This is a genomic window from Massilia polaris, assembly GCF_012927275.1.
In the GTDB taxonomy this organism is placed as follows: domain Bacteria; phylum Pseudomonadota; class Gammaproteobacteria; order Burkholderiales; family Burkholderiaceae_D; genus Telluria_A; species Telluria_A polaris.
On sequence record NZ_JABBGG010000001.1, the window covers coordinates 456,253 to 570,520 of the forward strand.

Consider the following 114,268-nt stretch of genomic DNA (forward strand, 5'->3'; position numbering starts at 1 on the left):
GCCGGTGCAGGTGGGGGTGGTCAACGGCCGCATCTTCCTGGTCAACGCCAGCATCGGCCTGTATCCGCGCATGCTCGAAGAACGCGAAATCGACAAGAAGCATTTTGGCCGCAGCCGTTTCGTGGCCTTCCTGTCCGGGCTGAAAACCTTCATCAGTCCGCACCGCCGCCTGCGCATCACGCTCGAACTCGACGGCAAGGAACGGGCGCTGCGCACCTCGACCCTGTTTGTCGGGAATAACCGCCTGCAGATGGAGCAGGTGGGGATCGCGCCCTTGTCCGATGCGCTCGAGGACGGCAAGCTGGCGGCGATCGCCCCCAAGTCGGTCGGCAAGCTGGGCATGCTGGTCCTGATGCTGCGCGCGATGCTGGGCCGGCTCGGCGAAGCCGAGAACCTGGTCACCTTCAGCTTCCGGCGCATGACGGTCCGGCCGCGCAAGTTCTACGGCAAGCGGCGGGTCAAGGTCGCCACCGACGGCGAGGTCACGCAAATGGACACGCCGCTGGAGTTCAGGGTGCTGGAAGGGCAGCTTTTGTTGCTCAAGCCCGCTGCGGCAATGGAGGAACAGGCGGAATCCGCACGCGGCGCGCGCGATACCGCCTGGGAGCAGGCCTAGAGCGGCGGCTGCATGCTGGCCCGGCCCGTCGTACACCACTGCGATTCGCAGGGGATGCCGTCGCGGTCGCCATCCATTTCCGTGCCAGCGCAATGAACGAGAAAGAACTTCGCTTCGGCGCATGAATTCATCTGGGGGCAGCGCGTGCGCCCGTCGCACACGGCCGATGCGGGCCGCACAAAGCGGGCCGCGGCGACCTGGTCGACGTGGCGCGCGCGGCGAATGTCTCCGCTGGATTCGGCGGCATTCCCCGGCGGGCCGGTGTCGTAGCGTACCGGGTTGTTGACGGACCGGCGCGAGCCCGCGTAAGCGACGGCCGCGACCGCCGCAATGGCCAGCAGCGCGACGGTCACCAGCGAAGAGGTCGATTTAGCCTGCGCGTGCCGGACCGCGATCCGTGATGGCGGCCGTTCCGGCAGCGGCCGGGTGAGGCTGTGGGCGCGCTTCTCGCCGTCCGCCCCCGTTTCCACTTCGAAGGAAAGGGCCTCGCCCACGGTCGGTACGGCGCCGTTCCGTGGAAACGCCAAGGCGTGCACAACGATGTCGTTTCCGCCCTTGCCGGGGGTAATGACGCCGCTGGCCATTGCTTCATCCCATGATGTCAGTATTCCGTCGAAGCGCATAAGGTTCCAATGCTAATTTTTGCCACGTGGCAAGATATTAGCAGTTGCGGATACACCAAAAATGCGCGCTTTGTCACCGAGTTATTCGCGATGGGCCTGAAGCGCTGCTTCCAGCAGTGGATCGCGCTGGTACACGTCGCGCGAGAACAACACCCGGCCTTCGCGGTCCACCATGGCGGTGGCATAGAACAGCACCACGGGAACCGGGGCGGCCAGGCTGACCTTGCGCATCGGGCCGGGTTCCATCGCCATTTCGATGCTGTCGAAGGTCCACCCGGGCTGGCCGCCGAGGACGAAGTGGGCCAGGTCCAGCGGTTTCTCGACCCGGATGCAGCCGTGGCTGAGATCGCGCCGGCTGCGCGCGAACAGTTCGCGCTGGGAGGTCGAGTGCAGGTAGATGTTCATCGGGTTCGGCATCGCGAACTTGACGGCGCCGAGCGCGTTCTGCGGCCCCGGACGCTGGCGGATGCGCACCTTGCCGGCGCGCAGGTCGGCCAGCGCGTCGTCGCCGGCGTTGCTGCCTTGCTGGCCGCCCTCGGCCGCCACCAGTTCCATGTCGTTCTCCGCCAGCCAGGCGCGGTTGCGCATCAGCTTCGGCAGGATTTCGCCCAGCGCTATGCTGCGCGGCACGTTCCAGTACGGATTGAATTCGAGGTAGCGCATCTGGCCGATGAACAGCGGCGTCTCGGTCTTGACCGCCGTCCCGACGATCACGCGCATTTCCAGCGGCGCTTCCTGCCCGGGGCCGCCCAGCTGCAAGGCCCACAGCCGGTAGGCCGGCAGGTTGACGGCAATCAGGCGGCCGGGCCCGAACAAGGGCAGCCAGCGCAGGCGTTCCAGCGTCAGTTCGAGCTGGCGCACGCGGCGGGGCAGCGGAACGCTGAGCGCGGCCATCGTTTCCTTGCCCAGTACCCCGTCCTCCTCCAGTCCGTGACGCAACTGGAACTGGCGGACGCCTTCGGCCAGCTCGGGCGTGTAGAGCTTGTCCGGGACCGGCGCGGCGTCGGTGGGCAAGTCGCCGAGAAGCATCAGGCGCACGCGCAGTTGCGCAGCGCCGCGGTAAGGCTCGCCGGCCTTGATTTTTTTCGCGGACGGCAGGATGTCCTGCTGCGGCTCGTCGGCCAGTTGGCGGTAGTGCGCCAGCGCATCCTTGACCCGTGCGTAGAACGGGAACGCCGGTTCGGACGCCTGGATCGCCGCGGCCAGCCCGCCACCGTCAAGCGCGGCGCGCAGCTGTTCGACCGGGTCGAATTGCTTCAGGCGCGGGTCGGGCAGGGCGGTATGGTATTCGGACCTGACCCGGCCGACGCGCAAGTCGGCAAGGTAATGCAGCATCGCACGGGTCATTGTGGTATCGAAGCGCGGGTCGCCGCTGTCGAGCCGGGTGCGCAGCGCGTCGGCCCCGTACTCCTCCGGCGACAGGCCGTGGACCGCGGCGCCTTGCAACAGGGCGAGCGCCAGGTTGGCCTGGTGTTCGCTCCACGCCGGGGCATAGGCGCGCGGCGCGTAGAAACGTTGCAGCCAGTCACGCTCATCATACGGGCGTGCAGTGGGTGTGGCAGCCAACGACTCCGCGGCGATGGAACGGATGCCGGCGGCAGCGCCAGGCTGCGCAGCGGCGCCCGGCGTGGCCAGGCAGAACGCCATGGCCGCGGCAAACGCCAGCAGCTTCAGGAAACGCGTGTTCATTGCGGACACGATATCGCATTCGGCGATTTCGTGCGCGGTTTGCCAAAACTGTTAAGAAATCGAAATTTTCGATTGGAATGTTAAGAATTGACAATTCTTCATCACAGGAAAAACTTGTACCTATACTTTTCACGCCCTTGACCGCGACGCGGCCGGCAGTTTGGGCAACCGTTCATTCTTACCAGGAGGCTGTCAAATGAAATTGAAATCCACGGCCGGGCTGCTTGTGGCCCTGTTTGCAGCAGGGATGGCTGGCGCGCCATCGGCGATTGCCGACGGCAAGGCACGCGAACTCAACGTGCACGCCAAAAAATACCAGCAGTATTTCGCGGCGGCGTCGGCCGAGTTCAGCGTGCCGGCCGAATTGCTCGAATCGATCGCGTACGCCGAGACGCGCTGGCGCCACCACATGCCGAAAGGCCAGGCGCGCAAGAACGGCGAGCCGGACGTCGAGGTCGATCCGCACGGCGGCATGCCGCCCAACTACGGGATCATGGGCCTGCGCAACGACGCCCACTTCGGCAGTTCGCCGGCGCAGGCGGCCGGCCTGATCCGCGAACAGCCAGCCGCCTTGCTCAGCAGCACGCGCGCCAACATCCGCGGCGCGGCGGCCCTGCTTGCCCATTACGGCGCGCGCAAGACCCGCGCGTTCGCGCTGGAAGACTGGACGCAGGCAGTCGCGCTCTACAGCGGCATTCCGCAACCCGAGATCGCCCAGCTGTACACGTATGAAGTGTTTGCCGCGATCCGCCAGGGCCGCGAGGGCGGCGAGTACAAGATCCGCCAGCGCCACGTCGACATGGAAAAGATCTACGGCCGCGACAAGCTGAAAAAGCTGGCCGCGCCGCGCATCACCGTGGAAACCGGTGTGCCGGACCCGACGATCTCGGCGCCCGGCTTCCAGTCGAAATAACGCCCGCCTACCTGGAGAATGACGACTATGAAGACAACTCTTGAAAGCCTGCTGGCAGGCCTGGTGATCGCAAGCGCGGCGACGGCCTCGCCGGCGGCCGCATCGACCGACGAGGCGGCGGCGCGCTCCCGACCCTGACCTGGCCGGTGGTCCAGTACGGCAACACGGGTGCGCGCGTGGGCGACCCGGGCGCCAAGGTGAGCGCGGTGCAGAGCCAGCTGGTCGAGAGCGGGTACGCGGTCACGGTGGACGGCGTCTATGGCCCGGGCACCGACAGCGCGGTGCGCAGTTTCCAGGGTGCGCAAGGGCTGGGCGCGGACGGCGTCGTCGGCGAAAACACCTGGAACAAGTTCGCCTGGTAAGCCGGCTTGCGGTGCGTGCCGCCGCGCGCGCTTGTGCATACATCTGGCCATGGGGCGCGCCTTTGCGGGTGCGCCTGTCCACCTCCGGAGGAACCATGGCGACACAGATGATCCGCATTTTCGACCGGTATGCCGACGCCGAAGCGGCGCGCGACGCGCTGCTGGCGGCCGGCTATTCACGCGACTCGGTCAGGGTCAGCGTGCGCGACGACGAGGCCGGCCCGGTCCAGGGTAATTTCACCGTCGGCAATGCGACCGAAGCGCCGGGCGGCATGGGCGAGGGCCACCATGCCTATGCGCGCAACTATGAAAACGTCGCCCAGCGCGGCCTGTGCATGGTGGTGCTGGATGCGGTCGACGGCCCCGAGGCCGCCGCCGCGGCCGAGCTGATGAACCGTTTCGGCGGGCGCGCTATCGACAAACTGGCGCCGCCGTCCACCCACTAGGCGCGCTTTATCGCTGACAATACCCGTACCGCTAATATGTGCCTGCGTCGGCTATACTCGTCCATTCGCAATAAATGAACATTCAGCAAGGCATACATGGTGGACGATAACGACAAACTGGCGGGTCGCCTGCGCCAGCACGCCCGCCGCGCGGGCAGCGCGGCAACGACCGGCGCGCAAGCCGGATACGCGCGATTCAGGGAGCACCTGCTGCGCTATCCGCCGGCGCAGCGCGCGGCGCTGATCATGTTGTGGGGCATCGCGGCGCTGCTCGGGCTGTTGCTGCTGTACGTGCTGATCCTGATTCCGCTGACCCCGGGCATCAGCGACCTGCGCCAGGCGCGCTCGGCCAAGGCCAGCACCTTGGTCACGGCCGACGGCAAGCAGCTGGCGACGTTCGAATCCGGGCTGCAGGAGCGGGTCAGGCTCGACAAGATCTCGCCGCACGTGGTGAAGGCCCTGGTCGCGACCGAAGACCACCGCTTCTACGACCACAACGGCATCGATTTCCGCCGCACCATCGGCGCGGTCATCTACACGATCAAGGGCGATTCGCAGGGCGGCTCGACCATTACCCAGCAGCTGGCGCGCAATATGTTCCCGGAAGAGATCGGACGCTCGCGCAACCTGAACCGCAAGCTGAAGGAAATGATCACCGCGCTCAAGATCGAGGCGACCTACAGCAAGACCGAGATCCTGGAAGCCTACCTGAACACGGTGCCTTTCCTGTACAACACCTTCGGCATCGAGATGGCGGCGCGCACCTATTTCGGCAAGCCGGCCGCCCGGCTCGACATCCTTGAAAGCGCCACCCTGGTCGGCATGCTCAAGGGTACCAAGTACTACAACCCGGTCACCAATCCGGAACGCTCGGTCGAACGCCGCAACGTGGTGCTGGGCCAGATGCTCAAGCACGGCGTGATCGACCAGGCGCGCTTCAACGCGCTCAAGAAACGTCCCTTGCGCCTGCACTTCGAGCGCCAGCCCGAGCGCGGCGGCACCGACAGCCATTTCTCGGCGCACGTGCGCAAGTGGATGATCCAGTGGGCCGACGAGAACGACTACAACCTCCAGCTCGACGGGCTGGTGGTGCATACCACGCTCGATTCGGCGCTGCAGCAGGCCGCCGTGGCCGCGGTCGAGCGCCAGGGCAAGGCCCTGCAGATCATCGCCGACATCGAATGGAGCCAGCCGGGGCTGTCGTACACTTCGTCGACCGGCGCCTATGCCGGCATGCACCACGCGATCAATCCTTTCGACTACTTCTGGAAATCCAAGCGCGGCCTGCTCGACGCCTTCGTGCGCGACACCGGCGAATACCGCAACGCGGTCGAGGCCGGCGAGGAGGGCAAGGACGTGCTCAAGCGCCTGAAGTCGGACCGCAAGTTCATGGCCGCGCTGCGCAGCGCCAAGACGCGCCTGGAAACGGGCTTCGTGGCGATGGACCCGAACACCGGCGAGGTCAAGGCCTGGGTCGGCAGCCGCGATTTCGAGCGCGACCAGTTCGACCACGTGGCTCAGGCCCTGCGCCAGCCGGGCTCGACTTTCAAGCCGATCGTCTACGGCGCGGCGCTGGAAAAGGGCATGGCGCCGGAGCAGCCGTATGTCGACTCGGTGGTGGGCATCAAGGCCGGCGACGGCAAGATCTGGCGCCCGACCGACATGACCGGCGCGAGCGGCAACCAGATGACCCTGCGCGACGGCCTGGTGTATTCCAAGAACACGATTACCGCGCAGGTCTCGCAGGACGTGGGCCTGGCGGGCATCATCCAGCTGGCGCGCGACCTCGGCATCAAGGATAGCCCGCTGTCGCCGGTGCCGTCGCTGGCGCTGGGCACCAGCCCGGTCACCCTGCTGGAAATGGTCAACGCGTATTCGACCATCGCGGCCCAGGGCGAATACCGGCCGCCGGTATTCGTCAAGCGCATCACCGACCGCGACGGCAATGTGATTGCCGAGTTCGGCGGCGAGTCGCCGCGGCGCGCGATGTCGGCTGAATCGGCGGTCACGCTGATCGACATGATGCGCGGCGTGATCAACCGCGGCACCGGCACCGGTGTGCGCTACCGCTTCGGCATCACCGCCGACGTGGCCGGCAAGACCGGCACCACCCAGAAGAACGCCGACGGCTGGTTCATCCTGATGCACCCGAACCTGGTGGCCGGCGCGTGGGTCGGCTTCAACGACAACCGCGTGGCGATGCGCAGCAATTACTGGGGACAGGGCGGCCACAACGCGATCCTGCTGGTGGGCGATTTCTTCAAGGCCGCGCTCGACACGGGCAAGCTCGACGCGCGCGCCACCTTCCCGGGCGCGCCGCGCCCGGCGCCGGTGCGCGAGGAAGAGGCGGTCGAGGTCATGGAAGAGCCCGGCGATTTGTACGAGGACGGCGTGGCGCCGGCCGAGCCGGTGCTCGACGAACCGGTCGAGGTCGAGGGCGAGGAGCCGATCATCGAGGTCGTGCCGGAACAGCCGCCGGAACCGCTGCGCCAGCCTGAAGTGGGCCGCCGGGCCGAGCCTGGCCGGGCCGAACCTGGCCGGGCCGAACCGGTGGAGTTGCCCGAACCGGTGCTGGACGAGGCCGACGAGGATCTTCCGTAACGGGTGGAAAAAACAAAGTCGCGCTTGACGTCTTCACATCAAATCAAGCGCGGGTTGGAAGCGAGGTCGGCCTGATGGTTGACCGTGGACAAACGCAGGAATGAGCTCTTTGACCAGAATTGGCCGAGCGCGGATCACGGTCCGGACATTCTTGCGGAGTTCTAATGAGACAGCTCTACGAGTACCACCCTGTCGTTGGTTACCGTTTCATCCCCAACCTGAAAGCCCGCATCCAGCATGAGGGCGGCGGCTACCTGGTGCACGCCAACGACGACGGATTTCGCTCCAACCGTCCCTTCGCCAGGGCGCTGGCGCCCGGTGCGCGGCGGATTTTGTTCTTCGGCGATTCCTTCACTGCCGGCGACGCCGTCAGCAACCACCACCGCTATACCGACGTGCTCGAGGCGCGCCTGTGCGAGGCCACCAGGGGGCGGGTAGAAGCGTTCAACTTCGGCTTGTCGTCGACCGGCACCGACCAGCAATACCTGGCCTGGCGCGAGTTTGCGCAGGACATCGAACACGATGTGCTGGTCATCGCCGTGTTCGTCGAAAACATCCGCCGCGTGATGGCCCATTATCGCCCGCACCGCGACGCCGACGGCCGCGAGCGCATCTACGCCAAGCCGTATTTCTCGCTCGATGGCGACCAGCTGCTGCTGCACAATGTACCGCCGCGGCCGGCGCCGTTCGACATGGACGAGCTGCCGCCGGCCGAACAGGGCGCGGTCGACATGGGCGGCCGCTTTGCGCTGCTGCGCAAGATCGTCAACGCGGTCGGCGCGAAAGACGCGGTCCAGCGCCTGACGCATTACCAGCCGCTGCCCGCCTACGACGCCCCCGCCAGCCCGGGCTGGCGCCTGATGCGCGCCATCCTGTCCGAATGGATCGGCGCATCAAAGCGCCCGGTGGTGCTGATGCCGCTGCCCTTGCCGCAGCACCTGGACCAGGCCTGCGACGCCAGCGCCTACCAGGCCCGCTTCGCCGAACTCGCATCCGAACTCGGATGCACGCTGCACGACCCGCTGCCGGCCTTCATGGGCTATCCGGCCGCCGAACGGCGCCGCTTCCGCTGGGAGACCGATATCCACTTCACGCCGGAAGGGCACCGGGTGCTGGCCGAGTCGCTGGCCCCCGTGCTGTACCGCATGCTGGCGCAGTCAGCGCAAAGAAAGGACCTGGTATGTCCAGGCTGATACTTGGCATTTCCGCGTTTTACCATGACTCGGCGGCCGCGCTGGTGCGCGACGGCCAGATCGTCGCCGCGGCGCAGGAGGAACGCTTCTCGCGCAAGAAGCACGACCCGGGCTTTCCCGTGAACGCGATTAACTACTGCCTCGAAGAAGGCTTCGTCGACGCCAGCGAGCTCGACGCGGTGATCTTCTACGACAACCCGGTCGCGACCTTCGACCGGGTGGTCGAAAACGCGCTGGCGGCCGCTAGCCGCGGGCGCGAGCAGTTCGTGCAGGCAGCGGGCCAGATCCTCGGCGACAAGCTGTGGCTGGACGAACATGTGCGCGGCGCCATCGGCTCGCTGGGGCGCGCAGGGCGGGTGCTGTTTTCCGAGCACCACATGGCGCACGCGGCCAGCGCCTTCTATCCGTCGCCATTCGAACGCGCCGCCATCCTGACCATCGACGGCGTCGGCGAATGGGCGACCACCAGCCTGGGCAGCGGCGACGGCAGCACGGTGCGGCTGTTCTCCGAAATCAATTACCCGCATTCGCTGGGCCTGCTGTACAGCGCCTTTACCTACTTCTGCGGCTTCAAGGTCAATTCCGGCGAGTACAAGCTGATGGGGCTGGCGCCTTACGGCGAGCCGCGCTACTACGATACGATACGGCGCGCGCTGATCGACGTGCGCGACGACGGTTCCTACCGGCTCGACACGTCCTTCTTCGGCTACCTCGATTCGATGCAGATGACCGGCGACAAGTTCGCCGCGCTGTTCGACGGCCCGGCGCGCAAGCCCGAAACGCCGATCGCGCGGCGCGAGATGGACCTGGCCGCCAGCGTCCAGAAGCTGACCGAGGAAATCATGCTGAAGACCGCGCGCCACTTGCGCGAGATCACCGGCGAGAGCAAGCTGGTGATGGCGGGCGGGGTGGCGCTGAACTGCGTCGCCAACGGCAAGCTGGTGGCCGAAGGCATCTTCGACGCAGTGTGGATACAGCCGGCCGCGGGTGACGCCGGCGGCGCGCTGGGCGCCGCGCTGCTTGCCAACCACATGTATTTCGACCAGCCGCGCATCGCGCCCTCGCGCGGACGCGATTCGCAGCAGGGCAGCCTGCTGGGGCCGCGTTATTCCAGCGCCGAGGTGCTGGCCTTTGTCGAGCGCAACGCGCTGCCCTACGAGCAGGTGCGGGACCGCGACACGCGCCTGTCCAAGGTGGCCACGGCGCTGGCCGAAGGCAAGATCGTCGGCTGGTGCACCGGGCGCATGGAGTTCGGACCGCGCTCGCTGGGCGCGCGCTCGATTCTGGGCGACCCGCGCAATCCGGCCACCCAGGCCCTGATGAACCTGAAGATCAAGTTCCGCGAATCGTTCCGGCCGTTCGCGCCGAGCGTGCTGCGCGAGCGCTGCGCCGACTATTTCGAGCTCGACGGCGCCAGCCCCTACATGCTGCTGGTCGCGCCGGTGCGCACCAAGCGCCGGCTGCCGATGGACATGGCGCGCTTTCATGGCGGCGATGACGACATGATGAGCGTGATTAACCAGCCGCGCAGCGATGTGCCGGCCATCACCCACGTCGACTATTCGGCGCGGGTGCAGACGGTCGACGCGCTGACCAGCCCGGAGTTCCACGCGCTGATCCGCGAATTCGAACGCCAGACCGGCTGCCCGATGCTGGTCAACACCTCGTTCAACGTGCGCGGCGAGCCGATCGTGTGCAGCCCGCAGGATGCGTACCGCTGCTTCATGCGCACCGCAATGGATTTGCTGGTGATCGAAGACGTGCTTCTGTGGCGCAAGGACCAGCCCGAACCACACGATAATGAAGACTGGAGGACGACCTATGAGCTCGACTAAGGAAGAACAGCTGGCCCGGCTGATGGGAGCATTGTTCGACGAGGTGCTGCTGCCGATCGCCGATCGCATGCGGGCAAGGGGTGTCAACGCGTTTCCGCTGGCCCCGGATGTCTCGTGGCTCAGCTACTACGTCCGGCGCCGCCGCAGCGCGATGACGCACGACGACTTCACCAGCGCCGCGTGCGCCGACACTGCCGAACTGGAGCGCCGCCTCGGCGCGCACTGGCATGCGCTGGGCCGCCATGAACTGGCCGGCCATGCCGCCCGCTTCGCCGCGGCCGCGCAGCAGGCGCGGCCCCTGCTTGCGGCGGGCGCAGCGGCGGATGAACCTTCCCCCTACGTCTACGCGATGTTCTGAGGCTGCACCCGCGGCAGCATCCACGCCTTCAGGCGCCGCCGCACGCGGTAGGTCTGCGCCTCGAAGGGGAGGTGGAACAGCCATGCCAGCAGCACGATGAGCATCACCATCGACACATACAGTCCGAAGTCGGACAGCCCACCCGGGTCGAGTTCATCGATCCCAAGCTGGCGCTCGTTCAGGTGGCGCAGCAGGAAGATCAGCGGCACGTGGATCACATACAGGCTGAATGAAAATTCGGCGAAGAACCTGCCGATGCGGCCCAGGCGCCTGGTCAGCGTGGCGGTGGGCGGCACCTTCGCCTGCAGGCTGCACAGCAGCACCAGGAACAGCAGGCTGTACAGCAGATCCTGGACATACGATTCCTCCACCAGTATGTTGTTGCTTCCCTTGACCCGGAACCAGGCTGCGACCAGCGCGAACAGCGCGGCAAAGCCCCACTTCAGCTTGCGGCCGGCGCGGATGTGGATGCGCGAGAAGCCGGCGCCCATCAGCCACAAGGTAAAGTAGAGCAGGATCGCGGCGTTGAGGTGCCAGGCGATGAACGCCACCGCGACGGCGGATGCCGCTTTCGGGAGCGCGCCGGGGCGGGCGAACATCAGCACGGCAAGGGGAAACAGGATGTAGTACCAGGTTTCGTAGGTCAGGCTCCACAGCGCGAAGTTGCCGCCGTAGCGCGGGACGGCGAGGTCCTGCAGTCCGAACATGTTTCCGGCGAAGGTCACCAGTGAAAATTCCGCGGGGATGGCATTGGCGGCGCGCCAGGGGGCCAGTTCGCCGGTGACGACGCCGATCAGCAGCGATGCGGCGAAGGCAGGCGCCAGCACGATCCACAGCCGGCTGATGCGGTCGATGGCGTAGGACAGCATCGCATGCGGTTGGTCCAGCTTGTTCATCAGGCTGCCGCCGACCAGCCATCCGGACAGCAGGAAAAAAATCACCACGGCCTGGTGCGCGAAACCGGTGAAGAAGGCCAGCACCTGGTAGCCGGCCGACGGGTCCGGGATGGTCGACAAGCCGGGATAGAACTGGGCGCGCACATGGGCGGCGGCCACTTGTAACGCGGCCAGCCCGCGCAGCAGCGAGATCGCGATCGAATGCTGGTAGTCCGTGCGCAGGTTGGTCTGGCGCATGAAACGGACCCTCGCGATTTTGTTGGGCAACATGCCGCCTCCTGGAGAAAAGCACCCGCGCGTGATCGGGATGTTCATTCTAGGGTGGCGCCCCTGGTCCGGGATTGAGAGCGCACAACGGCGCGCCTGCGCTGACGGCTTATCGATCAATGCCCAGCAGGTCGGAGCGCGGATAGCCCCACGCCGGCACGCCGGCCGGGCACGGCTTGCCGGCAAAACTGGCGTAGCGGATCGTCGCGAAATTTCCGTCGGGATTGTCGCCGAAGCGCACGTCGGTCGCGTTTTCCGCATTGAGCGCAGGGGTGCGCGCGAATCGCAGCCACGCATCGAAGTAGCAGTCCTGCTGCTGCCTGTTGCGCAGTTCGGCAAGCGTGCCTTGCTGCTGCCACACGATTGCCACTGCCGGCGACAGCGCCCGCTGCGCCCCTGGTTGCGCTAACGCCGCCGGGCAGGAAGCCGCAGGCATCAGGCCGGGCGCGATGCTGGCGACGCCGCGCGACACGCGGAACCCGGCGCCCTTGTGTTCGACGGCCACAAAGGCCCAGCACAAGGGATTGGACGGGAATGCGGACATCGCCACGTCGGCGACCCGCGTGCCCGGATCGCGCAGCCGCAGCTGGCCGGCGATTTCGCTCTTGCCAGCGTCCGACGACACCGATTGCAGCATGATAAAGGCGGCGGCGGCGCCGAATGCGGCCAACAGTCCCTGCCTTCCGCCGCTTCCCGCGCGCCGCTCGATGACGCCCAGCGCGATTGCCAGCAGCGCCAGCGCGATGGTGGAGGCCGGATGCAAATGGCCGCTGACGGTAAATGCCAGCGGCACGCCGATCAGCATGCACAGCAATACCCGCCTGGAGATCCTGCGCATGGCCGTCATCGCCAGCGGCACGCCGAACGCGATCCAGAACAGCGGTTCGATGATGAACACCATGTCCCCATAGAACCAGCGCGGGTCGAACGGATAGAAGGGGTGCACGCCGTAGGAGTTCAGGTAATCCATCGACATGTGCAGCAGGAAACCGGCACCGATCGACAGCAGCAGGCCGCGCCGCGCCTGCGTGCTGGTCGCCAGCAGTTTGCGCGCAGCCGGCCACAGCAGCCACAGCATCGCGGCCAGCAGCAAGGCCTGCGGCAATGCATACAGCAAGGTGTGCGTGTGGCCGCGGTGATGCAGCAGGTAGCCGAGCGGCGCCGGCAGCAGCGGCGTCAATACCAGGTCGAGGTCGGGGAAATTGCTGGCCGCCCAGCACGAGACCAGCAGCAAGCGGCGGCGCGTGCGCTGGTTGGCTTCATCGGCTTCCGGGGGCAGGCTGCGGGAAATAAATTCGCCAACCGCAAGGCCGGTGAGGGAGTGCGTCAGGTTATCCATTCGTTAATGTTAGCGCATAAAGTTGTTACAAAGTATGTAAGCGCATTGCCGGAGTGGCAAGCAGCCTCTATGATACGGCCTCCTCAAAAACACCGAATTCAAGAATCATGAAAAAGACTCTCACCGCCATCGCCATCATTGGCGCATTTTCGAGCCTCGCGCAGGCGCAGTCGTCGGTGACGGTTTACGGCATCGTCGACGCAGGCATCGTGCGCGAGCAGGGCGGCGTCAACGGTTCGAGCACCAACATCAGCAGCGGCGTCGGTTCGGCGTCGCGCCTCGGCTTCCGCGGCACTGAAGACCTGGGCAACGGCGTATCGGCACTGTTCGTGCTGGAAGGCGGCTACCGCCTCGACACCGGCGCCAGCGACGTGTCGGGCGCGATCTTCAACCGCCAGGCCTACGTCGGCCTGAAGGGCGGCGCGGGCACCCTGACCCTGGGCCGCCAGTACACGCCTTACTACAACGCACTGAGCCAGGTTGCCGATCCATTCGGCGCCGGCTACGCAGGCAGCGCCAAGAACCTGATGCCGGCCGCCGGCGTCAATACCCGCGCCAGCAACGCGATCGTCTACGTATCGCCAGCGGTCAACGGTTTCTCGGGCGAGCTGTCGTACAGCCTGGCTGAGCAGGGCGGCAACAGCGTCGCCGGCCGCCAGGTCGGCGCCGCGCTGTCCTTCGGCGCAGGCAAGCTGAACGCGCGCCTGGCGCACAACCACCGCAACAACGATGTGGCTGGCGTGGCCGGCGTGCAGGATCGCGATATCGGCCGCAACACCTTGCTGGCAGCGAACTACGACTTCGGCGTTGCCAAGGCCTACGCTGCCTACGGCATCAACGAAGGCCTGAACAGCTCGCCACTGGCCAACACCAGCAACCCGTTCGGCAGCGCCGTAGCGCCGCGCGCTTCGCTTGATAGCCGCGACATGCTGATCGGCGTGCAGGTACCGTTCGGCGCCAACGCGCTGATGGCGTCGTTCATCCGCAAGGACGACCGCAGCGCCTTCAACCAGGACGCCGACCAGTGGGCAATCGGACTGACCCGTTCGCTGTCGAAGCGCACCAGCCTGTACACCTCGTACGGCAAGATCAAGAACAAGAACGGCGCAGGCTACACCGTCGGCAACAACAGCGATGTTGGTTCCGGCGATACCGCGTACAACGCCGGCGTCCGCCACGCGTTCTGATCTTCCCCCAGGCAGGGTGCGCGCGTAAGCTAGCGCCTCGCAACCCCGGCTGGCCGTAACGCGGCCGGGCGTTGCGCCGGCGCGCTTTAGCTCGTCATTCCCGGCCTGCAGCTTCCTTCCCCGCATCGCGCCAGTCAGCAGCACCATCCCACACTTCGCCAGCCGCGCGCGCTGGATCGCCGTCAAACCTGTGGCAAGATGCCAGCATATCCTGAGTTGTTTGGCGAGGACCGCATGCACACCCTGATCGAAGACAGGCTTTGCCTGTTTGCACTGCACAGCAGCCGCGCTTTCGGCGAGCGGGTGGCGCAGCACCTCGGCGTCACCCTCGGCGCGCACGAGGAACGCAATTTCGAGGATGGCGAGCATAAGTCGCGCCCTTTGGATCCGGTGCGCGGCAAGGACGTGTTCGTGATCCACTCGCTGTACGGCGACCCGAACGAAAGCGCCAACGACAAGCTGTGCCGGCTGCTGTTCTTCATCGGTGCGCTCAAGGATGCCGGCGCCGCGCGCGTGACTGCCGTGGTGCCGTATCTCGCGTATGCGCGCAAGGACCGCCAGACCAAGGAGCGCGACCCGGTCACCACGCGCTATGTGGCCTGCCTGTTCGAGGCGGTCGGCACCGATGCGGTCGTGACGCTCGACGTGCACAACCTGGCGGCCTACCAGAATGCCTTCCGCTGCCGCACTGTGCACCTCGAAGCCGCCAGCCTGTTCGCCAGGTTCCTGGCGCCGCAGCTGGCCGGCGTCGAGGCGAGCGTGGTCTCGCCCGATGCCGGCGGCATCAAGCGTGCCGAAGCGTTCCGCCAGGCAATGTCCGATGCCCTTGGCCGCCCGGTCGGCATGGCGTGCGTTGAGAAATACCGCAGCGCGGGCATTGTCAGCGGAAACATGTTGATCGGCGATGTACGCGGCCGCACGGCCATTCTCATCGACGACCTGATCAGTACGGGCACCACGCTGGCGCGCGCGGCGGCCGCTTGCCGCGACGGCGGCGCGGCCGCCGTGATGGCGCTGGCCACCCACGGGCTGTTCAGCGAAAATGCCGGCACGGTGCTGGGCGCCCCGGTTGTGGGCGACCCGGATCTGGGCGACCCGGTATTGCAGCAACTGGTCGTCAGCGACAGCGTCGAGCCCGGCCGGGCCGGCGCCGACGCACTGAAACCCAGGCTCGCCGTCGTCAGCAGCGCCGCCTTGTTCGGCGACGCGATTTTGCAGCTGCATGACGGGATCTGAAAGGACGCACCATGTTTGACCGGGTACGCAAGCAAGTGGTCGACATCGCGATCGACGGCGAATTCGTCGAGGGGATGCTGGCGGTGCCGGAAGGCGCGCGCGCCGTGGTGCTGTTCGCCCACGGCAGCGGCAGCGGCCGCCTCAGTCCGCGCAACAACTACGTGGCCGGCGCGTTGCGCAAGGCCGGCCTGGCCACCTTGCTGATGGACCTTTTGACGCCGGCCGAAGAGCCAAGCACGCGGTCGCGCTTCGACATCGGCTTGCTGGCGCGGCGGCTCGAGCTGGCGGCAAACTGGCTGGACATGGACCGCGATACGCGCGGCCTGCCGCTGGGCCTGTTCGGCGCCAGTACGGGCGCCGCCGCGGCGCTGCAGCTTGCCGCAAGCGGCGGGCACAGGGTGTATTCGGTGGTGTCGCGCGGCGGGCGCCCCGATCTCGCGGGCCCTGCCCTCGAACGGGTACAGGCGCCGACCTTGCTGATCGTCGGCGGGCTCGACAACCAGGTGATCGAGCTGAACGAAGCGGCCTATGCGATGCTGAACTGCCGCAAGGAGCTCAAGGTCGTGGAGGGTGCGACGCACCTGTTTGAGGAGCCGGGCGCGCTGGAGCAGGTGGCGCGGCTCGCCACCGACTGGTTCGTCGGCTGCCTGCCCTAGCCGGTAGCCGGGTTCAGGAAGCGGCCTGGCCCCGGCCCAGGTGCACCACGTAATGCACCGGCTGCTCGGCATCGATCTCGAACCGGGTTTGCGCCGCGACGTGAAAACGGTATCCGGCGTGGCAGGCATTCCACGCGCCATCGTGGCCAACCCGGACGCGCCCAAGTCCTTCGACGATTTCAACCGTCTCGTCGGTGTCGGCGGCAAACGTGACGCCGCCGGGCATCACCACGCCGACGGTCTTGATGGTGTGGTCGGGGAAGGTGAGCGTGTACGAAATACATTTTCCCTCCGCGTAGACATTCGCTTTTTTACTGATTGCAACGTGCTCGACCTGCGTACCCATGGCGGTTCTCCCGAATGTTGCTTGCATGCGGCCTTGCTATGTCAGACTCGCGCGCGCCGGTTTTGTTCTGCGTCGTGGCTGCCCCTCCAGCGCCGGCGGTCATGAGCGCACCCGCCAGTTCTGGTGGCGTTCCGCTAGTTGCAGATAGTTCATGGCACTGGCCGCCCATTTGGGCGAATAGCGGAACCGGGCTTCCTTCAGGTGCGCGACCGCCAGCGTGGCGCGCACGAGCGCGCGGTAGCCCTGGTAAAAGTGCAGCAGGCCGGGCGTCGGCCGGTCGTGCGACAGGGCCCGGTACTGCTGGACCAGCGTAGCCGCCAGCGCGGGCGCGCCCAGCCGTTCGGTTTCGAGCGCGAGGAAGGCGATCTCGTCGGCCCGGTCGACGATGCGCAGGGTGCGCGAAAATTCCAGGCAGTCGATGATGGCCGGCGCCGGGTACAGGCAGATGTGTTCGGGACGCAGGTCGCCGTGGCCTTCGATTACGAGGCCATCGGCCACGCGCCAGTCGATGCGCGCCGCCATCCGGTCGAGCGCGCTGTGCTGGCGGTGGCAGACCAGCCGGACCTGGGCGGCCGGCAGCCGGTAGGCGGGCTGCAGCAGTTCATGGGCGCAGGCGGCGATCTGGCGCGCGTAGCGGTCGCGGTAGGCCGAGCCGTCGATGTCGACCGGCGGCAGCGACTGGAAAAACGCCACCAGGCGCGACGCGATGCACTGCATGTCGCGCGCGCTGGCATGGCCGTGGCGCAGCACGTAATCGAGCATGAACTCGCCGGGCAGGCGGTGCATCCGCACCAGCCAGTCGACCACCTCGCCATTACCGCCCACTTCGAGATGATGATCGGTATTCAGGGTCAGCGGCACCACGCCAAGGTAGACGTCGGGCGCGAGGCGGCGGTTCAGGCGGACTTCTTCCTCGCAAAAATGACGACGCGCGGCGATCGTGCGGAAATCGATGGCGTCGTAGCACACAGGCTTTTTCAGCTTGTAGGCGTGGCGGGTGGTCAGGAATACCCAGGCCATGTGGGTCTCCAACGCCTCGACCCGGTAGGGCGCTTCCGGGTAGCTCGAGGGCTGGCGCAGGAAGGTCAGCTTGGCTTCCAGCGGCACCGGTTCGGCAGGCTGGTCACGGATGTTCGACATGGCGCGGCTCCTGGCAAGCCGTCCGGCGAGCGCTGCGCTACTTGACGCACCGCAGACGGCAGGTCGATTGTACGCTATGATCGGCACAGGAAAACGGAGGGCGCCATGTGGTACAAGACCGTGCTTGTTCACGTCGACCAGGGCCGCGATGCCAGTTCGCGCATCGCTATCGCCGCGCAGATTGCGCTGGACAACCAGGCGCACCTGGTTGGCGCGGCGATGACCGGCATGTCGCCTTCCGTGTTCGCCGCGGCCGGGCTGAATCCGGCGGTTCCGCCCTTGCTGCTGTCGTTCGATGCTTTGCGGGAAGAGAGCACGCAGGCGCTGGATGCGTTCGAGCAGCAGGTGGTGGCGTTCGGCGTGGCGTCGTACGAACGGCGCCAGTTGGAGGACCAGGCCGGTCCGGGCATGAGCATGCAAGCGCGCTATGCCGACCTGCTGGTGATCAGCCAGGCGGACCGGGCGTCGCCGGCGCCGCGGCTGCGCGCCGACTTTCCCGAATACGTGCTGCTGAACTGCGCGCGCCCGGTGCTGGTGGTGCCCGCCGGAACGCCGCCGGCGCCGCTCGGCAAGCGCGTGATGATCGGCTGGAACGGCAGCCGCGAGGCCACGCGCGCCATTACCAGCGCGATTCCCTTGCTGAAGGACGCGCAGCAGGTCGATATCGTTGTACTCAATCCCGCATCCGAAGGCGATATGCATGGCCCGCTTGCCGGGGCCGACATTGCCCTGTTCCTCGCGCGCCACGGCGTCAAGGTCGATGTGCGCAGCCGGTCCGGCGTGGCCGATGTCGGCGCTGTCCTGCTGGCGCTGGCCGCCGATGCGGGCGCCGACCTGCTGGTCATGGGTGCTTACGGTCATTCGCGCATTGGCGAAATCTTGCTGGGCGGGGTGACGCGCACGCTGCTCGCGTCGGCCCGCCTGCCATTATGGATGGCGCGCTAGGATCACTTCCCCGGCGGCGAGCTGAGCAAGATGGTCGTGACGCTGCCGTCGCGCCCGACGACCAGCTGGTACAGGCGGTCGTATTCGTCGTCGCCGACTGCCGTTCCCGGATCGCCGCCCAGCAGGGTGACCAGTTTGCCGATGGTGTTCGAGTGGCCCACTACCAGGGTGTTGCCGCCGCTTGCCTTCAGCTCCGCCACCATTTTCTCCGGCTGGCGCGCATCGTATTCCTTCACGGGCACACCGGACAGGGCGGCGGTCGGGGCCGCGGTCTGGCGGGTACGCGCGGTCTTGCTGGTGAAGACCTGGCGGATGGCGGTGTGCTTCAGGATCGTGGCGATGTTGCCGGCGCGCAGGCGTCCTTGCGCGGTCAGGTCCGGGTCGCCGTCGTTCCCGGTCTTCTCGCCGTGGCGCACGACGTAGATCACCGCAGGTTCGGCGGCCTGGGCGAGGGGAGCGAGCATGGCCAGCGTGAGCGCGAGACCGGCGGCGAAACGGGTGGTGAAAGTCATTGTTTTTTCCTGGATGGGTCAAGCCGCATGTATAGCAACAGAATTGTGAAGATGCAAGGGGAAGATGGCGCGCATCTTGCTAGATAGTTTGGATCGACCATCAAGCATCCTGCTTCCATGACTTCCGCCATTCCTTCGTTACGCACCCTCATCGTGTCGGCAGCGGGCAGCGCCAGCGACGCACTGCGTGCCTGCCTGGCCGACGCCGGCTGCACCATCCTGGCCGAGGTGGCGCCCGGTCCGGCACTCGCCGCGCACATCGCGCAGCACCGGCCCGATCTCATCGTGCTCGGCGCCTCATCCGGCGCCGGCCAGCTCGCATCCGCAGTTGCGCTTGCCTGCGGCACGGAGCGCCGGCCGCTGGCGGTCTTCACCAGCGACGACTCGGAATCCAGCATCGACGCGGCAATCACCTCCGGCGTGGCGGCCTATGTCATCGATGGCCTCGAACCCGGCCGGGTCAAAGCGGTGCTCGGCGTGGCGCTGGCGCGCTTTCGCCAGCAAGGAAAGTTGCTCGATGAACTTTCTGGTGCACGCACCAAACTGGCCGAGCGCAAGGTCATCGACCGCGCCAAGGGAATCCTGATGGCGCGCCATAAGTTCGGCGAGGACGAGGCCTATCAAAAGATGCGTAGCATGGCGATGAACAAGAAGCTCAAACTGGCCGACCTTGCCCAGCGCTTGCTGGATGTCGAGGAGTTATTGGACAGGTAGCGTCTTCTGGTGCATTGCATCATTTCCGGGCGCGAAATGCACTGCGATGTGGCGCTGACGCTCTCAACACCGAATCCCTTCCCCCTGTCTGTACGTGGCACGGCGCTTGCTAAAGATTAGGTGTCGGGTCAATGGCGATCCCTGAATAAAAGCACTGGCCCAACGACGGGCCGGCAGGACAACGGCGTCCGCACTGCCTGGTAGCTACCGGGCGGAAGCGGGCGCGTTTTTGTTTTATACGGGATAAACCATGGCATCGAAAGCAAACAGGATCGACCTCTTCACCATCCGCACTCCGCAGATGCGTGCCTTCCACCTGACCTGGATGGCGTTTTTCACCTGCTTCTTCGCCTGGTTCGCCTGCGCGCCGCTGATGCCAGTCATCAAAGGCGAGTTCGGCCTGACGATCGGGCAGATCGCCAACATCAACATCGCCGCCGTCGCCATCACCATCCTGGTGCGGCTGGTGGTCGGCCCGATGTGCGACCGCTTCGGCCCGCGCAAGACCTACACCTGGCTGCTCGCGCTGGGCGCCATCCCGGTGCTGGGCGTGGCCGCGTCGCAGAGCTACGAGAGCTTCCTGTTCTTCCGCCTGCTGATCGGCGCGGTCGGCGCCAGTTTCGTCATCACCCAGTACCACACCTCGGTCATGTTCGGACCGAACGTGGTCGGCACCGCCAACGCGGCGGCGGCCGGCTGGGGCAACGCCGGCGGCGGCGCGGCGCAGGCGCTGATGCCGCTGCTGCTGGGCGCATTGGTGATGCTGGGGGTGTCGGAAGGCATGGGCTGGCGCGCGGCGCTGGTGGTGCCGGGCGTGCTGATGCTGGTGATGGCGGTGCTGTACTGGCGCTATACCCAGGACTGCCCGGAAGGCAACTACGACGACATGCGCGCCGCCGGGATGTCGGCGGCCGGCGCCCCGGTCGAAGCGGGCAAGAAGGGCGGCTGGGCGAGCTTCCGCGCGGCGGCGTCGAACTACCGCGTGTGGCTGCTGTTCGTCACCTACGGCGCCTGCTTCGGCATCGAGATCTTCATCCACAACATCGCGGCGGTCTACTACGTCGACCACTTCGACCTGACCATCGGCCAGGCCGGCATGGCGGCGGGCAGCTTCGGCCTGCTGGCGCTGTTTGCACGGGCGCTGGGCGGCTGGATCTCCGACAAGATGGCCCTGCGCGGCACGCTCAACAGCCGCGTCACCCTGCTGTTCATCCTGATGATCGGCGAGGGCCTCGGCCTGCTGTGGTTCGCGCGCGCCGACACCATCGTCTTCGCCGTCATCGCGATGCTGGTCTTCGGCCTGTTCACCCACATGGCCTGCGGCGCGACTTATGCGCTGGTGCCGTTCATCGACCGCAAGGCGCTGGGCGGCGTGGCCGGCATCATCGGCGCGGGCGGCAATGTCGGCGCGGTGATGGCCGGCTTCCTGATGAAGGGAACGGGCGACATCCGCCACACGCTCGCCATCCTCAGCGGCCTGGTGATCTTCTCCGCGCTGTGCGCGATCGCCGTGCGCTTTACCGCCGGCGCGGACGAGCCTTCGCTCGCTTCCGGCGCGGTTGCATCATAAGGAAGGACAGGATATGAACATCATCGTCATCGGTCACGGCATGGTAGGCCACAAATTCCTCGAAAGCCTGCTGGACAGCGGCGCGCCCGCACTGCACGTCACCGTGCTGTGCGAAGAGCCGCGCCCGGCCTACGACCGCGTGCACCTGTCCGAATTCTTTGCCGGTAAGACGGCGGACGACCTGTCGCTGGTCAAGCCAGGCTTCTTCGATCGCAGCGACGTCACGCTCAGGCTGAATGCCCGCGCGGTGAGCATCGACCGCGACGCGCGCACCGTCACCCTGGCCGATGGCGAGGTGCTCGGCTACGACAAGCTGGTGTTCGCCACCGGCTCCTACCCGTTCGTGCCGCCGCTGCCGGGCAAGGACCGCAAGGACTGTTTCGTCTACCGCACCATCGAAGACCTCGAAGCGATGCGCGAATGCGGCGCCCGCTCGAAAACCGGTGTGGTGATCGGCGGCGGCCTGCTCGGCCTCGAATGCGCCAAGGCGCTGCGCGACCTTGGCCTCGCCACCCACGTGGTCGAATTCGCGCCGCGCCTGATGGCGGTGCAGGTCGACGACGGCGGCGCGCGCATCCTGCGCACGCGCATCGAAGGACTGGGCGTCACGGTGCACACGCAGAAGAACACCCTTGAGATCATCGACGGCGAGAACGGCACGCACCGCATGCAGTTCGCCGACGGCAGCGTGCTGGATGCCGACATGATCGTATTCTCGGCCGGCATCCGCCCGCGCGACCAACTGGCACGCGGCTGCGGGCTGGCCATCGGAGCGCGCGGCGGCATCGCCATCGACAACAGCTGCCTGGCCTCCGACCCGGACATCTACGCCATCGGCGAGTGCGCCGCATGGAACGGCACCGCCTTCGGCCTGGTCGCGCCGGGCTATGACATGGCGCGCGTCGCCGCCCGCCACCTGACTGGCGGTGCAGGCGAATTCACCGGCGCCGACATGAGCACCAAGCTAAAGCTGATGGGCGTCGACGTGGCCAGCATCGGCGACGCGCACGGCATCGCCGCCGGCAGCCGCTCCTACCAGTTCACCGACGAGCGCAAGCAGGTCTACAAGAAAATCGTCGTGTCCGAATGCGGAAAATACCTGCTCGGCGCCGTGATGGTCGGCGACGCGTCCGAGTACGGCACGCTGCTGCAAATGATGCTCAACAAGATCACGCTGCCGGAAGCGCCCGAGTTCCTGATCCTGCCGCAGGCCGATGGCAAGGCGCGGCCGATGCTGGGCGTCGACGCGCTGCCGGCAGCCGCCCAGATCTGTTCGTGCAACGACGTGTCGAAAGGCGCGCTGTGCGAGGCGGTCTGCTCCGGCGCCACCACCATCGGCGCGCTGAAAAGCTGCACCGGCGCGGGCACCGCGTGCGGCGGCTGCGTGCCGCTGGTGACGCAGGTGATGAAGGCGGAGATGAAAAAGCAGGGCCTGGCCGTCAACAACCATGTGTGCGAACACTTCCCCCACACGCGCCAGGAGCTGTACCACATCGTCAAGGCCGGCAAGATCAGGACCTTCGCGGCATTGCTGGAGCAGCACGGCAGCGGCCTCGGATGCGACATCTGCAAACCGGTGGCGGCGAATATCCTGGCCTCGACCTGGAATGACTTCGTTCTGACGCCGGTCCACGCGAGCCTGCAGGATTCGAACGACTACTTCCTCGGGAATATCCAGAAGGACGGCACCTACTCGGTGGTGCCGCGCATGCCGGGCGGCGAAGTCACCGCCGACGGGCTGATCGCGGTCGGGCAGGTGGCCAAGAAGTACGGCCTGTACACCAAGATCACGGGCGGCCAGCGGGTCGACCTGTTCGGCGCGCGGGTCGACCAGCTTCCGCTGATCTGGGAGGAACTGATCGCCGCCGGTTTCGAATCCGGCCACGCCTACGGCAAGTCGCTGCGCACCGTGAAATCGTGCGTGGGCTCGACCTGGTGCCGCTACGGTGTCGACGACAGCCTTGGCTTCGCGATCCGGCTGGAGAACCGCTACAAGGGCCTGCGCACGCCGCACAAGATCAAGTTCGGCGTGTCGGGCTGCACCCGCGAGTGCGCAGAAGCGCAGGGCAAGGACGTCGGCCTGATCGCGACCGAAGCCGGGTGGAACCTTTACGTGTGCGGCAACGGCGGCATGAAGCCGCGCCACGCCGAACTGATCGCCACCGGACTGGATGAAGAAACCGTGGTGCGCTACGTCGACCGCTTCCTGATGTTCTACGTGCGTACCGCCGACCGCCTGCAACGCACCAGCGTCTGGCGCGACAACCTCGAAGGCGGGCTCGAATACCTGCAGGACGTCGTCGTCAAGGACAAGCTGAATATCGCCGCCGAACTGGAAGCGGACATGCAGCACGTTGTCGATACCTATGCCTGCGAATGGAAGAGCGCCGTCAACGACCCGGAAACGCGCAAGCGCTTCCGTCACTTCGTCAACAGCGACCAGCCCGACCAGAACGTCGTGTTCATGCCTGAACGCGGCCAGATTCGTCCGGCCACAGTGGAAGAGCGCAAGCGCGTCATTCCAATCGCCGTCAAACAATCCGCCTGACCAGGAGAGTGCCATGCACCGTGATATCCAACGACAGAACTGGACCGCGATCTGCCAGATCGACGACATCGTGCCGGACACCGGCGTGTGCGCGCTGGTCAACGGCGAGCAAGTGGCCGTGTTCCGCGTCGTATCCGGCGAACAGCGGGTTTTTGCGATCGGCAACTTCGACCCGAACAGCGGCGCCGCCGTGCTGGCGCGCGGCCTGGTCGGCAGCGTCGGCGAGCGCATCGTGGTCGCGTCGCCCATCTACAAGCATCACTTCGATCTTGCCACCGGCGAGTGCCTCGAAGCGCCCGAGCATTCGGTGCCGCGCTACCAGGCGCGCATCGAGTCCGGAACGGTGTGGGTAGGAGCATGAACACGGGCGCGGCAAAGCCATCGCTGGTCGTCATCGGCAATGGCATGGCCGGCATGCGGACCGTCGAAGAGCTGCAAAAGCTGGCGCCGGACCGGTACGGCATCACCGTGTTCGGCGCCGAACCGCATGTGAATTACAACCGGATCCTGCTGTCGCCTGTGCTGGCCGGCGAAAAAATGGCAGAGGATATCGTGCTGCACCCGCGCGAGTGGTACGACGAACACGGAATTACGCTGCATTCGGGCGACCCGGTCGTGCGCATCGACCGCATCCGCCGCACCGTGCATTCGCAGTCGGGCCGCGAAGTGCGCTACGACCGCCTGCTGCTGGCGACCGGTTCGCGTCCGTTCATCGTGCCGGTGCCGGGCCACGAGCTGCCTGGCGTGGTCGGTTTCCGCGACCTCGATGACGTCGACACGATGCTGAAGGCAGCCACCATCGGCCGCCATGCGGTGGTCATCGGCGGCGGCGTGCTGGGACTGGAAGCGGCCAACGGGCTGAAACGGCGCGGCATGGACGTGACGGTGGTGCACGCTACCTGCAGCCTGATGAACCAGCAGCTCGACAAGCACGCTTCGCTGCTGCTCAAGGGCGCGCTGGAAGACAAGGGCCTGCGCTTCATGCTCGACGCGCATACCACCGAAATCACCGGCGCGGGCCGGGTGGCAGGCGTGCGTTTCCGGGACGGCAGCGAGATCCCGGCCGACCTGGTCGTGATGGCGGCCGGCGTGCGCCCGAACATCGCGCTGGCGCGCGACAGCGGCCTGCATTGCGACCGCGCCATCGTCGTGGACGACACCTTGCAGACCTACGATCCGCGCGTGTACGCGGTGGGCGAGTGCGTCCAGCACCGCAGCGCCACCTTCGGGCTGGTCGCGCCGATCTGGGAACAGGCCAAGGTCTGCGCCGCCCACCTGGCGGGCGCGGGCCACCGCCGCTACGTGCAGGAAGCCACCGCGACGCGCCTGAAAGTGACCGGCGTCGAGCTGTACTCGGCGGGCGATTTTGCCGGCGGGGACGGCAGCGAAGACCTGGTGCTGCGCGATCCGCGCCGCGGCGTCTACAAGCGGCTGGTCTTGTCCGGCAACCGCCTGAGCGGCGCGGTGCTGTACGGCGACGTGCAGGACGGGCCGTGGTACTTCGACCTGATCCGCGGGGGCGCCGACATCGGCCCGATCCGCAGCCGCCTGCTGTTCGGCGAAGCGCTGTGCGCGCAGGCCGCCTGACCAGGATATGCGATGAAGATCTCTCCCATTCCCCTCGCCGTGCGCACCACCTGCGCATACTGCGGCGTCGGCTGCGGCGTGCAGGCGACACCGCAGGCCGACGGCAGTATCGGCGTCAAAGGCGACCCCGCGCACCCCGCCAACAACGGCAAGCTGTGCGTCAAGGGATCGGCGCTCGGTGAAACCCTTGGACTCGAAGGCCGGCTGCTGCACCCGCAGGTGCGCGAGGACGGCGCGATGCGCCGGGCGTCGTGGGACGAGGCGCTCGAACGTGTCGCCAGGGGCTTCAGCGACATCATCGCCGAGCATGGCCCTGGTTCGGTGGCGCTGTACGTATCGGGCCAGCTGCTGACCGAAGACTATTATGTCGCCAACAAGCTGATGAAGGGGTACATCGGCACAGCCAACATCGACACCAACTCGCGCCTGTGCATGTCGTCCTCGGTGGCGGGGCACAAGCGCGCATTCGGCGCCGACATCGTGCCGGGCTGCTACGAAGACTTCGACCTGGCCGACATGGTGGTGCTGACGGGTTCGAACGCGGCCTGGTGCCATCCAGTGCTGTTCCAGCGCATCGCCAGGCTGAAGGAGCGCCGCCCGGAGGTGATGGTGGTGGTGATCGACCCGCGCCGCACCGCTACCTGCGAACTGGCAGACCTGCATTTGCCGGTCAAGCCGGGCACCGACGTGTGGCTGTTCAACGGTCTGCTCAGCTTCCTCGCGCGCGAAGGGGCGATGGACGCGCCCTACATTGATGGCCGCACCACGGGGCTGGCGGAGGCGCTGGCCGTGGCAAACGCCGATTGCGCCGACCCGATGGAAGTGGTGCGCATCTGCCGCGTCGAGCCGGCCAAGCTGTTGGCGTTCTACCGCGCGTTCGCGGCGACCGCCAAGGTCGTCACGGCCTATTCGCAGGGCGTCAACCAGTCCTCGGCCGGTACCGACAAGGTCAACAGCATCATCAACTGCCACCTTGCCACGGGCCGCATCGGCAGGCCGGGCATGGGACCGTTTTCGCTGACCGGCCAGCCGAATGCGATGGGCGGTCGCGAAGTCGGCGGGATGGCCAACATGCTGGCCGCGCACATGGACCTCGACAAACCGGAACACCGCGATCTCGTGCAAGGCTTCTGGAACTCGCCGCGCATCGCCGACAAGCCGGGCCTGAAAGCGGTCGACCTGTTCCACGCGATCGAAGCGGGCAAGGTCAAGGCGGTGTGGATCATCGGGACCAACCCGATGGTCAGCCTGCCGGACGCCAACCAGGTCCAGCGCGCACTGGAAAAGTGCGAGCTGGTGGTGGCGTCCGAGATCATGGCCAGTACCGATACGACCGCGTTTGCCGATGTCCTGCTGCCGGCCCTTGGCTGGGGCGAAAAGGACGGCACCGTGACCAACTCCGAACGCTGCATCTCGCGCCAGCGCGCCTTCCTGCCAGCGCCAGGCGAGGCGCGGGCGGACTGGAAGATCCTGTGCCAGGTTGCGCAGCGCATGGGCTTCGATGGCTTCGAGTTCGGCGCGCCGCACGAGATCTTCGATGAGCATGCGCGCCTGAGCAGCTGGCGCAACGGCGCGGACGAGGGCGGCGTCAAGCGCGCGTTCAAGCTCGAAGGCCTCGCCGGCCTGGGCGCGCACGATTACGATACGCTCGACCCGGTGCAGTGGCCGGTGCTGCGTGGCCCCGGCGGCGCGGCTGTCGGCACCGCCCGCATCGACTGCGGCGGCAAGTTCGTGGCGACGGCGCCGCGCGGCCCGGTGCATGCGGCCAGCGCGGAATATCCGCTGGCGCTCAACACCGGCCGGGTGCGCGACCAGTGGCACACGATGACGCGCACCGGCAAGGCGCCGCGCCTGGCAGGGCACGTACCCGAGTCGTTCGTCGACCTGCATCCGCATGACGCGCTGCTGTATGGCGTGCGCGAGGGCGAATTGGCGCGGGTGTCGAGCGCCTGGGGCTCGATGGTGGCGCGGGTCCAGCTTGGCGGCGGAATAACACGCGGGTCGGTGTTCGTGCCGATCCACTGGAACGGGCAGACGGCGTCCGACGCCCGTGTCGGCGCGCTGGTCAGCCCGGCGGTCGATCCGGTGTCGGGCGAGCCTGAATTCAAGCACACGCCGGTCATGGTCGAACATTTCGGCGTGTCGTGGCACGGCTTCCTGCTTACGCGCCGCGAGCTTGCGCTGGACGGCGTCGCCCACTGGACGCGGATCCAGGGCAGCGGCTTCGCCCGCTACGAACTGGCCGGCCGCACCACCATCGCCGCGCGCGGCGCGTGGGCGCGCTCGCTGCTTGGCGTGGGCGAAGGCGAGGACTGGCTTGAATACGAGGACCGCGCGGACGGTGTCTACCGCGCCGTCCACCTGGTCGACGACCGCATCGAACAATGCGTGTTCGTCTCGGCGCGGCCCGACCTGCCGTCGCGCGCCTGGCTGGCCGGGCTGTTCGACCTCGAGACGATCGGACGCGAGGAACGCGCCGGCCTGCTGGCCGGCCGCTCGCTGGGCAAGACGGTCGATGCCGGACCGACGGTATGTGCCTGCTTCGGCGTCGGCCGCAATACCTTGTACGAGACGATCCGCTTTCGCAAACTGACAGAAGTGAGCGAGGTGACCGCATGCCTGAAAGCGGGCGGCAACTGCGGCTCCTGCGTTCCCGAGATCAAGTCACTGCTGGTCGAGGCAAGGATGGCCGAGGATATGCTGGAGGAGTAAGGTCGAAAGCCGTATAGCCGGCATGGTGAAAATGCTACTATCTCAGCCATAAAAAAACAGGCATGAGCCTTTTCACCAGGGACCAGAATGAATGCAGACATCGAAACGGCCGGCGCGTTGGTAACGGCCGGCCTTGCGGCACACGAGATCGATACCGGCGGCGCGGCGCCGGGAGCGCATGGCGCCGCATGCGCCAACTGCGCGACAGCGCTGGCGGGAAGCTTCTGCCACGCGTGCGGCCAGCGCAGCCACCTGCACCGGTCGCTGGCCCACTTGGGCGAGGAAGTCTTGCATGGCATCCTCCATTTCGACGCCAAGGCATGGCGCACCTTGCCGCTGCTGATCGCAAGGCCAGGCCAACTGACGCGGCGTTACATCGACGGCCAGCGCACGCGCTTTGTGTCACCGCTCGCGCTGTTCCTCTTCATGATTTTCTTCCTGTTCTTTATCGGCACTTACTTCAGCAAGGGCAATGTCAATATCGGCAAGCCGGAAAGCGCCGAGCAAGCGCGCGCGGAAAGCGAGGCGGAGACGGAGAGGGCGCGGTCCGGGTTGGCGAGGGCGGAGGCGGCGCTGGCTGCAGCGCGCCGTGCCGGCGCCGATACCAGCGGCGCGGCCGACGATGTCGTGCAGGCGCGTTCCGATCTCGCGGACTCTGCGCGGGCAGCGACGGTCATGGCACTGGCCGGGGAGACGCAAAAGTTCGGCGAGCGCATCGAGGATGGCGGACCCGGCGAGTCGATAAATTTCAAAACCGGGATCGCGTTTATCGATAGCGTGATCGCGCACGCCACCAGAAACCCGGCACTGGCCATTTACAAGCTGAAGAACACCGCATACAAGTTTTCATTCCTGTTGGTGCCGATCTCGCTGCCGTTCCTGTGGCTGATGTTTTTCTGGCGGCGGGGCGTGACGATGTACGACCACGCCGTGTTCTCGCTCTATTCGCTGTCGTTCATGTCGCTGCTGTTCGCCGTGCTGTTCGTCCTCAAGTTCGCGGGATTGTCTGGGGTAGTGCAGTTCATGCTGGTTACCGTGCCGCCGCTTCACATGTTCCTGCAACTGCGGGGCGCGTATGGACTGACCAAGCGCCAGGCATTGTGGCGTACCGTCGTGTTGCAGAGCGTCGCCGCGACAGTCTTCCTGTTGTACCTGGCGCTGATCCTGTTCCTTAGCATGTAGGCAAGGCCTCGGGAATTTTCGGCAAATGTTTAGTGATTCCTTAATGCAACATTGTAAAATGTGTAGACTTTCAATAAACAGAAGGGGAAAAGTCCATCTCCTTGTTGTTTAGAAATCATCGCGAAGTTTGATAATTCATAAACGCACTTCCCATTTATGAATTAAAGGAGCCTCGCCATGGAGCAGTCCCAAACCCTTATTTCCCGCCCACTGGGCTTCGCTCCTGACGCTCCGGTCGCGATGAAAAGCGAACGCCTGCCGTTCACGATCAAGCGCGTGCGTACCGAAGAGGACCTGATGAAGGCGGTCAAGATCCGCCACGCGGCGTACGCCCGCCACCTGCCGGAGTTTGCCCGCAGCCTGGTCGAGCCGGAAGAGTGCGACTTCGACACCGACTCGGTAGTGCTGCTGGCTGAATCCAAGCTGGACGGCTCGCCGATCGGCAGTGCGCGCATCCAGACCAACTTCCACCAGCCGCTGCATGTGGAAGAGTCGGTCGAGCTCCCTATGTGGCTGCTGACGCGCCGGCTGGCGGAAGTGACCCGCCTGGGCATCGACGAAGGCCGTATCGGCCGTTTAGTCAAAGTGGCGCTGATCAAGGCGTGCTTCGAGTATTGCGAGCAGAACAAGGTTGAATGGGCAGTCGTTACCGGCCGCACGCCGATCGACCGCCAGTACGAACAACTGTTGTTTTCCGATGTATTTCCAAACCGCGAACTGATTCCGCTGCGTCACGTCGGGAATATGCCGCACCGCGTCATGGCGTTTGAGATCGAAACCGGCGAAGAGCGCTGGACGGCCGCCAAACATCCGTTGCTCGGCTTTTTCCGCCATACCCACCACGCCGACATCGACATCGGCGCACCCGCGACGCCGCAGTTCGCACGCGCTGCGGCACCTTTAGTCACCAATCCGTCCGCAGAAGTGGTGACCGACGGTATTTTTGCGTAAAGATTTCATGACGGTCTATGAATGAACATGTATCCTTGTAGGAATATTACCCCCCGCCCGTTTAGAATGGCGGCGGTTAACCTGCAGTTGGAACTAGTTCATGTCAAAGCCGTCCTTCACTTTACGCACCATCATCCCGAGGCGCGCCCAGCGAGCCCTCGAGACGGTGTTGCGCGCCTTGTCCCTGTACATGGTGCCGCTGGGGATTGTGGTGCTGTCGCTGGTGGCCTTGTTCTCATGGGACAGCCACTACACGGTTCACGACGACAAGATCCTCCAGCTGCGCGTGCTGCCCGAAACCGGCGCGCCGCTGACGCCGGCCCAGGCCCTGGCTGCCCTCAGGGAAAAGCCGGCGCTTTCCTTCAGCGACACCAAGCTGTCCGAAGCGCCGCGCTGGTTCAGTTTTAATACCCTCGCGGCGGATGGCGATGTGCCGGTTGTGGAGTTTCCTTCGCGTCACTCGATCAAGCTGGCATGCTGGGACGCGGTCTCGCTCAGCCCGCTCGGCAAATCCACCCGCAGCCAGTCCGAAGGCGCGATGTCGCCGGTGAAGTCCGGATTCGCGCTCGCGCTCGACAATACTCCATCGCAGATCCTGTGCCGCGGCACCTTCGTCGGACCGGCACGCATGACCGTGCTGCAATGGCCTGCCGACCAGCTGAGCCGTTCGGTGGAACAGTACCATCGCAAATCGGGCCTGCTCGACGGCGGCATGATCGTGCTGACCCTGTTCGTGCTGACGACCGCGCTGATCAACCGCCAGGGCCTGTATGTGTTGTTTGCCGGCTGGCTGATCATGAACCTGCGCGTCGGCGCGCTGTCCGCCGGCTGGGATACGCAATGGCTGGGGCAGGTCGTCCCGGCCGAGTGGCTCCTGCTGAGCCGGTCGGTATCGATTGCGCTGTACGCGATTGCCACCCTGACCTTGTACCAGACCCTGTTCCGCAAAGACCTGGCACGCTCACGCTTTGTCGCGCCGCTGCAGGTCATGGAGTGGCTGTGCCTGCCGCTGCTCATCGCGGCGTTCATCATGCCGTACAGTATGTTCCTGCCGTTAATGTGGGGCGTGACCGGGTTCGGTTTGCTGTGGATGACGATGGGCCTGGTCAGCATTATTTTGCAGTCGCACACCCGGGTCGCGTTCTGGTTCGCGGCGTCGTTTGCGGTGACCTTCGTGTCCGGATTCGCGGAACTGATTTCCGCCGCGCTGGGCATGCGCGAAGTGCTGGGCATCGTCAACAGCGTGACCGCCGCGCTGGCGTCGAGCCTGCTGGCCGCGCTGGCCGTGGCCGAGCAGATGCGGCTGGAAACGGAAAAGCGCATCGCGGCGCAGGCCGAACTGCAGCACGCCTACGAGGCGATGCCGGTCGGCCTGTTCACGCTCGACGTCTACGGGCAGTTCCTCAGTGCCAATCCGGCGGTCAACAAGATGCTGGGCATGGATGTGGTGCCGGGCCGCACCCGCTGGAAGCAGTTCTTTGCCGACGAAGTCTGGCGCCAGCTGCACGACCAGGTCCATAGCGCCGCCGATGCCGAACTGGAAATCCAGAACCGCGAAGCCAGCCGCCGCTTCCTGGTGCGCGCCACCCTGGCACGCAACCGCATCGAGGGCGTGCTGCAGGATATTACCGAACAGGCCAAGGCGACCGAGCAGTTGCTGTTCATGGCGAACAACGATCCGCTGACCAAGATCTTCAACCGGCGCGGCATCGAGCGCATGTTCGATACCGCCGCCGTGCAGCTGGCCGGCGGCAAGCCGCTGGCGCTGGCCTACCTCGACCTCGACCGCTTCAAGCTGATCAACGACCTGTTCGGCCACAACGCCGGCGATGAAGTGCTCAAGCAAGTGTGCGAACGCATCTCGATGATGCTGGCCGGCGGCCAGCAAGTGGGCCGGGTCGGCGGCGACGAGTTCGTGATCGTCATGCCGGACACGACCATCCCGCTGGCCTCGCTGATCTGCCGCGGCATCGTCGACCGCATCAGCGCCACGCCTTACCGCGTCGGCGACAAGGCTTTCCACGTGCGCGGTTCGATCGGACTGATCGAAGTGAGCCGCGGCATGCCGATGAAAGATGCGATCTCAACAGCCGACCGCGCCTGCCGCGAAGCCAAGGGCGGCCATTCGGAAGGCCTGGTCGTGTACGAGCGCAACGCGTCGGCATTCTTCGAACGCGAGGCCGAGCTGAACCTGGTGGCGCGCCTGGCCGCGCCGAATGCGACCGACGGCATGTTCCTCGAAATGCAGCCGATCATGTCGCTCAAGGCACCGGCGGAATCGCTGAACTTCGAGGTGCTGCTGCGCATGCGCGATCCGAACGGCAAGATCATGCCGGCCGGTCCGATCATTTCCGCGGCCGAGAAGAGCGGACGCGCGGGCGTGATCGACCGTTGGGTATTGGCGTCGACGCTGGCGTGGATTGCCCAGAACATCGAGTCGCTCTCGAATACCCAGTTCGTCTGCATGAACCTGAGCGGCGCGTCGCTGAATGACGAAAGCTTCGTGCAGGATACGTTCGACGTGCTGGCGCGCTATGTCCATGTGGCCAACAAGCTGTGCATGGAGATCACCGAAAGCGTGGCGCTGCACGATCTCGACAACACGCGCCGCTTCATCGACCAGGTCCGCAACTTCGGCGTCAAGGTCGCGCTGGACGATTTCGGCGCTGGCTACACCTCATTCTCGTACCTCAAGGAACTGCCGGCCGACGTGCTGAAAATCGATGGCAACTTCATCGTCAACATCAACGCGCACCCGGCCAACGTCGCGATTGTCGAAGCGATCGTCAACCTTGCGGCCAACCTCGGCATGAAGACGATCGCCGAATGGGCCGAAGACTGTGCGACGGTGGAGACGCTGGCGGACATCGGCGTCGATTACGTGCAGGGCTACGCCATCGCGCGCTCGATGGCGCCTGAGCGGTTGCTGTCGGGCCAGTCGTCGGCCGCCTTCATCGCCGATGACGACGTCGCGAAACTGGTCGCCTCGCTAAGTAGCCAGCGCTCGCTGGCGGCGTAAGCACGTAAGCGGCCGTTACACGCCCTCCGGGTACGTCTCCGGCGCCTCGCCTCCGGTCGGCTTGCTGACCGTCTCGAGCGGCACCACCGCCGTGGTCCGGTCGAAGTGGAGCATCGCATCGAACTGGCGCGGCAACTGGGCATGGAAATAATGGCTCTGCCGCTCGGTTTTGGGCACGTATAGCACGCCGATCGCGCGCTGCAGCCTGTGCTCCATCAGCGCCGCGCGCACCAGGCCATCGATGCGCAGGTCGAGCATGAAGCGCTCGATCCCAACGTCGTGGAACAATGCTTCATAACTGTCGGGCAGCGCCGCCCGCACCTGCTTGCGTTCCGCGCGGCCGCCCCATTCGGACGCCGCGGTGACGGTGCCGTCGTAGGTGGAGAAACCGATCAGCCGCGTCTGGTCGCCATGCCGCTCGCGCGCCAGCTGGCCCACGTTCCACTCCCCGAGCTTGCCGGCTTCGGTCGCGCGGGCGTCGCCGATATGCGAATTATGTTCCCACACCACCACCTTGGCCTGGGTGCCGGTTTGCGCGCCCACATGGCCGATCAGCGCGTCGAGGGTGTCGGCCATGTGCTGGTCGCGCAGGTTCCATGACGACACGCGGCCGCGGAACATCGTGCGGTAGTAGGCCTCGGCATTGATCACCAGCCGGGCGTTCTGCTGCGCGTAGAAGTAGGCATCGTGCGCGTTGGCCGTGTCGCGCTGCATGTACTCGAGCGCGCGCTGCTGCAGCGCCTGCAGCTGGGCGATCACCGCGCCTTCGCAGGATTCGGAGACGCCGACGCCGGCCGCGTAGGCGTAGCGTTCGCTGTCATCCTGGTAGTGGTCGAAGCAGGCGTAGCGCGCCTTGGCCGCGGCTGCGCCGGCCGGGTCGACCTGCTCGAGGTAGCGCAGCACCTCATCCATCGACGTGAACAGGCTGTACAGGTCGAGGCCGTAGAACCCGACCTTGTCGTCCGCCTCGAACCCGTCGTTATACGAGCGCAGCCAGGTCACGAAATCGACCACGGCGGTGTTGCGCCACATCCAGCTGGGGAAGCGCTGGAAGCCTTGCAAGGACTGCACAGCGTCGCTGTCGTCGCCCTGGTCGCGCACGAAGCGGTTGACGCGGTAGGCGTCCGGCCAGTCGGCCTCGACGGCGACTGCGTTGAAGCCTTTTTCCACGATCAGGCGCTGGGTGATGCGCGCCCGTTCCTCGTAAAACTCGTGGGTGCCGTGGGTCGCTTCGCCGAGCAGGACGTAGTTCGCTTCGCCGACCATGTCGAGCAGCGGCGTGTAGTCGTCCGCCCCGCCGGTGAGCGGGACGGCGGCTTTCGCTATTGCTGCAGCCAGGGGGGATGCCCGGTGCAACATGGCCGATCCTAGTGCAGGAAGCGGCCGTGCCAGCTGCCTTCGCGCGCCGCATCGGACGGAATGGCGCCGCGCTCGTCCACCGTCTTCATGCGCGCGGCATCCACCACGCGGTGACGGCCGACCAGCTCCCTGATCGGGCGGTTGCTGGCGCCGCGGGTCAGCAGGGTAAGCCCGGCCAGGCCGGCCAGGATCGCGATCGGCGAGCGCGAGGCCAGCGCGTACAGCCCAAGCGCGCCGCCGCCGAGGACCGCGGCGCTGCGGGTACTGGCCGGCCACGGGCCGCGCGAGGCTTCCAGCAAGGGTTCGATGGCGTCGCCGGCCCGGTGCAGCGAGTCGCGCAGCGTGGTTTCGGCCGAGTGCAATGCATCGGATGCGCGCCCGGACATTTGCTGGCCGGCTTCCGACGCGCGCTGCGCCAGGCCGGAGGCGTAGCCGCGGGTGCTGTCATAGCTCGGGCCTTCGCCGATGCTGCGCACGACCCGTTCGAACACATCGCCGGTATCCTTGCCCAGATCGCGCAGCTTTTCGCCCGACTGCGCACGCCGCGGCGCGCCGCGTTCCGGATCCCGCATGTACATCACCAATGCGCCAACGGCGGCGAAGCCCAGCCACTTGCCCCACTCGATGTTCTGGTCAGTCAGTTGCCTCATGCTGTACTCCTGTTATGGGTTATTCATGGGCGCAGGCGTACCGGGACGCTCGCGCCAGGCGAGAGCCAGCAGGTCCTGGACCTCGGCGTCGCTGGTCTGGCCGAACTCGCGGTACCACTGGCTGACGGCCGAGAAGAACGGCGGCCTGCTCAGGCAGACCAGTTCGTCCACTGCGCGCTCCAGCGCATTGCAAGTGTCCCGCGCACCGACGGGCACGGCGACGACGACCCGTGCCGCACCAAGTTTATGCGCGATCCGGATCGCGGCGCGCATGGTTGAACCGGTAGCGAGGCCGTCGTCGACCAGCAGCGCGATGCGGCCGCTGAGTTGCAACGGTGCATGCGCACCCCGGTACTGGCGCTCGCGCCGGTCGATTTCCTTGAGCTCGCGGCTGCTGATGGCCTCGATTGCCAGCGGCGCCACGCCGTACTCGTCGATGACATCCTGCTGCAGCACGCGCACGCCGCCGGCGCCAATGGCGCCGATCGCGAATTCCTCATGTCCGGGCATGCCGAGCTTGCGGACGATCAGGATGTCGAGCTCAAGGCCGAGGTGGCGGGCGACTTGGTAGCCGACCGGCACCCCGCCGCGCGGCAGGGCCAGCACGATTGCGCGCGGGTCATGCGCATACGCCGGCAGCTCCTTCGCCAGCAGCTTGCCCGCGTGCGCGCGGTCCTTGAAGTCACTGGTGCTGGACATGGATATTCCTCCCCGTGCGGCACGCCCGCTGTGTGCAAAATTGCGGCACTGCGCGAGCAGGAGCGTCCTGCCTGCGCATGCGCCGGTGTTCTACTGGACCGTCAGCCTGGTGGCGGCGCCGGCCTGCTTCTTCGGCAGCGACAGGGTCAGCATGCCGTTTTCAAGATGGGCCTGGGCAGCTGCCTCGTCGACCTCGGTCGGCAGGGAGAACGAACGCATGTACTTGCGGGCGCTGTGTTCGGAGTACACCACGTTCTCGCCTTCGCGCTCCTCGGTATCGCGCTTGCTTTCCGCTTCGATGGTGACGCGCTGGTTTTCAACCGACACCTTGACGTCCTCTTTCTTCACGCCTGGCATTTCGGCTTCGATCTCAAACGACTTTTCGGTTTCGCGCACATTGATGCGCGGGGTGGCGACGCCTTCGCCGGCCCACTGGGACATTTGCTGGCCCGTCGTGAATGGGGCGAACATGTCTTCGACCATGCTCTCGACCATGCGGCCGAAGGGGTCGTCAAGGGTGCGCGGGCGATACGCTGCCAGCGGTGACGGACGACGGATGAGGTTCATTGTCGACTCCCTGAATGAATGATTGCTTGATGGATAAAAAAGGGCGCGAACGGCCCGCGCTCCTTCTCAATTTATAGGGCGGTGGAGGGCAAATTACAAGCAAGCCGGTGCGGCTCGACAGGACGCTGCTCAGGCGCCCAGGCTGGCGCTGTGGAAGTTGAGGTGGTCTTCGATGAAGGTCGAGATGAAGTAGTAGCCGTGGTCGTAGCCGGCATGGCGCCTGAGCTCGAGCGGCTGGCCGGCGTGGCGGCATGCGGCCTCGAAGGCTTCAGGATAGAGCTGGTCGCCGAGGAACTTGTCGGCCAGTCCCTGGTCGATCAGGATCCCGTTGGGGAAGGGCGCATTGGCCTGCGACATCAGCGCGCTGGCGTCGTAGGCGCGCCAGCTTGACTCATCCGCGCCAAGGTAGCCGCTGAAGGCTTTCTCGCCCCATGGGCAGCGCGACGGCGCGGCGATCGGCGCGAATGCCGATACCGAGCGGAACAAGCCAGGATTGCGCAGGGCCAGCACCAGCGCGCCGTGGCCGCCCATCGAGTGGCCGAAAATGCCGATGCGCGCTGCGTCGAGCGGCAATTCGGCCACCAGCAGGTCGCGCAGTTCCAGGATGTAGCTGTACATGCGGTAATTCTTGCTCCACGGCTCTTCGGTGGCGTCGACATAGAAGCCCGCACCCACGCCGAAGTCCCACGCATCCGCTTCCCCGGCAACACCGGCGTCGCGCGGACTGGTGTCGGGCGCGACCAGGACCATGCCTTCGCGCGCGGCGACGCGCTGGGCGCCGCCTTTCATCATGAAGGTTTCTTCATTGCAGGTCAGGCCGGCGAGATAAAACAAGGCCGGCAGCTTGCCCGGCGCTGCCTCCGCGGGAAGGAACACCGAGAAGCGCATCGGCAGGCCGGTCGCGGCCGACTGATGGCGGTAAAAGCGTTGCGAGCCGCCGAAGCATGCGTGTTCGCTGATGAGTTCGAGCATGGATGTACCTGGTTGTGAAGTCGCGCCAGTATGCCTGTATGCGCGGAAAGTTGCCAACGCACTAAGGATGGGTGGCGCCGAGGCGCTTGTCGTCCGGTGCGCCGAATGCCGGAAAACGGGCCTGTGCCCATGATCGCCTCCCAGAAGTGGTGATGCCAGATGCTAGCCGCTTTGCGCGCCCGCCATGCCGAAGCAGGTCAATCAGACGAGTTGTAGCCAGCCGAGCGCCGCGCCGGCGGCGAGGAACCACAGCAGGTGCAGCCGGGTGCGCCAGATCAGCAGGCCGCTGGCGATCGCGAGCAGCCACAGCGGCCAGTTGGCGCGCGCGGCCTGGGGCGCGCTGCCGAGGATCCAGCTGGTCGACAGCAGCAGGGCGACCACCACCGGCGCCATGCCCATCTTGAAGGCACGCACCGCGCGCAGCTCACGGTTCTGGTGGCCCCAGCGGGCCGCGACATAGGTCAGCACGGTCGACGGCAGCAGGATGCCGAGCATGGTCACCGCGACGCCGAGCAGCGCGGCGGTGGTGCTTCCCGCGTTCATGCCGACGTTCCAGCCCATCAGGGCGACGAACAGCACGTTCGGCCCGGGCGCGGCCTGGGCGATGGCGATCGAGTGGTTGAACTGTTGCTGGGTCAGCCAATGGTTCTGTTCGACCAGGTAGCGGTGCATTTCCGGTGTGGTCGAGATCGCGCCGCCGAACGACATCAGCGACAGCATCAGGTAATGCCCGAACAGGCTGGCCCAGTCGCTCCAGCCGAGCACGATGGCGTGGGCGGTCATCGTTTCAGCCTGCGATAGGTGAGGACGCAGCCGAGCCCGCCGACGCCGAACAGCACGTACAGCAGCGGAACCTGGACCAATGCGACCAGCACGAACGCCAGTGCCGCCAGCGCCACGCCCCACGCCAGCGGCATCGGATGGCGCGCCAGTGCGCTCGACAGCCTCAACCCGGCCGCGCCGATCATTCCCGCGGACACGGCCGCCATGCCGCGCAAGGCGCCGTCAACCCCCGGATGGCCGGCGAAATGGCTGTGCAACATCGCCAGCAGGATGACGATGACCAGTGGAATGGCCAGCATGCCGCCCAGCGCCGACAACGCGCCCGGCAAGCCGAAGTAGCGCCCGCCGATCATCAGCGCCAGGTTGACCACGTTCGGCCCGGGCATCACCTGCGCGACCGCCCAGTCCTCGATGAACTCGTCCTGGGTCAGCCATCGCTTGCGGTCAACCAGTTCGCGCTGGACGACCGCGACCACCCCGCCAAAGCCTTGCAAGGCCAGCAGGGTGAATGAAAAAAACAGGTCGGTCAGGGATTGCGGACGAGGGCGCTCGGCATCTTGCGAAACAGTCATTTCCCATTATCGCGCCTGGCCTGCTGCTTGTCCACGCGCGCCTGGCCGACGGATGCAAGAAATGCCCTTCAAAGGTGCACTGATTCTAGTCCTGCACCGGCATCGGGCAGGTCCGTTTCCGCGTGGCTGCAACCCCCCTTCATTGATTACCGCATAACGTAATATTTACCCGTTTTGATGGGAAGCTGACATTGACTTTGAGGTTTATTAGGGGATACTCCGATAGCAGAGAAATCGATCCGGATCAGAAAACGTGAGGAGTTGCGATGAATCAATACCAATACGCCGGTGCAAACCTGGCGGTTATCGAACCATCCTACGAACGCACTGATGGCCGGCGGCGCGATATTGTGAACAATGCGATTTCCGTGCAAGAAGCCAGCAACACGGTCGCCGCGCTCGAATACCTCAAATCCCACAGCATCGCTCCGCAAGTGATCGAGCGTGTCCTCCTCGAACCGGCAAAGCGCCGTTACCACACAGCGCAGTAAACCGCACGGCAGCGGTAGTCTGGTGCACTTCATATCAAAAAATTATCGAATTGGCGGATTTTCAAGTATTCCGGAGGCCCGGGTTATGCACAAAAAATTCTCAAAAGTATTTTTCAAGTTCTTTTTGCGCTTAGGCCCGTTGACTTTTCAAGTCATTGATTTTTAAGGGTAAATACTTCTGCCTGTGGAATGGGCATTTTGTTGAAACCCGCATCAGTATTGGGTTCCGGGGTGTCAAGGGGGTGTTTTCCACAAAGTTATGCACAGCGAATGTGGATATCTGAAAAAGTGCTTTAGTTACGGCTACTTAGCGCAGAAAACCAATTCAATGATGAGATTTCGCAAAGTATCGTGACGCCGCCGCACAAATTTCCGTGCGAATTGTCGGAATTTTTCTTGCGCTGGATAACTGGATAAATGTACAGTTGTACGGTTCCCCCCGTTAAATGCCCAGATGCAAGCCGTCGCCGATAAAACCGTCCCCGAAGATCCCTATGCCAGCCTGAACCCGGAGCAACGCGCCGCGGTCGAGCACGATATCGGGATCGACAACCCGCGCCCGCTGCTGGTGATCGCCGGCGCCGGTTCGGGCAAGACCAGCACGCTGGCGCACCGGGTGGCGCGGCTGATCCAGGACGGCGCCGACCCGCAGCGCATCCTGCTGCTGACGTTCTCGCGCCGCGCGGCGGTCGAGATGACCAACCGCGCCGGCAACGTGCTGCAGCGGGTGATGGGGTTGCGCAGCGCGCAGGCGCCGAACACGCTGCCGTGGGCCGGCACCTTCCACAGCATCGGCGCGCGCCTGCTGCGCGAATACGCCGGCCGGATCGGGCTGGACGACTCGTTCACCATCCACGACCGCGGCGATTCGGAAGACCTGATCGGCCTCGTGCGCCACGAGATCGGCCTGACCCAGACCCAGAAACGCTTTCCGCTGAAGGGCACCTGCCTGTCGATCTACTCGCGCGTGGTCAACAGCTGCGAGCCGCTGGCCGACGTCCTGCAAAGCACCTTCCCATGGTGCAGCGAGTGGGAGCAGGAACTCAAGACGCTGTTCGGCGCCTACGTCGACGCCAAGCAGGAGCAGAACGTGCTCGATTACGACGACCTGCTGCTGTTCTGGTCGGAGATGGCCGCCGACCCGGAACTGGGCCCGGAGATCGGCGCGCTGTTCGACTACGTGCTGGTCGACGAATACCAGGACACCAACCGCCTGCAGGCGGCGATCATCACCGGCATGAAGCCGGACGGGAAGGGCGTGATGGTGGTCGGCGACGATGCCCAGTCGATCTACTCGTTCCGCGGCGCCACCGTGCGCAACATCCTCGACTTCCCTCAGCAGTTCAGCCAACCGGCCTGCATGATCACGCTCGAGCGCAATTACCGCTCGACCCAGCCGATCCTGGACGCGTCCAATGCGGTGATCGCCGCGGCGCTGGAACGCCACGCCAAGACGCTGTGGACCGACAAGGTATCGACCGCGCAGCCGCAGCTGGTGCTGATCCCGGACGAAGCAGAACAGGCGCGCTGGGTGTGCAACCGCATCCTCGAACACCGCGAAGCCGGCATCGCGCTGACGTCGCAGGCGGTGCTGTTCCGCGCCGCCAGCCACAGCGCCGCGCTGGAACTGGAACTCATGCGCCGCAACGTCCCCTTCGTCAAATTCGGCGGCCTGAAGTTCCTGGAGGCCTCGCATATCAAGGACGTGCTGGCGGTGCTGCGCTTTGCCCAGAACCCGAGCGGGCGCATGGCCGGTTTCCGCGTGGCCCAGCTGATCCCCGGGATCGGGCCGGCCACCGCCACCCGCCTGCTCGATGCGCTCGGCGAAGCGGCCGAACCGGTGCTGGCGCTGGAGGCGTTTGCGGCGCCGGCGAAGGCCGGAGGCGAATGGCAGGCCTTCGTGGCCCTGTACCGCGCGCTGCGTACGCCGGGCCTGCGCTGGCCGGCCGATATCGGCCTGGTCAGGAACTGGTACCTGCCGCAGCTCGAACGCATGCACGACGACGCGCAGGTGCGCGCTGCCGACGTCGAGCAGCTGGCGCAGCTGGCCGGCGGCTACGACTCGCGCGAGACTTTCCTGGCCGAGATCACGCTCGATCCGCCCGACGCGACCAGCGACCGCGCCGGGCCGCCCAACCTCGATGAGGATTATGTGATCCTGTCGACCATCCACTCGTCCAAGGGACAGGAATGGAAGTCGGTGCATGTGCTGAATGTGGTGGACGGCTGCATCCCGTCGGATATGAGCACCGGCAGCGCGCAGGAAATCGAGGAAGAGCGGCGGCTGTTATATGTTGCGATGACGCGCGCCAAAGAGCACCTGCACCTGGTGGTGCCGAACCGCTTCTTCATCAAGCAGCAGGCGCAGATGGGCGACCGGCACGTGTACGCGGCGCGCACCCGCTTTATCAGCCCGGCGATGCTCAAGCACTTCGAGCAATGCGTGTGGCTGACGGCGGACCAGGCGCATAGCAGGAAGCCGATGCCGGACAGCGTAAGGATGCTGGTGCGCGAGCGCGCGCGCAATGCGTGGAAATAAAGCCGGTCAGCCGCCTGTTTCAGTGGCGACCGCCACGTACTGATAGGGCAAGCCAGCGTGGCCCTTGAATGCCAGCGCAGCGCAGCGCAGCGCAACGGGCGCGCCGCTGCCGCCGGTGATCTCGAGGTCGCCTGCCCAGCCGCCGCTGCGCACCAGCGCGCCGACAATCTCGTGCGCGCGGTCGACACCAATGCTCGCTCGACGCAGCGTGCTGACAGGGCGCCCGACCAGCGCGTCGCGCGCCACGCCCAGCACCGTGCACAGGCGTTCATTCGCGTCGGTCACGACGCCGTCGCGGTCCAGCGTCAGGATCAGCGCCAGCGGGTTCAAGGCCGCCTGCACATTGCGGGAGTGCGCCAGTTCCTCGTTCAGCCTGTCGCGCGCGGCCTTGGCGGCGGCCAAGGTCGAATAGGCGCGCAGCGATGCGATCACGGTCGTGAACAGCTTGCGCGTGGTGAGATCGGCCTTGCACCAGTAATCGTTAATGTCGTAATCGACGATGACGCCGTGCTCGAACGCCTGTCCCGGCTGGCCGGTGCGCAGGACGATCCTGACGAGGTCATTGTGCAGATCGTCGCGCAGCTGGCGCGCCACGCGCAGCCCGGCGTCGTCGGTTTCCATGATCACGTCGAGCAGCACCATGGCGATGTCGGGCGTGTCGCGCAGCACCGCCAGCGCTTCCGTGCCGCTGTACGCGTGCAGGAAACTCAGGCGCCGCCCCTGGAAATTGGCTGAGCTGAGGGCGAACTTGGTGACGACGTGAACGTCGACGTCGTCGTCCACGATCAGGATGCGCCATGGCGCCGGTTCGGGTGCGGAAGGGGGGTCGGATGGATCGTCGTCTTCGACGATCAGGTCTGGGTCGGTCGATAACATGAGTCAACATTAAGTCAGCAGGGACCTATTGTCAAAGAAATTTACGGTTGCCGTTGCTAGTTATCCCCGGTAAGGAAATTTTGTAGGAATTTGCCGCATCCAGCGATCGCTGCGACGCAGCACTGAACGCTAAGTTCTTGATTTTATTGACATGGATTTTTGCCTCCAGAACGGGCAGTTTGTTGAAAACCGCATGGATACGGGCGTTCTGGCTTGTCAAGCGGGCCTTATCCACAACGTTATCCACAGTTCTTGTGGATATCGGGAAAAAACACCGTCAAATCCGCCACTTAGCGTCGAGGCCGCTTGCCGCGACCGGCATCGGCCGCAGGCCCAGCAGGCGGTCGAATTCGTCGAGGAATGCCAGTTTGGCATCGCGTGGACTCATCGGGACGATGGGGCCGGGCAAGGCGCGCACCGTATCGAGGTAGGCCCAGCGCTCCACCGAATGGGGCATCAGGTCGCGTTTTTCGGTGGCGAGGGCGATCAGGTCGGCCTCCTTGATCGGACCGTAATCCGAGAAATCGACGCCGAACGCGGCGCCGATGATCAGGCTGACCTTGTCTTCGATGGCCGCGAATTCAGGCAGCAGCACCTTGAGCGGCTTGACCATATCGCCGAGATAGGCCTCGGCGGCGTCGTGCAGCAGGGCCGCGAGGCGCAGCGCGGGCGGCACCAGCGAGGCCACCACAAGGCTGTGCTGGGCCACCGAGTAGAACTCGCAGGTCTGTCCGTTGAAGCGGCACTGATAGGCCAGCCCGTGGGCGATATCCTCGATCGCGACATGGTCGATGCGCGGCTCGAGCGGGTAGAAACGGTTGCCCGAAAAGGTGGAAACGTAAGGTGTCGTGATCATGCTGTCGCGTGGTTCTCCTGGCTGTCCCCCATCTTACACACTGGGCCACGGCAACCTCGCATGATTGATATTTGCGAACATGAAACGCTGCCGATGAAAATACACTGGCCGCTGACGTTGACGGGAGCACGCGATGACGACCAGGCCAGCAGCAAGCGCGCAGCGCGAGAAAATCGCCATCCTCGGCGGCGGTATCGGTTCGCTGGCGGCGGCGTGGCACCTGTCGTCGACGCCCGCGTGGCAGGACCGCTACGAGATCGTCCTCTATCAGCACGGCTGGCGGCTCGGCGGCAAGGGCGCCAGCGGCCGCAATGCGCTGCACGCGCAGCGCATTGAGGAACACGGGCTGCATACCCTGTTCGGCTTCTACAGCAACACGTTCGCGATGATGCGCGCGGTGTACGACCGTCTCGGACGCGCTCCCGGCGCGCCGCTTGCCACCTGGCGCGACGCCTTCCGTCCCCACGATTACCTCGCGCTGGCCGAACCGGTCGACGGCGCATGGCGGCCCTGGCACATGGTGTTCCCCACCTTGCCTGGCGAGCCGGGGTCGGGCGAACCGGTGACGATGTGGCAGATGGCGATGACGCTGCTCGGCTGGATCGGCCGCTGGCTGGACCAACTGGCAAGCCTGCAGGGCGTCGCGCTGCACGGCAGCGACGCCGCGCGTTCGTACCGCCTGCTGTCGGCGCTCGCGCGCACGATGCCGGACGACTCGCTCAAGCATCAGCAGCGCCAGCACACGCTGCTGGCGCAGGCGCTGGAAGGAATGCGCGCGCGCGTCCGCGCCAGCTATCGCGGGCTTGCCCCCGCCGGCGATGATTTGCGGCGCCTGCGCATCAGCCTTGAAACAAGCAGTACGGTGCTCAAGGGACTGTTCGCCGACGGCGTGTTCATCAAAGGCTTCGACTCGGTCAACGGCATCGACTTGCGCGCGTGGCTGGCCAGGCACGGCGGCGACCCTGAACTGTGCATCGATTCGACGCCGGTACGCGCCGCCTACGACCTCGTGTTCGCCTATGAGGACGGCGACGTCGCCAGGCCGACGGCGGAAGCGGGCACCATGCTGCGCGGGATGCTGCGCCTGATGCTCGGCTATAAAGGCAGCATGATCTTCAAGATGCAGGCGGGGATGGGCGACACCGTGTTCGCACCGCTGTACGAGGTGCTGTCCTGGCGCGGGGTCAAGTTCAGGTTCTTCCACCGGGTCGAAGAGCTGGTGCCCAGTGGTGGCGACATCGGCGCCATCCGCATGACGCGCCAGGTGGCGCTGCGCCAGGGACGCTACAGCCCGCTGGCCGGGGTGCGCGGGCTCGATTGCTGGCCCTCCGCGCCCGACTACGCGCAGATCGAACCGGCGCAGGCGGTGCTGCTGCAGGAGCGTGAAGTCGACCTCGAATCCTGGTGGAGCAACTGGCCCGAACTGCACCGCCGCCAGTTCGGCCAGCCACTGCCGGAAGTCGTACTGGAGCACGGGCGCGATTTCGACAAAGTCGTGTTCGGGATCCCGGTCGGCTCGCTGCCGCTGCTTTGCCCGCGCTTGCTGGCAAACAGCGCGCCGCTGAAGGCTGCGTCCGAACAGATTCGCACCGTCGCCACCCAGGCCTGCCAGGTGTGGATCGAACGGACGCTGGCCCAGGTGGGATGGACCCACCAGCCTGGCAGCCAGCAGCCGGTGCTGGCCGGCTTTTCCGAGCCTTACGGCATCTGGGCGCCGATGGACCACCTGCTCGCGCGCGAAGACTGGCCACCCGCCCAGGAGCCGGACAACGTCTCCTACTTCTGCAGCGCGCTGCCGATGGCGGCGTATCCGCCGCAGTCCGAGCATGGGTTTCCCGCACGCGCGCGGGCGCTCGCCAGGGAGGGCGCGATCGAGCTGCTCGGCCAGCGCATCGGCCAACTGTGGCCGGCGGCGGGGCGTCCCGGAAGCTTTGCGTGGCACTGGCTGTCCGACCCGCAGCAGCGTGGAGGCGTGGCGCGCTTCGACGCCCAGTACTGGCGCGCGAACGTCGAGCCGTCGGACCGCTACGTGCTCTCCGTGGCCGGCAGCGCGCAGTACCGCCTGCCGTCCGACGGAACCGGGTTCGCCAACCTCTACCTCGCGGGAGACTGGCTGAAAACGGGGCTTGACGCCGGCTGCATCGAAGCCGCCGTCATGGGCGGCATGCAGGCGTCGCGCGCCATCAGCGGCTACCCGGAATTCATCGAGGGCGAGCACGATGCCTGACTTTGATGACGGCGATAAGCGGACATTTGTAACGGCGGCGCTTTCGGTACACAATCAGGGCGTGCGTCCGGTGCTGGCGCATACGGGAGCGGAGGATGGACGAACCAGGTGGGCTGATCGAAACCGACGTGCTGGTTGTGGGCGGCGGGATCAACGGCGCCGGCATCGCGCGTGACGCCGCCGGCCGCGGCCTGCGCGTGACCCTGTGCGAAAAAGACGACCTGGCCGCGCACACCTCGTCGGCGTCGAGCAAGCTGATTCACGGCGGCCTGCGCTATCTCGAACATTACGAATTCGGGCTGGTGCGCAAGGCGCTGGCCGAACGCGAAGTGCTGCTGCGCAGCGCGCCGCACATCATGCGCCCCCTGCGTTTCGTCATGCCCCACGATCGCGGCCAGCGCCCGGCATGGCTGATCCGCGCGGGCCTCTACCTGTATGACACGCTGGCGCGGCGCGAATTCCTGCCCGGTTCCGAAGCGGTGGCGCTGCGCGCGCACGCCGCCGGTGTGCCGTTGAAGGAAACGTTCACGCGCGGGTTCGTCTATTCGGACGGCTGGGTCGACGATGCGCGGCTGGTCGTCCTCAACGCCATCGCGGCGCGCGAGCGCGGCGCCACGATACTGACGCGTACCACGTGCAGCGCGCTGCGGCGCGATGCGCAGCACTGGACCGCGACGCTGACCCACGCCGGGGGCAGCACGCAGGTAAAGGCGCGCTGCCTGGTGAATGCGGCCGGCCCGTGGGCAGCGCAGTTCCTGCAAAGCGCATCCAGCGCGCGGCCGCGCCAGGCGCTTCGACTGATCAAGGGCAGCCACATCGTCGTGCCGCGGCTGTTCGAGCACGACTACGCCTACATCTTCCAGCACCCCGACGGCCGCATCGTGTTCGCCATGCCGTACGAGCACGCGTTCACGCTGATCGGCACAACCGACCTCGATTACGACGGTGACCTCGACAGTGTAGCGATCACCGAGCGCGAGGTAGGCTACTTGTGCGAGCTATCCAACCGCTACTTCAAGCGCGCCATTGCTCCGGCCGATGTGGTGTGGACCTATTCGGGCGTACGGCCGCTGGTTGAAGGCGATGCCACCACTGCGGCCGCTGCTACGCGCGACTTCCGCCTCGACATGGATGCGGATGCGGCGCCAATGCTGACGGTCTTAGGCGGCAAGATCACGACCTTCCGAAAACTGGCGGAAGAAGCAGTCGACCGCATCGCACCGTTGCTTGGAAACCGCAGCGGCGCATGGACCGCGGCGGCCTGCCTGCCCGGCGGCGATCTGTTCGGCGGTAAGCCGTCGAACCGCGGCGTGATCGAATTCGGTCGCTGGCTTGACGGAGTAGGGCGCAGGTATCCGTGGCTGCCGCCGCCACTGGCCGCGCGCTACGCCCGCGCATATGGCAGCCGCATCGAGATCCTGCTGGCGCGCCGCCAGGGCATGCACGAGCTGGGCCCGCAAATCGTTCCCGGCCTGTATGCGGCCGAAGTGGATTACCTGATCGAACACGAATGGGCTACCTGCGCCGCCGACATCCTCTGGCGCCGTTCCAAGCTTGGCCTGCACGCGGGCGAAGGCAGCGCACCGCTGCTCGACGAATGGATCGCTCAGCGCACGCGGCTGGCGTGAATCCGGAAGCTCAGCTCCATCTCGTCGCGCACCACGAGCGCTCCCCCGAGCATGGACATCGGTGTGATCCCGAACGCTGTCTGCCGCAGCCTGACGCTTCCCGTTGCGGCGAGATTGTCAGGCGTGACTTCGAGGGCCGCAGGCACGTCGATGCTGCGTGTGACACCGCGCAGCGTGATTGCGAGACGCATTGTCCCCGCAGCGCCCGCAAGCTGCTGAGCGCGCAGCTGGACCACGGGGTAGCGGCCGGCCTCCAGCACGCGACCAAGCATGTTCGCGCGCGTGCCGGCGATGGCGTCAGCCGGTACCGCGCCGGGCAAGCCGGCCGTCGCGCGCGCCGCGGGCTCGTCCACCGTCATCTCATCGAGCCGGAATCCGAAGTCGGCACGTGCCTGTGAAGGAGCTGCATAACCCGAGATGTTCCTGCTGGCGATCGCATGGTCATGCCCCATCCTGGAAAACAGGCCGCCGCGACGCACCACCACAGTAATGACGGAGGCTTGCGGATCGATGCGGTAGACCGGCGCGCCGGCGGCAGCGGCTTCGCGATAGGAATCATACGGGTCGCGCTGTGCGGGCTGTAGCGACGGCGCGATTGACGCGGCGCAGCCAGCCAGCAGGAGGAGGGGAGCGAGACAGGCTTTCATGATCCAGGGATTCCGGTGGAGCGCTGATCCCTGAGTTTAACCTGTCCTTCAGCGGCCGTGAAAAAGGCCTTGTCCTTCCCAGCGGGCCGGCCCAGGTTGCAGATCCGATCGGCGCGGCGAATGACGCCGCCTGTGAGGGCGGATGCCACCCTCCAGGCCCGACCCTTCGATCAGGCGCACTCTGTGCTGGACAAAAACATGGGCGAGGCCGCACTGCACGCCCGACTCCCCGGCGACCCTTGCAAGCGCGTCCGTGATGTCGCTGGTCGCGCGTCCGGAGGTGGAAAACTCGAGGGTAAACTGCTGATTCATCGAATGATCTCCGTCCCTGGCGCCGTCATTCAACTGTCGCGGAGCGGTGGCCGTCAGCCTACCCAGTCCGCAAGCTTCTCGGCCGATTTCACCGCATCGACAAACGAGTTGTCGCGTTTCGGCAGCTTGACTTGCTTCTCGCAGAATGCGCGGATTTCCTGGCTAAAGTCTGTGCGACCCGCACTCGCCGCATGGCTAATACCGTAGAGCATCACATCGTAGTCGGACAAGCCGCCCATCGGCATCCGGACGCCTGTTTCCATCGCTTTGCCGAACAGGTTCTTGTCGTTCGCGAGATCACGCATGCATTGCCCGACCGGTTTGCGCTGTGCTTCTTCCTCGCGCACGGTTTTCACCTCGGCCGCGAGCATACCCTCGGCGCTCTCCAGCTTTTCCTTTGCATACGCACGGGCGACGTCATTCGCGCATAGCGACCTGACCAGCTTTGCCGCGTGCGGCGACGCGGCGAGGATTGCTTTGGTATCCAGGCGCGCGAGGAATGCCGGGCATTTTCCGGCGTCGAACAAGGACGGATACTTCGCGACCATGACCGCAATGTCGGGGCTGCCCAGCTCGAACGCATATGCGGCTCCCATCGGCGAAACCGGCATGCCGCCGCGCAGGAACAAATCCACGGTGCGAATATCGCCGTCAGCGATGGCGCGCTCCAGGCGAATGGCTTCCCACATGACGCCGCTGTTAAGGAGTTCCTTGCGCGGGTCGTCGCTGCGTTCGCGCTTGAAATTATCCGCCTTGGTATCGATGCGTTCAAGCGCCTGGTTGGTCTTCTGCACTTCGGCATACAGCTTTTCGCTGATTCCCATTTGCTGCTGCGCCACTGAAACGGCGCTGACATTCGAGGCCAGCACACCGCCGCCGTCGCTGGCGGCAAACGATTTCCCTGCGATCAGAAGGCAAATGACGCCAAAGACACTGACCACATGGAGCGCGTGCGAGGTCCATGGACGCGCCGGGTTCCAGATCCAGCGTGCGTCGTCCGTGTCGACTGTCATCCGGGCCCATACGGTCTCATAGAATTTCTGGCCCCGGACGGTCATCGTCGCCAGCAGGACGACCGCGGTGCACAGCGCGGCCATGCCGGCGGCGGCGACCACCACCGAACCGCCAACCGGGCTGAACACGTCGCCGACCACGCCAATGGCGGCGCTGGGCAGCGCGGCGATTGCCGCGAGCCCTTGCAGCCGCTCCTTCAACTTGATTTCACCACCACCCATAACTGCTCCGTTAGCAAAGTAATTTCGTCAACCACCTGTTGACAATTACTATACATTAACAATTCGGCAGCATCTGGATTTTTTGCGCGTGGCGCCGGGCTAAGCCACGCGCTTGTACCAGCCCTGGTGCGGAAACACCGCCTGGTAATTCGCGCCGAACGCGTCGCCTTGATCGAACTCGCGGTCGATCCCGAGCACGCCGAAACGCGACAGGCTGTCATGGAACAGCCGCAGCACGCGGCGCCGCAGCACCGGTCCGAAGTCGGGCAGGGCGCGCCGGCACACGATCAGCTGGAACTCGTTGAACGAGGCGTCCGTCACCAGGTTGTACTGCGCCCAGTTGATGCGGCTGCGCAGGTGGGCCGCCAGCACGGCATGGCCGCCGTCGACCTCGAAGTAGTCGTCGAGGTTGCCGGTGCCGCCGCTCGCGCGGTAGTTGTCCTTGCACTGCGCCATGCGCGCAAGCGGAATGGCGGCATGCTGGGCTTCGGCCAGCACCTGCTCGTTCGCCGCGGTCGCGTAGATCTCGGTGCGCGTATGCAGCTGCTCCTCGGCCAGCATGATCGCCAGCGACCACACCTCCTCGGCGCCGCCGAATTCGGCCAGCCAGATCTTCGGAACGGCGGACGCGCGCAGGCACGACGCCAGCACAATGCGCAGCTGGCGCGCCTGCTCCGGATCGTCGAACAAGGCGGCCGGCGCCACCGACAGGACGCGCAGCAGGGCTGCGCTGACGCCAGGTTCGTGCAGCACACGATCCTGCAGGCTCGATACGGTCGCAAGACCGCGCTTGCGCATCAGGCGGTACAGGCGGCGGCGGATGGCCTGGCGGTCGTAAGCCCTGAAGTCGAAGCCGTAACGCTGGAACAACGCTTCCAGCAGCAGTTCGATCTCCAGTTCTTCCGTCGCCAGCCCCGTCTCGGCGGCAGTGAAGCCGCTCAATGCAGCCACACTCGCATCAGCGACAGCAGTTGGGCCACATCGACAGGCTTGGTGATGTAGTCCGACGCGCCGGCGGCGATACACTTGTCGCGGTCGCCCTTCATGGCTTTCGCGGTCAGGGTAATGATCGGCAGCGACTTAAACTTCGGAATGCGGCGGATCGCGCGCATCGTGTCGTAACCGTCCATCTCCGGCATCATGATGTCCATCAGGACGATCTCGATGGTCGGGTCCTTCTCCAGCACCTCGATACCGTCGCGGCCGTTTTCGGCGAAGGAGACCTGCATCTGCTGGCGCTCCAGCAGCGAGGACAGCGCGAAAATGTTGCGCAGGTCATCGTCGACGATCAGTACCTTGCGTCCGGCCAGGCCGCCGTCGGCCGCGTGGATCTCGTCGAGCATGCGGCGCTGCTGTTCCGGCAGCGATGCGTGCGAACGGTGCAGGAACAGCGCCGTCTCGTCGAGCAGGCGTTCGGGCGAACGGGCATCCTTGATCACGATGGTCTTGGCGTAGCGCTTGAGCTTCGTGACTTCCTTCTTGTTCAGGTCCTTGGCCGTGTAGATCACGATCGGCAGGTCGCGCAGGGAAGGGGCCTTGCCGATCACGTCGAGCAGGTCGAAGCCGCTGATGTCCGGCAGCGTCAGGTCGAGCACCATGCAGTCGAAGTGCGAGCCGCGCAGCGCTTCCAGCGCCGCTTCGCCCGTTGCGACCGTCACGATGCGGATGTCGCTGTCGCCGATCAGCGCAACGATGGCGTCGCGCTGCGCCGCTTCGTCGTCCACCACCAGCAGGCTGCGTTTGCCGCCCAACAGGAACTTCTGGATGCGGGTGAATTCTTCCTGCAAGGTCTCGCGGCTGACCGGCTTGTTCATGTACGAGATGGCGCCCTGGCGCAGCGCGCGTTCGCGCTCGCGCAGGCTGGACATCACGTGCACAGGGATGTGGCGGGTGCTGGGGTCGCGCTTGAGGCGATCCAGCACCGTGAAACCGTCGATGTCGGGCAGGTCGATGTCGAGCAAGATCGCCGACGGCAGGTAGTCGCGCGCCAGCGACAGGGCGGAGCCGCCTTGCTGGGTAACGATGACCTTGAAGTTCTTCTCGCGGGCGAACTCGATCACGACGTTGGCGAAGCGCTCGTCGTCTTCAACGATCATCACCGACGGGTCGCCCGGCGCGATCAGCGAACGGTCGTCCATCACCGGGCTGTATCCGACCATTTGCGGATGGTCGATGGCATCGAGGATTTCGATTTCATTTTCGAAGCGGGGCGCGACCTGGTAGCTGGTCTGCGGTGGCGGCGCAAGGCGGGCTGGCCGCGGCTGGCGCGTCTGCTCGTAGTTGATGAAGCCGGCGCGGTTGTATGGCAGGTACAGCGTGAAGGTGGAGCCGCCGTTGACGATCGATTCGACCCGGATCTCGCCGCCAAGCAGTCGCGCCAGTTCGCGCGAAATCGACAGGCCAAGGCCGGTGCCGCCGTACTTGCGCGCGGTCGAGCCGTCAGCCTGCTGGAACGCTTCGAAGATCAGCTGCAGCTTGTCGGAGGCGATACCGACACCGGTATCTTTTACCGAGAACGCCAGCACGGCGTCGGCGTGCACCAGGTTCGGGTGGTCGCTGGTCCAGCCGCTGGTGACCAGCGAGATTTCCAGCGCGACCTTGCCGTGGTGGGTGAACTTGAACGCGTTCGACAGCAGGTTTTTCAGGACCTGCTGCAGGCGCGTGGTATCGGTCATCACCGCTGCAGGCAGGGCGTCGGCCAGCTCGACCGTGAAGCCGAGGTGCTTCGCTTCGGCCATGTGGCGGAAGGTGCGGTCGACGTAGTTGCGCAGCGTCGAGAAGCGGTACTCGGAGACGTCCAGCGTGACCGTGCCGGACTCGATCTTCGACAGGTCGAGAATGTCGTTAATCAAGGTCAGCAAGTCGGAGCCGGAGCCATGGATGGTCTTGGCGAATTCGACCTGCTTGCCCGACAGGTTGCCCTCCGGGTTGTCGGACAGCTGCTGCGCCAGGATCAGCAGCGAGTTAAGCGGGGTACGCAGTTCGTGCGACATATTCGCAAGGAACTCGGACTTGTACTTGGACGACAGGGCCAGCTGGGTCGCTTTTTCTTCCAGCGCCAGTTTCGCCTGTTCCACCTCGCGGTTTTTCCGTTCCACCTCGATGTTCTGCTCGGACAGCAGGCGCGCCTTTTCCGCCAGTTCCTGGTTGGTCTGCTGGAGTTCCTGCGCCAGCGACTGCGACTGGGTCAGCAGCGATTCGGTACGGCTGTTCGCCTCGATGGTGTTCAGGACCACGCCGATCGACTCCATCAGCTGGTCGAGGAAGGAGAGGTGGGTTTCGGTGAAACGGTCCAGCGATGCGATCTCGATCACCGCCTTGACCTGCTGCTCGAACAGGATCGGCAGCACCACGATGTTGTTTGGCGGCGCAGCGCCGAGGCCCGACGAGACCACGATGTAATCGCGCGGCACGTCGGTCAGCCAGATGCGGCTCTTCTCCAGCGCGCACTGGCCTACCAGGCCTTCGCCCGGCAGGAAGGAGGTTGGCAGCTTGCGGCTGGACCGGTAGCCGTAGCTGGCGATCATGCGCAGGCGCGCGTCGATCTCCTGCGAGTCCATCATGTAGAACACGCCGTGGTGGGCGGACACCAGCGGCGCCAGTTCCGACAGGATCAGCTTGGTCACCGCCTGCAAGTCACGCTGGCCTTGCAGCAGTCGCGTGAAGCGCGCCAGGTTGGTCTTCAGCCAATCCTGCTGCGCATTCTTCTGCGTCGTCTCTTTCAGGTTTCGGATCATCTCGTTGATGTTGTCCTTCAGGTAGGAGACCTCGCCGCGCGCCTCCACCTGGATCGAACGCGACAAGTCGCCTCGCGTCACCGCCGTCGCCACCTCCGCGATCGCGCGCACCTGGTTGGTCAGGTTTGCCGCCAGCTGGTTGACGTTCTCGGTCAGGTCTTTCCAGGTGCCCGCGACGCCGGACACGTTCGCCTGGCCGCCCAGCTTACCTTCGGTACCCACCTCGCGGGCGACGCGCGTCACCTCCGATGCGAACGAGGACAACTGGTCCACCATGACGTTAATGGTGTCTTTCAGTTCGAGAATTTCGCCCTTCACGTCCACCGTAATTTTCTTGGACAAGTCGCCTCGCGCCACCGCGGTCGTCACCGCCGCGATGTTACGCACCTGGCCGGTCAGGTTCGACGCCATGAAGTTCACGTTATCCGTCAAGTCTTTCCAGGTGCCGCCGACACCCGGTACATATGCCTGGCCGCCCAGCTTACCTTCGGTACCCACCTCACGCGCGACGCGGGTCACCTCCGATGCGAACGAGGACAACTGGTCCACCATGACGTTAATGGTGTTCTTCAGTTCGAGAATCTCGCCCTTCACGTCCACCGTAATCTTCTTCGACAGGTCGCCGTTCGCCACCGCGGTCGTCACGTCCGCGATGTTACGCACCTGGCCGGTCAGGTTACCCGCCATCGAGTTCACGCCGTCGGTCAAGTCTTTCCAGGTACCCGCGACACCCGGCACGTTCGCCTGGCCGCCCAGCTTACCTTCGGTACCCACCTCGCGCGCCACGCGCGTCACCTCCGATGCAAAGGAGTTCAGCTGGTCGACCATGACGTTGATGGTGTTCTTCAGTTCGAGAATCTCGCCCTTCACGTCCACCGTGATCTTTTTTGACAAGTCGCCGTTCGCCACCGCGGTCGTCACGTCCGCGATGTTTCGCACCTGGCCGGTCAGGTTGCCCGCCATCGAGTTCACCGAGTCGGTCAAATCCTTCCACGTACCCGCGACGCCCTTCACCTGCGCCTGGCCGCCCAGCTTACCCTCGGTACCCACCTCACGCGCCACGCGCGTCACTTCCGATGCGAACGAGGACAACTGGTCCACCATGACGTTAATGGTGTTCTTCAGTTCGAGAATCTCGCCTTTCACGTCCACCGTAATCTTCTTCGACAGGTCGCCGTTCGCCACCGCGGTCGTCACCGCCGCGATGTTACGCACCTGGCCGGTCAGGTTCGACGCCATGAAGTTCACGTTATCGGTCAAGTCCTTCCAGGTGCCGCCGACGCCAGGCACGTATGCCTGGCCGCCCAGCTTGCCTTCAGTACCCACCTCACGCGCCACCCGGGTCACCTCGGACGCGAACGAGCGCAGCTGGTCCACCATGACGTTAATCGTGTCCTTCAGCTGCAGGATCTCGCCGTGCACGTCCACCGTGATCTTTTTCGACAAGTCGCCGTTCGCCACCGCGGTCGTCACTTCCGCGATGTTACGCACCTGCGACGTCAGGTTGCCCGCCATCGAGTTCACCGAGTCGGTCAAGTCTTTCCACGTACCCGCCACGCCCTTCACCTGCGCCTGGCCGCCCAGCTTGCCTTCGGTACCCACCTCGCGCGCCACGCGCGTGACTTCGGACGAGAACGAGGACAGCTGTTCCACCATCGTGTTCGCAGTCATTGCCGCGCGCAGGTACTGGCCCTTCAGCGGATGGCCGTCCACTTCCAGCACCATCGTCTGCGACAGGTCGCCTTTCGCCACCGCGCCGATGACGCGCGCCATTTCCGTGGTCGGGCGCACAAGGTCGTCGATCAGGGTGTTGACGGAGCTGATGATCGTGGCCCAGCTGCCGACCATGTTCGGCACCGCGGCGCGCTGCGTCAGGCGGCCTTCGCGGCCCACCACGCGCGACACTTCGGTGACGGTTTTGACCATCTTCTCTTTGGTCTCGATGATCTCGTTCAGGGTGTCGGCGATCTTGCCGGACACTCCCGTCCAGTCGGATGGCATGCGCACGGAGAAGTCGCCTTTTTTAAGCGCCATCAGCGTGGCTAGCAGGAGCTTTGCATCAAGCTCTTCGGCCATTTCGGTCATGTTGTTCATCGACTATGTCCTCGTTTTCTGGGAGTGGAAAGGTTGGCCCGGGATGGGGCCCGGTGCGATTTTGGGGGAATCCGGGTGCCGGCTTGTTCGAGCAGCGCGAGCATCGGCGCCGCCTGCAGGGCAGGGCTGAATAATTCGCCATGATACTCGTCGCATCCGAGCGAATTTAAAACGGCTAGCTGGCCGTTGGTAAGCACGCCCTTGGCGAGCACGCGCAGCCCGAGCGCGCGCGAAAGATGCACCAGCGCCGCCAGCATGTCCTCGCCGCCAGGCTCGCCGATTGCGCTCACAAACGACGAGTCGATCCGCAGCGCCGCGAAGGGCAGGGTGCGCAGCAGGCCAAGGCCTGGGCCGGCGCCGGCGCTGCCGAAGTCGTCCACCACCAGGCTGACGCCGCCCTGGTGCAGTGCGTGCAGCGCATGGTCGGCGTCGCGCCGGCCTGCCAGCATCTGCTCGGTGACCTGCAGTTCGAGCGCGCCGGCCGGCAGTTTGCAGGCGCGCAGCCGGGCCAGCACTTGCTGGGCAAGCGCGGCGCTGACGCCAGCCGACAGCAGCCGCACCGACATCGGCGGCGCCGGCAGCGGCGCGGCCGAGCCGCGCCATTGCGCCGCTTGCGCGCAGGCCTCGCCGATGGTCCAGGCATCGACCCGTTCGAGCAGGCCGCGCTCGGTCACCCCGCTCACGTGGTCGCGGGCCTCGACCAGGCCGTGGCGCGGATGGCGCCAGCACAGGTGCGCGTCGATCCCGCGCAGTTCGCCGTTGGCGACGCCGGCGCGCGGCTGGAAGGCCAGCTCGAATTCGCCGTTGTCGAGCGCGTGCTTGAGTTCCCTGGTCCACAGCGCGCGTTCGGTCTCGCGCGCGTTGAGTTCTTCGCGGAAGAACTCGATGCCGCCGCGCTTGTTCTGCTTGGCGTAGTACATGGCGCGGTCGGCGTTGCGCATCAGTGCCGCGGCGTTGCCGGCATCCTGCGGGTACAGCGCGATGCCGATGCTGGTGCCGGTCTGGACGCCGTGGCCGTCGATGTCGAACGGGCGCGCGTGGGCCACGCTGATCTTGCGGGCGACGCGGGCGGCGTTGGCGGCAGCGCCTTTACCCTCCAGCAGCACGACGAATTCATCGCCGCCCAGGCGCGTCACCACGTCCGACACCCGCACCGACGCCAGCAGGCGCGCGGCGACCTGGCGCAGCAGTTCGTCGCCGGCCTGGTGGCCGAGGCTGTCGTTGACCTGCTTGAAGCGGTCGAGGTCGAGGAACAGCAGCGCGCATTCGCCCTGGTGGCGGTCGCAGGTGGCGACGGCGTGTTCGAGCTGCTGGATCAGCGAGCGCCGGTTGACCAGGCCGGTCAGCGCGTCGCGGATCGACAGGTCGTGGGCGCGCTGTTCGGCCAGTTTGCGTTCGGCGACTTCCTGTTCGAGTTCGGCGTTGATGCGCTTCAGGTCCTGCATGCGCTGCACGCGCAGGTCCTGGTTGAGCAGCGACAGTTCGGCGGTCTTGGCGCGCAGTTCGAGGTTCTTGCGGGTCAGGTCGACGAACACCGCGACCTTGGTCTGCAGTACCTGCGGGATCACCGGCGTAAACAAGTAGTCGGCCGCCCCGGACTGGTAAGCCTTCAGGCGGTGCATCTCGTCGGCGTAATAGGCGGTGATGAAGATGATCGGGACCGAACTGCTGCGCGGGTGCGAGTGGATCGCTTCGGCGGTCTCGAAGCCGTCCATGCCGGGCATGTTCACGTCCAGCAGGATCACGGCGAATTCGTGGGTCAGCACTTTGCGCAGCGTTTCGTGACCCGAGGTAGCCGTCACCAGCTCGTAGGGGTTCTGGTCCATTGCAGACGTCAACAGGCTTTCGAGCGCAAAAAGGCTCGCCGCGTCATCGTTGACCAACAATACTTTCGGGATCTGCACGCCAGACTGGACCTGTAAGGTTTGAAACGCCACTTCGCCGCAGGGTCGAACAATACTCGAGTGCGCTCCTTCGTCAAGAGGGCGCGCTATGAATACGAAGAGTATGCCACGAAAGGTTTAACAATTTTACATGTGAAATAACATACCAAGACTTAATAGCCTACATGAATCAAAATTTCCTCGACGCACGTTTCACGACCCGCGAACCCTGCGGCGTTGCGCGAAAACCACGGGCGAGTGTAAATGCGTGAGCGAGCATATGCAGAATCTACGACTTGTGCTTTCAGGAAATGTATGCTTGCGAAGGAAAAGCCGCGATTTGTGGAACGGGAGCATGATCCTGGGGTTATTGGCCATTGAGTTTCGGTTATGCTTGGACTAGCATCCCGGACTAGAAGTATTTATCAGGCATGTTTTTGGAGAGGTTTCATGGTTGAAATGGACCAGCTGACACGGTTGTTGGGGTGCAAGGACGAGGCCGCCTGGCGCGAGACCCTGTTCGCGCTCGCCAGGCGGCAGGGGTTCGACCAGGTGCTGTATGGCGTCGTGGGCTCGCGCCAGGAAAAGCTGGAGTCGGCTTTCGTGCAGAGTAATTATTCGAGCAGCTGGCGCGACCGCTACGACGCCGACCGTTTGCATTATGTCGACCCGACCGTGACGCACTGCCTGGCTAGTTCGCTGCCGATCATCTGGGAGCCTGCTACCTTCAGCGGCCCGCGCCAGCAGGAATTTTATGAAGAAGCCTGCGGCCACGGCATCCGTTCCGGCATCACCTTCCCGATCCACGGCCCGAACGGCGAGTTCGGCGTGGTCAGCTTCGCCTCGGACGCCATTCCCGATCCGCATGAGGCGGTCCACGCCATGGCCGGGCTGTCGCTGATCCGCGATTATGCCTTCGAATCCTCGCGCAAATTCGTCAGCCCGCAGCTGCCGCCGGAGGAGCGCCCGCGCCTGACGCGGCGCGAGCTGGAGGTGCTGAACTGGGTCATGGTCGGCAAGTCGTCATGGGAAATCTCGAAGATCACCAACTGCTCCGAAGCCACGGTTAATTTTCACATTGGTAACGTGCGCCAGAAGTTCGGCGTCAGTACCCGCCAGCAGGCCCTCGTGAAGGCCATCGGCATGGGCATCATCACCCCGGAAGATCACCATCGCTCAGCTTGCCGTTGAGGTAGAGCTTGACCAGGATTGCCACCGGCGCCGGAATCCCGAGGCCGGTCTCGAAACGGCTGCCGCTTGACTGGGTCACGCCGAACCGTCCCCAAAACTTCTCCTGGCTCTCGCGCTTGCTGATGCGGAATCGCTTCAGTTCGCTGCTATGCAGTGCACCGGATCCACTGCTGCTGTCGTCGGAAACGGTGCGCTGGTCCATGTCCCGTTCCTGATACGTGAAATCCTGATTCATTCTGCATTCCTTTGTGAAAAAAGGCAGTATTCCACCTTCGGCGTTCCCAGCCACCTAGCAATCCTGATAGTTATCAAATTATCGAATCTGCATGATTCTTTTATGCGCGCTGCATAAATTTTCGATAGCGAGGTGACACCATGGCACTGCAAATTCGTATCGCGGCACGACGTGATTTCAAATCCAGGGACTTGTGGGAAATGCATTCCCTGCGGGCCAAGGTCTTCAAGGACCGGCTTGGCTGGGAGGTTCCGGTGCTGAGCGGGATGGAGATCGACGGCTACGACGCACTCGAACCGATGTACATGATGATCCGCGAAGCAGGCGGGCCGCTGCGCGGCTGCTGGCGCCTGCTGCCGACCGACGGGCCGTACATGCTGAAGGATTCGTTCGCCCAGCTGCTGCACGGCCAGCAGGCGCCGCACCACCCGCGCATCTGGGAACTGAGCCGCTTCGCCATCGAAACCGAAAACAGCGGTCCGTTTGGCTTTTCCGAGATCACGATGGAGTCGATCGCCGAAGTGATCGCCTACGGCTACCACGAAGGCATCGACCAGTACGTCACCGTGACCACCACGGCGATCGAGCGCATGCTGCGCCGCGCCGGCGTCGTGACGCGGCGCTTCGGCGAGCCGTTGAAGATCGGGATCGAGACCGCGGTGGCCCTGTACGTTGACGTCGCCGCTACCCACGAAGCGATGGCAGAACGGCGCCGGATGGCGTCGTAGCGGGGCGCTCGCCCGGCGGCCAATGCGGCGCCGGACGGCGCGCGCAGGTGCGCCGCGCTTACTTCAGTTGCTTAAGCAGGAAGGAATACGTCAACGCCCACATCTGCGCCTGCTGGTCGTTGTTGGCCGCGCCGGCGTGGCCGCCCTCGGTATTTTCCCAATACAGCACGTCGTGGCCCTGTTCCTGCATCTTCGCGACCATCTTGCGCGCATGGCCGGGATGGACCCGGTCGTCGCGCGTCGAGGTGGTAAACAGCACGCGCGGATAGCGCTTGTCGGCGAACACGTTGTGGTACGGCGAATAGCGCGCGATGTAGCTCCACTGCGCCGGATCGTCCGGGTCGCCGTATTCGTCCATCCAGGACGCACCTGCCAGCAGCTTGTGGTAGCGCTGCATGTCCAGCAGCGGCACCTGCGACACCACCGCGTTGAACAGGTCCGGACGCTGGGTCATCACGGCGCCGACCAGCAGGCCGCCGTTACTGCCGCCCATGATCCCGAGGTGGCGCGGGCTGGTCACCTTGCGGCGGACCAGGTCCTGGGCCACCGAGATGAAGTCGTCGAACGCGCGCTGGCGCTGGTCCTTCAGCGCGGCCTGGTGCCAGCGCGGCCCGAACTCGCCGCCGCCGCGGATATTCGCCAGCACATACACGCCGCCCTGGGCCAGCCATGCTTCGCCGGCCACCGAACTGTAGGAAGGCTTGAGCGACACTTCGAAACCGCCGTAGCCATACAGGACGGTCGGGTTCTTGCCGTTCATCTTCGCGTCTTTGCGCATCACGACAAAGTACGGGACTTTGGCGCCGTCCTTCGACTTCGCCTCGAACTGGCGCACCGTGTAGGGCGCCGCGTCGAAAAAGGCCGGCATCGACTTGAGCAGCGCGCGGCGGTCGTCGCCAACCTGGCCGAGGTAGAGCGTGGTCGGGGTCAGGAAGTCGGTGACGCTCAGGAAGTACTGGTCCGAGGCGATCGAATCGACCGCCGTCACGCCGAGCGCGCCGAAGGCCGGCGCGTCGACCGCGCGGCGCTGCCATTTTCCGTCGACGTGGCGCAGTTCGACCAGGCGGTTGCGGACCTTGTCGAGTTCATTGACCAGCAGCGCGCTGCGGGTCACCGCCACGCCGTCGAGCGAGCGGGTGGGCGAGGGCGCGAACAGCACCTCGAATTCGCGCCCGCCCTTCATGAAGTCCCTGAAACCGGTCGCCAGCAGCGCTCCCTGGGGATAGGTGGTGGCGCCGACGGTCCAGTCGGAGCGCAGCTCCAGCACCAGCTGGTCGCGCACCGTGTAGGCGTTGGCATCGTCCGGCTTGGGGACGCGTACCAGCTGGCCGCCTTCGCGCACGAACATCTCGCTGGTGTAGAAGGTCACCTGGCGTTCGACGAATTCATTCTCGTGGCCCGGCGTGAAATCCTTCCAGCCGCTGGCGGCCAGGTCGCCGGTGTTCGCTTCGTACACCAGGCGGGCGTCAAGCAGCGGCGCGCCGCGCTTCCATTCCTTGACGATGCGCGGGTAGCCGGAAGTGGTCATCGAGCCGGGGCCGAAGTCGGTATTGACAAACACCGTGTCGCGGTCGATCCAGCTGGCGCCGCCTTTCGCTTCCGGCAGCACGAAGCCGTCCCTGACGAAGCTGCGGGCTTTGAGGTCGTATTCGCGCACCACATGGGCGTCGCCGCCGCCGCGCGACAGCGCGACCAGGCAGCGCTCGCCGCTCGGCTTGAGGCAGGATGCCCCGGCCCACACCCAGTTTTCTTTTTCGTCCCTGGCCAGCAGGTCGACGTCGATCACGGTTTCCCATGCCGGTTCGGGCTGCTGGAACGATGCCAGCGTGGTGCGGCGCCAGATGCCGCGCACGTGGGTGGCGTCGCGCCAGAAGTTGTAGGCGTACTCGCCATGCATGGTCACGAACGGGATGCGCTCCCTGGCGTTGAGGATGGTCCTCAGGCGCGCGTGCAGGGCCGGGAAGCGCGCTCCCGCCTCCAGCTCCTTGCGCGCGGCCGCGTTGCGCTGTCCGACCCACGCCAGCGCGCCGGCGCCGTCGACTTCTTCCAGCCACAGGTATTGGTCGGCCGCGGCGGACGGATGTTGCGCGCGCGCGCCAGCCAGCGCGGCCAGTCCCAGCAGGATCCCGGTTGCCACTTTTTTCATGGTTGTTCTTTCAATTTTGCGATTTTTCGTTCTGGCAATATGCACCCGACGGAACAGGTCGTCAATCCCGCCGGCGTGCGGATTTGCTACAGGCCGCCTTGGTTCGGACGCGGCATTAATAGTATGCTTCGAGATACATCATTACACGGGCGCAACTGAGCCCGGACCGAGGCAGCCTCCAATGAACGATGCGATTCCGCGCAGCATACGCAATCCGGTGACGGGTGGTGCGGCGTCGCGCGCGCTGCTTCTTGGCGCCGGCCTGGTGCTGTCGATGATCGTCGGCGCGCTGCTGTACATGGGCGCGCTGCGGACCGCCGATGCGGACGCACGCATGCGCTTCGACGGCGTGGCGCGCAGCGCGCAGTACGCGCTGTCGGCGCGGATCAAGACCTATGCCGACGTCCTGCGCGGCATGGCGGCGGTATTCCGCACCCACGCCGCGCCGCTGACCCGCGTGCAGTTCCACGACTACATTTCATCGCTCGACCTGGCGGCCAACTATCCCGCCATCGAAGGCGCCAGCTACGCCGTGCACGTGACCGATGCGCAGCGCGAGGCCTTCGTCGCGTCGGTACGCGCCGACCGTAGCGTGGCGCCGGAGGGCTACCCGAATTTCGACATCACGCCGCCCGGCCGCCGGCCCGACTACTTTGTACTGACCTATATCGAGCCGATGGCCATGCTGGCCGAGAAATTCGGCACCGATATCGGCGCGCGGCAGCCGGTTTTCAAGGCGCTGGAGCGTTCACGCGACACCGGCCAGCTTGGCGCGTCGGGACATCCGATCCTGGTCAGCAAACCGACCCCGCATATCGGCCTCGGCATGCGCATGCCGGTGTACCGCACCGGCGCACCGCTTGACAATGTCGAAGACAGGCGCCGCGCTTACCTTGGCTCGGTGGGGGTCAGTTTTGCCGTGCCTGCGCTGATTCACGGGACGCTCAACGAACTGGCGGTCCCTGGCGTGAAGCTGTCCTTGTACAGCGCCACCACGCCGGGCGTCGGCACGACGCAAATCGAACCGGGCGACACCCTGCTGTTCAACGACGCCGGCGCCCTCGGCACGGCCGAACGCGACCAGTACGTCGAGGCGGTGCTGCCGGTGGACTTCAACGGCCTGAAATGGAAAGCGCAGTTCAGGGTCAGGAAGAGCGACGTGTATACGACCTTCGACCGCTACTTCCCGCAAGTGGCGCTGGTGACCGGGTTTGCCGGCACCATGCTGATCTACGCATTCTTCTTCACCCTGTATTCGTCGCGCCGCAGCGCCGTCGAACACCGCGCGCTGCTCGATTCGGTCCTCAACAGCGTCGACGCGCACGTGTATATGAAGGACCGCGAGCGCCGCTACATCTACGTCAACGCCAGGACCGCCGAGGTGATGGGACGTCGCGCCGAGGAGATCATCGGGCTGCGCGACGCCGACCTGATGGGGCAGCGCCAGGCGGACATGTTCTGGGAACAGGACCAGGCGATCTTCGAGCTTGGCGTACGCCAGGCCGGGCAGGGCGAGTTCGTGCGGCCCGACGGCGAAGTGCGCCAGCTGTGGACCGTGAAGGCGCCGGTCAAGGTCGACGGCCAGGTCGCCGCCGTCATCGGCCTGTCCACCGACGTCACCGAGCTGCATGAGCTGAAAGCGCAGGCCGATGCGGCCAACCGCGCCAAGAGCAACTTCCTGTCGAACATGAGCCACGAGATCCGCACGCCGATGAACAGCATCATCGGCATGTCGCACCTGGCGCTCAAGTCGGTCACGCATCCGAAACAGCGCGATTACCTCGAGAAGATATTCCACTCGAGCCAGCACCTGCTGGGCATCATCAACGATATCCTCGATTTCTCCAAGATCGAGGCCGGCAAGCTTGACCTGGAAGTGCTCGACTTCGACATCTGGACGCTGATGCAGAACATCTCGGCCCAGCTGGGCGACGTGGCCGCGCACAAGGGGCTGACGCTGGAATTCGACATCGCACCGGGACTGTCGCACCAACTGCGCGGCGATCCCTTGCGCCTCGAGCAGGTGCTGCTGAACTTCACCAGCAATGCGATCAAGTTCTCCGAGAACGGCGCGGTGCGCATCTGCGCGCACCGGCTGGAAGAGAACGAGGGCGAAGTGTTGGTCCGCTTCGAAGTGCGCGACAAGGGCATCGGCATGAGCGAGGATGAACTGGCGGACCTGTTCCAGTCGTTCCACCAGGCCGACCCGTCGACCACGCGCAAGTACGGCGGCACCGGCCTCGGCCTCGTCATCAGCAAGCAGCTGGCGGAGCTGATGGGCGGCGACGTCGGCGCCGAGAGCGTGCCGGGCAAGGGCAGCACCTTCTGGTTCACCGCGCGGCTGGGCAAGTGCGCGACCTTCCTGCCAAGCGGGCCGCAGCAAGTGCAGCAGTCGGTGCTCGACGAGATCCGCGACGCGTATATCCTGCTGGTCGAGGACAACCCGTTCAGCCAGCAGGTCGGCCAGGAGCTGCTGGAGGACGTCGATGCGACGGTCGTCATCGCCAACAACGGCAAGGAGGCGATCGACATGATGCTCAAGGAGCGGTTCGACTGCGTGCTGATGGACGTCCAGATGCCGGTGATGGACGGTTTCGAGGCGACGCGAATGATCCGCTCCGACCCGCGCATGTCCGACACGCTGGTGATCGCCATGACGGCCAACGCCGGCAAGGAAGACCGCGAGCGCTGCATCGAGGCGGGCATGGACGAATTCGTGACTAAGCCGATCGCGCCCAACCTGCTGTTCGAGACCATCGCGCGCTGCCTGGCGTCGCGGCCGCGCCGGCTGGGACGGCGGCGCGCGCCGCAGCCGGCCGCGCAGGCGCCGACGCGCATGACGGCGGCGCCGCTGGTATCGATCGATCCGGGCATGCTCGACTTGGGCGCGCTGTCGACGACGTTCGGCGGCAACCCGGCCAAGATGCGCAAGTACGCCTTCATGTTCCTCGACTCGGCGCGCGACGGCCTTGCCGAACTGGGGCAGGCGCTGGACCGCGCCGACGGCGAGCGCGTCTCCGACCTCGGGCACCGGATCAAATCGTCGGCGCGGGCGGTTGGTGCGACCAGCTTCGGCCAGCTTTGCCTGGCGCTTGAGACAATGCGCGGGAACTACGAACCTGACCATGCGCGCGACCTGGTGGCGCGCATGTATGCGCTGCTCGAACAGCTGGAGCGCCACATCGCGCAGGAGCTTACCGTGACAGAGGAAGATGGCGTTTAGGAGGGCGGGCACGCTTCCGCCGCCGGCGTAAAAAGAGTATCCTGTGCGGTCCCGTCCAATCGCCACACCATGCCTTCACCCGTAACGCCCGGCCTGCTCATTTTGCACGGCAACCAGATGGAACAACTGCGCGCCGCCGTATTCGGATGGCTGCGTAACAATCCGCTCGCCCCGCTGGAGCCGGAAACCATGCTGGTGCAGTCGAATGGCGTCGCCGAGTGGCTGAAGATCGCGCTGGCCGAAGAACTGGGCGTGTGCGCCGCCACCCGCGTGGCGCTGCCCGCGCGCTTTTTGTGGGAGGCTTACCGCGGCATGCTGGGACGCGAGCGCGTCCCGAGCCAGTCCCCGTTCGACAAGGGCCCGCTGACCTGGCGCCTGATGCGGTTGCTGCCGTCGCTGCTGTCCGATCCTGTATTCCAGCCGCTGTGCCATTTCCTCGGCGACGGCGACCCGGAGCGCCGCCTGCAGCTGGCCGAGCGCCTGTCGGACCTGTTCGACCAATACCAGGTGTACCGCGCCGACTGGCTGTCCGACTGGGCCGCCGGGCGCGACCAGCTGCGCAACGCGCGCGGCGAAGCGGTGCCGCTGTCGCCCGACCAGCGCTGGCAGGGACAGCTCTGGCGTGCGGTGATCGACAGCGTGCCGGAACATATGCGCGGCACCGGGCGCGCCACCATCCACGAACAGTTTGTGCAGGCCAGCGGCCAGGGCCTCGCACCGTCCGGACGGCTGCCGCGCCGCGTCGTGCTGTTCGGCATATCCGCCTTGCCGTACCAGACCTTGCAGGCAGTGGCCGCGCTGTCGCGCTACACCCAGGTGCTGCTGGCGGTGCCGAATCCGTGCCAGTTCTACTGGGGCGACATCATCGAAGGGCGCGACCTGCTGACCGCCGCGCGCAAGCGCCAGGGCGCGCGCGCCGGCGTCGACCTGTCCGCCATCCCGCTGGAAGAAATGCACGCGCACAGCCACCCCTTGCTGGCAAGCTGGGGACGGCAGGGCCGCGACTTCGTGCGCATGCTCGACGAATTCGACAGCGGTGAACAGGAGCGCTTCGAGAACGTGCGCATCGACCTGTTCAGCGAAGGCGAGGGCGCCAACCTGCTGGCCCAGGTGCAGGCCGCCGTGCGCGACATGGTCCCGGTGAAGGACCATGAACGCGCGCGCCCCGGCGCGGATGACCGTTCGATCGAATTCGCGATCGCCCACAGCGTGCAGCGCGAGGTCGAGGTGCTGCACGACCAGTTGCTGTCGTGGTTCGAGCGCGACGCCGCCTTGCGCCCGCGCGACGTGGTGGTCATGGTGCCGGACATCGACACCTTCTCGGCGGCGATCCACGCGGTGTTCGACCAGCACAAGCGCAGCGACCCGCGTTTCATCCCGTTCGAGATTGGCGACGTCAAGGACCGCAGCGTCAATCCGCTGCTGGTCGCCGTCGAATGGCTGCTGCGCCTGCCGCAGCAGCGTTGCCGCCAGAGCGAAGTGCGCGACCTGCTCGACGTTCCGGCGGTCGCGGCGCGCTTCGGCCTCGATGCCGCCGACCTGCCGACGCTGGGACAGTGGATTGAAGGCGCCAGCGTGCGCTGGGGGCTGGACCAGGAGCACCGGGACGGTCTCGGACTGGGTTCGGCGGGCGAACAGAATGCGTGGATCTTCGGCGTGCGCCGGATGCTGCTCGGTTACGCCAGCGGGGCGGGTGCGAACTTCCGCGATATCGAGCCCTACCCGGAAGTGGGCGGGCTCGATGCCGCGCTGGCCGGGTCGCTGGCGCAGCTGATCGAAACGCTGCTGGAGTGGCGCGCCGTGCTGTCCTCCTCGCGCACGCCGCGCGAATGGGGTGAGCGCGCGCGGGCACTGCTCGCCGCCTTCTTCAAGCCCGAAGACGAGGGCGACCGGCTGAGCGTGGCGCAGCTGAACGACGCGCTGCAAGGCTGGCTTGAAACCGTCGAGAACGCGGGCTACGACGAAAAAGTGCCGCTGGCGGTGCTGCGTGAAGCGTGGCTCGGCGCACTCGACGAGCCGACCCTGAACCACCAGTTCGTGTCCGGCGGCGTGACCTTCTGCACCTTGATGCCGATGCGCGCGGTGCCTTTCCGCGTGGTGTGCCTGCTCGGCATGAACGACGGCGACTTCCCGCGCCGCGCGCGCCAGGCCGACTTCGACCTGCTGGCGCTGCCCGGCATGGCGCGGCCCGGCGACCGCTCGCGCCGCGACGACGACCGTTACCTGATGCTCGAAGCCGTGCTGGCGGCCCGCGACAAGCTGTATATCAGCTGGGTCGGGCGCAACGTGCGCGATAACAGCGAGCAGCCGGCGTCGGTGCTGGTGTCGCAGCTGCGCGACTACCTTGGCGCGGGCTGGGAAGTCGATCCGGATGCGCTGACCACCGTGCACGCGCTGCAGCCGTTCAGCCGGCGCTATTTCGAGGAAGGCGGCTTGCTGACCTATGCGGGTGAATGGCGCGCCGCGCACGGCGCTGGCGGCGGCGAAGGCGAGCAGGCATTGCCGCCGTACGAACTCGAGTCCGACTACCGCCTGAAGCTGCGCGAACTCGCGGACTTCCTGCGCCAGCCCTCGCGCCATTTCTTCCGGCGCCGCCTTGGCGTCTCGTTTGCCGAACCTGACCTGCTGGGTGAGGACGAAGAACCGTTCTCGCTCGATGCGCTCGAACGCTACTTCCTCGAAGACAGCCTGCTGGACGATGGCAGCGAACAGGAAGCGCGCGATGACGTGCAGGCCGTACTGGAGGCGCGCGCGCAGCGCCTGGCGCGCGAAGGCGTGCTGCCGATCGGCCTGGTGGGCGAGCTTTGGCAGGAGCAGCTGGTCATGGGGCTGGTGCCGGTACGCAGCGCGTGGCTGGGGCTGTGTTCGCGTTTCCGGGACGACGCGCCCAAGCTCGCGTTGAGCCTCGATTTCGACGGCATCCATCTTGACGACTGGATCGACAAGCTGCGCGCCGGTGAAGGAGGGACAGTCTGGCTGATGCAGATGTCCTCGCGCGTACTGAATAAAAAGCGCGCGCTGCGCGGCGACAAACTGATGGGCGCGTGGCTGCGCCAGCTGGCCGCTGCCGCCTCCGGCGTCGAAGTCACAGGCTACCTGGTCGGGCGCGACGCGATCGTGACGATGGCGCCGCTGGACCAGTCGCTTGCGCGCACCCAGCTTGGCGCATTGGTCGCGCTGTGGCGCCGCAATCTCGACAAGCCGCTGCCGGTGGCCTGCAAGACCGCGCTGGCGCTGGTCCAGGGCGGCGACCCGCGCGCCACCTACAACGGCGGTTTCGAACTGAGCGGCGAAGTCGCGGACGAGTGCCTCGCGCGTTTGTGGCCGGACTTTGCGGCGCTGGCCTCCGAACCGGAATGGTTCGACTGCGCCCAAACGATGTACGGGCCGCTGGCCGAATGGATCGAACAGCACGTCCAGGTCCAGGCGCTCGATAAGGATGAAGCATGAAGCTTGAAGCGCTTACTTTTCCGCTGCACGGCTCGCGCCTGATCGAAGCCAGCGCCGGCACCGGCAAGACCTGGACCATCGCCGCGCTGTACCTGCGGCTGGTGCTCGGGCACGGCGGCGCCGATGGCTTCGCGCGCCCGCTGCTGCCATCCGAGATCCTGGTGATGACCTTTACGCGCGCCGCGACGCGCGAGCTGTCGAACCGGGTGCGCGAGCGCCTGGTCGAAGCGGCGGCGTATTTCCGCGGCGAGCGTGAACTGGACGATCCTTTCCTGGCCAGCCTGGCCCAGGCCTGCGACAGCAATGGCGGGCGGCAGCTTGCCGCGCACCGCCTGGTGCTCGCGGCCGAGACGATGGACGAGGCGGCGATCTTCACGATCGACGCCTGGTGCCAGCGCATGCTGCGCGAGCACGCGTTCGACAGCGGCAGCCTGTTCGACGAAGAGCTGGTCAGCGACGAGCAGGCGCTGTTCGAGGACGCGGCGCATGACTACTGGCGCCAGAACGTCTACCCGCTCAAGAGCGAGGCGCTTTCCAGCCTGCTGGACTGCTGGCCGAATGTCGGGGCGCTGAAGCAATCGGTGCGCGAGCTGGTGCGCCGGGTCGAGCTGCTCGGCCCATCGTCCGGTGAATCGTTGACGGGATTGATCGCGCGCGTGCAAAGCGAGCAGCAGGTGGCGCTCGCACAGCTGAAGCAGGGCTGGTTCGACCGCGCCAATGACATGGAACGCTGGATCGCGGGCCAGCGCGACGCCGCGCCGAAATGCTTCAATGGTAACAAGCTGCGCCCGGATTCGCTGGTCAAATGGTTCGACGCGCTGCGCGCCTGGGCCGGCGACCCGGTGATGCTGATGCCGGACCTGAACGACACCGCGTGGCACCGGCTGACGCCGGACGGCATCATCGACGCCTGCAGCAAAGGCTTTATCGCGGACGTTCCCGGGTGTTTTGAATTCACCACAGCGCTGTGGGAGGCGCTGAAGGCAATCGATCCGCTGTCGCACGCGCTTTACCGCCATGCGGCAGCCAGCATCGCGCTGCGCATGGCGGAGCTGAAGCGGCGCGGCCGCCAGTTCGGCTTTGCCGACATGCTCGACCGCCTGAAGGCGGCGCTGGAAGGCCCGAATGGCGCAGCGCTGCGCAAGCGCATCACCGACCAGTTCCCGGTGGCGATGGTCGACGAATTCCAGGATACGTCGCCCGACCAGTACCGCATTTTCAACCTGCTGTACCGCGTCGCCGACAACGACAGCGGCCACGGGCTGTTCCTGATCGGCGACCCGAAGCAGTCGATCTACGGCTTCCGCGGCGCCGACATCCACAGCTACCTGTCCGCGCGCACCGCGACCGGCGGGCGCCATTACCAGCTCGGGACCAACTACCGTTCGACGGCCGCGCTGGTGGAGGCGGTCAACCGCCTGTTCCTGCACGCCGAAGGGCATGGCGATAACTGCGGCTACGCGGCCGGCGCCTTCCGCTTCCGCAAGGGCGACGTCAACCCGCTGCCATTCGATGCGGTCGGCGCAACCGACAAGTCGCAGAAGCTGGTTGGCGTCGACGGGCCGTACCAGGCGCTCGCGGTCTGCTGCACCGAGCGCGACGACCTGCGCGCCGACGACTACCGCGACTTTTTTGCGCACCACTGCGCCGAGCATATCGTCGGCGTGCTGAACGACCCGCAGGCCGGGTTCGACGAGAACGGCACGTTCACGCGCCTGGTCCCGGCGAATATCGCCATCCTGGTGCGCGACCGGCGCGAGGCCGCCGCGATCCGCAATGCGCTGGCCCGGCGCAAGGTCGCCAGCGTCTACCTGTCCGACAAGGACTCGGTGCTCGACAGCGACGAGGCGGCGGACCTGCTGCGCTGGCTGCACGCGGTCGCCAATCCCCTCGACGGTTCGCTGGCGCGGGCGGCGTTCGCTACCCGCACCGCCGGCCTGCCGCTGGCCGAGCTGGCGCGCCTGTCGGCCGACGAGCTGGAATGGGAAGTGCGCGTCGAGCAGCTCAAGGCGCTGCACACCGTGTGGCAGCGCCAGGGCGTGCTGGCCATGCTGCGCCGCCTCATCCACGAACTTGGACTGCCTTCCGCCCTGCTGCGCGAGGCGGGCGGCGAACGCCGCCTGACCAACCTGCTGCACCTGGCCGAGCTGCTGCAGTCGGCCAGCAGCCAGCTCGATGGCGAGCAGGCGCTGATCCGCTGGTTCGCCGAGCAGGTGGCGGGGCAGGGCGAGAGCAGCGACGAGCGCGTGCTGCGCCTCGAGAGCGATGCCGACCTGGTCAAGGTGGTCACGGTGCACAAGTCGAAAGGCCTTGAGTACCCGCTGGTGTACCTGCCGTTCGCGGTCACCGCGCGCAAGACCGACCGCCGTCACCGCAGCTTCTTCGAATTCGTCACGGCCGACGGCGTGCGCCGCATCGACCTGGCGCTGTCGGACGAGGCGTTGAACGCGGTCGACCGCGGCCGTATCGAAGAAGACCTGCGCCTGCTGTACGTGGCGCTGACCCGGGCGCGCCACTTCCTGTGGCTGGGCGTGGCTGCCGTCGCCGCGCCAAAAGGCGGGACCAACCGCCTGCACGATTCGGCGCTCGGCTACCTGCTCGGTGGCGGCAATCCGATAGCCGCGGCCGACCTGCGCGCTCATTGGGAGCGGCTGCGCGGCGATACCGAGGCGATCGAGCTGCATACGCTGGACGCGCCGGGAGGCGTGACGATGCTGGAGCGCGCCGATGTGCGTCCAGGCCTGGTCGACGCCGCGCTTTTCGACGGCGACTTCGAGCGCAACTGGTCGGTCGGTTCGTTCACGTCGCTGACGCGCCAGACCAGTGCGGCGCCGATGCGCGCGCAGGAAGAAACGCTGCTCGAAGAAACCGATGCGACGCCGCTCGTTCGCACTGAAGACGCGCCATGGCACCGGTTCCCGCGCGGCTCCGTGCCCGGTAATTTCCTGCACGAGCAGCTCGAGTGGATGGCGCAGGAAGGCTTCGCCGTCGTCGATGACGCCCATTTCGCGGCACGGCTCGCGCAGCGCTGCGAACGCGCGGGCTGGGCCAACCGCCAGGACGACGCCATCGCCTGGCTGCGCGAGGTAGCTATCACAACGCTGCCGCAGCTTGGAGTGCCGCTGTCGGCGCTAACGAGCGTGCTGCCCGAGATGGAGTTCTGGTTCCCGAGCGACCACCTGCGCTCCGGTGAGCTGGACCGCCTTTGCCGCACGCACCTGCTGGGCGACACCTCGCGGCCTGTGCTGCCCGAGCGCCAGCTGCACGGCATGCTGAAAGGCTTTGCCGACCTGGTATTCGAACATGAGGGGCGCTACTGGGTGCTGGATTACAAATCGAATGCACTGGGACCGGGCGATGCCGCCTATACGCGCGCGGCAATGGCAGGCGGGATGGCGGCGCACCGCTACGACATCCAGGGGGCGATCTACATGCTTGCACTGCACCGGCTGCTCAAAAGCCGCCTGGGCGACGAGTACGACCCGGCACGCCAGCTAGGCGGCGCGATCTTCCTGTTCCTGCGCGGGATTGCGAACGAGAAGACGCGCGGCTGCTACCTGATCGAACCTGACATCCAGCTGCTCGACGGGCTCGACGCCTTGCTCGGCGCACCGGAGACCGCATGAAGAACGATATGCCGCAATCCGAACTTTGGAACCAGGTCGCCGTCCTGACCGAGGCGGGCGAGATGCGCCGCCTGTCCGGCGTCTTCGCGCGCTTTGTCGCGTCGCTTGGCAGCGGCTCGCCCGCGCTGATGGTCGCCTGCCTGGTGCTGTCAGAGCTCGAAGGGCGCGGCCACAGCTGCCTCGTGCTGGACGACCTCGCTGCCGGGCCGCACGCGCTGCTGGGGTGGACCGCCGACCAGTGGAATGAACTCGCTGCCGCAGCCGGAACACTGCCGCGCACTGCCAGGGGATGGGGCGAGCAGCTGACCGCGGCCGAACAGGTCTGGCATGTGGGCGATTTCGACTTCGACCAGCCGCTGGTGCTCGATGGCGGCCGCCTTTACCTGCGCCGCTACTGGCGCGATGAGACGCTGGTGGCCGAAACGATCCGCACCCGCGCCGCGCAGGTGCGCGAAGTCGACGTGCTGAAAGTGCGCGAGGAGGTCGGCACGCTGTTCGCCTCCGGCCGGCGCGACCAGGCGCCCGACTGGCAGAAGCTGGCGTGCACGATCGCACTGCGCGGGTCGGTCTCGATCATCACCGGCGGACCGGGCACCGGCAAGACCTACACGGTGGCGCGCCTGATCGCGCTGCTGTTTGCGACCTCCGGCGACGCCCGCCACCTGCGCATCGCGCTGGCTGCGCCGACCGGCAAGGCGGCCGCGCGCCTGAAGCAGTCGATCGACAAGGCGCTGGGCGAGCTGGCCGACAAGGTCGGCGATGCGCTGCCCTTGAAGGAACTGGCCGCGCGCATGGGCGCGGCGCGGACCCTCCATAGCCTGCTCGGCGCACGTCCCGACACTCGCTCGTTCGCGCACAACAAGGGCAACCCGCTCGACGTGGACGTGCTGATCGTCGACGAGGCCTCGATGGTGCACCTTGAAATGATGGCCAGCCTGCTCGACGCGCTGCCGCCGCACGCGACGCTGGTACTCCTTGGCGACAAGGACCAGCTGGCGTCGGTGGAGGCGGGCGCGGTGCTGGGCGATCTGTGCCACGATGCCCAGGCCGGCGGCTATACGCAGGCGACGCTGGATTACGCGCTGGCCGCGAGTGGCGAAGCGATTCCTCCTGATTACACCGGAACCGGCGGGCCGCTGGTCCAGCAGACCGTCATGCTGCGCCACAGCCGCCGCTTCGGCGGCCCGATCGGCCAGCTTGCGCTCGCGGTCAACGCGGGCGATGTCGAGCGGTCCCACGAGGTGCTGCGCGCCGGCGACAGCGCGGTCGAGTGGATTGAGCACGCCCTCCAGCACCATGTGGTGCAACTGGCGCTGGACGGCTACACGCCTTACCTGTCGGCGGTTGCGGACGGCGGCGGCTCGGGCGATGAGGCCTGGATACGCGGCGTGCTGCACCGGTTCGAGGCGTTCCGCATCCTGTGCGCGGTGCGCGAAGGCGAGTGGGGCGTTGAAGGACTGAATGGCGCGATCGAGCAGAAGCTGGAAAGCGGGGGACTGATCCGCCGCCGCGGCGAATGGTACGTCGGGCGCCCGGTGATGGTGACGCGGAACGACTATGGCACCGGCGTGTTCAACGGCGATATCGGCCTGACCTTGAACGACCCGGCGCGGCCAGGCTCGTTGCGCGTGTACTTCCTGGAAGGCGACAGGGTGCGCAGCGTGCTGGCGACCCGGCTTCGCAACGTGGAGACGGCGTATGCGATGACGGTCCACAAATCGCAGGGATCGGAGTTCCGCCATACGGTGATGGCGTTGCCGCGCGACGGCAAGATGCTCGCGCGCGAGTTGGTCTACACCGGCATTACACGCGCGAGTGAGAAGTTCACCCTGGTGTCTCCCGCCAGTGCCGTGCTGGGGGAGGCGATCTTGCGCAGGACGCAGCGCGCCAGCGGATTGCGCGAACTAATCGCGCGACCATAAAAAAACCGGGACCCGTCCCGGTTTTCTTATCCGCGACCGCTTTAACGGCGGCGGCGCTTCTTTTGAGCGGCGGTCTTGGCGCGTTTGCGCATGGAAGGCTTTCGCACCGACGCTTTTGCCATCACCGGCGACTCGCCGCCGTTGATGAAGCGGCGGATGTTGAGCGCGTCGAGCACGCGCGACGAACTTGATTTCGCATTCAGCATTACCAGCGTGGCGCGCTTGCCCGCAGTCGTGATGCGCATGATCAGGCAGCGGCCCGCTTCTTCGGTGTAGCCGGTCTTCGACAGGCCGATGTCCCAGCCCTTGGCGCCGACCAGGCGATTGGTGTTGCGGAAGCCGACGCTGCGGCCGTTAATGTTGATCATGTCCTTCGCATCGGTGGTCATCTCGACGATGGTCGGATAGGCGGCGGAAGCCGCGGCCATCTTGACCAGGTCCCCGGCGGTCGACTTGTTCGCCGGCGACAGGCCGGTCGGCTCTTCGATCACGGTCTGGCTCATGCCCAGCGAACGGATCTTGGCGCGGACCGCCGCCTTGAAGCCGGCAGGGCCGCCTTCAAAGGTGCGCGCCAGCGATGCGGCGGCGCGGTTATCGGACGACATCAGGGCCAGCTGCAACACGTCGCGGCGGCTGATCTTCGAGCCGACCGGAACGCGCGAGGTGCTGTGCTTGAGGGTGTCGACGTCGCGCTGCTGGATCGCGATCATTTCATCCATGTCCTGGTTGGCGTCGAGGACCACCATCGCCGTCATCAGCTTGGTCAGCGACGCGATCGAGACGACGCGGTCGGCATTTTTTTCGAGCAGTACCTTGCCGGTGCCGTCTTCAATGACGAGCACCGACTGCGATCCGAATGGCACCGCGAAGGCGGCTGCCGAGACGGACATCAGTACGCTGGCGAGAATTTTTCTGATCATTGTTTGTGACTTGTTCTTCATGTAAGTAGTGAGCGTCGGCGCGCGGGGGATGCGCACTGGAAAAACGCGTATAGCTGTGGAGCAACTACTCTAAGGGCGAAGATATCACCAAGGATGAGTGGTGTCTATGGCGCACGAGCCAAAAGCGGCCTGAACAGTAGAATTCATGTGGTTAATTTCTCTTAGGCAAAGGCTAAGATAGCGGAAGGGCAAGCGGTGTCAGTACAAACCGCTGCTTGTAAACGCTGTCATTCCGGGCATTGCCCGAAATGACTTCCGGGCATTGCCCGGAATGACGCTTGAGACTGAAGTGGTTTATTTGGTCTGGTAGATCTTGTCGAACTCGCCACCGTCGTCGAAGTGCTTCTTCTGCGCCTGTTTCCAGCCGCCGAATACCTCGTCGACCGAGAACAGCGCGATCGGCTTGTAGTTCGCTTCGAACTTCTTGTAGACCGCTTGCGAACGCGGACGCAGGAAGTGTTTCGCGCCAATGGTCTGTCCCTGTTCCGAGTACAGGAAGTTCAGGTAGGCAGTTGCCTGCTTGCGTACCCCGCGGCGGTCGACCACTTTGTCGACAACGGCGACCGGCGCCTCGGCCAGGATCGACGTGGCTGGATAGACCACCTCGAAATCGTCGCCGAATTCGCCGCGTACCATCTGTACTTCATTCTCGAACGTCACCAGCGCGTCGCCAATCTGGCGCTGCGTGAACGTGGTCGTGGCGGCGCGGCCGCCGGCGTCCAGGATCGGGACGTTTTTGAAAATGCGGGTCACCAGGTCGCGCGCCTGCGCTTCGGTGCCGCCCTTTTTGATGACCGAGCCCCACGCCGCCAGGTAGGTGTAGCGGCCGTTACCCGCCGTTTTCGGGTTCGGGATCACCACTTTGACGCCCGGCTTGGCCAGGTCGTCCCAGTTCTTGATGCCCTTCGGGTTGCCCTTGCGGACCAGGAACACCATGGTCGAATAGTAGGGCGCCGCGTTGTTCGGGAACTTCCTGGCCCAGTCCTTGGCCACCAGTCCGCGGTCGGCCAGCATGTCGATGTCGTTGGCCTGGTTCATCGTGACAACCGAGGCTTCCAGTCCGTCCGCTACCGAACGCGCCTGCTTGCTCGAACCGCCGTGCGACTGCTTGATGTTGACGGTTTCGCCAGTGGTTTTCTTGTACTCGGCGATGAAGGCCGGGTTGATTTCCTTGTACAGCTCGCGGGCGACATCATAAGAAACATTCAACAGCTCGGGGTCGGCGGCACTGGCGCTGAACGGGAGGATCATGGCGCCGAACGCGAGGGCGAGGATTCCGCGGCGGACGTGTGCGTTGTTTTTGGTTTGCATGATTACAATGTGCCTCTATTGTGGAAACAGAACTGCATAGTCTAAAATCCTCAGCGAAAACGGAAGTATTCTTTCGTCATATGCTTAGATGGCATAGTGTGGACTGGCGTTCTGCCACCGGGTAGTCGTTCCGCCGCAACGCTCAAGCGCGGGTTTCGATGTATAGTCGTGTTTCATGCGGTTTGAACGGCGGCAATGATTTTTGCCCGGTATTATTTTTCTTGAATGCATATGGGTATTGAGATTCGCACTGCTGTACCGGAAGACGCCACTGCCGTGTGTGCTGTCCTGCGCCGTTCGATTATGGAATGCTGCGCGGAAGACCACCAGAACTGTCCGACCATCCTGGCTTCGTGGCTGGGCAACAAGACGCCCGAGACCGTGGCCACCTGGTTCACCACGCCGAGCAACTTTACCCTGGTCGCCGTCTGCGAAGGCGAAGTCGTCGGCGTCGCCTTGCTGACCCAGGCCGGTAAAGTCTCCCTTTGCTATGTCCTGCCCGAGGTAATGCATCGCGGCATTGGGAAATCCTTGCTGTACGGGCTGGAAGACCGGGCCCGCGACTGGGGCATCAGCGTCATTAAACTCAAGAGCACGGTCAGTGCGCGCGACTTTTATGCGCGTAACGGCTACATTAACGGCGGCAAGGAAATGTCCTGTTTCGGCCTCGAATGCGATTTCTTCTGGAAGAACCTGAACGAACCCGTTACCGACGCCGCCGCCGCAGGCAAGCGCTTCTGCGGCTGCACCGGCTAATAAAACACCATACTAATAATACTAAAGATGCTTACTCGCAGAGACTTCCTCCACCGCGGCCTCGCGGCTGCCGGCGTGCTGTCGGTGCCGCTGGTCGGCGCCTCGAAGGCCATCGCGGCCACGCCCGCCACCGACATCGCCCCGCCGCCCGACCTGTTCGACGCCCAGGCCCTCGACATCGATTTCTGGCTACGCCCGCGCATCCTGAACGTCACGCGCCCGGCCAGCGGCGAAAAGGCGAAGCTGCTGTACTGGAAGGACGGCGAGGTCATCGACTCGGCCTACCAGGAGCTGTGCCACCTGATGCGCGACGTCAACGGCAAGGAAACCGCGCCGATCGACCCCAAGCTGTTCGACACGCTGTGGGGCGCCCAGGCCTTCATCGAACGCTACGGCATGGTGCAGCCGCTCGAAATCCTGTCCGGCTACCGCACGGCGAAATCGAACGCGCGCCTGATCGAGCAGGGCATCCCGGCGGCACGCCAGTCGCTGCACCTGCACGGCAAGGCGGCCGACGTCCGCATCGCCAGCCTGAACCCGGAAGTGCTGGGCGAGCTGGTGCGCAGCTTCCGCCAGGGCGGGGTAGGCTTCTACTACCGTGCCAGCGCGAGCGGCGGCTGGATCCATGCCGATACCGGCGTCAAGCGCAGCTGGAAAGGCTGACGCGCGAGCTGGCGAAAACTTGTGCCCTTGTTTGCTGTCGTAGCTGTATGCCACCGCGTCGGTGGCCATCAACAGGAGGCAACAATGGCAACGATGAACGCACCTGGCATGGAGCGCCGCCATATTCCCGAGCGCCGCAGTACGGCAACCGCTGAGCGCGGCACTTACCTGAACGCGCTGGACTGGGCCGCAACTGTCCTGATGATTGTAGGCGGTCTCAACTGGGGACTGGTCGGCGCGTTCGACTACAACGTCGTGGCGGCACTGTTCGGTTCCGACAGCCCGCTGACACGCCTGGTGTATGCCTTTGTCGGCATCGCAGCGCTGTACGGCGCCTACATGGCCGCCCGGACCGCCGTCGCGCGACCGCTGCCGCCGGGTATGGAATAAGCTGGCGCCGGGGCAGCGACGCCGCAGGGCGCCTCCTGCCCCGCTGTCATTCGTACGAGTAGGGCCGGACCGGCACGCTGTCGCGCCGCTCCTTGTCGAGTTCGGCCAGGTTGGCCTTGTGGTCCCACCAGATGTACCAGCCGCGCAGCTGGTTTTCCTCGGTGTGCGGATGCGCGGCGATGTAGCTGTTGAGGAATTGCTCGTATTCGGACACATAGCCGCCGTGGCCGACACGGTAGGTCTCCTTGCGTGGTTTCATGGCGTCCTCCCTCCATCTATATTGGACTGGGAATCCGGGCAACAAGTTCGGCATATACGGCAGCTGGGAAATGCCGTAGCATACGGGCCGTTGTCGATTATTTTCAGGATGCAATGAAGCCAGAACCACAGATTGCCGCGCCGGACGGCGAGGCCAAGCCGCGTTTTCGTCCGCGCCCGTGGGTTCACCTGGAAACGCCGCAGGACGTCGAGCTGTGGATCGAAGAACATAACCAGAGCCTGCAAGAAAACATCGGCCCGCAGGAGGCTGGCTACGGCGTCTGCTTCACGCTCGCCGAAGGCGGCAACATCTACATGCATACCGGCGCCGACGCCATCATCCTCGACGTCGACCTCGACGCGCGCTGGGTCGCCCCGCTGATCGTCGCCGCCACCCATGCCGAAGAACCGCAGTCCCAGCTCTGGGTGCTGCCGGACGACAAACTGGTCCAGCTGATCATCGGCCTGTCCTGCCTGGTAGCGAGCACGACCCTGGTGGTTGGCCATTATTTTGGCTCACGCAACCGCAAGATGGGCTACGCCTGACCCTTGCTTTGGTGCACATTGACGATTTTTCGGTTATAAAGCCAGACTCAGCTATTGTTTAGAAATGGTGAACGCATGATCCCGACCCGCCGCCGCGCACTGCTCCTTCCCGCCGTCCTGATGGCCGCCACGCTGGCGTTGCCGGCCAGGGCCGCCGACTTGCTCGAGACCGTCAAGGCGCGCGGCACGCTGCGCATCGCGATGGAGGGCACCTATCCGCCATTCAATTTCAAGGACCCGAAGACGGGCCAGCTGGCGGGCTACGATGTCGACGTCGCCAAACTGGTCGCCGCGAAAATGGGCCTGAAGCCGGAGTTCGTCACCACCGAATGGAGCGCGATCCTTGCCGGACTGGGCGCCGGTAAATACGACGCCATCGTCAGCCAGGTCGGCATCAACGCGAAACGCCAGGAAGTCTTCGATTTTTCCGAACCGTACACGTACTCGAATCCCCAGCTCATCGTCCGCAAGAACGAGAAGGCCAGTTACGCCAGCCTGGCCGACCTGAAGGGCAAGAAGCTGGGCGTGGGGCAGGGCAGCGTCTACGAGCAGCAGGCCAAGGCGGTGGCCGGGATCGAGGTCAAGAGCTATCCGGCCGCGCCGGAAAACCTCCAGGACCTGGCGGTCGGCCGCATCGACGCCGCGCTCAACGACAGCCTGATGGTGGCCTACCTGCTGAGCAACTCGAAACTGCCGATCAAGGCCGGCGCGCGGGTGGGCCAGGCCGAGCGCATGGGCATCCCGTTCAAGAAGGGTAACCCGCGGTTCAAGGCGGCGCTCAACAAGGCGCTGCACGATGCGTCGGCCGACGGCAGCCTCAGGCAGGTCTCGATGAAGTGGTTCGGCAGCGACGTGTCGCGCCCGGCGAAATAAGCCGTGACGGAATTGTTCGAGCTGCTGCGCGACGCCGCGCCCGTGATGCTGACGGGCGCCGGCTACACCCTCGTTTTCGCGATGGCGGCGATGATCGGCGGACTGGCGATCGGCTTTCCGGTCGCCGTAATGCGCATGGCGTCGCTGGCCGTGGTGCGCTGGCCGGCCTCGCTGTACGTCAGCATGATGCGCGGCACCCCGCTGCTGGTGCAGATCTTCGTCATCTACTACGGCCTGCCGAGCGTGGGTGTCGAGTTCGATCCGGTGACCGCCGGTGTGCTGGCGCTGTCGCTGAACTCGGGTGCATATCTATCGGAGAGTTTGCGCGGCGCTATCCAGAGCATCAGCCAGGGCCAGTGGCGCGCCAGCTTCAGCCTCGGGCTCGGCTACTGGCAGACCTTGCACCACATCGTCATGCCGCAGGCGCTGCGCGTGGCCGTGCCGTCGATGAGCAATACCTTGATCAGCCTGATCAAGGACACCTCGCTGGTCTCGGTGATCACCGTGACGGAACTGATGCTTGCCACCAAGGAAGTAATCGCCACCACCTTCCAGCCGCTGCCGCTCTACATTGCCGCCGCGGTCATCTACTGGTGCCTCAGCCTGGCCTTCGAAGCGCTGCAACGCAAGGCCGAGCGCCGCCTCAACCGCGCTCACTGATTACTCAATTCAACAAGCGGGATCAATGAACCCTGCTCGACAGGTTCTGCGCGCGCATGCTAGTCTAACCTTTGCTGCAACAGGGCCTGATGTGCCATGCGAGGTGAAATGGATAACGACCATGATTCGGCGACCGAGGCAAACGAACGGTCACAAGACCCTGGCGAACGCGCCCAGCGCGAGCCTGTCCGTTACCCGGACCGGTCCTTTGCCGCCGCGCCGTACGCCTCGCGCGCCGGCATGCTGTTCGTCGATCCCGCTCCGCATTATCCGCTCGAGCCCGTGGTCGACGTCAGCGGCGTCACGGTAGCACGCCTGCGCCACGAAGAAGTGCAGGGCTATTACAACGAGCTGTATTTGCTGGCGCCGGTCGGCTACTTCGTCGTCGCCTTCGACCAGACCATCCTGCAGGCGAACCTGGTCGGCGCCGGGATGCTCGGCATCGAGCGCTCCAATACCCGCGAGCACCGGCTGCGCACGTTCGTCAGTCCGGCCTACCTGTCCGACTTCGACCACTTCTTCAGCGGCGCCATTAACAGCACCACCCCGATCCAGTGCCGGCTCCAGCTCGGGCAGGGCGCGGGCGAGCTGGTGCAAGTGACGCTGCTTGCCAGTGCCGACGGCAGCGGCCAGGCCTGCCGCGTGGTAGTCGAGCGGGCCGAAGGCAAGCTGGCCGCGCTGGAACGCAGCGAGGAGCGCTTTCGCCGCATCGTGCACAGCGCCGAGGAAGGCATCTGGGAGATCGACGCGCAGTCGGTCACCACCTTCGTCAACCCGAAGATGGCCGCCGTGCTCGGCTACGCGATCGAGGAAATGCTGGACCGGAGGCTGGTCGACTTCATGGACGAGGAGGGGCGCGCCATCCTCGAGCGGAACATCGCGCGCCGGCAGCAGGGCATCGCCGAGCGCCACGAATTCAAATTCCTGCGCAAGGACGGGCGCGAGGTCTGGACCGCGATGTCGACCAACCCGATCTTCGACGCCGCCGGCACCTATCTCGGCGCGCTGGCGCTGGTCACCGATATCACCGACCGCAAGGCATCGACCGAATTGATCTGGCAGCAGGCCAACTTCGACCAGCTCACCGGGCTGCCGAACCGCCATATGTTCGTGGACCGGCTACGCCAGGAAGCGCGCAAGGCCGACCGCAACGCCGCCTTCCTCGCGCTGCTGTTCGTCGACCTCGACCACTTCAAGGAAGTCAACGACCGGCACGGGCACGCGGTGGGCGACGCGGTACTGTCGGAAACGGCGCGCCGCATCGCAGCGTGCGTGCGTTCGACCGACACCCTCGCGCGGCTAGGCGGCGACGAGTTCACGGTGATCCTGTCGGCGCTGGACCATGCGGGCAGTGTCGAGCGGATCGCGCAGGCGATGATCGCCGCGCTGTCGCTGGCGTTCGAGGTCGGCGGCCAGCGCATTTTTGTCTCGGCCAGTATCGGCATCGCGCTGTATCCGCCGGACGGGCGCGACCTCGACGAACTGCTCGCGTGCGCCGACCAGGCGATGTACTCGTCCAAGGCCGGCGGGCGCAACCGCTTCAGCTACTTCACGCCGGACCTGCAGGAAGCCGCGAAGGCGCGCCAGAGCATGGGCGCCGACATGCGCGCCGCGATCGCCGCGAAGCAGTTCGAGATCCTGTACCAGCCGATCATCTCGCTCAGTTCGGGCGCGGTGTACAAGGCCGAGGCGCTGCTGCGCTGGCGCCATCCGACGCGCGGGCTGCTCGGGCCTGCGGAGTTCATTCCGTTTGCCGAGTCGAACGGGCTGATCGTCGAGATTGGCGACTGGGTGTTCCGCGAAGCGGCGCGCCAGGCGCGCGCGTGGCAGGCGGCGATCGATCCCTCGTTCCAGGTCAGCGTGAACAAGTCGCCGGTGCAGTTCCGGCGCGACGCGGACATGTATGAAGGATGGTTCAAGTATCTGGAGGAGCTGGGGCTGCCGCGCCAGAGCATGGTGATCGAGATCACCGAGAGCATCCTGATGCAGGGCGCCGACCAGGTGCTGGAGCGGCTGAAGCACTACCGCGCGATGGGCCTGCAGGTGGCGCTGGACGATTTTGGGACGGGGTATTCGTCGCTGTCGCACCTGAAGCGCTTCGATATCGACTATGTGAAGATCGACCAGTCGTTCGTGTCGCAGCTGGAGATCGATGACGGCGACCTGGCGCTGTGCGAGGCGATCATCGTGATGGCGCACAAGCTCGGCTTGAAGGTGGTGGCCGAAGGTGTCGAGACGCCGGGGCAGCGGGAATTGCTGGTCGATGCGGGCTGCGATTACGCGCAAGGATATATGTTCGCGCACCCGATGCCGGCGGCGGAATTTGCGGTGATGGCGCACGAGTCGCGCAGGCGAATCGGCGGATGATCCCCACAGCGGCGGATAAGGGTGAAACCCGCATCCGCCGAATACCTATGGTTTTGGCGCAATCCCCAGCCCGCCAAGGAAGGCGCGAATTTTCTCGTACGCTCCAAGCTGCTGCTCCGCGGTGAACCCGCCATGCCCGCCGCCCGTGATCGTCATGAGCTCGTTCTTCACCCCGGCCTTGTCCAGCGCCTTGTGCAAGCGCGTCGCGTGCGCATACGGCACCAGCGGATCGGCGTCGCCATGAATGGTCAGCACGGCCGGCCCGCCGGCGCGTACATGGCTTAAAGGCGACAGCTGCGCCGCCAGCGCCATCCGCCCCGGCATGCTGCCGAACCAGGCCACCGCATACGAGCGAATGTTCGGACCTTGCAGCATGTCCGCCAGATCGGTGATCCCGTACCAGTTGACCACCGCCGCCACCTTCGGCGCAGCGTTGACATACGGCCCGCTCCACGCAGGCTCGTTGGCCGCGCACTGGTTGGTCATCTCCGAGTCAGGCTTGATCAGCCCTGTGGTGAGCGCCAGCTGGCCGCCCGCCGAGGTGCCGGTGACAACCACCTTGCCCAAATCGAAGTTGTAGCGCTTGGCATTGCGTCCCACCCACTGCAGCGCGCACAGCGCATCTTCCACCGCGGCCGGCGCCAGCGCCGTCTTCGCCAGCCGGTACTCGATGTTCACGACCGCGAAGCCCATCTGCATGTAGGGCAGGGCAGTCAGCGCCGCGCCTTCGCGCGAACCGAATACCCAGCCGCCGCCATGGATGTTGACCAGCACAGGCAGCGGCGCAACCGGCTTGGCGGACGGCACGTAGACGTCCAGCTTCAGGTCACGTCCGCTGACGCTCGCATAGGTCTGGCCAGCATGCACGTCCCACCCGTGATCGAGCAGGACCGCGGTGCGAAAGCCGTCATCGGCAGCCAGCGCAGGGACGGCGCACACGCCGATAAGCATCGCCGCGAACCGGCGCGCAAAGAGGGTCGACATGGCCACCCGCTTACATGTTCGGATAGTTAGGGCCGCCGCCGCCTTCTGGCGTGACCCACACGATGTTCTGTGTCGGATCCTTGATGTCGCAGGTCTTGCAGTGCACGCAATTCTGCGCGTTGATCTGCAGGCGGTCCTGGCCTTCGTCGGTCTTGACGAATTCGTAGACGCCCGCAGGGCAGTAGCGCGCTTCCGGACCGGCGTACTTCGCCAGGTTGACGCTGACCGGGATATCGGCATTCTTCAGCGTCAGGTGCACCGGCTGGTCTTCCGCGTGGTTGGTGTTCGAGATGAACACCGACGACAGGCGGTCGAAGGTCAGCTTGTTATCCGGCTTCGGGTACACGATCGGCGCGTAATTCGCGGCCGGCTTCAGGCACTCGTGGTCGCCGTAGTTGCGGTGCAAGGTCCACGGCGCCTTCCCGCGGAACAGGATCTGGTCGATACCCGTCATGATCGAGCCGAGATACAGGCCCTTGGACAGCCATGGCTTGACGTTGCGCGCCACGTGCAGTTCGTCGTGCAGCCACGACTTCTCGAACGCGGCCGGGTAGGTCGACAGCTCGTCGTACTGGCGCTGTTCGCCGAGTGCCGCGAACACCGATTCAGCGGCCAGCATGCCGGACTTGATCGCGGCGTGGCTGCCTTTGATGCGGCTCATGTTCAGGAAGCCGGCGTCGCAGCCGATCAGCGCGCCGCCCGGGAACACCAGTTTCGGCAGCGACTGCAGGCCGCCCGCGGTGATCGCGCGCGCGCCGTACGAGATGCGCTTGGCGCCTTCGAAGAAGGTGCGGATTTCAGGGTGCGTTTTGTAACGCTGGAATTCCTCGTACGGCGACAGGTACGGGTTCTCGTACGACAGGCCGATCACGTAGCCGACCACGACCTGGTTGTTCTCAAGGTGGTACAGGAAGGAGCCGCCGTAGGTGTCCGACTTGAGCGGCCAGCCGGTGGTGTGGATGACGAGGCCCGGCTTGTGCTTGGCCGGGTCGATTTCCCACAGTTCCTTGATGCCGATGCTGTACGACTGCGGGTCCTTGCCTTCGTCGAGCTTGTATTTGGAAATCAGCTGCTTGCCGAGGTGGCCGCGCGAACCTTCCGCGAACAGCGTGTACTTGGCGTGCAGTTCCATGCCGAGCTGGAAGTCGCCCTTCGGATTGCCGTGGTGGTCGACGCCCATGTTGCCGGTAGCGACGCCCTTGACCGAGCCGTCGTCGTTGTACAGGATTTCGGCGGCCGCGAAGCCAGGGAAGATCTCGACGCCCATCGCCTCGGCCTGCTGTCCCAGCCAGCGCACCACGTTACCGAGCGAGATCACGTAGTTGCCGTGGTTCTCGAAGCAGGCCGGGACCATGAAGCCAGGGGTCTGGTAGGCCTTCTTCTCGGTAAGGAACAGCACGCGGTCTTCGGTCACTTCGGTGTTCAGGGGCGCGCCCAGCTCTTTCCAGTTCGGGATAAGCTCGGTCAGCGCGCGCGGGTCCATCACGGCGCCCGACAAAATATGGGCGCCAAGCTCGCCGCCTTTTTCCAGCACGCAGACGCCGACTTCCTTGCCTTGTTCGGCCGCCAGCTGTTTGATTTTGATTGCCGCGGACAAGCCTGCCGGGCCGCCGCCGACGATCACGACGTCGTACTCCATCGCTTCGCGTGGGCCGTATTGTTCGATAAGGTTGATAGGCTCTGTCATGGTCTGATCAAGGGTAGAAAAAATTTAAGCACGAGTGTGCGGCTTTTTGGTGAGGATTGCAACGTTGGCGGCATTTTACGGGGTTTATTAGACGCAGTAATCTAATCCTGATAATTTGTGTAATGATTATGCTTTCAAAAAAACATCCGACAGGGAGCAAGTCGTGGGCATCGAAGTAAATTTTGAAGGAAAAATTGCACTTGTCACCGGTGCCTCGAGTGGCCTCGGTGCGCGCTTCGCCAAGGCGCTGGCCGGGGCAGGAGCGCAGGTCGTACTGGCTTCGCGCCGGGGCGACCGGCTCAAGGAACTGCGCGCCGAGATCGAAGCCGATGGCGGCGCCGCCCACGTCGTGACGCTCGATGTGACCGACCTCGCCAGCATCAAATCGGCGCTGGCGCACGCTGAAACGGAAGCCGGCCCGATCGACATCCTGGTCAATAATTCAGGCGTCTCAACCACCCAGCGCCTGCTCGATGTCACGCCCGAAGACTATTCCTATGTGATGGACACCAACCTGCGCGGATCGTTCTTCGTCGCGCAGCAGGCGGCCAAGCGCATGATCCAGCGCGCCAAGGGCGACCCGAAAAAGCAGCACCGCATCATCAACATCGCGTCTGTGGCTGGGCTGCGGGTGCTGCCGCAGATCGGCGTGTATTGCATGAGCAAAGCCGGCGTGGTCCAGATGACCAAGGCGATGGCGGTGGAATGGGGCAAGTACAACATCAATGTGAATGCGATCTGCCCAGGCTATATCTCGACCGAGATCAACGAGGAATATTTCGCCACCGAGCAGGGCAAGAAGCTGATCGACATGCTGCCGCGCAAGCGTCCGGGCAAGCCGGAAGACCTCGACGGCCTGCTGCTGTTGCTGGCTGCCGAAGAATCGCACTTCATCAACGGCGCGATCATCACCGCCGACGACGGCATGATGGCGCAATGACGCGCAAGCTCGTTCACACGATGCGGATGCCGATCCGCTGGGGCGACATGGACGCGATGGGCCATGTGAACAACACCGTGTACTTCCGCTATATCGAGCAGGCGCGCATTTCGTGGTTCGACGAGATCGCGTGCACGCCGAATCCGGAAGGCGAAGGGCCGGTGATCGTCAATGCGCACTGTTCGTTCATCAAGCAGCTGAAGTATCCGGGCGAGATCGAGGTGGCCACCCTGGTGGGTCCGCCAGGCCGGTCGAGCTTCGAGATGCATCACGAGATCCGGCTGGTCGGCGCGGACGGGCAGGCGGGTGCGCTGCATTCGGAAGGCGGCGCCAAAGTCGTCTGGGTTAATTACCCGGCCGAGAAATCGGCGCCGCTGCCGGCTGGCTTGCGGGAGCTTCTCGGAAGCGAGTCCTAACGGCTCTCCGGCGGTGCCAGCACGGTATCCCTAAAGCGTATTGGATTTAATCCTGCCGTCGTGCGAGAATTGTTTCGTACCAACGGTGGCGGTATGAATAAATCGACGGCAATAGCCTTGACCATGCTGGTTGGCATCCTCGCGGTGGGCGTACCAGTCTGGCTTGCAGTTGAAGAATCAGGACGCCAGGGGCTGGCAGCTGAGACCGCGCGTGCCCTTAGTTACGCACGGGAAATCATGCGGCGTTCCGATGCCACGGTGGAACAGGTGAACAGCGGCATTGCTAACCTCGAACGTACACCCGCCGGCGAACAATGTTCCGACGAAAACCTGGCACGAATGCGGCAGATCGACCTGGAGTCCACCTATATCCAGGCAGTCGGCTATCTGGACGAAGGGCGCATCGTGTGCTCTTCGCTTGGCCGCGACAGCAAAGACATGGTGCTTGGACCGCCGGATTTCGTGACGCCGATCGGGGCAGTTATCTATAAGGACGTCCGGTTCTCCTTCGCTCAAAAAGAAACATTCGTCGCATTCGGGCGCAATGATTACGTCGCCATCATCCATCGGGGCCAACCGATCGATATCACGACCACCGAAATCGATGTGTCCCTCGCTGTCTTCTCGCTGTCGGATTCGGCGCCACTGACTTCGCGCGGCTTCATCAGTCCCGACTGGGTCAAACGATTAGGCGCACGAACGGAAATAACGTTCGTGGAAAGCGGGTATGTCGTGGCTGTCATGAAGTCGGCGCGCTTCCGAACCATTACCTTGGCCGCTGTCCCGATTGAATACCTCAATTCGCGTACGCGGGAGGCGGCGTGGCGGCTGGTGCCGGTCGGTGTTATTGCAGGCGGCGTGCTTGCGGCGGCGGTATTCATGCTCGCAAGCATTCAGCTTGCCATCCCAGCCGCAATAAAGACAGGGCTGAAACGGGGCGAGTTCTTCCTTCATTACCAGCCTCTCGTGGACCTGCAAACGGGGCAATGGGTTGGCGCCGAGGCCCTCGTGCGCTGGCAGCGGGCAGAAGGGGAACTGGTCCAGCCCGATTTTTTCGTTCCCCTTGCCGAAGAAAATGGCATCATCGGCCTGCTGACGCATCAGGTGTTTGAGCTCGTCGCGCGCGATACCGGCACGTTCCTGAGCCGCCATCCGGAATTTCACATCGCCATCAACTTGTCCGCTGCCGATATGCAGTCCCCCGAGCTGCCTGGCCAGCTCGACCGTTTGCTGAAAACGACGGGTGCGACCACCCGCAACGTCATCGTCGAGATAACCGAACGCAGCCTGTTTAACCCGGCCCTGGCGCGCCGCGTGACGCATGACATCCGCGCCTTGGGATACGGCATCGCCATCGACGACTTCGGGACTGGCTATTCAAGCTTGTCCTACCTTGAGACGCTCGAGGTCGACTATCTGAAGATCGACAAGAGCTTCGTCGATGCGATTGCCACCGACGCGCCGACCAGCCATGTGGTCCAGCACATCATTGAAATGGCCAAGAGCCTGAAGCTGCGCATGATCGCCGAAGGCGTGGGGACGGAGGCGCAGGCCGAATTCCTGCGGCAGCGCGGCGTCGAGTTCGGGCAGGGATGGCTGTTCGGAAAGGCGATGCCGTTCGCGGAACTGGAGCGGCGGATGGCGGAGCTTGCGATGAGGGATTGATTCGCTGCGACCAGAAAAAAGGTTTTATTCTAAAATTACAATTCGTGAGTCTTTCGCTCCCGTTTATCTGCTAATTTACGATAATTCGCCAGGGCCTATGGAACTGTCCCGCAGGTAATGGCTCCTAAACGCTTCGGCTCCCATTCAATCCGCTTTCCTCGCAACCGGTGTCCGGCGCCGTGGGGTGTGACATCCAAGCCTCGACAATCTCATCGTTTGTTGTTTTTCATTAATACCTCGCGCTAGGTTTCCCATAACCAACAGTTTATAATTCCGCGGATATCTATTTGTTACTACTCAGGAAACCCCAGGATGCATGCAGGCGAAGTACGTTTTTCTATTGCCTCGCATGCTGCCTGGGCACCCGCCCTGACGACGCCCGCGGCCTGGTCCGAGTGGGCGGCGGCGCCGTTCCGGATCGCGGGCGGGGACGATGCGCCGGTTCGCGACATGCCTGCCATGCTGCGGCGGCGTGCCGGCTCACTCGGGAAAATGGCGCTTGAAGTAGCTTATCAATGCCTTGACGGCCGCACCGGAGTACCTACCGTTTTTGTATCGCGCCACGGCGAAGTCGCGCGTGCGGTAGACCTGCTGGGCGACCTGGCCAGCGATACTCCCTTGTCACCCACCGCCTTTGGGCTGGCCGTCCATAACGCCAGCGCGGGCCTGTTTTCGATCGCGCGCGGCGACCGCGCCAACCACGTCGCCCTCGCCGCGGGACCCGACGGCGTCGAGCACGCGGTGATCGAGGCGTGCGGACAGCTGGCCGACGGCGCCGATATGGTGCTGCTGGTTGCCTACGACTGCCCCTTGCCGGACCTGCTGGCGCAATTCCAGGACTGCGATGAGCAGCCGTATGCGTGGGCGTGGCTGATGGTTCCGCCCGGCGATGCGCCGGTGTCGCTCGGGTGGTCGGCCTGCGCCGAGGAGACCGCGCCGGCGTCGGCCGCCATGCCGGTCGGCCTGGAAATTCTTCGCTTCCACTTAAACGGGCAGGACGTGCTGGAACGCCGCAGCGGTCCGTGGCGCTGGCTTTGGACGCGCAATGGCTAGGATGTCGGAGCGGATTGGCCGTGGCTGGCGTGTGATGGCGACCGGTTTCAGTTTTGCCGCCTTCGGCGTGGGCGGCCTGATGCTTCGCATCGCCGTCTTTCCCGTGCTTGGACTGCTTGTGCGCGACCAGCCGCGCCGGACCGCGGCCGCGCGCGACATCATCCGCCTGACCTTCCGCGCCTTCGTCAACCTGATGCGCGGCTTGGGCGTCCTTCGCTACGACCTGGTCGGACTGGAACGGCTCGACCGTGGCGGGCAGCTGATCCTTGCCAACCATCCAACCCTGATCGATACCGTGTTCCTGATGGCTTTCGTGCGCAACGCCGACTGCATCGTCAAAGGCGCACTCTGGAACAACCCATTCACCCGCGGTCCGGTACGCGCCGCCGGCTACATCAATAACGACCAGGGCATGGAACTGGTCGATGCCTGCATTGCGTCGCTACGCGCCGGGAATAACCTGATCGTCTTCCCCGAAGGGACACGCACGCCTGCCGACGGATCGATCCTGCTCAAGCGCGGCGCAGCCAACATCGCCGTGCGCGGTGCGCCGCTGGTCACACCGGTGCTGATCGACTGCCAGCCGCCGACACTGGGCAAGGGCGGAAAATGGTGGCGCGTGCCGCCGCGTCGCGTGCAATTCCGGATCGAGGTGCGCGATGACATCGATACCAACACATTTACAGGCGGCGGCACCAGCGAAGTCATGGCTGCGCGCCGCCTCACCGAACACCTGCAGCAATTTTTTACAAGAGAGACTCAACGCCATGCTTGAACAAGAAGTAAAAGAACTGATCATCGACGTCCTCCAGCTGGAAGACGTCACGCCCGCCGATATCGATAGCGCGGCGCCCCTGTTCGTCGACGGCCTCGGGCTCGATTCGATCGACGCGCTCGAACTGGGCGTGGCGCTGCAGAAGCGCTACGGGATTTCGTTGTCGGCCGACTCGGAAGATACGCGCCGCCATTTCGCATCGGTACAGGCGCTTGCCGCCTTGATTGAAGCCCAGCGCAAGAAGTAAGGAGCAGACGTAATGGTAGTGGTAACTGAAATGAGCAAGGACGAGCTGTATGCGTGGGTAGTTGACCTGCTGGCCGAGATGTTCGAGCTGGATAAATCGTCGCTGACACCCGATTCCAACCTGTACGCCGACCTCGATATCGACAGCATCGATGCGGTCGACCTGGCGGTCAAGCTCAAGCAGCTCACTGGACGGGGCCTCGCGCCTGAAGTATTCAAGACCATCCGCACTGTTGGCGACGTGGTCGACGCGCTGGCCGGCATGGCGGTGGAGTAAACAATCATCGATCGGCGTTTGCTGGCCGTGCTTGCGGCCGTCCTGACTGTGCTCTATCCCCTTGCCATCTGGTTCGGACAGGGAAGGGTGGAGCCGCGCTGGCTGGCAGCCTTGCTGCTGCTGGCGGCGTTGCTGCGGCTGCCGTCGCTGGCGATCAGCCGGGTGGCGCGCTGGGCGGCCGCGGGAGCGCTGGCGCTCGCCATGTGCGCCGTATGGGCCAACGCCCTGCTGCCGCTCAAGCTGTATCCGGTACTGGTCAACGCCGCGCTGCTGGCCGCCTTCGGCTACAGCCTGACGACGCCGGTGTCGATGGTCGAGCGCTTTGCGCGCATGCGCGAGCCGGAGCTGCCAGCGGCCGCGGTGCGCTACACGTGGCGCGTGACCCAGGCCTGGTGTGCGTTCTTTATTGTAAACGGCGCGCTTGCCTTCGGCACAGCGATGTGGGCGTCCGACGCCGTATGGTCGCTGTACACCGGCGTCATCGCCTACCTCTTAATGGGACTGCTGTTCGCCGGCGAATACCTGGTGCGCAAGCGGTTCAAACGCCTACATCATGCTTGATCTTTTAAACGCGGTCGCAGTGCGATCGCCCGATGCCGTCATTGGCTGGCGCGGCGGCGAACCGCTGCGCGCCGCCGCCTTCCTGGCGCGGGCCAGGGCCTGGCGCGCGCTGGCCCTGCGCATCCCGGGCGCCGATGTCTCGTTGTACCTCGACGACAGTCTCGAATTTGCCGCCGCACTGCTTGGCTCTTGGCAAGCGCGCAAGACGGTGTGGCTGGCGGCAAACACGCTGGAACCTGGCTGCGAGGCGCTTGCGGCATCGGTCGACGCATTCCTGGGCGAGTTCCCGGCCCGCTTCGCGCCACAAACGCCGGCCGCCGGCGACTGCTGCGAGCTTGCCTTCACCGGGCTTGACCCGGGCTTCGATGCGCTTGTCGTACACACTTCCGGCAGCACCGGCCAGGCACAGGCCATTCCCAAAAAGCTGGGCCAGCTGGCCGGCGAAGTCGCGACCCTCGAAGTGCTGTTTGGAGCGCGCATCGGCGCAGCCGCCGTGGTCGCCACTGTCTCGCACCAGCACATCTACGGCCTGTTGTTCCGGGTGCTGTGGCCGCTGGCGGCGGGACGCGACATCCACGCGCACAGCCTAGCCTACCCTGAACAGCTGGCAGAAAAGCTGGGGCAGCGGCCATGCGTGCTGGTCGCCAGTCCGGCCCACCTGAAGCGGCTGCCATCCCATCTCGACTGGAGCGGTGCGGGCGCCAACCTGCGCGCGGTATTTTCCTCGGGCGGCCCGCTGCCGGCCGCGGTGTCGGTGGAAGCACGGCGATTGCTTGGTTTAACCCCAGTCGAAGTTTACGGCAGCTCGGAATCGGGCGGGATCGCATGGCGCGAGAACGATGGCGGAAACGCCGCGTGGCAGCCAATGCCGGGCGTTGCGGTGCGCGCCGGCGCCGACGGCTTGCTTGAAGTCCGTTCCGCCCATTTGCCTGACGATCAGTGGATGGCGATGGCCGACCGCGCCGAGGTCCGCCCTGGCGGCTGCTTCCTGCTGCTTGGGCGCAGCGACCGTATCGTGAAGATTGAAGAAGTACGCATCTCGCTCGATGCGATCGAGGCGGCGCTGCTGGCGACCGGCATGGCGCAAGAGGCGCGCGTGCTTGTCGGCGACGCGGTACCGGGCCAGCGCAGCGTCGTTGCGGCATTCGCCGTGCTGTCGCCGGCCGGCCGCGCGCTGCTTGGTGAAAGCGGCAAGGCTGCATTCGACCGCCACATGCGCGCGCTGCTTGCCGGATCGGTCGAACCGGTCGCGCTGCCGCGTCGTTGGCGCTACCTCGACCAGATGCCGGCCGACGCACAGGGCAAGACAACCCATGCGCAACTGACCGCGCTGTTGGGCGCAGGGCTGGATCCGCGCCCGCGGCGGCCCCAGGTTCGCCTGCTTGAACAAGACGCGCAGCGGGTCCTGTATGAGGTCGTGGTGCCGCCAGGCCTGTTCTATTTGGACGGCCATTTCGCCCAGGCGCCGGTGCTGCCCGGCGTGGTGCAGGTCGACTGGGCCATCCTGTACGGCCGCCTCCATTTCCCGCTGGGGCCTGCATTCCGCGCAATGCACGCGCTGAAGTTCCAGAACGTGATCGGCGCCGGCGTCCCGGTGTCGCTGGAACTGGTGCACGACGCGGGCAAGGACAGCCTGACGTTCCGTTATTTTTCCGCGGCCGGCCAACATGCTGGCGGCCGCATCGCGTTTGGACCTATCGAAGAGAGCCCATGCTAGACAAGAAATTCTCCCCCGAGCGCCAGAGCGCGTTCGCAGCCCGCTACGAAGCTCAGAAAATCGCCTTCGGCCCGGTGGTATTCCAGTGCGTTCGCTACGCATGGAAGCGCGGGATGCTGCAGGCGCTGGCCGATGCGGGGCAGGAGGGGCTCGAAGTGTCCCAGATGGCGGCGACCGGCCGCTGGACCGAATATGCACTCAAGGTGGTGCTGGAAACCTGCCTGTCGGCTGGCGTGGTGTACCTGCAGGGCGGGCGCTATGTGCTCGACAAGGCCGGCTACTGCGTGCTGACCGACTCGATCACCCAGATCAACATCGACTTCACGCACGACGTCTGCTACGAAGGGCTGTTCAAGCTTGAGCAGTCGCTCGATAGCGAAACGCCGCAGGGCCTGACGACGTTCGGCAACTGGTCGACGCTGTACCAGGGCTTGTCCGAGCTGCCGGCCCAGGTCAAGCAAAGCTGGTTCGCCTTCGACCACTTCTACTCCGATACGTCGTTCCCGTCGATCCTGCCGGACGTGTTCGCATCGGCGCCGAAGCGCGTGATGGACATCGGCGCCAACACCGGCAAGTTCAGCTGCGCTGCGCTGGCATACAACCCGTCGGTCGAGCTGCACCTGGTCGACCTCGGGCGCCAGTTGGCGGTCGCGAAAGCGACGCTGGTTTCGGCCGGCGTCGCCGACCGCGCGCACCTGCACCCGACCGACCTGCTCGACGCGGCAGCGCCGCTGGAGCCGGGCATGGACGTGATCTGGATGAGCCAGTTCCTGAGCTGCTTCTCGGAGCCGGCCATCGCCAGCATCCTCGAACGCGCCGCCGCCGCACTTGGCCCGCGCGGCCAGGTGCTGATCATGGACACGTTCTGGGATCGCCAGCGCTACGACATCGCGTCCTACTGCCTGATCAACACCTCGCCGTACTTTACGGCCATGGCAAGCGGGAACAGCAAGATCTACGAGAGCGGCGACTACATCCGCCTGGCGCAAGCGGCGGGGCTGGAACTGCTCACGGCACGCGACGATATCGGCTACTGCCACTCGCTGCTGCGTTTTGCCAAAGCGGAGACCAACGTTGTTTGAACCCTGCGTCCTGATCCCCGTCTATAACCACGAACACGCCATCGGCGCCGTGGTGCAGGCGGTGCTCGCGCACGGCCTGCCGTGCATCCTGGTCGATGACGGCAGTTCGGACGCATGCGCGCGCGTGCTCGATGCGCTCGCCGCGCAGTCGCCCGGGCGCGTGATGCTGGTGCGGCATGCAGTCAACCAGGGCAAGGGCGGCGCCGTGCTGACCGGGTTCCGCCACGCGGCCGAACGCGGTTTCAGCCATGCCTTGCAGATCGACGCCGACGGGCAGCACAACGCGGCCGACATCCCGCGCTTCATCGACGAAGCGCGAAGCAATCCACACGCCGCCATCGTCGGATTCCCGGTCTACGACCATTCGGTGCCGACGGTGCGCAAGTACGCGCGTTACCTGACGCACGTCTGGGTGTGGATCAACACGCTGTCGTTTGCGATCCGCGATTCGATGTGCGGCTTCCGAGTCTATCCGGTGGCGCCGGTCGTCGCGCTGGCCAAGCGGCGGCAGCTCGGGCTGCGCATGAACTTCGACCCGGAAGTGCTGGTGCGCCTGCACTGGACCGGACTGCGCGTGATTAACGTCGCGACGCGGGTCAGCTATCCGACTGACGGCGTGTCGCACTTCCAGGCGGTGCGCGACAACGTGCTGATCTCGCGCATGCACGCGGTGCTGTTCTTCGGCATGCTGCTGCGACTGCCGCTGCTGTTGGGACGCAAATGGCTGTCCAGGTGAACGCGCCTGCGCAGCGCCACTGGGCCGCGATCAACGAAGTGAGCTTCGTGGCCGGCATGCGCCTGCTGTTCTGGGTATGGCGCGTGTTCGGACGCTGGCCGTTCGGGCTGGTGCTGCATCCGGTGCTGCTGTGGTACGTACTCGCCAGTCCGCGTGCGCGCCGCATCTCGGCCGCTTATCTCGCGCGGGCCGGTGCGTTTGCCCCGGTTCCCCAGGGGCTGGCCGGCGTGCTGCGCCACTTCGGCGCCTTTGCTGAAACGATCCTCGACAAGATGCTGTTGTGGGGCGGCCTGTTCGACACCTCGCGCGTGCGCTTCCACGGCATCGCGCCGATGCAGAAGCTGATCGATGCGGGGCAGGGCGCGCTGCTGGTCTGCTCGCATCTCGGCAACCTGGAGCTGTGCCGGGTGATGGCGCACCAGCAGGCAGGCCTGAAGCTGACAGTGCTGGTACATACCCGCCACGCCCAGGCATTCAACAAGATGCTGGCGCGGCTCGACCCGCGCAGCGAGCTTAACCTGCTGCAGGTGACCGAAATGACGCCTGCCACCGCAATGATGCTGTCCGAACGCGTGGCGGCGGGCGAGTTCGTCGTGATCGCGGGGGACCGCATTCCGCTGTCGCCCGATCCGCGCGTCGCCCACGCCAGCTTCCTTGGCAGCGACGCGGCATTCCCGGTCGGCCCTTACGTCATGGCCAGCGTGCTGCAATGCCCGATTTACCTGCTGTTCTGCCAGCGCGCGCAGGACGGCGACTACGACGTCCATTTCGAACTGCTGCGCGAATCGGTCCGCCTGCCGCGCGCCGGACGCGATGCTGCACTGACCGAACTGGCGCGCGACTACGCGGCGCGCCTCGAGTACCACTGCCTGCGCTCGCCGCTCCAGTGGTTCAACTTTTACGAATTCTGGCAATTACCAAATCTGGACAAGAACGATGCATCCTGCTGACCTGAAGAACCGCCAACGCGCGGTCGTGTTTGACCGTAACCGCCTGACCATCGAAGACATCGTCGATATCGCCTCGGGAAGCGCGCGCGCGGAACTGTCCGATGACCCCGCGTTCCGTGCAGCGATCACGCGCGGCGCCGATTTCCTCGACCGCCTGCTGCGCGAGGATGGCACCATCTACGGCGTCACCACCGGCTACGGCGACTCCTGCACCGTGACGGTGCCGCCAGAGCTGGTCGCCGAGCTGCCGCACCACCTGTACACCTATCATGGCGTCGGGCTGGGCGCCTACCTGACCCCGGACCAGACGCGCGCGGTGCTCGCGACCCGCCTCGCTTCACTGTCGAAGGGTTACTCCGGCGTGAGCGTCGGCTTGCTCGAGCAGATCGCAAAGCTGCTTGACGCGGGCCTGCTGCCGATGATCCCGAGCGAAGGCTCGGTCGGCGCCAGCGGCGACCTGACCCCGCTTTCGTACCTGGCCGCGGTGCTGTGCGGCGAACGCGAAGTCTGGCGCGACGGCGTGCCGACCTCGGCCGCCGACGCCCTGCGCGATGCCGGCATCACACCGCTGCGCCTGCGCCCGAAGGAAGGGCTGGCGATCATGAACGGCACCGCCGTGATGACCGCGCTGGCCTGCCTCGCCTACGACCGCGCCGAATACCTGGTCCGCCTGTCGACCCGGATTACGGCCATGGCGTCGTTCGCACTGGACGGCAATGCACATCACTTCGACGAGACCCTGTTCTCGGTCAAACCGCACAAGGGCATGCAGGACGTGGCCGGCTGGGTGCGCGCCGACCTCGGCGCGGGCCAGGCCGAACGCAACGGCAAGCGCCTGCAGGACCGCTATTCGATCCGCTGCGCGCCGCACGTGATCGGCGTACTGGCCGACGCGCTGCCGTTCATGCGCCAGTCGATCGAGAACGAACTCAATAGCGCCAACGACAACCCGATCATCGACGGCGACGGCGAGCGCGTGCTGCACGGCGGCCACTTCTACGGCGGGCATATCGCGTTCGCGATGGATTCGATGAAAAATGCGGTCGCCAACCTGGCCGACCTGCTCGACCGCCAGATGGCGTTGATGGTCGACAGCCGCTACAACCACGGCTTGCCTGGCAACCTGTCCGGCGCCGAAGGACCGCGCGCGGCCATCAACCACGGCCTCAAGGCACTCCAGATCAGCGCCTCGGCATGGACCGCCGAAGCCCTGAAGCAAACCATGCCGGCATCGGTGTTCTCGCGTTCGACCGAGTGCCATAACCAGGACAAGGTCAGCATGGGCACCATCGCCGCGCGCGATTGCCTGCGCGTGCTCGAACTGACCGAGCAGGTGACCGCCGCCTTGCTGGTGACGGTGCGCCAGGGCGTGTGGCTGCGCCGCCGCGTCAATCCGGAGACGCCGCTTCCGGCCGCGCTGGCGCAGATGGAACAGGCGTTGGGCGACGACGTCGCGCCGGTAGCCGAAGACCGCCGCCTTGAGCCGGAACTGCGGGTGCTGATCGAGCGTATCCGCAGCAAGGCATGGAGCTTGTATGCGTAAGGCGAAGCCTGCGAGCCGCTGGTCGGCCGAAACCGAGCTGACGGTGCAGTTCTTCGACCTCGACCCGATGCAGATCGTCTGGCACGGTAATTACGTCAAGTACCTTGAGGTGGCGCGCTGCGCTGTGCTCGACAGCATTGGCTACAACTACGAACAGATGAAGGAATCGGGCTACGCCTGGCCGATCATCGACATGAACGTGCGCTACATCGGCTCGGCGAAGTTCGCCCAGCGCCTGCTGCTGCGCGCCGACATCGTCGAATGGGAGAACCGCCTGAAGATCGACTACCTGGTCAGCGATGCGGAAACCGGCAAGCGGCTGACGCGCGCGAGCACGACGCAGGTTGCGGTCGACATTTCCAACGGCGAGATGTGCTTCGTCTCGCCAACCGTGCTGTTTGAGAAACTGGGAGTACAACCCGTATGAAACGCCTTTTCGCCGCACTCCTGATCGCATCCCTGGGCCAGCTGGCGCAGGCCGCGCCGATTGCGCAAATCCAGTCCATGCTGGCCAAGCCGGCGGTGATGTGCGGACGCTTCGACCAAACCAAGCAGCTTGTCGGCATCAAGAAGCCGCTGGCATCGCAAGGCCGCTTCTGCGTCGTAGCGGGCAAGGGCGTCCTGTGGCGCACCCTGAGGCCGTTCCCGAACACGCTGCGCCTGACGAAAGACGAGATCGTGCACTTCCAGGGCGAGCGCGTCGCGATGCGCCTTGAAGCGAAGCAGGAGCCGACCGTCCGCATGATCAACAGCGTGCTGTTCTCGCTGCTGTCGGGTGATCTGGGCCAGCTCGAGGCGCTGTTCGAAGTCGACGGCACGGCCGATGCGTCAAGCTGGAAGGTCGCGCTGCGCGCGCGCCAACCGGCGCTGGCCAAGGCAATCGGCGCCATCTCGCTCGACGGCGGTTCGTACGTGAAGAATATCCGCATCGACGAGCAAAGCGGCGACAAGACCACCATCGTGTTCTCCGAGATTAAGACCGGCGCAGGCGCCATGACCGGCGAAGAGGCGGCCTTATTTTGATGCGTCATAAATGGCTTGCGCTCGCATGGGCGCTGGTGGTGTGCCTGCTGGTGGGGCACAACGCATACCTGTGGGTAGGCAAGCGCATCGTGCCCGACACCGACATCCTCGCGCTGCTGCCGTCGCAGGAACGCGACAAGGTGCTGCAGGCATCGTTTACAAAGATGGTCGACGCCGCGCAGCAGCGCGTCATCGTGCTGGTCGGCGCCCCCGACTGGGATGGTGCGCGCCGCGCGGCCGATGCGTACAGCGCGGTACTGGCCAAACGTCCGGACCTGCTGGGGGCCATCAAGGCCGACGCCAATGTCCAGGCGGACTGGCTGTCGTCGTTCGACCAGCACCGGCTGGTGCTGATGTCCGGCGCGCAGGAGGCCCAGCTACGCAGCGAGCAGCCGCAGGCCTGGGCCGACAATGCGCTGGCGCGCGTGTACGGCGCATTCTCCGGGCCGAAACTGGGCGCCTTCCGCGACGACCCGTTCGGCTTGGTCGCCAGCTGGATGCAGGAACGCGCGCAGGAGACGCCGGTGCGCCCGCGCGACGGCTACCTGTATGTCGCCGACAGCGAGCGCCAATATGTACTGTTGCCGATGAGCCTGAACGTGCCGGCGTTTTCGATGGCCGGGCAGGGCGCGGTGGTGCCGCTGCTGGAGCAGGCTGCCGATGCCGCGCGCACAGCGGTTCCGGGTGCGCGCGTGATCAGCGCCGGCGTCGTGCTGCATGCCGCGGCTGCCGCGAGCCAGGCCAATACCGAAGTCCATACGATCGGCGCAGGTTCGCTGGTGGGCATCGTGCTGCTTACCTGGCTGGTATTCCGCTCGCTCAAGCCGATCGGACTGGTCCTGCTGTCGATCGGTATCGGCTTCCTGGGCGCGCTGTCGGTGTCGATGGCGGTGTTCGGCACCGTGCACTTGCTGACGCTGGTGTTCGGCGCAAGCCTGATCGGCGTGGCGCAGGATTACGGCATCTACTTCCTATGCAACCGGCTCAGCGCCGACCCTTCGCTCGATTCGCGCACGCTGCTGCGCCGCCTGCTGCCTGGCCTGGCGCTGACGCTGCTGGCCGCGGTGATCGGCTACCTCGGGCTCGGCTTCACGCCGTTCCCGGGGCTACGCCAGATGGCCGTGTTCTCGGCGGTCGGGCTGGTGTTCGCATGGTTGACGGTGATCTGCTGGTTCCCGCCGCTGATCAACGGACGCACGCTGCGGCGTGGCCGGCTGGCCGGATGGTACTGCGCCGCGCTTGCGCACTGGCCGCGCGTACGGCCGACCCGCACATGGCTGGTCGCCGCCATCGCGTTCACGGCGCTTGCCCTCGCGGGCGGCCTGCGGCTCGGCACCAACGACGACATCCGTTCGCTCCAGAATCCCCCGAAACAGCTAATCGCGGACCAGATTGCGCTTGGCCGCCTGCTCGACGCGCCGACGCCGGTGCAGTACTTCCTGGTCCGCGGCACCTCGGCCGAGATGGTGCTGCAGCGCGAAGAGACGCTCAAGCGCGCACTCGATCCGCTGGTTGCGAAGGGAAGCATCAGCGGCTACCAGGCTATCTCCAACTGGGTGCCGTCGGCGGCGGTGCAAGCCAGCCGGCGCGAACTGGCCGAAGCAAAGCTGCTGGGCGAGGGCGGTGCGCTCGGCTTGCTGGCCGATGCCATCGGCGAGGACAAGGACTGGGTCGCGGCGACGCGCTCGCACCTGCTGGCAGCGGGCAAGCCGCTCACGGTCGACGCCTTCCTGCGCGCGCCGTCGAGCGAGCCGTGGCGCCATCTGTGGCTCGGCGAAATGGACGGGACCCACGCCAGCGTGGTCGCGCTGCGCGGCCTGGCGTATGCCTCGATTCCCGCGGTGCGCGATGCGGGCGGCGGGATCGAAGGTGTCCAGTGGGTCGACAAGGTCAGCGAGATTTCGTCGGTACTTGGCCGCTACCGCGAGTACATGGGCGTTGTGCTGGTTGCTGCCTATGCTCTGGTGTTCGCCCTGCTATATCCGCGTTACCGGGCGGATGCCTGGCGCGTGCTTGTGCCGACGGCGCTGGCCACCATCGCGGCGCTCGCGCTGTTCGGGCTGGCCGGACACCCGCTCCAGCTGTTCCACGTACTGGCACTGATGCTGCTGCTTGGCGTGGGCGTCGACTACGGGATTTTCATGCAGGAGCACGGCGGACGCGGTCACGCGACGCCGTGGCTTGCAGTCGGGCTGTCTGCCGCGAACACCTTGCTGGGATTCGGGTTGCTTGGCCTGAGCAATACGCCGGCCCTGCGTGCGTTCGGGCTGACCATGTTGATCGGGATAGCGCTGGTATGGCTGGCCGTCCCTTGCTTTACCAAACAGGAAAGGAAAACGCATGTCGATCACGCTTAAGCTTGTGGCAGGCTGGCTGTCGGTGCTGATGCTGGCGGGCTGCGCCTCCGATGGCGCCCCGGCGCCGGCGCGCCTCGGCCTGAAACTGGCGCCGGCTGCGCTCGGGGCTACGATCAGCGTCCAGCAGCATCTGAAAGTGGAGCGCAACGGCCGCATCGATGAATTGGATGCCGCGCTTGAAGTCGATTCGTTCCGGCTGCAGCTGGTCGGGCTGGCGTTCGGCCAGCGCGTGCTCAGCCTCGAGTACGACGGAGCCAAACTGACATCCTGGCGCCACGTGATGCTGCCGTCCCAGGTGAAGGCGGAGGACGTGCTGGAAGACCTCCAGCTGGCCCTGTGGCCGGCCACGGCGATCAGCGCCGCCTTGCCGGCCGGCTGGGCCGTGACCGAATCGGGCCTCGAACGCACGCTGACGCTCGACGGCGTCGTGGTGGCGCGGGTCGCCTACAGTGCGATGCCGCGCTGGGACGGCACGATCACGCTCGACAACCTCCGTTACAAATACCGCCTGACGATCCAGTCGGCACCTTGAAGCGTTTATCCATGAACCTGTTTTTGAATGAATGCGGCATCGTCTGCGCGCTCGGCGACAATCTCGCCGACGTCCGCCAGCGCATGTTCGCCGGCGACAGCGGCGTGAAACCGACCATGGCCTGGTCGGCTGGCCGCATGCTACCCGCCGGTGACGCGGCGGGCGTGCTGCAGGACGCCGCTGCGCTGCCGTTGCATGCACGCAGCCGCAACAACCAGCTTGCACTGGCAGCGCTGGCGCAGATCCGGCCCGCCGTGGATGCCGCCATCGCGCGCTTTGGCGCTGGCCGCGTGGGCGTCGTGATCGGCACCAGCACGTCCGGCATCGCGTCGACCGAGGCGGCGGTGCGCGCGCATGCCGAGACCGGTGCATTGCCCGCGTCATTCCACTACGGCCAGCAGGAGATGGGATCGGTGGCCAGCCTGCTGGCGGATCAACTCGGCGTGAGCGGCCCGGCCTATGTGCATTCGAGCGCCTGCTCGTCGAGCGCGAAGGCGATGGCCAGCGCCGCGCGCCTGATCCGCATGGGCCTGTGCGACGCGGTCGTGACGGGCGGTGTCGACAGCTTGTGCGGCTTTACGGTCGCCGGGTTCTCGGCCCTTGAATCGGTCAGCGCCGCTCGCTGCAACCCGCTCAGCGCCAACCGCAACGGCATCAACATCGGCGAAGGCGCGGCGCTGTTCCTGATGAGCGCCGAAGCATCCGCGGTCGCGCTGTGCGGCTGGGGCGAATCGTCGGACGGCCACCACATGTCGGCCCCGGATCCTGAAGGCGGCGGCGCCCGGCTTGCGATCGGCGCAGCGCTGGCGCGTGCCGGCATCGACGCATCGCAGGTCGATTACGTGAACCTGCACGGCACGGCGACGGTGCAGAACGACGCGATGGAGTCGCACGTGGTGCACGGCCTCTTCGGCGGCGCTGTGGCGGTGAGTTCGACCAAGCCGCTGACCGGCCACGCCCTCGGCGCGGCGGCAGCGATCGAGGCTGCGCTGTGCTGGCTGGCCATGCAGGACGATAACCCGGAAGGGCTGCTGCCCCCGCATGTGTGGGACGGCGAGCGCGACCCGCAGCTGCCAGGCTTGAACGTCGTCGCGCCGGGCGCGAAGCTCGGACGCCCGCTGCGCTACGCGGTCAGCAATTCGTTCGCCTTTGGCGGGTCGAATGCGGCGCTGGTGCTGGGGAGGCTGCAATGACAATGCCCGATATCCGCGCACTGGTTCCGCACAGCGGTCCGATGGTGCTGCTCGACCGGGTGCTATCCGCCGACGCCGAAACGCTGTGCGCCGAGGTCGCGATCAGGTCAGGTTCGGTGTTTTGCGACGGCAGCGGCGTAGGCGGCTGGGTCGGCATGGAATACATGGCGCAGGCGGTGGCGGCGCATGCCGGCTACCTCGCGCTGCAGCGCGGCGAAGCGGTCAAGGTCGGCTTCCTGCTCGGCACCCGCCGCTACGAATGCAGCCGGCCCGCCTTTGCGGTCGGCAGCGTGCTGCAGGTGCACGTGCGGCGCGCGCTGCAGGGCGATAACGGACTTGGCGCTTTCGAATGCCGGATCGAGGATGCGGCGGGCGGCGTTGCGGCCAGCGCCACCGTGACCGTGTTCCAGCCGGAGAATGTGGACGAATTTTTGCAACGGAGTGAAGAATGAGCGGTATGGGTAAAAGTGTACTGGTGACGGGATCGTCGCGCGGTATCGGCAAGGCGATCGCGCTGCGCCTGGCCAAGGACGGCTACGACGTGGTCCTGCATTGCCGCAGCAAGCGCGGTGAAGCCGATGCGGTCGCGGCGGAAGTCGAGGCAATGGGGCGCAAGGCGCGCGTGCTGCAGTTCGATATCTCGGAACGCGAAGCGACGGCAGCCGCGCTGACCGCCGATATCGAACAGCACGGCTGCTACTACGCGGTGGTCTGCAACGCGGGCGTCGCGCGCGACACCGCTTTCCCCGCCATGACGGGCGAGGACTGGGACATCGTCATGTCCACCAACATGGACGGCTTCTACAACGTGCTCAATCCGCTGGTCATGCCGATGGTACAGCGCCGCCAGCCGGGACGCATCGTGACGCTGGCGTCGGTGTCGGGGCTGATCGGCAATCGCGGGCAGGTGAACTACAGCGCAGCCAAGGCCGGCATCATCGGCGCCACCAAGGCGCTGGCGCTGGAACTGGCCAAGCGCAACATCACCGTCAACTGCGTCGCCCCGGGACTGATCGAAACCGACATGACCAGCGACGTGCCGATGGAAGAAGCGTTGAAGATGATCCCGGCGCGCCGCATCGGCAAGCCGGAAGAGGTCGCGGCGGCGGTCAGCTTCCTGGTCGGCGACGATGCCTCCTACATCACCCGCCAGGTCATTTCGGTCAACGGAGGCCTGGCATGACCCGGCGCGTCGTCGTCACCGGCATGGCCGGCATCAGCCCGCTCGGCAACGACTGGCAAACCATTCGCGCGCGCCTCGGCACCTACCGCAATGCGATCGTCACGATGCATGAATGGGCCGATTATGATGGCCTGAACACCAAGCTTGGCGCGCCCGCCGCGCCGTTCGAGCTGGGCGAGCGCTACAACCGCAAGGCCACGCGCAGCATGGGGCGGGTCGCGCTGATGGCTACCCGTTCGGCCGAACTGGCGCTGACCCACGCGGGCCTGCTGGGAGATCCGCTCGTCACCAGCGGAAAAATGGGGATCGCTTACGGCTCGTCGTGCGGAACCCCGAGCGCGATGGCGGGTTTCGGCCGCATGATCGAAGAACGCACCACGCGCGGGATCAATGCCACCACCTACATCAAAATGATGGCGCACACGGCGCCGGTGAACATCGGCGTCTTTTTCGGACTGACCGGAAGGGTCATCACGACCTCGTCGGCGTGCACCTCCGGCAGCCAGGGCATCGGCTACGCGTATGAGGCCATCAAGGCCGGGCACCAGGTGGCGATGATCGCCGGCGGCGCCGATGAACTGTGCGCGACCGAAGCGGCGGTGTTCGACACCTTGTTCGCCACCAGCTGCCGCAACGATGCGCCCAGCACCACGCCGCGCCCGTTCGAGGCGAACCGCGATGGCCTGGTCATCGGCGAGGGCGCCGGTTGCCTGATCCTCGAGGACATGGAGCATGCGCTGGCGCGCGGCGCGGCCATCCATGCGGAGATCGTCGGTTTCGGCACCAACAGCGACGGCAGCCATGTGACCCAGCCGAATTCGGCCACCATGAAGGGCGCGATGGAACTGGCGCTGGCCGATGCCAGGCTCGATCCGGCGCAGATCGGCTACATCAATGCGCATGGCACCAGCACGGCGCAGGGGGACATCGCCGAGTCCCACGCCACCGCCGAGGTATTCGGATCATCGACGCCTATCAGTTCGCTCAAGAGCTACATGGGCCATACGCTGGGCGCCTGCGGCGCGCTTGAAGCCTGGGCCAGTATCGAGATGATGCGCGAAGGCTGGTTCGCCCCGACCATCAACCTCGATACCGTCGACCCGCAGTGCGCGGCGCTCGATTACATCGTGAACAGTGGCCGCAGCATTTCGTGCGACTACGTCATGTCGAACAATTTCGCGTTCGGCGGCATTAACACCTCGCTGATTTTTAAGAAGTACTAACCTGAAAGTAGAAAGAGAAAAATGAAAAAAATCATCTCGACCTTGGTAGTCCTGGGCGCCGTTTCAGCAATCGCTGCGCCAGCACAGGCCCGCAATACGAAGGTCATGCTGCCGCTGGCGGCCGCGATGGCTGAAAACGATGCACAGTCGCGCCTGGGCGACGACGTGAAGTTCTACTTCGCCGGCCAGACCACCCCGAGCGTCCTGCAAAAGCTCGGCAGCGACAAGACCAGCCAGAAGACCAACGCATTCGGAAAGTCGGACGCGAAGGCCTGCAACTGGGCGTTCCTGTCGGCGATGCTGCGCTTGCAGAAGCGCGCCAAGGAACTGGGAGCCAACGCGGTGGTTAACATCGTCAGCAACTACGACAATGTTGAATTCGCAAGCGCGACTGAGTTCGAATGCCACTCCGGCGCGATAATGGCAGGCGTCGCACTCAAGGGCGATTTCGTGAAAGTGAAGTAAACGTGTCCCAGGCGCCTTTCGCCAGGGTCTGGCTGCTCGATGCGAGTATCGCGGCCGCTTCGGCCTCGGTATTCCGCAGCTGGCTGAGCCAGTCCGAGGAAAGGCGCTTCCTCGCTTTCGGCCGCGCGCAGCGCCGTAACCAGTTCCTGATGGGACGCGGGCTGCTTCGGCTGGCACTTGGCGAACTGCTCGGAAGGCCTGCGCGCAGCGTTGTGCTGGAAGACGTGCACGGGCGGGCGCCACGCCTTGTGGAGCCGCTTTCCGAATCAATTGGATTTAGTATTTCGCACAGCGGCGATTGGGTCGCGTGCGCAGTCGGCGCCGCAACGCAGCTCGGCCTCGACATCGAATTGCGCGATACATCACGCGACTTCCAGGCGCTTGCCGGGCACGCGTTCGACCCGGCCGTCCAGGCGGCGCTGGCAGCGCTTCCGCAATCCGCACGGGCCGATGCTTTCTACCGGATGTGGAGCGAACAGGAAGCGCGCTTCAAGCTCAATGCGCCGTGCGCCAATGCGTACCAGTTCGACCACCCGCTACTGTCGATTGCCGCATGCAGCAGCGAGGCGTTGAACGCCGCGCCACGCATGATGGTGGCGCAGCTGGTGAGCCAGTACGGCGAATGCCGGCTTACGAGCCTGAGAGGCGAGGGAACAGCTGGTCTACCAGTTCAGTGATTTTCTTGTCGGCGTTGATGAACTTGCCCGTGTTAAGTCCGGCTCGGGTCGCGTCGTAGACCGCCTTGCCCGCCGGTGCACCCTTGTTATACACCGTGATGTCGGCATAGGTCATGTACATCGCCAGGTCCCAACGCCAGTTCGCCGTGTAGGTCGAGGTTACCGGGCATTCGACCAGCGACGCGCCGCGCGCCAGCTGTTTGACCGTGTACCCCTTGTTGCCCAGTGCGCGTGTATAGACTTGGAGGAAAGTACCCTTTACTGCCGGGTTCTCGACGACGCATACCTGTTTGTTGTCGGCCATGGCTACTGGCTGGACCGTTTGCTGGATCGCGCAGCCGGACATGACAACGGCGAGGGTGCTTACGACGGCTAGTTTAGTAATCATTGATGGTTTCCGAGTTAAGTGGACCTTCAGTATAGATTACATTTCCCAGGGGAAATCTATCCAATTATTCGTTCGCGTCCAGCCGGACCAGCGGGCAAAGCGCGCCGTCTCACGTCCGCCACGTCAGGGCATGAGCTGTACGCTCTGGCCGGGTCCGGCCAGCTCATGGAAAATATCATCCAGGTAGGTCGCGAGTTCGTCCGCGTCCAGCGTGGGCGGAATGACCAGGTCATTTACCTTCGCGCGCTTGCCAGGTTCGAGGTGGTACACCTCCCAGGCATCGTTCTCGCGCCGTACATCCAGTTGAAAGCGGCCGTAGATACTGAATTTCATGCTTGCTAGCGCGAGACGCCGACCAGCTTGTGCACCAGTTCCGACGAGGTCGCGGCGCTGAATTTGCGCATCAGCTTGGCGCGGTGCATCTCCACCGTGCGCGGGCTGAGGCCGGTATCGCGGGCGATGACCTTGCTCGTCTTGCCTTCGACCAGCAGCGCGGCGATTTCGCGCTCGCGCGGGGTCAGCTCGGCCGTCACCGGTCGCTTCTCGCTGACATCCTCGAACGTCCACACGCCTGGCCCCAGCGGATCCTTCGGGTCCAGCGCGCGGCCGCTGACGTGGCACCAGAACAGTTCACCATTGTTCCTCCTCATGATACGTTCGTCCGAATATCGGCCTTTTGTATTCATAATAGGAATAATCCGGTCGCCGGTGCGCAGGAACTCGTCCATCGTGGGATAAAGTACCTGGAACGACTTGCCGTCCAGATCGGAGCCGGCGTAGCCGAACATCGACGTCAGCGCCTCATTGCACGACTGGATCACGCGGTTGACCGAGATGCACATGCCTACCGGCGCGTGCTTGAATATCGTTTCGTAATCAATAGCGTAGGATACGGTCATCTGATGAAAATTAAGGTGCGGCAGGGTTGTTGGTTGCGAGTATTTCTACGGTATTGTACTTTTAGCTGCCATATTTTATGCTGAGAATCTACTCAGCAGTTAACCATAATAAGGGACACAGGAATGAATAAAGTTTATCCTGATGCGGCGTCCGCGCTGGCGGGCATCGTCAAAGACGGCCAGACCATCGCGGTCGGCGGCTTCGGTTTGTGCGGGATTCCGGAAGCGCTGATCCTCGCGCTGCGCGATTCCGGCGTCACCGGCCTGACCGCCATCTCGAACAATGCCGGCGTCGACGACTTCGGTCTCGGGCAGCTGCTGACCACGCGCCAGATCAAGAAGATGATCTCGTCGTACGTGGGCGAAAACAAGGAATTCGCGCGCCAGTACCTGGCCGGCGAACTGGAACTCGAATTCACCCCGCAAGGCACGCTGGCTGAAAAGCTGCGCGCAGGCGGCGCCGGCATCCCGGCGTTCTTCACCAAGACCGGCGTCGGCACCATCGTTGCCGACGGCAAGGAAGTGCGCGAATTCGACGGCGAACAGTACGTCATGGAGCGCAGCCTGGTCGCCGATGTCTCGCTGGTCAAGGCCTATATGGCAGACCGCGCCGGCAACCTGGTGTTCCGCAAAACCGCGCGCAACTTCAATCCGAACGTGGCGCAGGCGGGCAAGATCACCGTCGTCGAAGTCGAGAAGCTGGTCGAAGTGGGCGAAATCGATCCGGACCAGGTGCACCTGCCGAGCATCTTCGTGCACCGCATTGTCGTCAACCCAACGCCGGAAAAGCGCATCGAACAGCGCACCGTGCGTGCCAACTAAGACAGAATCCGGAGAAGAACATGGCTTGGACTCGTGATCAAATGGCCGCGCGCGCGGCGAAAGAACTGAAAGACGGCTTCTACGTGAACCTCGGCATCGGCCTGCCGACCCTGGTGGCGAACTATGTGCCGCAAGATATCGAAGTGTTCCTGCAGTCGGAAAACGGCCTGCTCGGCATCGGCCCGTTCCCGACCGAAGCGGAGGTGGACGCCGACCTGATCAACGCCGGCAAGCAGACCGTGACGGCGCTGGCCGGCTCGGCCTACTTCAGCTCGGCCGATTCCTTCGGCATGATCCGCGGCGGCAAGATCAACCTGGCGATCCTGGGCGCGATGCAAGTGTCGGAAAAGGGCGACCTGGCCAACTGGATGATTCCAGGCAAAATGGTCAAGGGCATGGGCGGCGCGATGGACCTGGTCGCCGGCGTCAAGCGCGTCGTCGTGGTGATGGAGCACGTCGCCACCGCCAAGGACGGCTCGACCTCGCCGAAGATCCTGCACAAGTGCGACCTGCCGCTGACCGGCGTCGGTGTGGTCGACCTGATCATCACCGACCTCGGCGTCATCGAAGTGAGCGAAGGCGGCGGACTGAAGCTGATTGAGCTCGCGCCCGGCGTGACCAAGGAACAGGTTGTCGAGGCAACGCAGGCGACGCTGGATACCAGCGCGGTTTAAAGGCTGCCGCTGAAATGAGAAACGGGGTGCAAGATTGCACCCCGTTTCTTTTTCGTGAAACGCTTACTTCAGCGTCCACATATACTGCATCATCATCCAGTCTTCCACCGGCTGGCCAGCGACAGTTGCCGGCTTGAAGCTGCATTTGGCAATGCCGCTGCGCGCCGCCTCATCAAGGGGGGCGAAACCGCTGCTCTTTTTAATGGCCGAATCCTTGACCTTGCCATCCACGCCAACAAGGAAAGACAGCGTCACCGTTCCCTGGTTTTCGTTCTTCAGCGATTCCGCCGGCCAGACTGGCTTGGCGCAGGATTTGAAGTCAGCAACAGCGCGGGTCTTTTCCGCTTTAGCTGCGTCCGGCGCTGCATTGGCATACAAGCTCAGGCATGCGGCGGCGAGTCCCAGCACGGGAATGGCAGCCTTCCAGTTCAGGGCTTGGGTGTCAGGGCGGATCAGGCGTTTGATGCGGGTCATGAGGTCTCCGCCGTTGGCTGCTTGGGCAAGGTGATGTGATGAGAACTGGAAGCGCTCCAGTTCGGAAAGGGCAAGCGCCAGCCTGCGCGGCTCGCCCAACTGCGATGCAGCGATATCGTCTGCAATCTGTTCGCGTTCTTCACGGACGCGGCCGGAAATCCACCACACGGCCGGGTGATAGAACAGCAGGGTCTCGACCACGTTCTGGCCGAGGTTCACCAAATAATCGAAGCGGCGGACGTGCGCCATCTCGTGCGCCAGCAGCGCTTCGAGCAGGTGCGCGGGCATCCCGCTGATCAACGAGGCGGGGACCAGCACGAGCGGGCGCCACCATCCGGCGGTGATCGGGCTGGCCAGGTTTTCAACCACGCGCAGGCGGACCTTTCGGGTGATCCCGAACTGCGCCGCCATGCGGTCGACACGGCCCTGCCAGTGGACGTTGCCGCTGTACTGGTGAGCCGCACGCTTCACCCACAGCAGACCGAGCCCGATACGGACCGCGAGCACGCCAGCGCACACCGCCCAGAGCGCGACGATCCAGGCCAGGTTGCCTTGCAGGTAGCTTGTGATGTCCTCGGCGCGCTTGCCCGGAGCCGTAGCCCAACCGCCGGCCGGTTCTGCGAGTGCAACGGCGGCACTGGCATCCTGCATCCGCAAGTAAAACTCGATCGCAGGCCAGGCAAGGCAGAGGAACAGGGCGGTGCAGGCAACGGTATAGCGATGTTCCGGGCGCGTGTTGCGCATCAGGGTCAGCAGCACGGCGGTGGCGCAGCCAAGCAGCAGGCCTTGCCAGAGGAAATGCACCAGTGTCCAGCCGAAGCTGCTGACGACCATCGAGGCGTACGGGCTCATTTATCCTCCTCCTTCAGCAGCTTTTCGATCTCTTCACGCTCTTTTTTGGAGATGCCGCTGCGCAGCGCCGCCAGCACCAGCGCCTTGGCCGATCCGGAAAATGCTTTCTGGATCAGGTCCTTGAGCAGGTTGGTCTGCAGCGAATCCTGCGCCTGCGCCGGTGCGTACACATGCGAGCGTTCCGATTCGTCGCGGATGAGGATGCCCTTGGTGTGCATGATCTGCATCAGCCGCAACACCGTCGCGTAGGTCACGTCAGGGCGCTGCTTCTGGATTTCCTGGTGCACTTGCTTGGCGGTTGCCGATCCGAGCGGCCACAGGACCTGGAGCAGGTCAAGTTCGGCAGCGGTGGGCTTGGGGGTGGCAGGGGTCTTGGCCATGGCAGTCCTTCTGATCTCGATAATTCGTAGATTAATCTGTCTAGACACGCTTGTCTACAAAAACTCATTAGCCAGTGAAACGCGTTGAAATATCGTAGACAATGTTGTCTACGTGAATTATGCTGCGGCTTTTCAATATCACTTAACTGCCTGGAGACTCCATGTTCAAGATCGTCGCCCTCATCGCCGCGCTGAGTACCATTCCGTTTTCCGCCGCGGCGTCAGACTTGCCAGCCTACCCGTTCGTGCACGCCAGCGGTACCGGGGCAACTTCGGTGATGCCGGACGTAGGCGAGATCGACTTTGAGATCATTGCGCACGATCGCGACCCGGCGGCCGCGCGGGCGGTGGTGGAGAGCCGCATCGCGCAGATCCGCGCGCTGGCCGAGGGACTGGGCGTGCCGGCCGAGGATGTCGAGATCCGGGATATACGCAAGGATGTGAAAAAAGGCACTGACGCGGATGGCGCAACGCCAGGCTACGACCTGCGTTCAGGCGTCCACATCAAGGTCGCCGACCTGTCGAAGTGGGCCGGACTGGTCGGGCCGCTGATCGACATGCCGAACCTCGACGGCTTTGCCACCTCGTTCGACACGACCGAGCGCGAGAAGGTCGAGACCGAACTGGTGGCGCTGGCGATGAACACAGCGCGCCGCAAGGCGGCGGCGATGGCGAAGGGGGCGGGGATGAAGCTGGGAGCGGTCACCGCTGTGACGCTCGGCGACCTGAAGAACCTGAGCCGGGCGATGGGCCTGGCGCCGAACGATACGCGTTACGCGGGATCGGGAACGCGGAGCGCATATAACCGGAAGGACCTGCTGTCGATCGACATCATCAAGCTGGCCCAACCGGTTGACATGATTTTCAGGCTGAAGTGATTCAGGCGGCCTTGCGGACGACCGCCACTTCATCGTCATGGCGATGGTGCGACGGGGAGGCGAGTTCGTCCGCGAGGCGGTTCTCGTCCAGTTCGTTTTCCCACTTCGAGACAACCACAGTCGCAACACCGTTCCCGATGAAGTTGGTCAGCGCGCGGCACTCGCTCATGAAGCGGTCGATGCCGAGGATCAGCGCCATGCCTGCCACCGGAATGGTCGGCACCACCGCCAGGGTTGCCGCGAGCGTGATGAAGCCAGCGCCGGTAATGCCTGACGCACCTTTCGAGGTCAGCATCGCGACGCCGAGAATGGTGATCTGCTGCGTGAAGGTCAGGTCGGTATTGGTTGCCTGCGCCACGAACAGGGCGGCCATCGTCATGTAGATGTTGGTGCCGTCCAGGTTGAACGAGTAGCCGGTCGGCACGACCAGGCCGACGACCGGCTTCGAGCAGCCGAGTTTCTCAAGCTTGCGCATCAGGGCCGGCAGCGCGCTTTCCGACGAGCTGGTGCCGAGCACGATCAGCAGTTCTTCCTTGATGTAGGCGATGAACTTGAAGATCGAGAAGCCGGTCACGCGGGCGATGAAGCCGAGCACGATGAACACGAACAGCGCGCAGGTCAGGTAGAACGAGCCCATCAGCTTTGCCAGCGGTACCAGCGATGCCAGGCCGTATTTGCCGATGGTGAAAGCCATCGCGCCGAATGCACCGATTGGCGCCAGCTTCATCACCATGTTGACGATGCCGAAGATCACGTGCGACAGCTCGTCGATGGCGCGGGTGATCGGACGGCCGCGCTCGCCGAGCATCGACAGCGAGAAGCCGAACAGGATCGCGAACAGCAGCACTTGCAGGATGTCGCCCTTGGCGAACGCATCGACGACCGTGTTCGGGATGATGTTCAGCACGAAGTCGACGGTGCTCTGCGACTTGGCCTTGTCGGTGTACTGGGCGATCGCCGATGCGTCGAGTGTGGCCGGGTCGGCGTTGAAGCCGGCGCCTGGGCGGACCAGGTTGGCAACGATAAGGCCGATGGCAAGCGCGAAGGTGGACACGACTTCAAAGTAGAGCAGAGCCTTGCCGCCGACGCGGCCAATTTTCTTCATGTCCTGCATACCGGCGATACCGGCCACCACCGTACAGAAAATTACCGGTGCGATGATCATCTTGATCAGCTTGATGAAGCCGTCTCCAAGCGGCTTCATGTCGACACCGAGGCTCGGGTAGAACACTCCGAGCACGATGCCGCAGGCAATGGCGAACAGTACCTGGATATACAGTACTTTGTAGAAAGGCTTTTTCATGGCGTTGTCTCGTGTAAGGAGTTTTAGTGTCGCCATAATTAACCAGATGCCGACACCGAGCTATTGTGGATATCCGCAGGGATTGTCGGCATCCCGGCTATAATTTTTCCTGGGATAACCATTTATCGGGTGAAGAATGAAAAAGAAAATCGTTGGTGCTGTCGCGATGCTGTTCGCAAGCTCCGCATTTGCCGCTTCAGTGCAAGATGTCGCGGATCGGTACATGAACCTGGTGCTGGCGGTTGGCGTGCATGATTCGTCGTATGTCGATGCCTACTACGGACCGCCGGAGCTGCAAAAGCAGGCGACCGACAACAAGAAGACCCTGGCGACGATCCGCGATGAAGTCGATGGCGCTTTGAAGGACCTCGCTACGCAGAAAGCCGCCAACCCGGACGACGCCCTGCGCATCGAATTCCTCAACAAGCAGCTAAGCTCGATGCTGACGCGCATCGATATGCTGAACGGGAAGAAGTTCAGCTTCGACGACGAGACCGCGCGCCTGTACGATGCCGTGTCGCCGCATCACGACCGCGCGCATTACATGAAGCTGGTTGCCGAGATCGACAAACTCTTGCCAGGCAAAGGCACGGTGCCTGAGCGCCTCGCCGCCTTCCGGGCGAAGATGGTGATCCCGAAGGACAAGCTGAAGCCGGTGTTCGACGCATCGATCAAGGAATGCCGCGCGCGCAGCGCCAAGTACATCGACTTGCCGGCCAACGAAAACTTCGTGCTCGAGTTCGTGTCGAACAAGCCATGGAGCGGCTACAACTGGTACAAGGGCAACGCGCAGAGCCTTATCCAGATCAACACCGAATTCCCGATCTATATCGACCGCGCGGTTGACCTGGGCTGCCATGAAGGGTATCCGGGGCATCACGCGTACAACGCACTGCTGGAAAAGTCGCTGGTGAAGGACAAGGGCTGGAACGAGTTCAGCGTGTATCCGCTGTATTCGCCGATGTCCCTGATTGCCGAAGGCAGCGCGAACTACGGCATTGAGATGGCGTTCAGCGAAGCCGAGCGGCTGGCGTTCGAGCGCGATGTGCTGTTCCCGATGGCGGGACTGGATCCGAAGCTCGCGAAGAAGTATGCGGACCTGCGTAAGCTGCTCGGCAAGCTGAGCTATGCGGATAACGACGCGGCGATGAATTACCTGGACGGGAAGTGGACCAAAGAGCAGACCATTGACTGGCTGGTGAATGTGCAGCTGTATCCGCCGGAGAAGGCGAACCAGCGCGTGAGTTTCTACGACGGACTGCGCGGGTATGTGATCAATTACAACCTGGGTAAGGACCTGGTGGCGAAGTACGTGGAACGGCACGTGACGTCGATGGATCCGGCGAAGGCGAAGGCGCAGAAGTGGGCGGCGTTCAAGCAGTTGTTGTCGTCGCCGAGGTTGGCGAGCGGGATTCGGTAGTTCGTTATTGGCGACTCACGGCGGGTAAGGGAACCGC

Annotated in this window: 100 protein-coding genes (1 of these 100 cut by a window edge); 65 read left to right on the forward strand and 35 right to left on the reverse strand. The window is 65.0% G+C overall.

Annotation, left to right across the window (positions count from 1 at the left end):
• Nucleotides 1-616: the 3' portion of a diacylglycerol/lipid kinase family protein gene (locus tag HHL21_RS02200; protein WP_169463601.1), read on the forward strand. Its footprint begins 386 nt before the window's first position; only the last 616 of its 1,002 coding nucleotides appear in the window; the start codon falls outside the window, past its left edge; it ends in the stop codon at nt 614-616.
• Here the strand turns inward: HHL21_RS02200 and HHL21_RS02205 are convergent.
• Nucleotides 613-1,239 carry an excalibur calcium-binding domain-containing protein gene (locus HHL21_RS02205; RefSeq protein ID WP_169463602.1) on the reverse strand — a complete coding sequence of 209 codons (627 nt, stop codon included), beginning with the start codon at nt 1,237-1,239 and terminating at the stop codon, nt 613-615. The genes HHL21_RS02200 and HHL21_RS02205 overlap by 4 nt on opposite strands.
• Nucleotides 1,240-1,320: 81 nt before the next feature.
• Entirely contained in the window at nt 1,321-2,928 is a 1,608-nt protein-coding gene (locus tag HHL21_RS02210; RefSeq protein ID WP_169463603.1) for a L,D-transpeptidase family protein, read from the reverse strand.
• Between the two features lie 196 nt (nt 2,929-3,124).
• Here HHL21_RS02210 and HHL21_RS02215 point away from each other — a divergent pair, with 196 nt between their 5' ends.
• From HHL21_RS02215 to HHL21_RS02245, 7 genes are all read left to right on the forward strand, one after another.
• Nucleotides 3,125-3,841 carry a hypothetical protein gene (locus HHL21_RS02215; RefSeq protein WP_169463604.1) on the forward strand — a complete coding sequence of 239 codons (717 nt, stop codon included), beginning with the start codon at nt 3,125-3,127 and terminating at the stop codon, nt 3,839-3,841.
• A gap of 197 nt (nt 3,842-4,038) precedes the next feature.
• Nucleotides 4,039-4,203 carry a peptidoglycan-binding domain-containing protein gene (locus tag HHL21_RS21875; protein ID WP_206085506.1) on the forward strand — a complete coding sequence of 55 codons (165 nt, stop codon included), beginning with the start codon at nt 4,039-4,041 and terminating at the stop codon, nt 4,201-4,203.
• Between the two features lie 95 nt (nt 4,204-4,298).
• A complete protein-coding gene (locus HHL21_RS02225) occupies nt 4,299-4,649 on the forward strand; it encodes a hypothetical protein (RefSeq protein WP_169463605.1) in 351 nt (116 codons plus the stop codon).
• A gap of 96 nt (nt 4,650-4,745) precedes the next feature.
• Nucleotides 4,746-7,250 carry a penicillin-binding protein 1A gene (locus HHL21_RS02230; protein WP_169463606.1) on the forward strand — a complete coding sequence of 835 codons (2,505 nt, stop codon included), beginning with the start codon at nt 4,746-4,748 and terminating at the stop codon, nt 7,248-7,250.
• 164 nt (nt 7,251-7,414) lie between these two features.
• The gene (locus HHL21_RS02235) at nt 7,415-8,443 is read left to right on the forward strand and encodes an SGNH/GDSL hydrolase family protein (protein WP_169463607.1); all 1,029 of its coding nucleotides are present in this window, start codon (nt 7,415-7,417) and stop codon (nt 8,441-8,443) included.
• The gene (locus HHL21_RS02240) at nt 8,431-10,278 is read left to right on the forward strand and encodes a carbamoyltransferase family protein (RefSeq protein ID WP_169463608.1); all 1,848 of its coding nucleotides are present in this window, start codon (nt 8,431-8,433) and stop codon (nt 10,276-10,278) included. The genes HHL21_RS02235 and HHL21_RS02240 overlap by 13 nt, the downstream gene beginning before the upstream one ends.
• Nucleotides 10,265-10,636 (forward strand): hypothetical protein, encoded by a 372-nt coding sequence (locus tag HHL21_RS02245; protein ID WP_169463609.1) that lies wholly within the window; start codon nt 10,265-10,267, stop codon nt 10,634-10,636. The genes HHL21_RS02240 and HHL21_RS02245 overlap by 14 nt, the downstream gene beginning before the upstream one ends.
• On the opposite strand, the gene HHL21_RS02250 is transcribed toward HHL21_RS02245, so the two are convergent.
• Together HHL21_RS02250 and HHL21_RS02255 are read right to left on the reverse strand one after the other, a co-directional pair.
• Entirely contained in the window at nt 10,621-11,802 is a 1,182-nt protein-coding gene (locus HHL21_RS02250) for an acyltransferase family protein (RefSeq protein WP_169463610.1), read from the reverse strand. The two genes, HHL21_RS02245 and HHL21_RS02250, sit on opposite strands and share 16 nt — an antisense overlap.
• Before the next feature lie 106 nt (nt 11,803-11,908).
• Nucleotides 11,909-13,138, reverse strand: a complete 1,230-nt coding sequence (locus HHL21_RS02255; protein ID WP_169463611.1) for a metal-dependent hydrolase — start codon at nt 13,136-13,138, stop codon at nt 11,909-11,911.
• 107 nt (nt 13,139-13,245) lie between these two features.
• On the opposite strand from HHL21_RS02255, the gene HHL21_RS02260 reads away from it, so the two are divergent.
• From HHL21_RS02260 to HHL21_RS02270, 3 genes are all read left to right on the forward strand, one after another.
• Nucleotides 13,246-14,325, forward strand: a complete 1,080-nt coding sequence (locus tag HHL21_RS02260; protein WP_169463612.1) for a porin — start codon at nt 13,246-13,248, stop codon at nt 14,323-14,325.
• 234 nt (nt 14,326-14,559) lie between these two features.
• Nucleotides 14,560-15,561 (forward strand): ribose-phosphate diphosphokinase, encoded by a 1,002-nt coding sequence (locus tag HHL21_RS02265; protein ID WP_206085508.1) that lies wholly within the window; start codon nt 14,560-14,562, stop codon nt 15,559-15,561.
• Between the two features lie 11 nt (nt 15,562-15,572).
• Complete coding sequence (locus HHL21_RS02270) at nt 15,573-16,217, forward strand: dienelactone hydrolase family protein (protein WP_169463613.1); 645 nt, start codon at nt 15,573-15,575, stop codon at nt 16,215-16,217.
• 13 nt (nt 16,218-16,230) lie between these two features.
• On the opposite strand, the gene HHL21_RS02275 is transcribed toward HHL21_RS02270, so the two are convergent.
• Together HHL21_RS02275 and HHL21_RS02280 are read right to left on the reverse strand one after the other, a co-directional pair.
• Nucleotides 16,231-16,563, reverse strand: a complete 333-nt coding sequence (locus HHL21_RS02275; protein WP_169463614.1) for a pyrimidine/purine nucleoside phosphorylase — start codon at nt 16,561-16,563, stop codon at nt 16,231-16,233.
• A 99-nt stretch (nt 16,564-16,662) separates the two neighbouring features.
• Nucleotides 16,663-17,703 (reverse strand): hypothetical protein, encoded by a 1,041-nt coding sequence (locus tag HHL21_RS02280; RefSeq protein WP_169463615.1) that lies wholly within the window; start codon nt 17,701-17,703, stop codon nt 16,663-16,665.
• Between the two features lie 105 nt (nt 17,704-17,808).
• Between HHL21_RS02280 and HHL21_RS02285 the strand changes: the two genes are divergently transcribed.
• Nucleotides 17,809-18,648: a universal stress protein gene (locus HHL21_RS02285; RefSeq protein ID WP_169463616.1), complete on the forward strand. Its 840-nt coding sequence runs from the start codon at nt 17,809-17,811 to the stop codon at nt 18,646-18,648.
• A gap of 2 nt (nt 18,649-18,650) precedes the next feature.
• On the opposite strand, the gene HHL21_RS02290 is transcribed toward HHL21_RS02285, so the two are convergent.
• Nucleotides 18,651-19,160 carry a phosphoglycerate mutase family protein gene (locus tag HHL21_RS02290; protein WP_169463617.1) on the reverse strand — a complete coding sequence of 170 codons (510 nt, stop codon included), beginning with the start codon at nt 19,158-19,160 and terminating at the stop codon, nt 18,651-18,653.
• A 117-nt stretch (nt 19,161-19,277) separates the two neighbouring features.
• Here HHL21_RS02290 and HHL21_RS02295 point away from each other — a divergent pair, with 117 nt between their 5' ends.
• The 9 genes from HHL21_RS02295 to HHL21_RS02335 all read left to right on the forward strand — a co-directional run bounded on the left by HHL21_RS02295 (nt 19,278) and on the right by HHL21_RS02335 (nt 33,443).
• The gene (locus HHL21_RS02295; RefSeq protein WP_169463618.1) at nt 19,278-19,874 is read left to right on the forward strand and encodes an ANTAR domain-containing response regulator; all 597 of its coding nucleotides are present in this window, start codon (nt 19,278-19,280) and stop codon (nt 19,872-19,874) included.
• A 250-nt stretch (nt 19,875-20,124) separates the two neighbouring features.
• The gene (locus tag HHL21_RS02300; RefSeq protein WP_169463619.1) at nt 20,125-21,444 is read left to right on the forward strand and encodes an MFS transporter; all 1,320 of its coding nucleotides are present in this window, start codon (nt 20,125-20,127) and stop codon (nt 21,442-21,444) included.
• A 13-nt stretch (nt 21,445-21,457) separates the two neighbouring features.
• Nucleotides 21,458-23,992 (forward strand): nitrite reductase large subunit NirB, encoded by a 2,535-nt coding sequence (gene nirB / locus HHL21_RS02305; protein WP_169463620.1) that lies wholly within the window; start codon nt 21,458-21,460, stop codon nt 23,990-23,992.
• A 13-nt stretch (nt 23,993-24,005) separates the two neighbouring features.
• The gene (nirD, locus tag HHL21_RS02310; RefSeq protein ID WP_169463621.1) at nt 24,006-24,353 is read left to right on the forward strand and encodes a nitrite reductase small subunit NirD; all 348 of its coding nucleotides are present in this window, start codon (nt 24,006-24,008) and stop codon (nt 24,351-24,353) included.
• Complete coding sequence (locus HHL21_RS02315; protein WP_169463622.1) at nt 24,350-25,579, forward strand: NAD(P)/FAD-dependent oxidoreductase; 1,230 nt, start codon at nt 24,350-24,352, stop codon at nt 25,577-25,579. Before nirD ends, HHL21_RS02315 begins: the two co-directional genes overlap by 4 nt.
• A 12-nt stretch (nt 25,580-25,591) precedes the next feature.
• Nucleotides 25,592-28,291 carry a nitrate reductase gene (locus HHL21_RS02320; RefSeq protein ID WP_169463623.1) on the forward strand — a complete coding sequence of 900 codons (2,700 nt, stop codon included), beginning with the start codon at nt 25,592-25,594 and terminating at the stop codon, nt 28,289-28,291.
• Nucleotides 28,292-28,378: 87 nt separating this feature from the next.
• Nucleotides 28,379-29,473, forward strand: coding sequence for a DUF3667 domain-containing protein (locus HHL21_RS02325; RefSeq protein ID WP_169463624.1), 1,095 nt, complete (start codon nt 28,379-28,381; stop codon nt 29,471-29,473).
• Nucleotides 29,474-29,650: 177 nt separating this feature from the next.
• Nucleotides 29,651-30,424 carry a hypothetical protein gene (locus HHL21_RS02330; protein ID WP_206085510.1) on the forward strand — a complete coding sequence of 258 codons (774 nt, stop codon included), beginning with the start codon at nt 29,651-29,653 and terminating at the stop codon, nt 30,422-30,424.
• A gap of 100 nt (nt 30,425-30,524) precedes the next feature.
• Nucleotides 30,525-33,443, forward strand: a complete 2,919-nt coding sequence (locus HHL21_RS02335) for a putative bifunctional diguanylate cyclase/phosphodiesterase (RefSeq protein WP_169463625.1) — start codon at nt 30,525-30,527, stop codon at nt 33,441-33,443.
• A 15-nt stretch (nt 33,444-33,458) separates the two neighbouring features.
• Here HHL21_RS02335 and HHL21_RS02340 read toward each other — a convergent pair whose 3' ends face one another.
• The 7 genes from HHL21_RS02340 to HHL21_RS02370 all read right to left on the reverse strand — a co-directional run bounded on the left by HHL21_RS02340 (nt 33,459) and on the right by HHL21_RS02370 (nt 39,045).
• Nucleotides 33,459-34,802, reverse strand: coding sequence for an erythromycin esterase family protein (locus HHL21_RS02340; protein ID WP_169463626.1), 1,344 nt, complete (start codon nt 34,800-34,802; stop codon nt 33,459-33,461).
• Nucleotides 34,803-34,810: 8 nt separating this feature from the next.
• The gene (locus tag HHL21_RS02345) at nt 34,811-35,452 is read right to left on the reverse strand and encodes a hypothetical protein (protein ID WP_169463627.1); all 642 of its coding nucleotides are present in this window, start codon (nt 35,450-35,452) and stop codon (nt 34,811-34,813) included.
• Between the two features lie 12 nt (nt 35,453-35,464).
• Nucleotides 35,465-36,151: a phosphoribosyltransferase gene (locus HHL21_RS02350; RefSeq protein WP_169463628.1), complete on the reverse strand. Its 687-nt coding sequence runs from the start codon at nt 36,149-36,151 to the stop codon at nt 35,465-35,467.
• Between the two features lie 90 nt (nt 36,152-36,241).
• Nucleotides 36,242-36,718 carry an Hsp20/alpha crystallin family protein gene (locus HHL21_RS02355; protein ID WP_169463629.1) on the reverse strand — a complete coding sequence of 159 codons (477 nt, stop codon included), beginning with the start codon at nt 36,716-36,718 and terminating at the stop codon, nt 36,242-36,244.
• A 129-nt stretch (nt 36,719-36,847) separates the two neighbouring features.
• Nucleotides 36,848-37,690, reverse strand: a complete 843-nt coding sequence (gene fghA, locus HHL21_RS02360) for an S-formylglutathione hydrolase (protein WP_169463630.1) — start codon at nt 37,688-37,690, stop codon at nt 36,848-36,850.
• 201 nt (nt 37,691-37,891) lie between these two features.
• Nucleotides 37,892-38,473 carry a chromate transporter gene (locus tag HHL21_RS02365; RefSeq protein ID WP_169463631.1) on the reverse strand — a complete coding sequence of 194 codons (582 nt, stop codon included), beginning with the start codon at nt 38,471-38,473 and terminating at the stop codon, nt 37,892-37,894.
• Nucleotides 38,470-39,045, reverse strand: a complete 576-nt coding sequence (locus tag HHL21_RS02370) for a chromate transporter (RefSeq protein ID WP_169463632.1) — start codon at nt 39,043-39,045, stop codon at nt 38,470-38,472. The genes HHL21_RS02365 and HHL21_RS02370 overlap by 4 nt, the downstream gene beginning before the upstream one ends.
• Nucleotides 39,046-39,311: 266 nt before the next feature.
• On the opposite strand from HHL21_RS02370, the gene HHL21_RS02375 reads away from it, so the two are divergent.
• Together HHL21_RS02375 and HHL21_RS02380 are read left to right on the forward strand one after the other, a co-directional pair.
• Entirely contained in the window at nt 39,312-39,536 is a 225-nt protein-coding gene (locus tag HHL21_RS02375; protein ID WP_169463633.1) for a hypothetical protein, read from the forward strand.
• Nucleotides 39,537-39,990: 454 nt separating this feature from the next.
• Nucleotides 39,991-42,075 (forward strand): ATP-dependent helicase, encoded by a 2,085-nt coding sequence (locus tag HHL21_RS02380; RefSeq protein WP_169463634.1) that lies wholly within the window; start codon nt 39,991-39,993, stop codon nt 42,073-42,075.
• 6 nt (nt 42,076-42,081) lie between these two features.
• Here the strand turns inward: HHL21_RS02380 and HHL21_RS02385 are convergent, their stop codons facing one another.
• From HHL21_RS02385 to HHL21_RS02395, 3 genes are read right to left on the reverse strand one after another with little or no spacing between them, the layout of a single operon-like run.
• The gene (locus HHL21_RS02385; protein WP_169463635.1) at nt 42,082-42,951 is read right to left on the reverse strand and encodes a response regulator; all 870 of its coding nucleotides are present in this window, start codon (nt 42,949-42,951) and stop codon (nt 42,082-42,084) included.
• A 31-nt stretch (nt 42,952-42,982) separates the two neighbouring features.
• Complete coding sequence (locus HHL21_RS02390) at nt 42,983-43,186, reverse strand: hypothetical protein (protein ID WP_169463636.1); 204 nt, start codon at nt 43,184-43,186, stop codon at nt 42,983-42,985.
• A gap of 42 nt (nt 43,187-43,228) precedes the next feature.
• The gene (locus HHL21_RS02395) at nt 43,229-43,807 is read right to left on the reverse strand and encodes a phosphohydrolase (RefSeq protein ID WP_169463637.1); all 579 of its coding nucleotides are present in this window, start codon (nt 43,805-43,807) and stop codon (nt 43,229-43,231) included.
• 133 nt (nt 43,808-43,940) lie between these two features.
• On the opposite strand from HHL21_RS02395, the gene HHL21_RS02400 reads away from it, so the two are divergent.
• Nucleotides 43,941-46,034, forward strand: a complete 2,094-nt coding sequence (locus HHL21_RS02400; protein WP_169463638.1) for an NAD(P)-binding protein — start codon at nt 43,941-43,943, stop codon at nt 46,032-46,034.
• A 95-nt stretch (nt 46,035-46,129) separates the two neighbouring features.
• The gene (gene glpD, locus HHL21_RS02405) at nt 46,130-47,662 is read left to right on the forward strand and encodes a glycerol-3-phosphate dehydrogenase (RefSeq protein ID WP_169463639.1); all 1,533 of its coding nucleotides are present in this window, start codon (nt 46,130-46,132) and stop codon (nt 47,660-47,662) included.
• On the opposite strand, the gene HHL21_RS02410 is transcribed toward glpD, so the two are convergent.
• From HHL21_RS02410 to HHL21_RS02430, 5 genes are all read right to left on the reverse strand, one after another.
• Nucleotides 47,641-48,309, reverse strand: coding sequence for a YceI family protein (locus HHL21_RS02410; RefSeq protein ID WP_169463640.1), 669 nt, complete (start codon nt 48,307-48,309; stop codon nt 47,641-47,643). The genes glpD and HHL21_RS02410 overlap by 22 nt on opposite strands.
• A 365-nt stretch (nt 48,310-48,674) precedes the next feature.
• Nucleotides 48,675-49,856 carry a DUF8607 domain-containing protein gene (locus tag HHL21_RS02415; protein WP_169463641.1) on the reverse strand — a complete coding sequence of 394 codons (1,182 nt, stop codon included), beginning with the start codon at nt 49,854-49,856 and terminating at the stop codon, nt 48,675-48,677.
• A 99-nt stretch (nt 49,857-49,955) separates the two neighbouring features.
• Nucleotides 49,956-50,807 carry a CheR family methyltransferase gene (locus HHL21_RS02420; RefSeq protein WP_169463642.1) on the reverse strand — a complete coding sequence of 284 codons (852 nt, stop codon included), beginning with the start codon at nt 50,805-50,807 and terminating at the stop codon, nt 49,956-49,958.
• On the reverse strand, nt 50,795-55,687 hold the full coding sequence (locus tag HHL21_RS02425; RefSeq protein ID WP_169463643.1) for a HAMP domain-containing protein: 4,893 nt from the start codon (nt 55,685-55,687) through the stop codon (nt 50,795-50,797). The genes HHL21_RS02420 and HHL21_RS02425 overlap by 13 nt, the downstream gene beginning before the upstream one ends.
• Nucleotides 55,684-57,624: a putative bifunctional diguanylate cyclase/phosphodiesterase gene (locus tag HHL21_RS02430; protein ID WP_370659652.1), complete on the reverse strand. Its 1,941-nt coding sequence runs from the start codon at nt 57,622-57,624 to the stop codon at nt 55,684-55,686. The genes HHL21_RS02425 and HHL21_RS02430 overlap by 4 nt, the downstream gene beginning before the upstream one ends.
• A 396-nt stretch (nt 57,625-58,020) precedes the next feature.
• On the opposite strand from HHL21_RS02430, the gene HHL21_RS02435 reads away from it, so the two are divergent.
• The gene (locus HHL21_RS02435; RefSeq protein ID WP_229495873.1) at nt 58,021-58,761 is read left to right on the forward strand and encodes a helix-turn-helix transcriptional regulator; all 741 of its coding nucleotides are present in this window, start codon (nt 58,021-58,023) and stop codon (nt 58,759-58,761) included.
• Here the strand turns inward: HHL21_RS02435 and HHL21_RS02440 are convergent.
• Nucleotides 58,724-58,996: a helix-turn-helix domain-containing protein gene (locus HHL21_RS02440; protein ID WP_370659653.1), complete on the reverse strand. Its 273-nt coding sequence runs from the start codon at nt 58,994-58,996 to the stop codon at nt 58,724-58,726. The two genes, HHL21_RS02435 and HHL21_RS02440, sit on opposite strands and share 38 nt — an antisense overlap.
• Nucleotides 58,997-59,136: 140 nt before the next feature.
• Between HHL21_RS02440 and HHL21_RS02445 the strand changes: the two genes are divergently transcribed.
• Nucleotides 59,137-59,724 (forward strand): acyl-homoserine-lactone synthase, encoded by a 588-nt coding sequence (locus tag HHL21_RS02445; RefSeq protein WP_169463645.1) that lies wholly within the window; start codon nt 59,137-59,139, stop codon nt 59,722-59,724.
• A gap of 58 nt (nt 59,725-59,782) precedes the next feature.
• On the opposite strand, the gene HHL21_RS02450 is transcribed toward HHL21_RS02445, so the two are convergent.
• Nucleotides 59,783-61,870: a prolyl oligopeptidase family serine peptidase gene (locus tag HHL21_RS02450; protein ID WP_169463646.1), complete on the reverse strand. Its 2,088-nt coding sequence runs from the start codon at nt 61,868-61,870 to the stop codon at nt 59,783-59,785.
• Between the two features lie 181 nt (nt 61,871-62,051).
• On the opposite strand from HHL21_RS02450, the gene HHL21_RS02455 reads away from it, so the two are divergent.
• The 4 genes from HHL21_RS02455 (at nt 62,052) to recD (ending at nt 74,091) form a co-directional block, all read left to right on the forward strand.
• Nucleotides 62,052-65,093 carry a CHASE domain-containing hybrid sensor histidine kinase/response regulator family protein gene (locus tag HHL21_RS02455; RefSeq protein ID WP_169463647.1) on the forward strand — a complete coding sequence of 1,014 codons (3,042 nt, stop codon included), beginning with the start codon at nt 62,052-62,054 and terminating at the stop codon, nt 65,091-65,093.
• Between the two features lie 69 nt (nt 65,094-65,162).
• Nucleotides 65,163-68,543 (forward strand): exodeoxyribonuclease V subunit gamma, encoded by a 3,381-nt coding sequence (gene recC / locus HHL21_RS02460; RefSeq protein WP_169463648.1) that lies wholly within the window; start codon nt 65,163-65,165, stop codon nt 68,541-68,543.
• The gene (gene recB, locus HHL21_RS02465; RefSeq protein WP_169463649.1) at nt 68,540-72,169 is read left to right on the forward strand and encodes an exodeoxyribonuclease V subunit beta; all 3,630 of its coding nucleotides are present in this window, start codon (nt 68,540-68,542) and stop codon (nt 72,167-72,169) included. The genes recC and recB overlap by 4 nt, the downstream gene beginning before the upstream one ends.
• Nucleotides 72,166-74,091: an exodeoxyribonuclease V subunit alpha gene (recD, locus tag HHL21_RS02470; RefSeq protein WP_169463650.1), complete on the forward strand. Its 1,926-nt coding sequence runs from the start codon at nt 72,166-72,168 to the stop codon at nt 74,089-74,091. The genes recB and recD overlap by 4 nt, the downstream gene beginning before the upstream one ends.
• A 41-nt stretch (nt 74,092-74,132) precedes the next feature.
• Here recD and HHL21_RS02475 read toward each other — a convergent pair whose 3' ends face one another.
• Both HHL21_RS02475 and HHL21_RS02480 read right to left on the reverse strand, forming a co-directional pair.
• Complete coding sequence (locus HHL21_RS02475) at nt 74,133-75,011, reverse strand: serine hydrolase (protein WP_169463651.1); 879 nt, start codon at nt 75,009-75,011, stop codon at nt 74,133-74,135.
• Nucleotides 75,012-75,326: 315 nt separating this feature from the next.
• Nucleotides 75,327-76,343, reverse strand: coding sequence for a sulfate ABC transporter substrate-binding protein (locus HHL21_RS02480; RefSeq protein WP_169463652.1), 1,017 nt, complete (start codon nt 76,341-76,343; stop codon nt 75,327-75,329).
• Nucleotides 76,344-76,574: 231 nt separating this feature from the next.
• Here HHL21_RS02480 and HHL21_RS02485 point away from each other — a divergent pair, with 231 nt between their 5' ends.
• The 3 genes from HHL21_RS02485 (at nt 76,575) to HHL21_RS02495 (ending at nt 78,152) form a co-directional block, all read left to right on the forward strand.
• Nucleotides 76,575-77,099, forward strand: coding sequence for a GNAT family N-acetyltransferase (locus tag HHL21_RS02485; RefSeq protein ID WP_229495875.1), 525 nt, complete (start codon nt 76,575-76,577; stop codon nt 77,097-77,099).
• Between the two features lie 27 nt (nt 77,100-77,126).
• Nucleotides 77,127-77,762 carry a peptidoglycan L,D-endopeptidase MepK gene (locus HHL21_RS02490; RefSeq protein ID WP_169463654.1) on the forward strand — a complete coding sequence of 212 codons (636 nt, stop codon included), beginning with the start codon at nt 77,127-77,129 and terminating at the stop codon, nt 77,760-77,762.
• An 84-nt stretch (nt 77,763-77,846) separates the two neighbouring features.
• Nucleotides 77,847-78,152, forward strand: coding sequence for a DUF378 domain-containing protein (locus HHL21_RS02495; protein ID WP_169463655.1), 306 nt, complete (start codon nt 77,847-77,849; stop codon nt 78,150-78,152).
• A gap of 46 nt (nt 78,153-78,198) precedes the next feature.
• On the opposite strand, the gene HHL21_RS02500 is transcribed toward HHL21_RS02495, so the two are convergent.
• Nucleotides 78,199-78,411 carry a DUF3460 family protein gene (locus HHL21_RS02500; RefSeq protein WP_169463656.1) on the reverse strand — a complete coding sequence of 71 codons (213 nt, stop codon included), beginning with the start codon at nt 78,409-78,411 and terminating at the stop codon, nt 78,199-78,201.
• Between the two features lie 113 nt (nt 78,412-78,524).
• Between HHL21_RS02500 and HHL21_RS02505 the strand changes: the two genes are divergently transcribed.
• The 4 genes from HHL21_RS02505 to HHL21_RS02520 all read left to right on the forward strand — a co-directional run bounded on the left by HHL21_RS02505 (nt 78,525) and on the right by HHL21_RS02520 (nt 82,856).
• On the forward strand, nt 78,525-78,956 hold the full coding sequence (locus HHL21_RS02505) for a hypothetical protein (RefSeq protein WP_169463657.1): 432 nt from the start codon (nt 78,525-78,527) through the stop codon (nt 78,954-78,956).
• Nucleotides 78,957-79,031: 75 nt separating this feature from the next.
• Complete coding sequence (locus HHL21_RS02510) at nt 79,032-79,829, forward strand: transporter substrate-binding domain-containing protein (RefSeq protein ID WP_169463658.1); 798 nt, start codon at nt 79,032-79,034, stop codon at nt 79,827-79,829.
• A 45-nt stretch (nt 79,830-79,874) separates the two neighbouring features.
• Nucleotides 79,875-80,489 carry an amino acid ABC transporter permease gene (locus HHL21_RS02515; protein WP_169463912.1) on the forward strand — a complete coding sequence of 205 codons (615 nt, stop codon included), beginning with the start codon at nt 79,875-79,877 and terminating at the stop codon, nt 80,487-80,489.
• Between the two features lie 108 nt (nt 80,490-80,597).
• Nucleotides 80,598-82,856: a putative bifunctional diguanylate cyclase/phosphodiesterase gene (locus tag HHL21_RS02520; RefSeq protein ID WP_229495878.1), complete on the forward strand. Its 2,259-nt coding sequence runs from the start codon at nt 80,598-80,600 to the stop codon at nt 82,854-82,856.
• A 45-nt stretch (nt 82,857-82,901) separates the two neighbouring features.
• Here HHL21_RS02520 and HHL21_RS02525 read toward each other — a convergent pair whose 3' ends face one another.
• A complete protein-coding gene (locus HHL21_RS02525; RefSeq protein ID WP_169463659.1) occupies nt 82,902-83,840 on the reverse strand; it encodes an alpha/beta hydrolase in 939 nt (312 codons plus the stop codon).
• 10 nt (nt 83,841-83,850) lie between these two features.
• Nucleotides 83,851-85,527, reverse strand: a complete 1,677-nt coding sequence (locus HHL21_RS02530) for an electron transfer flavoprotein-ubiquinone oxidoreductase (RefSeq protein WP_206085512.1) — start codon at nt 85,525-85,527, stop codon at nt 83,851-83,853.
• Nucleotides 85,528-85,690: 163 nt separating this feature from the next.
• Between HHL21_RS02530 and HHL21_RS02535 the strand changes: the two genes are divergently transcribed.
• From HHL21_RS02535 to HHL21_RS02645, 23 genes are all read left to right on the forward strand, one after another.
• The gene (locus HHL21_RS02535; RefSeq protein WP_169463660.1) at nt 85,691-86,467 is read left to right on the forward strand and encodes an SDR family oxidoreductase; all 777 of its coding nucleotides are present in this window, start codon (nt 85,691-85,693) and stop codon (nt 86,465-86,467) included.
• Nucleotides 86,464-86,883, forward strand: a complete 420-nt coding sequence (locus HHL21_RS02540; protein WP_169463661.1) for an acyl-CoA thioesterase — start codon at nt 86,464-86,466, stop codon at nt 86,881-86,883. The genes HHL21_RS02535 and HHL21_RS02540 overlap by 4 nt, the downstream gene beginning before the upstream one ends.
• A 93-nt stretch (nt 86,884-86,976) precedes the next feature.
• Nucleotides 86,977-88,548: an EAL domain-containing protein gene (locus HHL21_RS02545; RefSeq protein WP_169463662.1), complete on the forward strand. Its 1,572-nt coding sequence runs from the start codon at nt 86,977-86,979 to the stop codon at nt 88,546-88,548.
• Between the two features lie 312 nt (nt 88,549-88,860).
• The gene (locus HHL21_RS02550) at nt 88,861-89,601 is read left to right on the forward strand and encodes a beta-ketoacyl synthase chain length factor (RefSeq protein ID WP_169463663.1); all 741 of its coding nucleotides are present in this window, start codon (nt 88,861-88,863) and stop codon (nt 89,599-89,601) included.
• 1 nt (nt 89,602) lies between these two features.
• Nucleotides 89,603-90,376, forward strand: coding sequence for a lysophospholipid acyltransferase family protein (locus tag HHL21_RS02555; RefSeq protein WP_169463915.1), 774 nt, complete (start codon nt 89,603-89,605; stop codon nt 90,374-90,376).
• A complete protein-coding gene (locus tag HHL21_RS02560; protein ID WP_169463664.1) occupies nt 90,369-90,623 on the forward strand; it encodes a phosphopantetheine-binding protein in 255 nt (84 codons plus the stop codon). The genes HHL21_RS02555 and HHL21_RS02560 overlap by 8 nt, the downstream gene beginning before the upstream one ends.
• Before the next feature lie 30 nt (nt 90,624-90,653).
• Nucleotides 90,654-90,899, forward strand: a complete 246-nt coding sequence (locus HHL21_RS02565) for an acyl carrier protein (RefSeq protein WP_169463916.1) — start codon at nt 90,654-90,656, stop codon at nt 90,897-90,899.
• A gap of 27 nt (nt 90,900-90,926) precedes the next feature.
• Nucleotides 90,927-91,460: a COG4648 family protein gene (locus HHL21_RS02570; protein ID WP_370659654.1), complete on the forward strand. Its 534-nt coding sequence runs from the start codon at nt 90,927-90,929 to the stop codon at nt 91,458-91,460.
• A complete protein-coding gene (locus HHL21_RS02575; protein ID WP_169463665.1) occupies nt 91,453-93,177 on the forward strand; it encodes an ApeI family dehydratase in 1,725 nt (574 codons plus the stop codon). Before HHL21_RS02570 ends, HHL21_RS02575 begins: the two co-directional genes overlap by 8 nt.
• Nucleotides 93,171-94,259, forward strand: a complete 1,089-nt coding sequence (locus HHL21_RS02580; RefSeq protein WP_169463666.1) for a class I SAM-dependent methyltransferase — start codon at nt 93,171-93,173, stop codon at nt 94,257-94,259. The genes HHL21_RS02575 and HHL21_RS02580 overlap by 7 nt, the downstream gene beginning before the upstream one ends.
• Entirely contained in the window at nt 94,252-94,995 is a 744-nt protein-coding gene (locus HHL21_RS02585) for a glycosyltransferase family 2 protein (protein WP_229495884.1), read from the forward strand. Before HHL21_RS02580 ends, HHL21_RS02585 begins: the two co-directional genes overlap by 8 nt.
• Complete coding sequence (locus tag HHL21_RS02590; RefSeq protein WP_169463667.1) at nt 94,980-95,945, forward strand: lysophospholipid acyltransferase family protein; 966 nt, start codon at nt 94,980-94,982, stop codon at nt 95,943-95,945. Before HHL21_RS02585 ends, HHL21_RS02590 begins: the two co-directional genes overlap by 16 nt.
• Nucleotides 95,932-97,488: an HAL/PAL/TAL family ammonia-lyase gene (locus tag HHL21_RS02595; RefSeq protein WP_169463668.1), complete on the forward strand. Its 1,557-nt coding sequence runs from the start codon at nt 95,932-95,934 to the stop codon at nt 97,486-97,488. The genes HHL21_RS02590 and HHL21_RS02595 overlap by 14 nt, the downstream gene beginning before the upstream one ends.
• Nucleotides 97,481-97,915 (forward strand): acyl-CoA thioesterase, encoded by a 435-nt coding sequence (locus HHL21_RS02600; protein WP_169463669.1) that lies wholly within the window; start codon nt 97,481-97,483, stop codon nt 97,913-97,915. The genes HHL21_RS02595 and HHL21_RS02600 overlap by 8 nt, the downstream gene beginning before the upstream one ends.
• Nucleotides 97,912-98,511 (forward strand): LolA family protein, encoded by a 600-nt coding sequence (locus HHL21_RS02605; protein WP_169463670.1) that lies wholly within the window; start codon nt 97,912-97,914, stop codon nt 98,509-98,511. The genes HHL21_RS02600 and HHL21_RS02605 overlap by 4 nt, the downstream gene beginning before the upstream one ends.
• Nucleotides 98,511-100,868: an MMPL family transporter gene (locus tag HHL21_RS02610; protein ID WP_169463919.1), complete on the forward strand. Its 2,358-nt coding sequence runs from the start codon at nt 98,511-98,513 to the stop codon at nt 100,866-100,868. Before HHL21_RS02605 ends, HHL21_RS02610 begins: the two co-directional genes overlap by 1 nt.
• Nucleotides 100,852-101,400, forward strand: a complete 549-nt coding sequence (locus tag HHL21_RS02615) for a DUF3261 domain-containing protein (RefSeq protein WP_169463671.1) — start codon at nt 100,852-100,854, stop codon at nt 101,398-101,400. The genes HHL21_RS02610 and HHL21_RS02615 overlap by 17 nt, the downstream gene beginning before the upstream one ends.
• Nucleotides 101,401-101,411: 11 nt before the next feature.
• Nucleotides 101,412-102,593: a beta-ketoacyl-ACP synthase gene (locus tag HHL21_RS02620; RefSeq protein WP_169463672.1), complete on the forward strand. Its 1,182-nt coding sequence runs from the start codon at nt 101,412-101,414 to the stop codon at nt 102,591-102,593.
• Nucleotides 102,590-103,045: a hotdog family protein gene (locus tag HHL21_RS02625; protein WP_169463673.1), complete on the forward strand. Its 456-nt coding sequence runs from the start codon at nt 102,590-102,592 to the stop codon at nt 103,043-103,045. The genes HHL21_RS02620 and HHL21_RS02625 overlap by 4 nt, the downstream gene beginning before the upstream one ends.
• Nucleotides 103,046-103,050: 5 nt before the next feature.
• Nucleotides 103,051-103,776: a 3-oxoacyl-ACP reductase FabG gene (fabG, locus tag HHL21_RS02630; RefSeq protein WP_206085518.1), complete on the forward strand. Its 726-nt coding sequence runs from the start codon at nt 103,051-103,053 to the stop codon at nt 103,774-103,776.
• On the forward strand, nt 103,773-104,999 hold the full coding sequence (locus tag HHL21_RS02635; protein ID WP_169463675.1) for a beta-ketoacyl-ACP synthase: 1,227 nt from the start codon (nt 103,773-103,775) through the stop codon (nt 104,997-104,999). The genes fabG and HHL21_RS02635 overlap by 4 nt, the downstream gene beginning before the upstream one ends.
• A gap of 21 nt (nt 105,000-105,020) precedes the next feature.
• Nucleotides 105,021-105,464 carry an excinuclease ATPase subunit gene (locus tag HHL21_RS02640; RefSeq protein ID WP_169463676.1) on the forward strand — a complete coding sequence of 148 codons (444 nt, stop codon included), beginning with the start codon at nt 105,021-105,023 and terminating at the stop codon, nt 105,462-105,464.
• Nucleotides 105,465-105,466: 2 nt separating this feature from the next.
• Nucleotides 105,467-106,141 carry a 4'-phosphopantetheinyl transferase family protein gene (locus tag HHL21_RS02645; RefSeq protein WP_169463677.1) on the forward strand — a complete coding sequence of 225 codons (675 nt, stop codon included), beginning with the start codon at nt 105,467-105,469 and terminating at the stop codon, nt 106,139-106,141.
• Here HHL21_RS02645 and HHL21_RS02650 read toward each other — a convergent pair.
• The 3 genes from HHL21_RS02650 to HHL21_RS02660 all read right to left on the reverse strand — a co-directional run bounded on the left by HHL21_RS02650 (nt 106,095) and on the right by HHL21_RS02660 (nt 107,428).
• Nucleotides 106,095-106,529, reverse strand: a complete 435-nt coding sequence (locus HHL21_RS02650) for an Sbal_3080 family lipoprotein (RefSeq protein WP_169463678.1) — start codon at nt 106,527-106,529, stop codon at nt 106,095-106,097. The genes HHL21_RS02645 and HHL21_RS02650 overlap by 47 nt on opposite strands.
• Nucleotides 106,530-106,652: 123 nt before the next feature.
• Nucleotides 106,653-106,862 carry a DUF7661 family protein gene (locus tag HHL21_RS02655; RefSeq protein ID WP_169463679.1) on the reverse strand — a complete coding sequence of 70 codons (210 nt, stop codon included), beginning with the start codon at nt 106,860-106,862 and terminating at the stop codon, nt 106,653-106,655.
• Nucleotides 106,863-106,867: 5 nt separating this feature from the next.
• Complete coding sequence (locus HHL21_RS02660) at nt 106,868-107,428, reverse strand: LuxR C-terminal-related transcriptional regulator (protein ID WP_169463680.1); 561 nt, start codon at nt 107,426-107,428, stop codon at nt 106,868-106,870.
• A gap of 123 nt (nt 107,429-107,551) precedes the next feature.
• Between HHL21_RS02660 and HHL21_RS02665 the strand changes: the two genes are divergently transcribed.
• Nucleotides 107,552-108,250 (forward strand): CoA transferase subunit A, encoded by a 699-nt coding sequence (locus HHL21_RS02665; protein ID WP_169463681.1) that lies wholly within the window; start codon nt 107,552-107,554, stop codon nt 108,248-108,250.
• Between the two features lie 20 nt (nt 108,251-108,270).
• The gene (locus HHL21_RS02670; protein WP_169463682.1) at nt 108,271-108,924 is read left to right on the forward strand and encodes a 3-oxoacid CoA-transferase subunit B; all 654 of its coding nucleotides are present in this window, start codon (nt 108,271-108,273) and stop codon (nt 108,922-108,924) included.
• A 63-nt stretch (nt 108,925-108,987) separates the two neighbouring features.
• Here HHL21_RS02670 and HHL21_RS02675 read toward each other — a convergent pair whose 3' ends face one another.
• Nucleotides 108,988-110,250, reverse strand: a complete 1,263-nt coding sequence (locus HHL21_RS02675) for a M56 family metallopeptidase (RefSeq protein WP_169463683.1) — start codon at nt 110,248-110,250, stop codon at nt 108,988-108,990.
• A complete protein-coding gene (locus HHL21_RS02680) occupies nt 110,247-110,630 on the reverse strand; it encodes a BlaI/MecI/CopY family transcriptional regulator (RefSeq protein WP_169463684.1) in 384 nt (127 codons plus the stop codon). The genes HHL21_RS02675 and HHL21_RS02680 overlap by 4 nt, the downstream gene beginning before the upstream one ends.
• A 161-nt stretch (nt 110,631-110,791) precedes the next feature.
• Here HHL21_RS02680 and HHL21_RS02685 point away from each other — a divergent pair, with 161 nt between their 5' ends.
• Nucleotides 110,792-111,508 (forward strand): SIMPL domain-containing protein, encoded by a 717-nt coding sequence (locus HHL21_RS02685; protein WP_169463685.1) that lies wholly within the window; start codon nt 110,792-110,794, stop codon nt 111,506-111,508.
• A 1-nt stretch (nt 111,509) separates the two neighbouring features.
• Here the strand turns inward: HHL21_RS02685 and HHL21_RS02690 are convergent, their stop codons facing one another.
• Entirely contained in the window at nt 111,510-112,811 is a 1,302-nt protein-coding gene (locus tag HHL21_RS02690) for a dicarboxylate/amino acid:cation symporter (RefSeq protein ID WP_169463686.1), read from the reverse strand.
• A gap of 136 nt (nt 112,812-112,947) precedes the next feature.
• On the opposite strand from HHL21_RS02690, the gene HHL21_RS02695 reads away from it, so the two are divergent.
• A complete protein-coding gene (locus tag HHL21_RS02695; RefSeq protein WP_206085520.1) occupies nt 112,948-114,231 on the forward strand; it encodes a DUF885 domain-containing protein in 1,284 nt (427 codons plus the stop codon).
• The last annotated feature ends 37 nt before the right edge of the window (nt 114,232-114,268 follow it).

Bases quoted from the DNA above. Each gene is read 5' to 3' on its own strand.
- HHL21_RS02325 (WP_169463624.1), top strand. From the start codon at position 28,379: ATGAATGCAGACATCGAAACGGCCGGCGCGTTGGTAACGGCCGGCCTT.
- HHL21_RS02520 (WP_229495878.1), top strand. From the start codon at position 80,598: ATGGATAACGACCATGATTCGGCGACCGAGGCAAACGAACGGTCACAA.
- HHL21_RS02270 (WP_169463613.1), top strand. From the start codon at position 15,573: ATGTTTGACCGGGTACGCAAGCAAGTGGTCGACATCGCGATCGACGGC.
- HHL21_RS02665 (WP_169463681.1), top strand. From the start codon at position 107,552: ATGAATAAAGTTTATCCTGATGCGGCGTCCGCGCTGGCGGGCATCGTC.
- HHL21_RS02285 (WP_169463616.1), top strand. From the start codon at position 17,809: ATGTGGTACAAGACCGTGCTTGTTCACGTCGACCAGGGCCGCGATGCC.
- HHL21_RS02625 (WP_169463673.1), top strand. From the start codon at position 102,590: ATGACAATGCCCGATATCCGCGCACTGGTTCCGCACAGCGGTCCGATG.
- HHL21_RS02290 (WP_169463617.1), bottom strand. From the start codon at position 19,160: ATGACTTTCACCACCCGTTTCGCCGCCGGTCTCGCGCTCACGCTGGCC.
- HHL21_RS02530 (WP_206085512.1), bottom strand. From the start codon at position 85,527: ATGACAGAGCCTATCAACCTTATCGAACAATACGGCCCACGCGAAGCG.
- HHL21_RS02235 (WP_169463607.1), top strand. From the start codon at position 7,415: ATGAGACAGCTCTACGAGTACCACCCTGTCGTTGGTTACCGTTTCATC.
- HHL21_RS02545 (WP_169463662.1), top strand. From the start codon at position 86,977: ATGAATAAATCGACGGCAATAGCCTTGACCATGCTGGTTGGCATCCTC.
- nirB (WP_169463620.1), top strand. From the start codon at position 21,458: ATGAACATCATCGTCATCGGTCACGGCATGGTAGGCCACAAATTCCTC.
- HHL21_RS02680 (WP_169463684.1), bottom strand. From the start codon at position 110,630: ATGGCCAAGACCCCTGCCACCCCCAAGCCCACCGCTGCCGAACTTGAC.
- nirD (WP_169463621.1), top strand. From the start codon at position 24,006: ATGCACCGTGATATCCAACGACAGAACTGGACCGCGATCTGCCAGATC.
- HHL21_RS02620 (WP_169463672.1), top strand. From the start codon at position 101,412: ATGAACCTGTTTTTGAATGAATGCGGCATCGTCTGCGCGCTCGGCGAC.
- HHL21_RS02335 (WP_169463625.1), top strand. From the start codon at position 30,525: ATGTCAAAGCCGTCCTTCACTTTACGCACCATCATCCCGAGGCGCGCC.
- HHL21_RS02635 (WP_169463675.1), top strand. From the start codon at position 103,773: ATGACCCGGCGCGTCGTCGTCACCGGCATGGCCGGCATCAGCCCGCTC.
- glpD (WP_169463639.1), top strand. From the start codon at position 46,130: ATGGACGAACCAGGTGGGCTGATCGAAACCGACGTGCTGGTTGTGGGC.
- HHL21_RS02300 (WP_169463619.1), top strand. From the start codon at position 20,125: ATGGCATCGAAAGCAAACAGGATCGACCTCTTCACCATCCGCACTCCG.
- HHL21_RS02250 (WP_169463610.1), bottom strand. From the start codon at position 11,802: ATGTTGCCCAACAAAATCGCGAGGGTCCGTTTCATGCGCCAGACCAAC.
- HHL21_RS02615 (WP_169463671.1), top strand. From the start codon at position 100,852: ATGTCGATCACGCTTAAGCTTGTGGCAGGCTGGCTGTCGGTGCTGATG.
- HHL21_RS02660 (WP_169463680.1), bottom strand. From the start codon at position 107,428: ATGACCGTATCCTACGCTATTGATTACGAAACGATATTCAAGCACGCG.
- HHL21_RS02670 (WP_169463682.1), top strand. From the start codon at position 108,271: ATGGCTTGGACTCGTGATCAAATGGCCGCGCGCGCGGCGAAAGAACTG.
- HHL21_RS02365 (WP_169463631.1), bottom strand. From the start codon at position 38,473: ATGACCGCCCACGCCATCGTGCTCGGCTGGAGCGACTGGGCCAGCCTG.
- HHL21_RS02295 (WP_169463618.1), top strand. From the start codon at position 19,278: ATGACTTCCGCCATTCCTTCGTTACGCACCCTCATCGTGTCGGCAGCG.
- recD (WP_169463650.1), top strand. From the start codon at position 72,166: ATGAAGAACGATATGCCGCAATCCGAACTTTGGAACCAGGTCGCCGTC.
- HHL21_RS02375 (WP_169463633.1), top strand. From the start codon at position 39,312: ATGAATCAATACCAATACGCCGGTGCAAACCTGGCGGTTATCGAACCA.
- HHL21_RS02595 (WP_169463668.1), top strand. From the start codon at position 95,932: ATGCATCCTGCTGACCTGAAGAACCGCCAACGCGCGGTCGTGTTTGAC.
- HHL21_RS02525 (WP_169463659.1), bottom strand. From the start codon at position 83,840: ATGTCGACCCTCTTTGCGCGCCGGTTCGCGGCGATGCTTATCGGCGTG.
- HHL21_RS02440 (WP_370659653.1), bottom strand. From the start codon at position 58,996: ATGAATCAGGATTTCACGTATCAGGAACGGGACATGGACCAGCGCACC.
- HHL21_RS02340 (WP_169463626.1), bottom strand. From the start codon at position 34,802: ATGTTGCACCGGGCATCCCCCCTGGCTGCAGCAATAGCGAAAGCCGCC.
- HHL21_RS02690 (WP_169463686.1), bottom strand. From the start codon at position 112,811: ATGAAAAAGCCTTTCTACAAAGTACTGTATATCCAGGTACTGTTCGCC.
- HHL21_RS02355 (WP_169463629.1), bottom strand. From the start codon at position 36,718: ATGAACCTCATCCGTCGTCCGTCACCGCTGGCAGCGTATCGCCCGCGC.
- HHL21_RS02485 (WP_229495875.1), top strand. From the start codon at position 76,575: ATGGGTATTGAGATTCGCACTGCTGTACCGGAAGACGCCACTGCCGTG.
- HHL21_RS02435 (WP_229495873.1), top strand. From the start codon at position 58,021: ATGGTTGAAATGGACCAGCTGACACGGTTGTTGGGGTGCAAGGACGAG.
- HHL21_RS02505 (WP_169463657.1), top strand. From the start codon at position 78,525: ATGAAGCCAGAACCACAGATTGCCGCGCCGGACGGCGAGGCCAAGCCG.
- HHL21_RS02315 (WP_169463622.1), top strand. From the start codon at position 24,350: ATGAACACGGGCGCGGCAAAGCCATCGCTGGTCGTCATCGGCAATGGC.
- HHL21_RS02215 (WP_169463604.1), top strand. From the start codon at position 3,125: ATGAAATTGAAATCCACGGCCGGGCTGCTTGTGGCCCTGTTTGCAGCA.
- HHL21_RS02655 (WP_169463679.1), bottom strand. From the start codon at position 106,862: ATGAAATTCAGTATCTACGGCCGCTTTCAACTGGATGTACGGCGCGAG.
- HHL21_RS02610 (WP_169463919.1), top strand. From the start codon at position 98,511: ATGCGTCATAAATGGCTTGCGCTCGCATGGGCGCTGGTGGTGTGCCTG.
- HHL21_RS02510 (WP_169463658.1), top strand. From the start codon at position 79,032: ATGATCCCGACCCGCCGCCGCGCACTGCTCCTTCCCGCCGTCCTGATG.
- HHL21_RS02370 (WP_169463632.1), bottom strand. From the start codon at position 39,045: ATGACTGTTTCGCAAGATGCCGAGCGCCCTCGTCCGCAATCCCTGACC.
- HHL21_RS02230 (WP_169463606.1), top strand. From the start codon at position 4,746: ATGGTGGACGATAACGACAAACTGGCGGGTCGCCTGCGCCAGCACGCC.
- HHL21_RS02500 (WP_169463656.1), bottom strand. From the start codon at position 78,411: ATGAAACCACGCAAGGAGACCTACCGTGTCGGCCACGGCGGCTATGTG.
- HHL21_RS02650 (WP_169463678.1), bottom strand. From the start codon at position 106,529: ATGATTACTAAACTAGCCGTCGTAAGCACCCTCGCCGTTGTCATGTCC.
- HHL21_RS02350 (WP_169463628.1), bottom strand. From the start codon at position 36,151: ATGTCCAGCACCAGTGACTTCAAGGACCGCGCGCACGCGGGCAAGCTG.
- HHL21_RS02495 (WP_169463655.1), top strand. From the start codon at position 77,847: ATGGCAACGATGAACGCACCTGGCATGGAGCGCCGCCATATTCCCGAG.
- HHL21_RS02605 (WP_169463670.1), top strand. From the start codon at position 97,912: ATGAAACGCCTTTTCGCCGCACTCCTGATCGCATCCCTGGGCCAGCTG.
- HHL21_RS02455 (WP_169463647.1), top strand. From the start codon at position 62,052: ATGAACGATGCGATTCCGCGCAGCATACGCAATCCGGTGACGGGTGGT.
- HHL21_RS02210 (WP_169463603.1), bottom strand. From the start codon at position 2,928: ATGAACACGCGTTTCCTGAAGCTGCTGGCGTTTGCCGCGGCCATGGCG.
- HHL21_RS02685 (WP_169463685.1), top strand. From the start codon at position 110,792: ATGTTCAAGATCGTCGCCCTCATCGCCGCGCTGAGTACCATTCCGTTT.
- recC (WP_169463648.1), top strand. From the start codon at position 65,163: ATGCCTTCACCCGTAACGCCCGGCCTGCTCATTTTGCACGGCAACCAG.
- HHL21_RS02425 (WP_169463643.1), bottom strand. From the start codon at position 55,687: ATGAACAACATGACCGAAATGGCCGAAGAGCTTGATGCAAAGCTCCTG.
- HHL21_RS02540 (WP_169463661.1), top strand. From the start codon at position 86,464: ATGACGCGCAAGCTCGTTCACACGATGCGGATGCCGATCCGCTGGGGC.
- HHL21_RS02600 (WP_169463669.1), top strand. From the start codon at position 97,481: ATGCGTAAGGCGAAGCCTGCGAGCCGCTGGTCGGCCGAAACCGAGCTG.
- HHL21_RS02560 (WP_169463664.1), top strand. From the start codon at position 90,369: ATGCTTGAACAAGAAGTAAAAGAACTGATCATCGACGTCCTCCAGCTG.
- HHL21_RS02640 (WP_169463676.1), top strand. From the start codon at position 105,021: ATGAAAAAAATCATCTCGACCTTGGTAGTCCTGGGCGCCGTTTCAGCA.
- HHL21_RS02445 (WP_169463645.1), top strand. From the start codon at position 59,137: ATGGCACTGCAAATTCGTATCGCGGCACGACGTGATTTCAAATCCAGG.
- HHL21_RS02240 (WP_169463608.1), top strand. From the start codon at position 8,431: ATGTCCAGGCTGATACTTGGCATTTCCGCGTTTTACCATGACTCGGCG.
- HHL21_RS02550 (WP_169463663.1), top strand. From the start codon at position 88,861: ATGCATGCAGGCGAAGTACGTTTTTCTATTGCCTCGCATGCTGCCTGG.
- fabG (WP_206085518.1), top strand. From the start codon at position 103,051: ATGGGTAAAAGTGTACTGGTGACGGGATCGTCGCGCGGTATCGGCAAG.
- HHL21_RS02555 (WP_169463915.1), top strand. From the start codon at position 89,603: ATGTCGGAGCGGATTGGCCGTGGCTGGCGTGTGATGGCGACCGGTTTC.
- HHL21_RS02480 (WP_169463652.1), bottom strand. From the start codon at position 76,343: ATGCAAACCAAAAACAACGCACACGTCCGCCGCGGAATCCTCGCCCTC.
- HHL21_RS02695 (WP_206085520.1), top strand. From the start codon at position 112,948: ATGAAAAAGAAAATCGTTGGTGCTGTCGCGATGCTGTTCGCAAGCTCC.
- HHL21_RS02475 (WP_169463651.1), bottom strand. From the start codon at position 75,011: ATGATCAGAAAAATTCTCGCCAGCGTACTGATGTCCGTCTCGGCAGCC.
- HHL21_RS02410 (WP_169463640.1), bottom strand. From the start codon at position 48,309: ATGAAAGCCTGTCTCGCTCCCCTCCTCCTGCTGGCTGGCTGCGCCGCG.
- HHL21_RS02490 (WP_169463654.1), top strand. From the start codon at position 77,127: ATGCTTACTCGCAGAGACTTCCTCCACCGCGGCCTCGCGGCTGCCGGC.
- HHL21_RS02565 (WP_169463916.1), top strand. From the start codon at position 90,654: ATGAGCAAGGACGAGCTGTATGCGTGGGTAGTTGACCTGCTGGCCGAG.
- HHL21_RS02450 (WP_169463646.1), bottom strand. From the start codon at position 61,870: ATGAAAAAAGTGGCAACCGGGATCCTGCTGGGACTGGCCGCGCTGGCT.
- recB (WP_169463649.1), top strand. From the start codon at position 68,540: ATGAAGCTTGAAGCGCTTACTTTTCCGCTGCACGGCTCGCGCCTGATC.
- HHL21_RS02275 (WP_169463614.1), bottom strand. From the start codon at position 16,563: ATGGGTACGCAGGTCGAGCACGTTGCAATCAGTAAAAAAGCGAATGTC.
- HHL21_RS02380 (WP_169463634.1), top strand. From the start codon at position 39,991: ATGCAAGCCGTCGCCGATAAAACCGTCCCCGAAGATCCCTATGCCAGC.
- HHL21_RS02225 (WP_169463605.1), top strand. From the start codon at position 4,299: ATGGCGACACAGATGATCCGCATTTTCGACCGGTATGCCGACGCCGAA.
- HHL21_RS02260 (WP_169463612.1), top strand. From the start codon at position 13,246: ATGAAAAAGACTCTCACCGCCATCGCCATCATTGGCGCATTTTCGAGC.
- HHL21_RS02415 (WP_169463641.1), bottom strand. From the start codon at position 49,856: ATGGGTGGTGGTGAAATCAAGTTGAAGGAGCGGCTGCAAGGGCTCGCG.
- HHL21_RS02675 (WP_169463683.1), bottom strand. From the start codon at position 110,250: ATGAGCCCGTACGCCTCGATGGTCGTCAGCAGCTTCGGCTGGACACTG.
- HHL21_RS02575 (WP_169463665.1), top strand. From the start codon at position 91,453: ATGCTTGATCTTTTAAACGCGGTCGCAGTGCGATCGCCCGATGCCGTC.
- HHL21_RS02205 (WP_169463602.1), bottom strand. From the start codon at position 1,239: ATGCGCTTCGACGGAATACTGACATCATGGGATGAAGCAATGGCCAGC.
- HHL21_RS02395 (WP_169463637.1), bottom strand. From the start codon at position 43,807: ATGATCACGACACCTTACGTTTCCACCTTTTCGGGCAACCGTTTCTAC.
- HHL21_RS02345 (WP_169463627.1), bottom strand. From the start codon at position 35,452: ATGAGGCAACTGACTGACCAGAACATCGAGTGGGGCAAGTGGCTGGGC.
- HHL21_RS02280 (WP_169463615.1), bottom strand. From the start codon at position 17,703: ATGTCGAACATCCGTGACCAGCCTGCCGAACCGGTGCCGCTGGAAGCC.
- HHL21_RS02580 (WP_169463666.1), top strand. From the start codon at position 93,171: ATGCTAGACAAGAAATTCTCCCCCGAGCGCCAGAGCGCGTTCGCAGCC.
- HHL21_RS02330 (WP_206085510.1), top strand. From the start codon at position 29,651: ATGGAGCAGTCCCAAACCCTTATTTCCCGCCCACTGGGCTTCGCTCCT.
- HHL21_RS02255 (WP_169463611.1), bottom strand. From the start codon at position 13,138: ATGGATAACCTGACGCACTCCCTCACCGGCCTTGCGGTTGGCGAATTT.
- HHL21_RS02400 (WP_169463638.1), top strand. From the start codon at position 43,941: ATGACGACCAGGCCAGCAGCAAGCGCGCAGCGCGAGAAAATCGCCATC.
- HHL21_RS02320 (WP_169463623.1), top strand. From the start codon at position 25,592: ATGAAGATCTCTCCCATTCCCCTCGCCGTGCGCACCACCTGCGCATAC.
- HHL21_RS02590 (WP_169463667.1), top strand. From the start codon at position 94,980: ATGGCTGTCCAGGTGAACGCGCCTGCGCAGCGCCACTGGGCCGCGATC.
- HHL21_RS02385 (WP_169463635.1), bottom strand. From the start codon at position 42,951: ATGTTATCGACCGACCCAGACCTGATCGTCGAAGACGACGATCCATCC.
- HHL21_RS02265 (WP_206085508.1), top strand. From the start codon at position 14,560: ATGCACACCCTGATCGAAGACAGGCTTTGCCTGTTTGCACTGCACAGC.
- HHL21_RS02515 (WP_169463912.1), top strand. From the start codon at position 79,875: ATGCTGACGGGCGCCGGCTACACCCTCGTTTTCGCGATGGCGGCGATG.
- HHL21_RS02245 (WP_169463609.1), top strand. From the start codon at position 10,265: ATGAGCTCGACTAAGGAAGAACAGCTGGCCCGGCTGATGGGAGCATTG.
- fghA (WP_169463630.1), bottom strand. From the start codon at position 37,690: ATGCTCGAACTCATCAGCGAACACGCATGCTTCGGCGGCTCGCAACGC.